The organism is Micromonospora sp. NPDC051227, assembly GCF_044455385.1.
Lineage (GTDB): Bacteria > Actinomycetota > Actinomycetes > Mycobacteriales > Micromonosporaceae > Micromonospora.
Genome location: NZ_JBITET010000005.1, coordinates 341987 through 431928, shown reverse-complemented (window position 1 = coordinate 431928; position 89942 = coordinate 341987). Strand labels below are relative to the sequence as shown.

Annotated in this window: 76 protein-coding genes and 2 pseudogenes (1 of these 78 cut by a window edge); 38 read left to right on the top strand and 40 right to left on the bottom strand. The window is 69.2% G+C overall.

Annotated features, from left to right (window positions below):
* A partial coding sequence (gene glnA / locus ACIA47_RS16860) for a type I glutamate--ammonia ligase (RefSeq protein ID WP_396708777.1) occupies positions 1–939 on the top strand: 939 nt, incomplete at its 5' end.
* 106 nt (positions 940–1045) lie between these two features.
* Here glnA and ACIA47_RS16855 read toward each other — a convergent pair.
* Positions 1046–1585 (bottom strand): ATP-binding protein, encoded by a 540-nt coding sequence (locus ACIA47_RS16855; protein WP_396708775.1) that lies wholly within the window; start codon positions 1583–1585, stop codon positions 1046–1048.
* Positions 1586–1777: 192 nt separating this feature from the next.
* On the opposite strand from ACIA47_RS16855, the gene ACIA47_RS16850 reads away from it, so the two are divergent.
* From ACIA47_RS16850 to ACIA47_RS16830, 5 genes are all read left to right on the top strand, one after another.
* The gene (locus tag ACIA47_RS16850; RefSeq protein ID WP_396708773.1) at positions 1778–3067 is read left to right on the top strand and encodes a PP2C family protein-serine/threonine phosphatase; all 1290 of its coding nucleotides are present in this window, start codon (positions 1778–1780) and stop codon (positions 3065–3067) included.
* A 423-nt stretch (positions 3068–3490) separates the two neighbouring features.
* Entirely contained in the window at positions 3491–4639 is a 1149-nt protein-coding gene (locus ACIA47_RS16845; RefSeq protein ID WP_396708771.1) for a zinc-dependent alcohol dehydrogenase, read from the top strand.
* An 18-nt stretch (positions 4640–4657) separates the two neighbouring features.
* Positions 4658–5233, top strand: a complete 576-nt coding sequence (locus ACIA47_RS16840) for a hypothetical protein (RefSeq protein WP_203126630.1) — start codon at positions 4658–4660, stop codon at positions 5231–5233.
* A gap of 137 nt (positions 5234–5370) precedes the next feature.
* Positions 5371–5592 (top strand): hypothetical protein, encoded by a 222-nt coding sequence (locus tag ACIA47_RS16835; RefSeq protein ID WP_396708769.1) that lies wholly within the window; start codon positions 5371–5373, stop codon positions 5590–5592.
* A 38-nt stretch (positions 5593–5630) separates the two neighbouring features.
* Positions 5631–6236 carry a VWA domain-containing protein gene (locus ACIA47_RS16830; protein ID WP_396708767.1) on the top strand — a complete coding sequence of 202 codons (606 nt, stop codon included), beginning with the start codon at positions 5631–5633 and terminating at the stop codon, positions 6234–6236.
* A 94-nt stretch (positions 6237–6330) separates the two neighbouring features.
* Here ACIA47_RS16830 and ACIA47_RS16825 read toward each other — a convergent pair whose 3' ends face one another.
* The 3 genes from ACIA47_RS16825 to ACIA47_RS16815 are packed head-to-tail and all read right to left on the bottom strand — an operon-like array spanning position 6331 to position 8611.
* Positions 6331–7347 (bottom strand): hypothetical protein, encoded by a 1017-nt coding sequence (locus ACIA47_RS16825; RefSeq protein ID WP_396708765.1) that lies wholly within the window; start codon positions 7345–7347, stop codon positions 6331–6333.
* A complete protein-coding gene (locus ACIA47_RS16820; protein ID WP_396708763.1) occupies positions 7344–8225 on the bottom strand; it encodes an ABC transporter ATP-binding protein in 882 nt (293 codons plus the stop codon). Before ACIA47_RS16820 ends, ACIA47_RS16825 begins: the two co-directional genes overlap by 4 nt.
* A complete protein-coding gene (locus ACIA47_RS16815) occupies positions 8222–8611 on the bottom strand; it encodes a GntR family transcriptional regulator (RefSeq protein WP_112583335.1) in 390 nt (129 codons plus the stop codon). The genes ACIA47_RS16820 and ACIA47_RS16815 overlap by 4 nt, the downstream gene beginning before the upstream one ends.
* A gap of 316 nt (positions 8612–8927) precedes the next feature.
* On the opposite strand from ACIA47_RS16815, the gene ACIA47_RS16810 reads away from it, so the two are divergent.
* The 3 genes from ACIA47_RS16810 to ACIA47_RS16800 all read left to right on the top strand — a co-directional run bounded on the left by ACIA47_RS16810 (position 8928) and on the right by ACIA47_RS16800 (position 11601).
* Positions 8928–10088 (top strand): hypothetical protein, encoded by a 1161-nt coding sequence (locus ACIA47_RS16810; protein WP_396708761.1) that lies wholly within the window; start codon positions 8928–8930, stop codon positions 10086–10088.
* Between the two features lie 200 nt (positions 10089–10288).
* Entirely contained in the window at positions 10289–10897 is a 609-nt protein-coding gene (locus ACIA47_RS16805) for a response regulator transcription factor (RefSeq protein WP_203126620.1), read from the top strand.
* A 119-nt stretch (positions 10898–11016) separates the two neighbouring features.
* Complete coding sequence (locus ACIA47_RS16800) at positions 11017–11601, top strand: response regulator transcription factor (RefSeq protein WP_203126619.1); 585 nt, start codon at positions 11017–11019, stop codon at positions 11599–11601.
* Positions 11602–11629: 28 nt separating this feature from the next.
* Here the strand turns inward: ACIA47_RS16800 and ACIA47_RS16795 are convergent, their stop codons facing one another.
* From ACIA47_RS16795 to lanKC, 4 genes are all read right to left on the bottom strand, one after another.
* Positions 11630–13408 (bottom strand): ATP-binding cassette domain-containing protein, encoded by a 1779-nt coding sequence (locus tag ACIA47_RS16795; protein ID WP_396708759.1) that lies wholly within the window; start codon positions 13406–13408, stop codon positions 11630–11632.
* On the bottom strand, positions 13405–15132 hold the full coding sequence (locus ACIA47_RS16790) for an ABC transporter ATP-binding protein (protein WP_396708757.1): 1728 nt from the start codon (positions 15130–15132) through the stop codon (positions 13405–13407). The genes ACIA47_RS16795 and ACIA47_RS16790 overlap by 4 nt, the downstream gene beginning before the upstream one ends.
* Positions 15133–15204: 72 nt before the next feature.
* Positions 15205–15324 carry a SapB/AmfS family lanthipeptide gene (locus tag ACIA47_RS16785; RefSeq protein WP_013734295.1) on the bottom strand — a complete coding sequence of 40 codons (120 nt, stop codon included), beginning with the start codon at positions 15322–15324 and terminating at the stop codon, positions 15205–15207.
* Between the two features lie 5 nt (positions 15325–15329).
* Positions 15330–17927 carry a class III lanthionine synthetase LanKC gene (gene lanKC / locus ACIA47_RS16780; RefSeq protein ID WP_396708754.1) on the bottom strand — a complete coding sequence of 866 codons (2598 nt, stop codon included), beginning with the start codon at positions 17925–17927 and terminating at the stop codon, positions 15330–15332.
* A gap of 472 nt (positions 17928–18399) precedes the next feature.
* On the opposite strand from lanKC, the gene ACIA47_RS16775 reads away from it, so the two are divergent.
* On the top strand, positions 18400–18978 hold the full coding sequence (locus ACIA47_RS16775) for a hypothetical protein (RefSeq protein WP_203125330.1): 579 nt from the start codon (positions 18400–18402) through the stop codon (positions 18976–18978).
* Between the two features lie 268 nt (positions 18979–19246).
* A complete protein-coding gene (locus ACIA47_RS16770; RefSeq protein ID WP_112583273.1) occupies positions 19247–19852 on the top strand; it encodes a lytic polysaccharide monooxygenase in 606 nt (201 codons plus the stop codon).
* A gap of 171 nt (positions 19853–20023) precedes the next feature.
* On the opposite strand, the gene ACIA47_RS16765 is transcribed toward ACIA47_RS16770, so the two are convergent.
* From ACIA47_RS16765 to ACIA47_RS16740, 6 genes are all read right to left on the bottom strand, one after another.
* A complete protein-coding gene (locus ACIA47_RS16765; protein WP_396708751.1) occupies positions 20024–20383 on the bottom strand; it encodes a VOC family protein in 360 nt (119 codons plus the stop codon).
* 89 nt (positions 20384–20472) lie between these two features.
* Positions 20473–21012: a GNAT family N-acetyltransferase gene (locus ACIA47_RS16760; RefSeq protein WP_396708750.1), complete on the bottom strand. Its 540-nt coding sequence runs from the start codon at positions 21010–21012 to the stop codon at positions 20473–20475.
* Between the two features lie 80 nt (positions 21013–21092).
* Entirely contained in the window at positions 21093–22016 is a 924-nt protein-coding gene (locus ACIA47_RS16755) for a serine hydrolase (protein ID WP_396708748.1), read from the bottom strand.
* On the bottom strand, positions 22009–22623 hold the full coding sequence (locus tag ACIA47_RS16750) for a hypothetical protein (protein WP_203125339.1): 615 nt from the start codon (positions 22621–22623) through the stop codon (positions 22009–22011). Before ACIA47_RS16750 ends, ACIA47_RS16755 begins: the two co-directional genes overlap by 8 nt.
* Positions 22624–22853: 230 nt before the next feature.
* A complete protein-coding gene (locus tag ACIA47_RS16745) occupies positions 22854–23354 on the bottom strand; it encodes a SigE family RNA polymerase sigma factor (protein ID WP_112639157.1) in 501 nt (166 codons plus the stop codon).
* Positions 23347–24225 (bottom strand): hypothetical protein, encoded by an 879-nt coding sequence (locus tag ACIA47_RS16740; protein ID WP_396708745.1) that lies wholly within the window; start codon positions 24223–24225, stop codon positions 23347–23349. Before ACIA47_RS16740 ends, ACIA47_RS16745 begins: the two co-directional genes overlap by 8 nt.
* A gap of 415 nt (positions 24226–24640) precedes the next feature.
* On the opposite strand from ACIA47_RS16740, the gene ACIA47_RS16735 reads away from it, so the two are divergent.
* From ACIA47_RS16735 to ACIA47_RS16710, 6 genes and pseudogenes are all read left to right on the top strand, one after another.
* The gene (locus ACIA47_RS16735; RefSeq protein ID WP_396708743.1) at positions 24641–25069 is read left to right on the top strand and encodes a GNAT family N-acetyltransferase; all 429 of its coding nucleotides are present in this window, start codon (positions 24641–24643) and stop codon (positions 25067–25069) included.
* Positions 25070–25629: 560 nt separating this feature from the next.
* Positions 25630–28065: a non-reducing end alpha-L-arabinofuranosidase family hydrolase gene (locus ACIA47_RS16730; protein ID WP_396708741.1), complete on the top strand. Its 2436-nt coding sequence runs from the start codon at positions 25630–25632 to the stop codon at positions 28063–28065.
* Between the two features lie 298 nt (positions 28066–28363).
* Complete coding sequence (locus tag ACIA47_RS16725) at positions 28364–29554, top strand: ricin-type beta-trefoil lectin domain protein (RefSeq protein ID WP_396708739.1); 1191 nt, start codon at positions 28364–28366, stop codon at positions 29552–29554.
* 161 nt (positions 29555–29715) lie between these two features.
* Positions 29716–30577 (top strand): annotated as a pseudogene (locus ACIA47_RS16720) (IS5 family transposase).
* 198 nt (positions 30578–30775) lie between these two features.
* On the top strand, positions 30776–31711 hold the full coding sequence (locus ACIA47_RS16715; protein ID WP_396708737.1) for a hypothetical protein: 936 nt from the start codon (positions 30776–30778) through the stop codon (positions 31709–31711).
* 82 nt (positions 31712–31793) lie between these two features.
* A complete protein-coding gene (locus ACIA47_RS16710) occupies positions 31794–32489 on the top strand; it encodes a hypothetical protein (RefSeq protein WP_396708735.1) in 696 nt (231 codons plus the stop codon).
* Between the two features lie 109 nt (positions 32490–32598).
* On the opposite strand, the gene ACIA47_RS16705 is transcribed toward ACIA47_RS16710, so the two are convergent.
* The 4 genes from ACIA47_RS16705 to ACIA47_RS16690 form a co-directional block, all read right to left on the bottom strand.
* The gene (locus ACIA47_RS16705; protein ID WP_396708733.1) at positions 32599–32940 is read right to left on the bottom strand and encodes a hypothetical protein; all 342 of its coding nucleotides are present in this window, start codon (positions 32938–32940) and stop codon (positions 32599–32601) included.
* A 650-nt stretch (positions 32941–33590) separates the two neighbouring features.
* Complete coding sequence (locus ACIA47_RS16700) at positions 33591–34337, bottom strand: CPBP family intramembrane glutamic endopeptidase (RefSeq protein WP_396708731.1); 747 nt, start codon at positions 34335–34337, stop codon at positions 33591–33593.
* Positions 34338–34734: 397 nt separating this feature from the next.
* A complete protein-coding gene (locus ACIA47_RS16695) occupies positions 34735–35337 on the bottom strand; it encodes a DNA-binding response regulator (protein WP_112583248.1) in 603 nt (200 codons plus the stop codon).
* On the bottom strand, positions 35334–36488 hold the full coding sequence (locus ACIA47_RS16690; protein WP_396708728.1) for a sensor histidine kinase: 1155 nt from the start codon (positions 36486–36488) through the stop codon (positions 35334–35336). The genes ACIA47_RS16695 and ACIA47_RS16690 overlap by 4 nt, the downstream gene beginning before the upstream one ends.
* A gap of 107 nt (positions 36489–36595) precedes the next feature.
* On the opposite strand from ACIA47_RS16690, the gene ACIA47_RS16685 reads away from it, so the two are divergent.
* The 3 genes from ACIA47_RS16685 to ACIA47_RS16675 are packed head-to-tail and all read left to right on the top strand — an operon-like array spanning position 36596 to position 38900.
* Positions 36596–37477 carry an ABC transporter ATP-binding protein gene (locus ACIA47_RS16685; protein WP_203122521.1) on the top strand — a complete coding sequence of 294 codons (882 nt, stop codon included), beginning with the start codon at positions 36596–36598 and terminating at the stop codon, positions 37475–37477.
* Between the two features lie 26 nt (positions 37478–37503).
* Complete coding sequence (locus ACIA47_RS16680) at positions 37504–38223, top strand: ABC transporter permease (RefSeq protein ID WP_203122520.1); 720 nt, start codon at positions 37504–37506, stop codon at positions 38221–38223.
* Positions 38220–38900 carry a GPP34 family phosphoprotein gene (locus ACIA47_RS16675; protein ID WP_396708725.1) on the top strand — a complete coding sequence of 227 codons (681 nt, stop codon included), beginning with the start codon at positions 38220–38222 and terminating at the stop codon, positions 38898–38900. Before ACIA47_RS16680 ends, ACIA47_RS16675 begins: the two co-directional genes overlap by 4 nt.
* A gap of 14 nt (positions 38901–38914) precedes the next feature.
* Here ACIA47_RS16675 and ACIA47_RS16670 read toward each other — a convergent pair whose 3' ends face one another.
* On the bottom strand, positions 38915–40117 hold the full coding sequence (locus ACIA47_RS16670; protein WP_396708723.1) for a low temperature requirement protein A: 1203 nt from the start codon (positions 40115–40117) through the stop codon (positions 38915–38917).
* Positions 40118–40904: 787 nt separating this feature from the next.
* Between ACIA47_RS16670 and ACIA47_RS16665 the strand changes: the two genes are divergently transcribed.
* The gene (locus ACIA47_RS16665) at positions 40905–41990 is read left to right on the top strand and encodes a hypothetical protein (protein ID WP_396708721.1); all 1086 of its coding nucleotides are present in this window, start codon (positions 40905–40907) and stop codon (positions 41988–41990) included.
* 108 nt (positions 41991–42098) lie between these two features.
* Here ACIA47_RS16665 and ACIA47_RS16660 read toward each other — a convergent pair whose 3' ends face one another.
* The 6 genes from ACIA47_RS16660 to ACIA47_RS16635 form a co-directional block, all read right to left on the bottom strand.
* A complete protein-coding gene (locus tag ACIA47_RS16660) occupies positions 42099–43496 on the bottom strand; it encodes a caspase family protein (protein WP_396708719.1) in 1398 nt (465 codons plus the stop codon).
* Positions 43493–43870 (bottom strand): hypothetical protein, encoded by a 378-nt coding sequence (locus tag ACIA47_RS16655; protein ID WP_396708717.1) that lies wholly within the window; start codon positions 43868–43870, stop codon positions 43493–43495. The genes ACIA47_RS16660 and ACIA47_RS16655 overlap by 4 nt, the downstream gene beginning before the upstream one ends.
* Positions 43871–44103: 233 nt before the next feature.
* On the bottom strand, positions 44104–45999 hold the full coding sequence (locus ACIA47_RS16650; protein WP_396708715.1) for a CocE/NonD family hydrolase: 1896 nt from the start codon (positions 45997–45999) through the stop codon (positions 44104–44106).
* A 129-nt stretch (positions 46000–46128) separates the two neighbouring features.
* Complete coding sequence (locus ACIA47_RS16645; RefSeq protein WP_396708713.1) at positions 46129–46707, bottom strand: TlpA family protein disulfide reductase; 579 nt, start codon at positions 46705–46707, stop codon at positions 46129–46131.
* Positions 46704–47138, bottom strand: coding sequence for a hypothetical protein (locus ACIA47_RS16640; protein WP_396708711.1), 435 nt, complete (start codon positions 47136–47138; stop codon positions 46704–46706). Before ACIA47_RS16640 ends, ACIA47_RS16645 begins: the two co-directional genes overlap by 4 nt.
* A gap of 85 nt (positions 47139–47223) precedes the next feature.
* Positions 47224–49269, bottom strand: a complete 2046-nt coding sequence (locus tag ACIA47_RS16635; RefSeq protein WP_396708709.1) for a M6 family metalloprotease domain-containing protein — start codon at positions 49267–49269, stop codon at positions 47224–47226.
* Between the two features lie 586 nt (positions 49270–49855).
* On the opposite strand from ACIA47_RS16635, the gene ACIA47_RS16630 reads away from it, so the two are divergent.
* Positions 49856–51085 carry a PucR family transcriptional regulator gene (locus ACIA47_RS16630; protein ID WP_396708707.1) on the top strand — a complete coding sequence of 410 codons (1230 nt, stop codon included), beginning with the start codon at positions 49856–49858 and terminating at the stop codon, positions 51083–51085.
* A 54-nt stretch (positions 51086–51139) separates the two neighbouring features.
* Here the strand turns inward: ACIA47_RS16630 and ACIA47_RS16625 are convergent, their stop codons facing one another.
* A complete protein-coding gene (locus ACIA47_RS16625; protein WP_396708705.1) occupies positions 51140–52225 on the bottom strand; it encodes a branched-chain amino acid aminotransferase in 1086 nt (361 codons plus the stop codon).
* A 279-nt stretch (positions 52226–52504) separates the two neighbouring features.
* Positions 52505–53782, bottom strand: a complete 1278-nt coding sequence (locus ACIA47_RS16620) for a CehA/McbA family metallohydrolase (RefSeq protein ID WP_396708703.1) — start codon at positions 53780–53782, stop codon at positions 52505–52507.
* A gap of 252 nt (positions 53783–54034) precedes the next feature.
* Here ACIA47_RS16620 and ACIA47_RS16615 point away from each other — a divergent pair, with 252 nt between their 5' ends.
* Entirely contained in the window at positions 54035–55390 is a 1356-nt protein-coding gene (locus tag ACIA47_RS16615; protein WP_396708701.1) for a carbohydrate-binding protein, read from the top strand.
* A gap of 123 nt (positions 55391–55513) precedes the next feature.
* Here the strand turns inward: ACIA47_RS16615 and ACIA47_RS16610 are convergent, their stop codons facing one another.
* Entirely contained in the window at positions 55514–55783 is a 270-nt protein-coding gene (locus ACIA47_RS16610) for a hypothetical protein (RefSeq protein WP_396708699.1), read from the bottom strand.
* 127 nt (positions 55784–55910) lie between these two features.
* On the bottom strand, positions 55911–56387 hold the full coding sequence (locus ACIA47_RS16605; RefSeq protein ID WP_396708697.1) for a tetratricopeptide repeat protein: 477 nt from the start codon (positions 56385–56387) through the stop codon (positions 55911–55913).
* Between the two features lie 98 nt (positions 56388–56485).
* Here ACIA47_RS16605 and ACIA47_RS16600 point away from each other — a divergent pair, with 98 nt between their 5' ends.
* The 6 genes from ACIA47_RS16600 to ACIA47_RS16575 all read left to right on the top strand — a co-directional run bounded on the left by ACIA47_RS16600 (position 56486) and on the right by ACIA47_RS16575 (position 67989).
* Positions 56486–59440 (top strand): ATP-binding protein, encoded by a 2955-nt coding sequence (locus ACIA47_RS16600; RefSeq protein WP_396708695.1) that lies wholly within the window; start codon positions 56486–56488, stop codon positions 59438–59440.
* Positions 59441–59520: 80 nt separating this feature from the next.
* Positions 59521–59673, top strand: a complete 153-nt coding sequence (locus ACIA47_RS16595; protein ID WP_203119554.1) for a hypothetical protein — start codon at positions 59521–59523, stop codon at positions 59671–59673.
* Between the two features lie 14 nt (positions 59674–59687).
* Positions 59688–65876: a S8 family serine peptidase gene (locus ACIA47_RS16590; RefSeq protein ID WP_396708692.1), complete on the top strand. Its 6189-nt coding sequence runs from the start codon at positions 59688–59690 to the stop codon at positions 65874–65876.
* A 333-nt stretch (positions 65877–66209) separates the two neighbouring features.
* Entirely contained in the window at positions 66210–66806 is a 597-nt protein-coding gene (locus ACIA47_RS16585; RefSeq protein ID WP_396708690.1) for a sulfite oxidase-like oxidoreductase, read from the top strand.
* Positions 66776–67516: an FAD-binding oxidoreductase gene (locus tag ACIA47_RS16580; RefSeq protein WP_396708688.1), complete on the top strand. Its 741-nt coding sequence runs from the start codon at positions 66776–66778 to the stop codon at positions 67514–67516. The genes ACIA47_RS16585 and ACIA47_RS16580 overlap by 31 nt, the downstream gene beginning before the upstream one ends.
* Before the next feature lie 59 nt (positions 67517–67575).
* Positions 67576–67989: a GNAT family N-acetyltransferase gene (locus ACIA47_RS16575; RefSeq protein ID WP_396708686.1), complete on the top strand. Its 414-nt coding sequence runs from the start codon at positions 67576–67578 to the stop codon at positions 67987–67989.
* Positions 67990–68253: 264 nt separating this feature from the next.
* Here the strand turns inward: ACIA47_RS16575 and ACIA47_RS16570 are convergent, their stop codons facing one another.
* Positions 68254–69126 carry an NADP-dependent oxidoreductase gene (locus ACIA47_RS16570; protein WP_396708814.1) on the bottom strand — a complete coding sequence of 291 codons (873 nt, stop codon included), beginning with the start codon at positions 69124–69126 and terminating at the stop codon, positions 68254–68256.
* A gap of 530 nt (positions 69127–69656) precedes the next feature.
* Between ACIA47_RS16570 and msrB the strand changes: the two genes are divergently transcribed.
* From msrB to ACIA47_RS16545, 5 genes and pseudogenes are all read left to right on the top strand, one after another.
* The gene (gene msrB, locus ACIA47_RS16565) at positions 69657–70148 is read left to right on the top strand and encodes a peptide-methionine (R)-S-oxide reductase MsrB (RefSeq protein ID WP_396708684.1); all 492 of its coding nucleotides are present in this window, start codon (positions 69657–69659) and stop codon (positions 70146–70148) included.
* Positions 70145–70651 (top strand): peptide-methionine (S)-S-oxide reductase MsrA, encoded by a 507-nt coding sequence (gene msrA, locus ACIA47_RS16560; RefSeq protein WP_396708682.1) that lies wholly within the window; start codon positions 70145–70147, stop codon positions 70649–70651. The genes msrB and msrA overlap by 4 nt, the downstream gene beginning before the upstream one ends.
* Positions 70652–70974: 323 nt before the next feature.
* Entirely contained in the window at positions 70975–71631 is a 657-nt protein-coding gene (locus tag ACIA47_RS16555; RefSeq protein ID WP_203119538.1) for a TetR/AcrR family transcriptional regulator, read from the top strand.
* A gap of 493 nt (positions 71632–72124) precedes the next feature.
* A pseudogene (locus tag ACIA47_RS16550) lies at positions 72125–72280 on the top strand (hypothetical protein); the annotation flags it as partial.
* Between the two features lie 331 nt (positions 72281–72611).
* A complete protein-coding gene (locus ACIA47_RS16545) occupies positions 72612–73040 on the top strand; it encodes a carboxymuconolactone decarboxylase family protein (protein ID WP_203119536.1) in 429 nt (142 codons plus the stop codon).
* Between the two features lie 83 nt (positions 73041–73123).
* On the opposite strand, the gene ACIA47_RS16540 is transcribed toward ACIA47_RS16545, so the two are convergent.
* From ACIA47_RS16540 to ACIA47_RS16530, 3 genes are all read right to left on the bottom strand, one after another.
* Entirely contained in the window at positions 73124–76309 is a 3186-nt protein-coding gene (locus ACIA47_RS16540; RefSeq protein ID WP_396708679.1) for a penicillin acylase family protein, read from the bottom strand.
* 195 nt (positions 76310–76504) lie between these two features.
* Positions 76505–76993 (bottom strand): MarR family transcriptional regulator, encoded by a 489-nt coding sequence (locus ACIA47_RS16535; RefSeq protein WP_238410626.1) that lies wholly within the window; start codon positions 76991–76993, stop codon positions 76505–76507.
* A gap of 8 nt (positions 76994–77001) precedes the next feature.
* Positions 77002–78249 carry an FAD-dependent oxidoreductase gene (locus tag ACIA47_RS16530; protein ID WP_396708677.1) on the bottom strand — a complete coding sequence of 416 codons (1248 nt, stop codon included), beginning with the start codon at positions 78247–78249 and terminating at the stop codon, positions 77002–77004.
* A 278-nt stretch (positions 78250–78527) separates the two neighbouring features.
* Between ACIA47_RS16530 and ACIA47_RS16525 the strand changes: the two genes are divergently transcribed.
* Entirely contained in the window at positions 78528–78749 is a 222-nt protein-coding gene (locus ACIA47_RS16525) for a hypothetical protein (protein ID WP_396708675.1), read from the top strand.
* 314 nt (positions 78750–79063) lie between these two features.
* A complete protein-coding gene (locus ACIA47_RS16520) occupies positions 79064–80218 on the top strand; it encodes a serpin family protein (RefSeq protein WP_396708673.1) in 1155 nt (384 codons plus the stop codon).
* 544 nt (positions 80219–80762) lie between these two features.
* On the opposite strand, the gene ACIA47_RS16515 is transcribed toward ACIA47_RS16520, so the two are convergent.
* The 5 genes from ACIA47_RS16515 to ACIA47_RS16495 all read right to left on the bottom strand — a co-directional run bounded on the left by ACIA47_RS16515 (position 80763) and on the right by ACIA47_RS16495 (position 84885).
* Entirely contained in the window at positions 80763–81344 is a 582-nt protein-coding gene (locus ACIA47_RS16515) for a dihydrofolate reductase family protein (RefSeq protein WP_396708671.1), read from the bottom strand.
* Between the two features lie 67 nt (positions 81345–81411).
* The gene (locus ACIA47_RS16510) at positions 81412–82251 is read right to left on the bottom strand and encodes a helix-turn-helix domain-containing protein (protein ID WP_396708669.1); all 840 of its coding nucleotides are present in this window, start codon (positions 82249–82251) and stop codon (positions 81412–81414) included.
* Positions 82252–82386: 135 nt separating this feature from the next.
* The gene (locus ACIA47_RS16505) at positions 82387–82614 is read right to left on the bottom strand and encodes a ferredoxin (RefSeq protein WP_091404755.1); all 228 of its coding nucleotides are present in this window, start codon (positions 82612–82614) and stop codon (positions 82387–82389) included.
* Positions 82611–83840, bottom strand: a complete 1230-nt coding sequence (locus ACIA47_RS16500; RefSeq protein WP_396708667.1) for a cytochrome P450 — start codon at positions 83838–83840, stop codon at positions 82611–82613. The genes ACIA47_RS16505 and ACIA47_RS16500 overlap by 4 nt, the downstream gene beginning before the upstream one ends.
* A 271-nt stretch (positions 83841–84111) precedes the next feature.
* The gene (locus ACIA47_RS16495; protein ID WP_396708665.1) at positions 84112–84885 is read right to left on the bottom strand and encodes a hypothetical protein; all 774 of its coding nucleotides are present in this window, start codon (positions 84883–84885) and stop codon (positions 84112–84114) included.
* 304 nt (positions 84886–85189) lie between these two features.
* Between ACIA47_RS16495 and ACIA47_RS16490 the strand changes: the two genes are divergently transcribed.
* The gene (locus tag ACIA47_RS16490; protein ID WP_396708663.1) at positions 85190–87457 is read left to right on the top strand and encodes a glycoside hydrolase family 44 protein; all 2268 of its coding nucleotides are present in this window, start codon (positions 85190–85192) and stop codon (positions 87455–87457) included.
* Between the two features lie 253 nt (positions 87458–87710).
* Here the strand turns inward: ACIA47_RS16490 and ACIA47_RS16485 are convergent, their stop codons facing one another.
* Positions 87711–88328: a hypothetical protein gene (locus tag ACIA47_RS16485; RefSeq protein WP_396708661.1), complete on the bottom strand. Its 618-nt coding sequence runs from the start codon at positions 88326–88328 to the stop codon at positions 87711–87713.
* A gap of 65 nt (positions 88329–88393) precedes the next feature.
* Entirely contained in the window at positions 88394–89344 is a 951-nt protein-coding gene (locus ACIA47_RS16480) for a BadF/BadG/BcrA/BcrD ATPase family protein (RefSeq protein ID WP_203119496.1), read from the bottom strand.
* Positions 89345–89440: 96 nt separating this feature from the next.
* Between ACIA47_RS16480 and ACIA47_RS16475 the strand changes: the two genes are divergently transcribed.
* Positions 89441–89942, top strand: partial view of a MurR/RpiR family transcriptional regulator gene (locus ACIA47_RS16475; protein ID WP_112674899.1) — the 5' portion only. It continues 416 nt past the right edge of the window; 502 of the gene's 918 nt are visible here — the first part of the coding sequence; it begins with the start codon at positions 89441–89443; the stop codon falls past the right edge of the window.

Here is an 89942-nt window from a genome sequence, read left to right as displayed (position 1 = left end):
ACCGGCCGCGAAGAGCCCGGCGGCAACCGCGGCTACAAAACCGCCTACAAGGGCGGCTACTTCCCCGTCCCGCCGGTCGACCACTACGCCGACCTGCGTGACTCGATCGTGCGCCGCCTGGTCGACACCGGCTTCAACGTCGAACGCTCACACCACGAGGTCGGCACCGCCGGCCAGTCCGAGATCAACTACCGGTTCTCCACCCTGCTGCACGCCGGCGACCAACTCCAGCTGTTCAAGTACATCGTGAAGAACGAGGCCTGGGCCAACGGCAAGACCGCCACGTTCATGCCCAAGCCCCTGTTCGGCGACAACGGCTCCGGCATGCACACCCACCAGAGCCTCTGGCTCAACGGCGAACCGCTGTTCTACGACGAGACCGGCTACGCCGGCCTGTCCGACATGGCCCGCTGGTACATCGGCGGCCTACTGCACCACGCCCCATCACTGCTGGCCTTCACCAACCCCACGATCAACTCCTACCGCCGCCTCGTGCCCGGCTTCGAAGCACCGGTCAACCTGGTCTACTCCCAGCGCAACCGCTCCGCCTGCACCCGCATCCCGGTCACCGGCGCGAACCCCAAGGCCAAGCGCGTCGAGTTCCGCGTCCCCGACCCGTCAGCCAACGTCTACCTGGCCTTCTCCGCCATGATGATGGCCGGCCTCGACGGCATCAAGAGCAAGATCGAACCACCGACGCCGATCGACAAGGACCTCTACGACCTCCCGCCGGAGGAATGGGGCGACGTCAAGCAGGTCCCCGGCTCCTTGGCGCAGGCGTTGGACTCCCTGGCTCACGACCACGACTACCTGCTCGCGGGTGGCGTCTTCTCCAGGGATCTGATCTCCACCTGGGTCGACTGGAAGCGCGCCAACGAGGTCGAGCCCATGGCGCTACGCCCGACCCCGCACGAGTTCGCCCTCTATTTCGACTGCTGAACTCGACGTACGGCAGGTCGCCGTGCCGCGCCAGCGCCGACGAGACCGTTACGAGCAGTTCCCCGACGAGGTCTCCGCCGGTCGCGCGCCGCGGCCCGCAGGTCGATCAGCTGTCCGTACGGTCGTCCCCGCTGGGGCACACATCCCTACGCGGATCTTCACGGTCGGCTGGCCGATCTTCTCGGTCGACAGCGGTCGCGCGGGTGACGGCTATCCGAGTGCCGCGGGCGCGCGCCGCGATGCGGATGGTGGTGCCTGCGGGTCCGCTGTCGACGAGGAGGTAGTCGGCCATCTGCCCGACCACCCACAGGCCCATTCCTCCCGTGTCGGACAGGGGCGGTCGCTTGGTGGGCGGGACGTAGCGAGCGATGTTGAAGCCACACCCCTGGTCGCTGACTTCACAGGTGAGCCGGCGGTCCAGGAGCAGGCGTAGGTCACCTCTGCCGCCCCCGTGCCGAACCACGTTGATCATCAGTTCGTTGACCGCGATGACCCAGTTCTCGATCTCGTCGTGGTCGAGGCCGCACCGGCGACTGACGGCCTCAACCTCGTGCCGGACGCGGTTGAGGTCGGCGAGGGTGAATGCCGTCGAGAGCAGGGCTTTCCTGGCGGTGAGGGCATGGTGGTCGTGCGGCGGGTTCACCATTTGTTCCCCTCCCTGTCGGACGTGACGCCGGTGACTTGCCGGTGGCTGGGGGTGGGCAGCTTCCCGGAACGGGTTCACCAGTCGACCGTTGCATCAATGTGACATGGGAAGGTACCCCACGTCGGGGGCACGACACTGTTGATCTCGCTCCTGACGTGCCGTCGGCGGTGTGCCGGCGTCTAGGCTGCCTGAGTGGCTGATGCCGAGGTGGTGACGAACGAGGAGCGACTGCGACGTGTGGAGGCGATCACCGATGCTGCCCTGTCGGGGCTGAACGTCGCCGAGTTGCTCGACGAGCTGCTTGAACGGGTCCGGGACCTGCTCAAGGTCGACACCGCCACCATCCTCCTGCTGGACGACCACACCGGCGAGCTCGTCGCGACAGCGGCCAAGGGCCTGGAGGAGGAAGTGCGCCGCGGGTTCCGCATCCGGGTCGGACGCGGCTTCGCCGGACGAGTGGCGGCGACACGCGCGCCGGTCACGATCCATGGCGTCACGCCCGACGACGTGGTCAATCCCATCCTGCTCGCCACGGGCATACGTGCCCTGCTCGGTGTGCCCATGCTCGCCAACGGCAACCTCGTCGGCGTACTACACGTGGGCTCCCTGGCCCTGCGGCGGTTCGGCCCTGAAGACGTGAAGCTGTTGCAGCTCGTTGCCGACCGTGCCAGCCTCGCAGGTCAGGCTCGCGCGCAGGTCCTCGACCGACAGGCGGCGCTGGCCCTGCAACACAGCCTGCTACCCGGCCGGTTACCCGACCTCCCCGGCCTGGACCTGGCCGCCCGGTATGTGCCCGGCCACGACCTGGGCATCGGCGGCGACTGGTACGACGTCTTCACGTTGCCCTCGGGCTGGCTGGGCGCCGTCATCGGTGATGTCTCCGGCCACGGTCTGCCCTCCGCCGTCGTCATGGGACGAATCCGCAGCGCGCTACGCGCCTACGCGCTCGATTCCGACGATCCCGCCTCGGCGCTGACCTCCCTCGACCGCAAGATCCACCACTTCGAAGCGGGCACTCTCACCACCGCCGTCTACGCCCTGATCGCGCCCGACCGCACGACGGTGCACCTCTCCTCCGCAGGCCACCTGCCACCGCTGCTGGCTGTACCCGGCCACCCCACCCAGCCTGTCAACCTGCCGGTGGACCGACCCCTCGGTGTGGGCCGACCTGTAACCAGTCGGCGCACCACCGTCCTGGACCTACCGCCGGGCGCGGCGCTCGTCTTCTACACCGACGGACTGGTCGAACGTCGCAACGAGCTGATCGACACCGGCATCGAGCGCCTCGCCGACGCGGTGCAGTCAGGGCCAGCCGAGGCGTTGTGCGACCACGTCATGGTCACCACCGCGGAGGAGCACCCTAACGACGACATCGCCCTGCTGGTCATCCGCCGCCAACCACCATCGGATGAAGCCGGCTGGGGCAGCACCTCGACCGACACGGTCGTACGGGCGGGTCCCAATCTCCGCGGGCAGGAGTGACGTTCAACAGCGCGGCCGGAGCCAACGTGCTCGTGAAAGCGCGCATCGGGTCGGCTGGCCGTGCTGGGCGCGAACGACACGGTCCGGCGACTCCTGCGGACCACTGGGCTCAGCCGGCTGCTCGGATGATGCTCGATGGCGAAGCCACCGTATTCACCGCCGGGATCCCGACGGGAAGTACGCGGCGCCCTCGCGGATGCTCGGGCCGGTCTCGCCGAAACCCCACCGGAGCGGGTCGCCAGCCGCCCGCGCACCTGCATCAATGGCATGCAAGCTGCGGTGGGTGTCGCCCATCCCGGCAGGCTGAGTCGCCGCTCAACCCAGCTCCGGTTTGTCGGCAAGAGACAGGGGTACCAATTCCGCAGCGCTTCGGACGGGCCCGGGGCGACACATCCGCCAGCCCTCTGCTCCGGGAGGCAGTCAATGCGAGCAATGGTCTACCGCGGTCCGTACCGCCTGCGGGTGGAGGAGAAGGACCGTCCCGCCATCGAGCATCCCAACGACGCGATCATCAAGGTGACGCGTGCGGCGATCTGCGGGTCTGACCTGCACCTCTATCACGGAATGATGCCCGACACCCGAGTCGGGATGACCTTCGGTCACGAGTTCGTCGGCGTGGTCGACGAGGTGGGCCCGTCGGTGCGCAACGTCCAGCCGGGTGACCGGGTCATGGTTCCCTTCAACGTCTACTGCGGGTCGTGCTTCTTCTGCGCCCGGGGGCTGTTCAGCAACTGTCACAACGTCAACCCCAACGCCACAGCCGTCGGCGGCATCTACGGCTACTCACACACCTGCGGCGGCTACGACGGCGGTCAGGCCGAGTACGTCCGGGTGCCCTTCGCCGACATCGGCCCGAGTCAGATCCCCGAGTGGATGGACGACGACGACGCCGTCCTGCTCACCGACGCGCTCGCCACCGGTTACTTCGGCGCGCAGCTCGGTGACATCGTCGAGGGTGACGTGGTCGTGGTCTTCGGTGCCGGACCCGTCGGTCTGTACGCCGCGAAGTCGGCCTGGCTGATGGGCGCCGGCCGGGTCATCGTCATCGACCACCTCGACTACCGGCTGGAGAAGGCGGCGTCCTTCGCCCACGCCGAGACCTACAACTTCGGCGAGTACGACGACATCGTCGTACACCTGAAGAAGATCACCGACCACCTGGGCGCCGACGTGGCCATCGACGCCGTCGGAGCCGAGGCGGACGGCAACCTCCTCCAGCACGTCACTGCCACGAAGCTGAAGCTGCAGGGCGGCTCCCCGGTCGCCCTCAACTGGGCGATCGACTCGGTACGCAAGGGCGGCAACGTCTCGGTGATGGGCGCGTACGGGCCGATGTTCAGCGCGGTCAAGTTCGGCGACGCGCTGAACAAGGGCCTGACCCTGCGGATGAACCAGTGCCCGGTCAAGCGGCAGTGGCCACGCCTGTTCGAGCACATCCGCAACGGCTACCTCAAGCCCAGCGACATCGTGACCCACCGGATTCCGCTGGAACACATCGCCGAGGCGTACCACATCTTCTCCGCAAAGCTCGACGGCTGCATCAAGCCGCTGATCGTTCCGAACCCCGCCTGACCCGATCGGGAGCCCGACATGGCCTACACAGCAGACAAGCCGAAACTGGCTGAGTCCAGCGACGAGCTGCGCGCCCGGATCCCCGGCTGGGGTGTCGACCTCGACCCGAAGGACCGACCCTCGGTGCCGCAGGAGCGGTTCGACCCGACCCTCAACGGTGCGCACTGGGAGTTCCCCGAGCGGCAGCCTGAGAAGTGGCCGAGGGAGAGGTCGATCGAGCACAAGTTCCTCACCCCGGTCTTCGGCACCTCGTGCCCGCCCAGGGGGCTGTCCGGGATGATCCGCCGGTACTCCTACCGCAGGTACAGCGAGGGACGTGCCGCCCACTGGCTGCTCCTGCTCGCCGCCGACCGGGTGGACGTGATCGAGGGCACCTTCGCTTCGTTCCTGACCCGCCATCCCGACAACCCGATCACCGAGACCGGCGTCCTGAGCGAATTCACCCACCGCGGGCTTTCGTCACGGCTGGACGGCAAGCGGGTCGACCGCGTACACCACCCGCTCGATCCGGTCCTCGTCGCCGCACCCTGGGTGCTGGCCGCGGGGGTCGCCTATCTGGCCCTCCGCCGGGTCGCCGGCCGCACAAGGAAGTAGGTCGGCAACGTCCCCGGCGGGCGGGCGTTCTTCGACCTCGATCCATGGTCGAACGTCCTCGGTCGTCGGCGGCCGACATGGCACGATGGCCGTGCCCTGCGCCGCCGGTGGCCGGGCACGACACTGATGGAGTCGGGATGTCAGAGCTGGCCGGCCCGCCGGTGCCAGGGTTGGCGAAACTGTGGACGCACGACCCGGTCACCGCCGGCCCATATCGCCTGGTCGGGCGGTTGGGCGCGGGTGGGCAGGGGGTCGTCTATCTCGGCGAGGACGACGCCGCCTCGGCTTCCGGGACCATGAGCGCCGCGCCTCGGCGGAGCTGCTCGCCAGCGTCGGCGCCGAGCCCACCGGCGGGCTGAACTACTTCGAGCCGCCGGACCCGGAGGTGGTCGGAGCGATGCTGGACGGCTGGCGCACGCTCCGCAAGAAGGCCAACATCCTGATCGCCCTGGACACCTCGGGGTCCATGCTCGCGAAGGTCGGCACCCGTACCCGTTTCCAGGTCGCCTCGGCGGCGGCGGGCAAGGGCCTCGCCCTGCTGAACACCGAAGACCGGGTGGGGCTCTGGTCGTTCTCCTCGGAGACCGAGCAGCGGCCAAAGAGCCCCTACCGGGAGGAGGTCCCTCTCGGCGGGTTCGACCAGAAGCGGATCAACAGCAAGATCGCCGGCCTGCAGGTCGCGGGCGGCACCGCGCTCTACGCGACGGTCCGGGCCGCACACCGAGAACTGCTCGACCGGTACGACCCGCAGCGGATCAACGCGATCGTCGTGTTGTCCGACGGCAAGAACGAGTACAGCCGGGACAACGACCTGGCCCGGTTGCTCTCCGAGGTCGCCCTGGACCCGCGGCGTCCGGTGAAGGTGTTCTGCATCGCCTTCGACCGGGAGTCGGACTTCGCCACCCTGGACCGGATCGCGAAGGCATCGTCGGGCAAGGCCTTCGACGCCACCGATCCCGCCAAGATCGACGAGGCGTTCGTGAAGCTGGTCAGCAGCTTCTGACACTCTCGTCCCGCACTGAGGCGTCGCGGCCGATAGCCATCGGCCGACAGACCGGGTGGGGCAGGCGCTCCGCCTGCCCCCATCGGCTGTGCCGTCAGACCAGTCGGCGGCGGACCCACCAGAGGGAGAACAGGGACAGCACGACGGTCACCGCGATCAGCACGCCGAACTCCCGCCATTGCAGGTCCCAGAACTTCGAGCTGGGCACGTAGCTCACCTTCAGGCTGAGGTTCTGCTTCCTTAGCCAACTCTGGCACGCCTCGCGCCCACCGAGCGCCCTCGGCCCGCACTGGGTCATGTCGGCCGGACCAGTGAACTCCGCTCCGGTCGAGGTGATCGTGGTGCTCGACACGATCCAGTCACCCCTGCGGTCGGGCTGGGCATGGACCGTCATCCGCCCGGTGTCGGAGCTCATCGAGATCCCGTAATCACCGTCGAACTGCAGAGGGCTGACCGTGGTGACGGGCTGAGCCAGCCAGGGGCGCACCACGAACGGCGCGGCGATCTGGAGGCTGACCACCACCAGCAGGGTCACCGCCATCGCGGCGAGGGTCCGCCGCAGCAGCAGCCCGGTGGCGACACCCACCACGAAGGCCAGCGTCGCGTAGCCAACCGGCACAATTCCCCGGGCCGCGAACACCAGCGGGTTCATCCGGTCCGCCGAGGCCCCGTCGATGGGCTGCGCCCACTCGGTCAGCACCAGGCTGAGCAGGCCGGCACCGAGCGCGGCGGCAGCGCCACCGACCGCCAGCTTGACCAGCAGCCAGCGGCCGCGGCTGACAGATTGGCTGAAGACCATGCGGTACGTGCCGGACTCCAACTCCCGGGCCACCAGGGGCGCGCCCCAGAAGATGCCCACGAGGGCGGGCAGCAGGTACAGGGCCCCGATGGCGGCGATATGGAACTCACTGGCCCAACCCGGTTGCAGGGCCTGGAGGAACGCCTCGCCGGCGGCACGACAGGTGTCGCCCTGGCAGCCGGTGTATCCGGTCTGCGCGGCCAACTCCGTCACCTCTGCCCAGGTCAGCGCGAGACCGCCCAGGAGCACCAGCAACAGGGTGCCGGTAGCCAGGGCCGGGGTCCGGAACTGCCGCCAGGTCATCCAGATCATCGCTGTCCCTCCAGAACCCGATCCGGCCCGTCGCCGGCGGCACCGCTCATGTACGCCAGCACGATGTCCTCCAGGTCCAGCCGGTCGACCTGCCACGTCGGGTCGACGATCGGCGCGGTGCTGCGCACCACCAGGGTCGACTGCACCTCGGTGTGACTCTGCTCGACCAGGGCTCGCCCGGCGCCCAGGTCGGCGGTGTCGCGCCGCCGCCCGACCAGGCGGTGGTGGGTGGCGAGCAGGTCGTCCACGTCACCGGCCACCCGCACCCGAGAGGCGACCAGCACAATCAGGTAGTCGCAGACCCGTTCCAGGTCGGCGACCAGGTGCGAGGACATCACGATGCTCATGCCCTGCTCGGCGGTCAGCTCCATCAGACCCTGCAGGAAGTTGCGCCGGGCGAGCGGGTCCAGTGCCGCCACCGGCTCGTCGAGCAGCAGCAGACTGGGGCGCTTCGCCGCGGCGACGGTCAGGGCCAGTTGGGCGCGCTGGCCTCCGGAGAGCTTGCCCGCCTTCTGTGCCGGGTCCAGGCCGACCTGGGCGATCCGCCGCTTGGCGAGCGCAGCGTCCCAGGACGGGTTGAGGTGCGCGCCCATCCGCAGGTGGTCGGCGACGCTCAGGTTGGCATAGACCGGGGTGTCCTGTGCGACGAACCCGACCCGCGGCGACCCGCTGACCGGCCGCGCGCCGAGCACCTCGATCCGCCCCGCGGTCGGATCGAGCAGCCCACAGGCCAGTTGCAGCAGCGTGGACTTACCGGCGCCGTTCGGCCCGACCAGGCCGACGACGTGGCCGGCTGGAATGTCCAGAGTGCAGTCCTTCAGTGCGGGGCGCCGTCCGTAGCGCTTGGTCAGACCGTCCGCGATCAGGGCGCTAGTCATCCTCGGGCCTCCGAAAATGCCCGAAAGCTGCTGAGGAAGAGCGCCTCGATGCTCTCGTCGTCCAGGCCCGCCTCCCGTGCCTCGGTCAGCCAGCGGGCCAGGCCCTGCCGCAGCGGCTCGTGCTTGCTCAGCGAGTCGCCGACCAGCGTGCGGGTGACGAACGTGCCCAGCCCGGGCCGGGCCGTGACCAGGCCCTCGTACTCCAACTCGCGGTACGCCTTGGACACCGTGTTCGGGTTGATGGCTACCCGGGCCACCACCTCCTTGACGGTTGGCAGCTTGTCGCCTTCGTTCAGGACTCCGAGCCGGAGCGCGTGCCGTACCTGTCGGATGAGCTGCATGTACGGCGCGACCCCGGATCGTGCGTCCAGGTGGAACTCGATCACCTCGCCACCCCATTCTACTAGTTAACTAGCACAATAGGGCCGCAGAGGTTCTGTCCGCTAGCGAATGACGTCACCTGTCTGCACGGAACATCCGGTCGAGCAATTGCCTGATCGAGCTCGTCTGGTCCTCAAGTGGGTTGAGGCAGGGACGCGAGACCGACTGCAGAACCTCGACGTTGCGTCGGTCGGCGTCGGCGTCGACACCCGCGTGACAGCAGTCAAGCACCAGGAACGAGGCGGCAGGCATCAACGGATGCGACTGCGTGAGCGCACCGCTACGATGGGTCAGCAATCCAGAGGGAAGGGGTCGTGCCGCGTGCCAAGTCCCGTCACCGAGACCGCGCCGGCGTCTGCGCCGGACCGGTCCGCGCCGCCTGCGGCCGGCCGGCTGCGCAGGCTCGCCCGGCGGCTGGTGCTGCTCGCGGCCGCCGTCGGGGCCGGTTTCGTCATGGCCGCCCTGTTGCAGGGGCCAGCCGCCGCCGACGGGATGCGCAGCGGGTCCGGTGACGAGCCTCAGCGGAAGATCGGTGGTCTGGTCGAATCGGTCGCGCGGCTCACGATCGCCGAGCGCCCCAACCAGGACCGTCAACGAGCTGCGGCGTCCGACAACCGCCGCGACGACAAGCCCCGCGCCCCGCTGGGAGTGCCCACCGGTGGGCTGGCCGCCCCCCGCGAGGCTCCACCCGCGACAAAGCCTCGGCCGTCGGCGGGTGCGTCGAGGCTCGGCGCATCCGTCCCACCCGACGCGGCGGAGCGCGAAAGGCTCCGACCGGCTCCCGTGGCCCGCGCGGCTCATCGTTCGGCTCACCGGACGGACCTGTCGTGGCCGGCCGCCGACCCACCGCGACAGCCGGCCACCGCCACCGCCGACCCCGACCTGTCGGCGGTGGGTACGCCGGCCGAGTCAACCGTGGTCGGCCTGATCACCGCCCCGCTGCCGTACGTCGTCGACATCGTGGGCACGGTGCCGATCAGGCCCGTCGTCATGGGGCTCCTCCGGGTTGCCGATGCCGTTCTACCACCCCCTCCCTGCCCCGTGGTCGTTCCGGCGGCGGCACCTCCACTGCCGGCTCCCCCAGCGCTCGGGCTGGCCGCCGTGCCGGTGACCGAACCGGCTCCCGTACCGACAGTTCCGACGCCACCGGCAGGTCCGGCGCTGACCCTCGTACGCGTCGCAGCGCCGCCGGCCCCGGCCGCGCCACCGCCGATGTCCTTCGTCGGCCCCGCGCGGGCCACGGCCCCGACGGGGCGCCTCGCCGCACGCCCGGCACCGTTGGCCGCGCCGGGTTTGCTTTCTGGCGAGCCCGTCGCACCCGCCGACCAGGAAGCCGCCGTCGTCGAGAAGGGATCGACGTCGGCACCGGGCCTGGTCCGGCCGCTCGACCGGCAGTCGCACCTCGGTGCCGGGCAACGTTGCGATCTCGTGCCGCTTCTGGTCGAGAGTCAAACTCCATCTGCGATCGCCCGCCCGGGCTGAGGCGGGTCGACCGACCCGGTGGCTGGCCCGAGCGGCCGGCATGTCCCACCCGCTGGTCGGTCGATCAGTGCCCGCGCCCGTCCGCCGCGACGATGCCGCGGGCCGATGCCCACCCGTCTGTAGCGCACGACGCCCTGACCAACCCGTGGACGTTCCGGGATCGGTGGCCGTCGTGGCGCGTACCGGAGATCGGAGAAAACGTGGTGATCCACGTTGTTGTCGCCGAGGACATGGGTTTGCTCCGCGGGGCGCTCTGCGCCGCGCTGTCACGCGAGGAGGACATGGAGGTGGTCGCCGACGTCGAGGGTGTCGGTGAACTGATGACGGTGGTCCGGCGGTGCCGACCACAGGTGGTGGTGCTGGCACTGACACCGGAGCTGCCCGACCCGGTGGAGGTGGTCGCCCGGATCGACGTCGAGGCGCCGCACGCCGCTGTGCTGGCGATGAGCCCGCGGTGGAGTCCGTCGTTGGTGGAGGCGGCGCTGGCAGCCGGCGCGCGCGGCCTGGTCGGGAAGGACAGTTCGCTGGCCGAGTTGGTGCGCGCGATCCGCGCGCTCGCGGCCGGGGAGAGAGCGATCGACCCGGCCGCGGCGATCGCGGTGCTGAGTCCCCCGGAGATGCCGTTGACGCCTCGGGAGATGGACGTGCTGCGGATGGCAGCCGAGGGTCTGCCCCTGAAGGAGATCGCCGTCCGCCTTTACCTGGCACACGGGACGGTGCGCAATCACCTGTCGGTGATTCTGCGCAAGACCGGGGCCCGCAACCGGTTGGAGGCGGTGTCGCGCGCGCGGCGTAACGGCTGGCTGTGACCGTCGGGGCGGGTCCGGTGACGTTTCCCGGACCCGCTCCCGTCACCGTGCAGCCCCACCGGAGGCGTGTTTGAATGTTGACGTTGTGTGATCACCATCGCAGTGCGGGAAGGTTCATCGTGATCCGTACCCTGCTCGCCTTGGACGGTGCCCTGGTTCTGGGCGCGCTGTCGTTCGTCCTCACCGCCGAGGAGGACATCCGTGTCGTGGCGGAGGTGGATCGCAGCGACGCGGTCTCCGCGGCCGTCCACGCTCAACGCCCCGACGTGGTGGTGGCCGACCTCGATCTCGTCGAGCAAGTCGATCCCGACCGCCTCGGCCGGTGCCCCGTCCTGGTGCTGGCCCACCCGCATCGGGCCCGGCGGCTGCGAGGCATGCTCTGCCCGACCAGGGCGGTCGGCATCCTGCGCAGTGACGCCGCCCCCCAGCGGGTCATCGACGGGATCCGCCGGCTCGCCCGACGGGAGCCCGTGCTCGACGCGGATCTCGTCGTCGCGGCGCTGCACTCGGACGGCCCACTGACGAGCCGCGAGACGGAGGTGTTGAGGCTGACGGCAGCGGGTGCACCGGTCGCGGAGGTGGCGGTGTCGCTCGGGCTCACCCGTGGCACCGTCCGCAACCATCTCGGGCGGATCGCCCGCAAGGTGGGCGCGCGTACCCGGGTGGAGGCCGTGCGGATGGCCGGCGAGGCGGGCTGGATCTGAAGGGCGCCGTCGGCGCGGCTGCGCGGGTTCAGGCCTGGGGTGCCGACGCCGCCGGGGACGACACCACCGAGTCGTCCCAGCAACCGACGAGCACCCGGTAGGTGGCCGAGCGGGCCAACAACTGTTCGTGCGTCCCCATCACGGGCTCGTCGCCGTCGAGGACCAGCACCCGTCCGGCGCGCAGCGCGGAACTGATCCGGTGCGCGACCACCACGAGGGTGCCGGGCCGCCGGGCGAAGGCGGCCTCGACCGTCGCTTCAAGCACCGGGTCCAGGTGGCAGGTCGCCTCGTCGAGAACCACCAGCGGGGCGGGTGCCAGCCAGGCCCGGACCGCCGCGATGAGCTGCCGCTCGCCGGCGGAGAGCAGGGCCGGCGCGACCGGCGCGCCCAGGCCGCCCAGGCGGGTCGCCAGAGGACGCGCGCCGAGCGCGTCGAGGGCGACCTCCAGCGTGTCATCGTCGGCATCCGGTCGGAGGTAGCGGAGGTTGTCGGCGAGACTGCCGGTGAAGACGTACGCCTCCTGGGGTACCAGCACTCGCATCCGGGCGAGAACGGCCGGCTCCACCTCGGCGACCCTCGTGCCGGCCAGGTGGACCGTGCCTGCCTGCGGCGGCACCAGACCGGCCATCAGGGCGGCCAGTGTGGACTTGCCCGCACCGCTCGGGCCCACCACGGCGAGATGGTCCCGGTCGGCCAGTGTCAGCGAGAAGTTCTGCAGGACGGGCCGGGCGCGCGGGCCGTAGCCGAAGGTCAGTCCCCGGACCTCGATGGCTGGTGGGCGATCGGCAGGACCGGCGGGTGGTCGGCGGCGGGGCATCCGGACGGCGAGGGCTGACGGGCGCCGGTCGTCGGAGACCGGATAGGTGCGAAGGATGTTCTCCAGGGTGACCGCGTAGCGGAGTCCGCCGCCGCCGAGGCCCTGAACCAGGGTGTGCAGGGCGGGTTGCAGCCCGGTGGAGACGTAGATCAGCGCGCCCAGCACCGCGCCGGCGGTGAGACCACGCTCGACCAGCCACGGGGCGGTCACCATCAGCACCAGCAGTGGCAGCCAGCCGCCGATGCCGAGGCTGAGGCTGCGGATCGCCGCCATCCGGGCGAGCATGCGTTCGGCGGTGGCCTGCGCCGACACCCAGCGTGCCACCTCCGCCGTCACGCGCGTCTGTGCGCCGCAGGCCAGCACGTCGCGGTGACCGGCCAGCGCGGTCGCCGCCGACTGGCCGAGCTGTTCACCGGCCCGGACGTAGGCGCGCTGGTGCGTGACCATCGCCGGCAGCGCGGCGACAAACACGACCAGACCGGCGACCAGCGGCGCGACCGCCAGCACCGCCACCACCGGCGCCAGGGCGAGCAGGCCGAGCACTGCCGCGCCAGCGGAGAAGAGGAAACCGCGGGTCACCATCAGCAGACCGGCGAAGGTGTCGCGGACGATCTCCATCTGGTGGGTCAGCCGGGTCACGGCTGCGCTGTCCGGGCGGCCACCCGCAGTGGTGGCGTCGCGTAGCGCGCCCCGAATCACCTGAGCGGCCACCTCGTCGCGGAACGGCTCGACCACGGCGCCGAGGCTTCGGTACGTCCGACCGGTGGCCGCCGCGCCGACCAGTACGGCCACGGCGAGGACCCCCAACCAGGCCAGGCCGTTGAGCAGACGTCCGGCCAGAAATCCCTCGTCGACGGCGCGAGCGACCAGGTAGCCGGCGAGCAGCGCGGGCAGCGACTCGACGAGCGACCAGCCGCCGAGCCCGGCGAGTTCCCGCCGACGGGCCCGCAGCGCCCGCCAGGTCACCCGGCGTACGCCGGGACGGCTCACGACCCACCGCCGGCCGGCTGGAAGACGGCACGGTAGTCCGGGTCGGCCCACAGTTGCCGGTGCGGTGCCAGGCCGCGCAGCCGGCCGCCGTCCAGCCAGGCGACGAGGTCGGCCGCCGAGGCCGCCGCGGTCCGATGGGTGACCACCAGTCGGGTACGCCCCCCGGCGCGCCCGAGAACCGCCTCGGTGATCCGGTGTTCGGTCGCGGTGTCGAGGCTGGACGTCGCGTCGTCCAGGATGAGCAGCCGTTCGGCGGCGAACGCGCGGGCCAGGCCGAGGCGTTGGGTCTCGCCCCCGGAGAGCGGTGTGTCCACCAGCGGGGTGCGGTAACCGCCGGGCAGCCGGTCGATCACGTCGGCGACCGCCGCCATCCGGGCCGCCCGCAGAACCGCCGGGGTGGCCGGGCTCCGATCGGCCGGCGGTGCCGCCGTGTCGATCGGCAGCGCCAAGCCGATCGCGTCGTGGACGGTCGCGCCGATCAGCACCGGCCGGTCGAAGGCGTAGCCGACGGCCCGGCGCAGTGCCACCGCGTCGAGGTCCCGCAGCGGCACCCCGTCCAGTCGCACCTCACCGCGGTCGGGGTCGTACAGCCGTCCCGCCACGGCCGCCAGTGTCGACTTGCCGGCACCGGACGCTCCGACGACGGCCACGGTCGCGCCGGCCGGCACGTCCAGGTCGACACCGTCCAGGATGGGCCGGCCGTCGTCGGCGTGCACGCACACCCCGCGCAGTCGCAGGGCGCCGCCGCCGGGTGGAAGGGGCCGATCGCCTGCCGGCGTGGCGGGCTGCGTCAGCAGCTCGGCGACCCGGTGTGCTCCCGCGCGGCTGCGGACCAGGTGGTTCAGGGTGGCGAGGACCGCACCGAGCCCGGCGCCCATTGCCGCGTACCGGACCGCGGCGACCAGTTCACCCGGTGTGAGCCAGCCTGCGGTCAGGGCGTACCCGCCGACCGCGATGACGCTCAGGTTCAGCAGCGGCGCCACGGCCGAGGTGCGCGCACTCGCCCGGGCCAGCAGTCCCCAGGTACGCCGGCCGTGCCGGTCCAGCTCCGGTAGGTCCGCCAGCACCCGGTCCTCCTCGCGGCGGGTGGTGCCGGCGGCGGCGATGGTCCGGGCACCGGTCAGCGACTCCAACAGTCGGCCGGCGATGGTGCCGAGCACCCGTTGGTATCCGGCGGTCGCGGTCGAGGCGTCGGCCACGAAGGCGCGCATGAGGACGGCGAGCAGGCCGAGACCGGCGAGCAGGGTGAGACCGAGGACCGGTTCCATGATGGCGAGCGCGACGACGCTGCCCAGCGGCGGAAGCACCGCCACGATGGCCAGGACCACGGCGTTGCCGGCCTGTCCCGCGTCGGCGGCCTGGCCGACCAACCGGCCGACGAGATCACCCACCGGGTGCCCGCGGGTGGCGCGGACGTCCACGGCGAACAGGTGACGCAGGAGCCGTCGGCGCAGCGCGGCGGTGGCGCGCGCCGCACCGAAGCCGCTGGCCAGGTCCGTCAGGGTGTCGACGCAGATGAGGACGACGACCAGTGCGCAGGCGGACACCGCCCACCAGGCGGAGCCGCCGTCGAGGGCGGCGTCGACGGCGCGGCCGAGGGCCGCGGGTAGCAACAGTTCGGCGGCCGCGCCGAGCAGCGCGACCGCCGCGAGTCCGGCGGTCCAGCCGCCGCCCGCCAGGACCGTCTGCCGCAGCAGCCTGTCCCCCACGGCGAACGTCGGCATCGGTCCTCCCGTTGGTACGCGGTTGCCCTGGGTGGGCACGTCTACCCACCCAGGGCCCCACGTGTGCGTGGATCAGTTGCAGGTCGTGACGGAGAGCGAGCTGTCGCCGCAGAGCAGCAGGCTCGCCCGGCTACCGCCACCGGTGCGGTCGGCCGGAGCCATCTCCAGGCCCTGGAGGTCCAGAAGTGCCATGTCGTTCACCTCCCTTCCTTCCGTTCGCCGATCAGGTCGCCCCCGCTGTCGCGGGGGAGTCTGTTCGCGCCCGGCAGGGGCGCGAGAAAGGGCAGCGCCGGCGGCTGGTCGTGCTGCGCGCTGGCCAGCGCGTACAGCACGCCGGCGGTGCCGGTGCCGAAGTCCATGGAGAGCCGCAGCAACTGCTCACCGGGGAATGCGGTCCCCTCCCGGTACGGCAGCGCGTGCCAGGCCAGCCGATCCACCTGCGCGCGAAGTTCGCGGCGGTCGGCGTCGTCGGTCGAGGCGGCGAGGTAGGCGATGATGCCGGCCCGGCCGGCGAAGAGCCCGGACTGTGCGTAGAACGGTGAGCGCGCCGCGCGGCGGACCCCCGCGCTCGCCTCGGCGAACCGGTCGTCGGACCGGTGGCGCAGGTACTGGTCGAGGACCAGCCCGATTCCGACACTGCCGTGCGCCAGGTAGGGCATGGTGCGCCAGCCCTCATTGACCTCCAGGGCACCGTCCGGGCGCAGCACACACCGACGCAGATCCTGACGCAGCGCCGTGGCGGCGTGCCTCAACAGCTCGTCGTCGCCGCTGAGCTCGTAGAGCCGCAACAGCATCAGCGCCGGTCCGGTCCGGCCCCGCAACAGCCCGGCGTACGGGTTTCGTCCGCCGCTGACGTCCGGGCCCGGGTCGTCGGCCAGCTGCCCGATGACACGCTCGGCGGCCCGCCACGCGGCGTCGCGCAACGACACCTCTTCGGTGCGCGCGGCCAACTCGGCCAGGTTGAGCGCGATCCCGGACAGCCCGCTGGCCAGGCTGTGGTCGAGCCCGTCCAGGGGTTCCCGCAGGCAGATGTCGAGAACGTCCAGCGCGTCCTGCCGGCGTCCGAGGTGAACGAGTGCGTACGCGACGCCATGCAGCCCGTCGTAGAAGCCGCAGCGGGTGCCGGACGGGGGCGCTGTCGCGCGCCGCACCAGCCAGTCTTCGTGCTCGGGCCACCGCCCGGCACCGCTCTTGTCGAGCGCGTACAGCACCCCGGCCGCCCCGTGGGCGAGGTTGAGGCCGCCGCTGCGGAACTGCTCGATGTCACCGGGAAAGAGCCGGTCGTCGCGCTCGGGGGTGGCGCTGGCCACGATCGCCGTGGTCAGCCGGGCCCGCATGGTGCGCCAGTCATCCGCGTCGAGATTGCCTCGCGGTTCCGCGGTGACGCGTGGCTCACCGGTGATCTCCTCGACCGCCGGATCGAGGAAGGACCTCGGCACCGGGAAGTTCGCGGCGATGATGTCGGCCAGGTGGGTGACCTTCTCCGGGGCGAGCCGGACCAGCTGGGTCAGTGGCAGGAACAGCGCCAACCGCAGGCACGCCAGGGCGTACCGGTCGACCGCCGGCCCGCTGCGGTCCCTCGGTGCCGCGAAGCCCTGGTTGCGCAGCCCGGGTCGGCGGTGCCCGGCGATCGGCGCGGCCACTTCGAAGTCGACCAGGGCGACCCGGTCGTCCGGCCGGATCATGATGTTGAACAGGTGCAGGTCCCCGTAGACCAGGCCGCGCTCGTGGATCGCCTCCACGACGGACTCGACCTGCTCGTAGGTCTGGCGGGCCCACCGGGCGTACGCCTCCCGGTCACCGTCGGTCGCGTCGGCGTCGATCAGCGGGTACCGGTCGACCAGCACCTTGTTCAGCGGTCGGCCCTCGATGAACTCGAGCGCCAGGAACCGGTGCTCGCCGAGGATGAACTCGTCGTGCACCCGGGGCACCTGCGGCAGGTCGGCGAGTTTCCGCAGGGCCTGCGCCTCGCGGGCCAGCCGGGCGACGGCGTCGGTGCCGTCGGCGTCCAGGCCGGCGTGCGGTCGGGCCTCCTTCAGCACCACCTCGGTGTCGGTACGCAGGTCCCTCCCCACGTACAGGCCGCCGCCGTTCGAGAAGTGGATCACTCGCTCGATCCGGTACGGCACCTGGTCCGTGCTGGTGCCGCTCCGGGCGGCCAGGTGCGGGCCGAGAAAATCGGGCAGGGTGACCCAGGACGGTACGTGAAAGACGGGCTCCCGGCGGTCCGGAACCAGCGTGCCGGAGTCGTCCTCGATCGCCGGCACCACCTGGCCGTCGGGCGAGTGGCAGTAGCGGGCGGCGAAGCCGCCGTAGCGCACGTAGACCGGGCCGGTCCCGTAGCGGAGGTCACTGAGGATGTACGGCCCGGTCTCGCCGGTCAGCAGTTCGTCGAGCTCCTTGCAGGCCAGCTCCAGCTCCGCGTCGTCGCGCGGGTAGACAGTGATGAACTTGCCACTGGCGGCCCGGGCGGCGTACTTGGAATTGCGCAGCAGCAGCGTGCGCGGCCCGCGCAGGAACTTGAAGGACAGCCCGCGGGGGACGCAGTAGTTCCAGACCGCGTCCAGCACCCGCTCCGCGTTCGCCAGACCCGCCGAAACGTGGATCTTCCAGCCCTGCTGCGGCAGCGAGCCGCCGTCCGGCGCGTAGATCAGCCAGTCGTCGAGCGGCTCACGGCGCCAGCCGGTTAGCGTCGGCCGGTCGGCGGCCGGGAAGACAGGCTGCGCGACGGCGCTGCCGAGCGAGTCGTAGAACAGCCGGTCCGCGGCGCAGTAGCTGTCGTAGCGTTCGTCCACCGTCTCGCCGCCTCTCGAACTCGGCCGGCTGTTGATCCGGCGTTGAATCGAGTCTCATCGACGGAACGTGGTGGGCTCCAGTGCGCTTAGTCACGACGTTCGATGCGGGGTGCACAGGTACTCATGACATTAGTCAGGGGCGAACTCACGCTGATGCTCGTCGATGTTGCCAAAGCCGATCCAGACGTGTTGGAATGGCTCATATCGCCGCAGCGCGGGGGCAACCGCGCTGAGAACGGCCAGCACGGGAGCATCGCAGCGCCGGCAGCGCGCCGCCTTGGCGGGCGCTCGCCTGGCGGATCGCCGGGCCACCTCTTCGACGACGGGCGTTTCTGCCGGGCAATCCTCCTCGCCCGCCGCAGGTAACCCCCGGCACGTGCCCCCATCAGCTGACGCGCTCGACGCCTGAGCCGCCTGGGGCGTCCAATTCGGCCTGCCAGCACCAGAACCGGCGACGAGGTGAGAAGCAATCATGATTTCCCGAGAGAACTTCGCGGGTTGGTACCGGAACCGCTTCGTGTGGGTGGCGGTGATTGTGCTGGTGGCGTCGGCCGGCGCTGTCGTACTGGTCAACCGGGCCGGCCCGGAGGCGAAGCCGGCGGATCTGCAATCGCAGATCATCGCCCGGATGCGTACCACGCTCGAACAGGCGGACCCGGGGCAGCACAACCATGCCGGACACGGTGCCCAGCAGGCGGCCACCACGGCGAAGCCGGCAGTGATCTGCGGGGTCCGTGTCTACGGCTACGAGCCGACCGAGGCCACCGTGCTCGCCGACGTGCAGACGGTCTACGGCTTCCACCTCTGCGGGGTCGCCGAACAGAAGCGCCCGTGGGACGTGGCGGTCAAACTGGCCGGTCCCGTGATCATGGACATGTCCACCGATCCTCCGGGCATCCAGGTGGTCGAGGCGACCGCCGAGGTCATGTTCACCGACCGGGTGCGGCAGATGCTCCCGCCCAAGTACGCGGAGCTGGCGCTCAAGGAGGCGCTGACCGAGTCGGAGATGGCCGACCAGCGCCGCCGGTACGACGCCGCAGCCGGCCTGTGACCGTGCCGGGCGGCCGGTGACGTGCTCGTTACCCGCACCCGGATCCGAACCGGGCGGCTGCGGACACCCCGGTCAGCTCAATCCACATCCGACCATAGATCGATAAACATTGATATCTGAGCCGATAGATGCAACAGTTGGTTTGGGAGCGTTCCCATTCTGATCTGTAGTCCCGAAGAGCGGAGGATGAACAGTGCGTTCACTCAAGTCCGATCGATCCGGCGGACGATCCCGGTCACCCGTCCGTCGGTCCCTGCGAGCATTCGTCATGGTGTTCGCCATCGTGGCCGGCATGTTGCCCTTCACCGGGGCAGCCCAGGCTCACGGCACCATCATCAACCCGATGAGTCGCGCCTACCAGTGCTGGAAGACCTGGGGCAGTCAGCACATGAACCCCGCCATGCAACAGCAAGACCCCATGTGTTGGCGGGCGTTCCAGGCCAATCCCGACACCATGTGGAACTGGATGAGCCAGCTGCGGGACGGCCTCGGCGGCCAGTACCAGGCTCGCACCCCGGACGGTCAGCTGTGCAGCAACGCCCTGTCCAGGAACGACAGCGTGAACCAGCCCGGGGCGTGGAAGACGACCACCGTCAGCCGCAACCTCACGGTCCAGCTGTACGACCAGGCCAGCCACGGCGCTGACTACTTCCAGGTCTACGTCACCAAGCAGGGGTTCAACCCATCCACCCAGAAGCTCGGGTGGGGCAACCTCGACCTGATCACGACGACCGGGCGCTACGCGCCGGCGCAGAACATCTCGTTCAACGTCTCGCTCCCGGCGCGCAGCGGAAACCACATCCTGTTCGTGCTCTGGAGGGCGTCGCACCTGGACCAGACCTACATGTGGTGCAGCGACATCAACGTCACCTGATCAGCAGTACCAACAACTGCGACGCTGATCCGGCTCAGGGCGTTGACGCCCTGAGCCGGATTGGTCCTTCCGTCGGCCCACCACCTGCGGCACGGGCCTTTCGTGCACCCCTCCGGCGCCGCCACAGGTCATCGCTGCGTGGCAGCGACAGGTCCAGAATTCAGGTGGAGGTCACGCGTCGGCTTCGAGAGCGAAGGTGTTGCCGTCCGGGTCCTGGAACCATGCGATACGCCCACCTCCGGCCCGCAGGGTGATCCCCTTGTCGTCGTACTCGAACTGCTCGTAGCGAACGAACTCGACGCCGGACGAGGTGAGCTCGTCGACGACCTGGTCGATGTCCTCGACGTACCACGTCGCCACCGTCGCCGAGGTTTTCCCGGCGGTGACCGACTGGTACACGTTCAGCGCCGGACCGCCACCGGAGCCATAGACACGACTGCCGTCGGCGATGGTGGCGCTGGGACCGGACCGCAGCGCCCGCAGACCCAGCACCCCTTCGTAGAAGGCCACGGCCTTCTGAATGTCGGACACGGCGACCGAGGCTCTGAGGTGGTACGTACTCAAGGGCATGCACCACTCTGGCAGGTGCTCGACGAATCGGGGCGCCGAATCGGAGACCGTCAAGTCCGTGCGTTGCGGGAAATGCGGTACAGCACGTTCGGACGCAGTGCGCCTTCGGGTTCGGTGGGATCGTCGAAGTCGTCGGCCGGGTTCCGGGTCATACCGATCCGGCGCATCACCGCCTGGGAACGAAGGTTGGTGGCCGTTGTGACAGCGAGGATCTCGGGAAGCTCGAGAGCGTCGAAGCCGTGGGCCAGGACCGTCAGCGCACCCTCGGTGGCGTAGCCCTGGCCCCAGGCCGAGCGGGCGAGCCGCCAGCCGATCTCCACTCCTGTGAACGGCATGTCGTCGTCCACGTCATCCAAGCCCGCGAAGCCGATGAACTGGCCCGTGGCCTGCACCTCGACCGCCCACCATCCGTAGCCTCGCTGGTCGAAATCGGCCTGGAACCGCGACACGGAGGCATCGCTCTGTTCGCGGGTGAGCAGGTCGCCCAAGTGCTCCCGGACCTCGGGGTCGGCATTCATGGCCGCCCACGGTTCACGGTCGGAGTCACGCCATCGGCGCAAGACGAGGCGATCCGTACGTAGTTCAGCCATGCTGCCCAGCCAACGTGAGCTCTGGCCGCGTGGCAATCTCTTTTCGACGGCACCAAGGTCGGCCTGCCCGGCGCCGAGGCCTACGCCGGCGGAGGACCGTCGCCCGCAGTGGCGGCGCGTAGCTCCTTGAGCACGTAGGAGGCGGCCTTCTCGACGACGCGAATGCCCTCTTTCTGGCTCACGTGATGGTCGGAGAGCACGGCGATCAGCCAGTCATGACGGGCCTCGACGATCCGCCCGATGCTGTTGACCAACCAGCGGCCGCCGTCGGCATCAGCGGTGTCCCAGCCGTTCTTGACGTACTCGGAACGACTGCCCGGCTCCCGCGCGGCGGTGACTCCCCATCGCTGCTCGGGGATCACCTTCTTCATGAGGCCCATGATGAAGGTACGGTCCTGCGGGTTCAGCGGTCCCGTCGGTGACGTCAGCGCGGTCAGCAGACGGAGCTGGTCGGCGACAGTGGTAGTGGTGAGTCCCCAGTGCGAGTTGGGCTTCGTCTCACGCAGACCGAGCGCGCGGTTCGCGGCGTTGAGGCCGCGCGAGCCCTCGATCCGCTGCCACAGGGCCACCGCCGCATCGTTGTCACTGGACACGATCATGGCCTCGGCCAACCGCCGGGTGTCAGAACCCAGGGCCTTGCCCGGCGGGTTCTGGCGCAGCAGAAGAGCCGCGAGGATGTTGACCTTGACGATGCTGGCGGTCTCGAAGCGTTTGGCACCGGCCGTCACCGCAGCCGTTCCTTGTCGATCCAGTGCCGCTACCGCCAAATGGCCGTCGTACCGTTGCACGTAGGCCTTGATGCGCGTTCTCGCCTGGTCGATCCGGTCGATGGCCGGCGTCGTGGGAATCGGACTGGCAGGGGAAGAACCGTGCGAGGGCCCGGCTCCCTCGCCGTCGCGACCGCGCGTGGCACCCAAGGCGGCCGTCGCGACGCCGGCCAGCGACATGGTGGCCGCGGAGATAACCCAGCGTCGCGGCAGCTGCTGACCTTTCCGCTCAGCCAAGGCGGGCCACCGCCCTCGCCGCGATCCCGTCCACCACAGCCTGGCTGCCCGGATCGGGGAGGCGGACCGTCGAGACCGTCTCGCCTCGTTTCACCATCACGAAGTACGTGACGGTGTTCGGGCTGTCCGCATGCGCTATGCGGCCTCGAACGAGCATGCCGGTGCCCTCCAGATATTGCGGATCGACGACGTCGAACGAAACCTGCGACCCGAGGACCGGGTAGCTCGCGCACCGCAGGAGGACCCGACGGACGTCATCGACGTTCCGCTCGGCCCATCCAGGTTCGTACGTCTCCACGACGTGGTGGGCCGGCGACGAGCCGTCAGACAGCCGGTAGTAGCGCTGCACGGCAGCCCGCCGATGCGACTTGGCCGGGTAGTCGCTGCTCCTGTAGTTGGGGCAGCTGTCCTGCTCCCACGGCCAGGACGCCAGACCGGTTCGCGCATCGTCCTCATGCCAGTCCGCTCCCAGGTCACCAGCCCCCAGCAGCGGGCTCGGATCGCCCCGTTCCGCGTTCGCGGTGTGTCGCTCGTCGGGGCCGACACCGGACTCCCCCCGATGGCACCCTGCGGCCATCACCAACAACGCCGACAGGACCGCCGGCACGACGGCGACCGAACCTCGGCCTCCGCCGCGAATCCGGCCTCGGCTCGTCCTGCTGCTCGACACGGACACCGAAAACCTCCCCCAACGCACATACTTGCCACCGCGGGTGGCGCTTCAGCCGACGACGCGTGGCCGCACATTCGTCGCCGCCGCAGCACCGACGCGACGGTTGTCGGCCGGCGGCCCCACGCCACCGGAATCCGTCGCACCCCGGCGGCAGACGAGACCGGTCAATGGCGTTCCTCGGCGAACAGCTCGGAACGGGTCTCGCCGAGCAACTCGCGCAGGCGGTTGAGGGAGCGCATGCTCTGGCTCTTGACGACGGCGGTGGAGACGCCCACAACCTCGGCGGTTGTCTCCACGCTCAGGTCGTCCCAGTAGCGCAGGACGATGATCGCCCGGTCCCGCAACGGCAAGGTGGCGACCGCGTCCAGCAACGTCATGCGCAGCTCAGCCGGATGTTCCTCGCCCCGCTCCGGCGGCGCCGACATCGCCAACTCGCGGCTGGAGCGACGTCGCTGCTGGTCGATCATGCAACGCAGCAGTATCTTGCGGGCGTACGCGTGTGGGTCGTCGGCCCGGCGGACCCGCCTCCAGTTGGCGTACACCTTGGCCAGCGTCGTCTGGGTGAGGTCCTGGGCGAGATGCCAGTCGCGGCACATCAGGAACGCCGCGTCGCGCAGCCGGCCAACGGTCGCCTGCGCGAACTCCACGAAGTCTTCGTCAGCCATTCGACCGGGCCAGCTTCGGGAACCTCTTGGCACCGTTGACGACGAACTCGGCCGGCAGTTTCGTTCCCCAGATCGGGTTGGCGGCGATCTCGGTCGCCTCCTTCACGGAGAGGACTGGCGGTGCCGGCAAGGTTCCCTTGGCGTCCCAAACCAGACAGGTAGCGATCATCAGATCGACCTGCAGGCCGCCGCGGTGGTGCACGGTGACCATCTGGCTCTGCACGCAGTTGCCGGGTACCTCGGTCAGCTCCACCGTCCCTGGGACAGGGTCGCCGCCGAGGCGGTCCCGGTAGATGGAGAGCCGCAACATGCCCGGTCCATCGCCTCGGTCCAGGTAGAGCTGGACGTACGGCATGCCGGGACCCGCCCCGCTGCTCTGCAGACTCGCATAACCGCTGGTCTTTCCCTCGGGCAGCAGCCGGGTCAGCAGTTCCAGGGCGCCCTGCGGTGTGGTGGTCAGCAGTTCACCGTCCGGCCCCGCCCCCATATTCAGGGTGTCGATCACCGTGGTCGAGCGAGCCGGCGGCGCTGGCCGACGGGGATCCCGGCCGGTGCCCGACTCCAACCCGCCCGGGGCGCCATCGGAGGACCCAGCCGGGGACGGCGTGGCGGTGTCGACCGACCCACCCGGCGAACCGACGTTCAGCCCGCCAGGCTGACCGGCGTCATCCGCACCGACGTCGAGCGGCCCGGCGGCCAGGCCGATCACGAGCAGCATCGCCAACGCCGATCCACCGGCGCCGACCTGCGCCAGGCGGCGCCGACGACGCAGCCGGCGGCCCTGCACCACCGACTGCTGGACCAGGTCACCCAGCGGCGGGGCGGGATGTTGGGCCAGGTCGTCCCTGAAACGCCCACGCACGTCGCCCATGTCCTTGTTCCTCCTCGGCCGACCGCCCGCAGTGGCGATCCGTCACTGACCTGACGGGTTGACCCGCCGATTTGGTTACCGAATTTCGGCGCGAATTTTCAGTCACCCGCGTCGTCGAAACCCGGTGTTGTCAGCACGTGTGCGGCCACCTCCGTAGCGTCACGCTCCCTTGCGGGTGCGTTGCTGCGGGCGGTTCGAGCAGCTGAAGCCGCTGGCGGTCCCCGGAACATGCACAGGGGCGACACAGTGGGTTGAGGCACAACCCGTAGAGCGTCCTAGGAGGTTAGGTCGTCGAGGTGGAGGCTGACCGGAAGCCGCGGTATCCGGGCAGCTCAGAGATCTGGATGGTCGACACCCTCCGGCGATCCGGCGTGCGATTGACCTTCATGGAGCCATCTCCATACGACGACAATCGATGAGGATCGCGGGTTGGAGTCGCGCCCGGCAGCGGCTCGACCAGACCAGCTGGCCCCAGCACGCGACCGGACATCCGCGGTTCCTGCCCGACCTCTCCTGCCTGGTGCTCGCCGAGGCTGACCGAAGCGACAACCCGGTGGCCGCCTTCCTCTTCGCGCTCGCCGACGGCAGCACCGACACGCCGACGGCGGTTCTGCACTGTCTGGGCACCCGAGCACCCTGGCGCCGCAGTGGCTTGGCCACAGCGATGATCTCGCGGGTCCTGCGCCGTGCGCGCTCAGCCGGCGTCAGACAACTACGACTCAAGGTCACCGACAGCAATCACCCCGCCCTGGCGCTCTACCGGAAACTGGGCTTTGTGGAGTCCGGGCAAGGCTTCGCGGTGCTGATGCGGCAGCTCACCCCCGAGGCCGACGAGCAGCCGTAAGCGCCAACGGTTCGTCGACTCGCGCTCTGCACCGCGTACGCGGAAATGTTCCGCGATTCGCCACAGCACGTGGGGCCCGCCGATGCGCACGTCCAGCTTGTCGCTGCCGAGCTGGTCCACCGCCCGGCCGAAGCGGTCGGTCAGGTGGCCCTCCCGCGCAGGCTGTTCCGGCTAACCCCGTAACAGGCCCGAAACTACCGGTTGAAAACTCTGGAATTTTCTGCCAGCCTGGGAGCCATCGACAAGTGTGAACGTTAACAAGATCCCTTAGCACTGGAGGCGCTCCACGCGACCGTCGGGCTACCCACCCGCCAGGTGACCACGTCCACCACCGAAAGAGCCCACCACCCGCAACCATCCCCCTCGACGGGCGACCGGACCGACACGTCACCGCCCTTCACCCGCTGGCCAGGTAGCCCGAACGACTCGCATCCGGGCTGGTGCCCGACGTGAGTCCCGGCCCACTCGGGCGGACTCAACATCGTGCCCGCCGCCATCCGAGCGGGGCCTCCCAATGGAACAGCGACAGGAATCTCATACCCCACCACAGGAGGATCAGCATGGTTCCCCGGACCCGTCCCATCGGGCGCACCCGACTGCGAACGCTCACTCTTTCCGGAACAGCCGCGATAATTCTGACCCTGGTCGTGTCGCTGCTGCCCAATCTGGCCCAAGCCGCCGAGACGACCCTCGGTGCTGCCGCAGCCCAGTCCGGCCGGTACTTCGGTGCCGCCGTCGCCGCCAACAAACTCAACGACAGCGCCTACACGACGATCCTGAACCGCGAGTTCAACAGCATCACTCCCGAGAACGAAATGAAGATCGACGCGACCGAGCCGCAGCAGAACAACTTCACCTTCGGCAACGCGGACCGGATCGTGAACCACGCCATCTCCCGCGGGTGGAAGGTCCGCGGCCACACCTTGGCCTGGTACTCGCAGCAGCCGGGCTGGATGCAGAGCATGGAGGGCACCGCGCTGCGCAACGCGATGCTCAACCACATCAACCGGGTGGCCGGCTACTACCGGGGCAAGATCTACTCGTGGGACGTGGTGAACGAGGCGTTCGAGGACGGCAACAGCGGCGCCCGTCGTAACTCGAACCTTCAGCGCACCGGCAACGACTGGATCGAGGCGGCGTTCCGCGCCGCCGACACGGCCGACCCTAACGCGAAGCTCTGCTACAACGACTACAACACCGACAACTGGACCTGGGCCAAGACCCAGGCCGTGTACAACATGGTGCGCGACTTCAAGTCTCGCGGAGTGCCGATCGACTGCGTCGGGTTCCAGTCGCACTTCAACGCCAACTCGCCGTACAACAGCAACTACCGCACCACGCTGTCCAGCTTCGCCGCCCTCGGGGTGGACGTGCAGATCACCGAGTTGGACATCGAGGGCTCCGGCACGACGCAGGCCAACACCTACCGCAGCGTGGTCAACGACTGCCTTGCCGTGGCTCGCTGCAACGGGCTCACCGTGTGGGGTGTGCGGGACTGTGACTCGTGGCGCTCCGGCGGCACTCCGCTGCTCTTCGAGTGCAACGGCAACAAGAAGGCCGCCTACACGGCCACCCTCGAGGCACTGAACAGCGCGGGCCCCGGGCCGACCCCCACCCCCACCACGCCGGGTCCGACTCCCACCGTCCCGCCGGGCTCGGCCAGTGAGATCGTCGGCACACAGTCCGGCCGGTGCATCGACGTCCCCAACGCCTCGACCACCAACGGCACCCGGGTCCAGCTCTACGACTGCAACAAGCAGACCAACCAGGCATGGACCTACACCTCGACCAAACAACTCCAGGTGTACGGCACCATGTGCCTGGACGCGGCCGGCACCGGCAACGGCGCAGCGGTCCAGATCTACAGCTGCCACAGCCAGACCAACCAACAGTGGAACGTCAACTCCAACGGCACCATCAGCAGTGTCCAGTCCGGACGATGCCTGGACGCCTGGAGCACCGCCAACGGAGCCCAGATCCAGCTCTACGACTGCCACGGACAAACCAACCAGCAGTTCCGCCTCGCCACCTCCGGCGGGCCCACCCAAACGCCGACGCCGACACCGACGACGCCGCCGACCGGCGGTGCATGTGACCTTCCGTCGTCGTACCGCTGGTCGTCGACGGGCGCGCTGGCGCAGCCGAGGTCGGGATGGGTGTCGCTGAAGGACTTCACCCACGCCCCGTACAACGGCCAGCAGCTTGTCTACGGGACAACGCACGACACCGGAACGACGTGGGGCTCGATGAACTTCGGTCTCTTCAGGAACTGGAACCAGATGGGGTCGGCGTCGCAGAACCAGATGCCGTTCGCGGCGGTGGCGCCCTCGTTGTTCTACTTCGCGCCGCGCAACGTCTGGGTGCTGGCCTACCAGTGGGGTGGTCCGGCCTTCTCCTACCGGACGTCGACCGACCCGACCAATGTGAACAGTTGGTCGGCGGCGCAGACGCTGTTCACCGGAAGCATCTCCAACTCCAGCACCGGCCCGATCGACCAGGCAGTCATCGGTGACGACCAGAACATGTACCTGTTCTTCGCCGGGGACAACGGCAGGATCTACCGGGCCAGCATGCCCATCGGGAACTTTCCGGGCAGCTTCGGGTCGAACTACACGACGATCATGACCGACTCGACGAACAACCTGTTCGAAGGCGTTCAGGTCTACAAACTCCAGGGTCAGAACCGGTACCTCATGCTCGTCGAGGCGATCGGCGCGAACGGGCGCTACTTCCGGTCGTTCACGGCCACCAGCCTCGGTGGTACGTGGACGCCGCAAGCGACGTCCGAGAGCAACCCCTTCGCCGGCAAGGCGAACAGCGGCGCCACCTGGACCAACGACATCAGTCACGGCGAACTGATCCGCAGCAACGCCGATCAGACCATGACCGTTGACGCCTGCAACCTGCAACTGCTCTACCAGGGGCGCTCCCCCAGCTCCGGCGGCGACTACGGCCTCCTGCCGTACCGGCCGGGTCTGCTGACGCTGCAACGCTGACGACCGGACAACGCCGGGGCGGGCAGGCTCGGCACCACACCGGGCCCGTCCGCCCCGCACCCATCCACCACAAGGAGGTAGCGATAGTGCGAGGACACGGACACCACCCCCCACCCTCGGGGAACACCCGCACCGACCGAATGTCCCCCCGTTCTCGGGGACGGCTGTTCAAGCTCGCCGCGGCCGGGATCGCAGCCGCAGTCGGGTTATTCACCATCACCGTGGCGACCGGGTCGGCGTCGGCCGCCGACAACCCGTACCAGCGGGGCCCGGACCCACCCGGACCAGCGTCACCGCCGTGAACGGCCCCTTCGCCAACACGTCGGTCAGCGTCCCCACCGGGTACGGCTTCAACGGCGGTAGGATCTACTACCCGACCGACACCAGCCAGGGCACCTTCGGTGCCATCGCGATCTCGCCGGGTTACACCGCGTTGTTCTCCGCCGAGCTGGCCTGGATGGGACCGTGGCTGGCGTCCCACGGCTTCGTCGTGATCGGCATCGAGACCAACAGCCGCAACGACTTCGACACGGCCCGAGGCACCCAACTCCTCGCCGCACTGGACTACCTCACACAGCAGAGCCCCGTACGCGACCGGGTCGACCCCAACCGGCTGGCGGTCGCCGGTCACTCGATGGGCGGCGGGGGCGCGCTGAGTGCGGCCACCCGACGCTCGTCGTTGAAGGCGGTGGTCGGCATCGCGCCGTACTCGCCGTCGTCGAACCTGGCCAACGACAGGGTGCCCACCATGATCTTCTCTGGGCAGGCGGACACGGTGGTCACCCCGTCCTACGCCACCGGCCTGTACAACAGCCTCCCGGCCACGACGGAGAGTGTCTACCTGGAGGTCGCCGGCGCGGATCATGGCTTCATGGTCGGGCGGTCGAACCCGGTGATGGTCCGGACCATGCTGCCGTTCGTCAAGATGTTCATCGACAACGACACCCGGTACAGCCAGTTCCTCTGCCCGCTGCTGGACTCCAGCGGCGTGGTCACCTACCGCAGCACCTGCCCGTTGCTGCCCTCGACGCCGGCCCCCACCGATCCGCCGACCCCCACCGATCCACCGACCCCCACCGATCCACCGACCGTCCCACCCGGCTCCGCCAACGAGATCGTCGGTACACAGTCCGGCCGGTGCATCGACGTACCCAACGCCTCACGCAACAACGGCACCCGGGTACAGCTCTACAACTGCAACAAACAGACCAACCAGGCATGGACCTACACCTCGACCAAACAACTCCAGGTGTACGGCACCATGTGCCTCGACGCGGCCGGCACCGCCAACGGTGCGGCAGTACAGATCTACAGCTGCCACAGCCAGACCAACCAACAGTGGAACGTCAACTCCAACGGCACCATCAGCAACGTCCAGTCCGGACGATGCCTGGACGCCTGGAGCACCGCCAACGGAGCCCAGATCCAGCTCTACGACTGCCACGGACAAACCAACCAGCAGTTCCGCCTCGCCGCCCTCGCACGTTGATCACGGCCGACTCCGCACACCACCTGTTCGAGGGTGTGCAGATCGACCAGCGGCAGGGCGAGATCCAGCACGCCTGAAACGGGCGGACCCGGCATTGCGCCGGGTCCGCCCGCATCACATGTCGATTTTGGCAGTGGTTGATCGTTGACGATGTGCCGGTGGTGCGTCGTGGTGAACTGACCGATGAGGCGTGGGCGGTGATAGCGCCGCTGCTTCCCGAACCAGGCAGCAGTCGGGGCGGTGGCGGGATCACCGTCAGGTTATCAACGGGATCTTGTGGAAGTTGCGCATCGGTGCGCCGTGGCGCGACCTGCCAGAACGCTTCGGACCGTGGAAGACCTGCCACGAACGGCTGGGCCGTTGGACGGCCGACGGCACGTGGGACCGGATCCTCGCCGCGGCGCAGGTGCATGAGATGGCACACCGGTGCAGTGGACGAGCAGCATCGACTCATCGATCGTGCGGGCGCACCAGCATGCCGCTGACGCCCGTAAAAAGAGGCTCCCCAACAACTCCGGCGACGCCTGGTGCGCAAGATGGCTAGGCCATCGGCCGATCCCGCGGAGGATTGAGCAGGAAATTCCACCTCGCCGTCGACGGACGCGGCCGCCCGTTGTCGATCCTCCTCACCCCGGGCGAGGCCGGCGACAACCCGCAATTGTTGGCGCTGCTGGACGCGATCTGCCTCAACAAGCCCGGGCCCGGACGGCCCCGCAAGCGCCGCGAGGTGCTGATCGCGGAAAGGGCTACGCCCACGACTCGACTCGCCGAGCGTTGCGACAACGCGGCATCCGCCACGTCATCCCTGAACGATCCAGCCAGGTCGCCCGCCGGGTCGCCAAGGGCAGCGCCGGCGAACGACCACCAGCCTTCGACAAAGTGATCTACAAGAAGCGCAACGTCGTGGATCGCTGCTTCAACCGGCTCAAACAGTGGCGCGACCTGGCCACCCGATACGCCAAACGCGCATCGCTCTACCAAGCCAGCCTGGTCCTTATCGCTATCGTCATCTGGCTTCCATGATCGACAGAACAGACCCTGGGCGAACCGCGCGACCCCGATGAGTGTGAGTGAGCAGCCCGCATCGCTAACCGCGCTGCGGCAGACGGGCCGAATGCTCACCGAGGCCGAGTGCCATCTGCACACAGTCTACTAGATGACGCTTTCGTTCCGAAGTCGACATGTCGCTGCGACGATACACCGGGTGACGAAGGAGGCGACGTGGCGCGGCGGAAGCGAGAGCAGGTCCGTAACCGACAACCCGGCGGAGTTCTTAGAAGCCAGCCGGTGGCCTTGGAGACTCCAACGCCGGTGCGATGGTGGAAGAAACCGATCACCTGGGTGATCACCGTCTGCCTGGCCATGGTCGGCGCTGTGATCACAACCTACGGCACCGACATGGCCAAGGCGTTCCTCGGAGAGAGGGCTGCGCCCGAGGCGGTCGCAGAACGCGCCGCCCAGCCATCGCCCCTCATCGTGGTGGATCAGAGCCGCGTCGTTGACGTCGCCCGCAGCTTCGTCTTGCCCCAGTCACCGTCTGACAGCGCGTTGCAGGATTGGGACCGGTCACGCAGTGATATGCCCACCCAGCGGTGGCTCAACGACCAAGGCGCCGTGGACGTAGAGACTTCGTACTGGCAGATCACGTTCCAGGGCACAAGGACCGAGGTCGTGGAAATCGTCAACATCCGGCCGGTCCTGGAGGACGGCCGTTGCGCGCCAGCAATCGCGGGAGTCCTCGTGGAGAACGCTACCTCCGGGGCCACCGACAAGATTCCCCTCACTGTCGCCATTGACCGGCCCAACCCCCGACTGCTGATCAACGACGGTAGCGGCGACGCCGGCAAGCCATTCTTCGATCTGAAGAAGATCAGTCTTCCCCGCAAGGAGAAGAACGTCGTGGTCGTCAGCGCTACCACCAGCGGCCCCTATTGTCGCTGGCGGCTGGCCATCGAGTACTTGGCCGACGGCCACCGTGGCGAAATGATGGTCAGCGCCCCAGGAAACCGCCCGTACACCGTGACCGGAACAGTGTCATCCGACAAGTATTCGGATGTGTTCATCGCGAACCTGTGGCAGTGCGGAGAGCCTCGGAAACGCCTGAGCGGCCCGGATTACCTCAAGCTTCAGAAGGGTGACCGAAGTGTCTGCGGCTGAGCTGAAAGCCGCCGCTCGAACGGTCGTGGCAATCGGACTTGCTCTCCTCGCAGCGTCCTGCACGGGAGCCCCTTCGGACGCGATGGCCGAGAAGAGCCCCGCTGCTTCGGACACTCCCGCCAAGGTTGCCGTGCCTCTGCACCGCAGCTTCTCCTCCCTACCGGACCTGCCCGACACGACAGCCGACGCGGATTACCTTCAGGTCACCGGCATCGACGGACTGGACGCCACCAATAGGGCACTCGCCACGCTCTTCACACACGATCCCGCCACCGTGGCCGCCAGAATGTCCCTCCCCGCCGGGTCCGCGATCACCTATCACCAACGCTCGTCGCGAAACGCCGTCGTTCACACCAACGGTGCCTTGGTCAGTATCCTCGCGCCCGTCTCCGCCGAATCCGTAGAAGGATTCGTCACTGACTACTGGCTCGCCACCACGCTCACCGTCCCACAAGCCGCTGAGGTCAAGATCACCGATTTGTTCTCCAGTCCGACGGCGGCAACGGATGCGCTGAGCGATCTCGTACGACGACGCCTTCCGCATTCGGACGATGAGTGCATCAAAGGTTCCTGGGATCCCGACTACGCCTCCGCCCAGCAGTGGCACGCTTCCGACACGTACGCGAAGTTCGCGATGACTCCCGACGGACTCGTCATCGGATTCGCCAAGGGGCGCCTGATACCACCGCCGTGCGGAATCTTCCGGATGACGTTCAGCTGGGAGGAACTTAGGCCGTTGATGGCCGATCGAGGTCGGCGCCTCGTCGCGCAACTGTGAGCGATCAGTGGGGAGTGTCAAGTAGATCCACACTCCCCTACAAGATCGGCAGGACACGCCCTAGACGAGGGCATCTCCGATCCCTCGGGGGTTATGACGGCGATTGCTGCTACCGGGGTGCCGCTCTCGGCATGATTCTCCGTTCGCCGGTGGCGGCCATCGAATACATCGCGCCGCTGGCGAGCGGGATCAGCCGGGCCAGGCCCGGCTGTCCGTTGCGTCGGGCCAGGTCGGTCCCGAGGCGAGCCATCAGCAGGGTGAGCGCCGGCAAGGGCCGGACGTAGAGGCTGATGTCGCTGATCAGGCCGTCGGCGCCCAGGCGCAGTCGCTGGGCTTCGTAGAGACGCACCGCACCGACCTGCGCCTCACAGAAGAGCGCCACGGTACCGCCCTCGGCGACCTGGTCGGTGTAGGTGATGTCATCGATCGCGGCCAGGGCCACTTCGAGCAAGGTGCGTACTTGCTGGCGGCCCTGGAAGGTGAACTGCTCCGTGATCGGCGTGACCAGGGTGAGGATACTCCCCTATGTCTGCTGTGGACGTCAGAAGCTCTGGTGCTGCATACCGCTGTCACGTCAGGAACGCTTCGGGAGACGGTTTTCCCACCGTCGACACGTTCGTCCCGCAGCGGTCGCTGGGCAGTCACGGTTTGGGTTGCGTTCGTCCTACGTAGACCGGGCGATGGCGTACGCGACGTCCCCCGGTCGACAACCGGGATCGCCGCCGCCCTGCTGGATGTCCTGCCCGCCTCGTTCACCCATCGGCTGGAGTATGGAGGCTTGCTGACGTAGGCGTCAGTGGGCCGACCTCAACCTTCGACGTCGCACACTGGTTAGGGCCGACGTGCCGATTGGCGGATACTCGGCCAGTGATCCGTGCGGCAGCGGGCGACTGCGCACCGGAGGGCGACGACCCCGAGCCCGTCAACCTTGACTGGGATCGGGCCAGCAACCTCAACCTTCCACGGACTGCTGCGCGACCGCACCCCGATCAGCGCCAGGAGCCCGTACGAGGTGTGGGGCACGGCGACGCAGACAGTCGGCGACCTCCAGGCTTTCCTCCCGTCCGAACAGCTGCCCGCATGGGTGAACGCCTTCACCGCCTACTGACGCTTTGAGCAGTCCGGCCGGTCAACCCGCTCGTCTGGCCTGAGCTCGCGGCTCGTGCAGCCAGACCAGCACCACATGACGACGTTGACGGCGCCGAGGATCAGCAGGGACGCGTCACCGGAGTCGGTGGACCGGTCGATCGCGAAGGCCTCGCCGTCGGCCATCACCGTGTTGACGGTCGTGAACAGGACGTTGTTGGCGACGTGGAAGGCAACCGGTGCCTCGATACCGCGGCTGATGGTGGCCATCAGGCCAGTGCTGATGGCGATCACGGTGTAGTAACCGAAGAGCCAGGGGTCAGCCGACCCGTGGATCACGGCGAAGCCCAGGCCGGAGACGACGAGCCCGACGACCAGGGCCGGGCGAACCGCACGCACCCAGGACGCGGCGGCGGGCAGCACGGCACTTCGGAACATCAGCTCCTCGCCGAATGCCTGCACCGGGGTGTTCAGCACGACGATCACCAGCATGCCGACCGTCGTGCCGGTGACACCGAAGGCGGTCCAGCCCGGTTCGCCGGGCGCGACGAGCGCCACAACTCCGATCCCAGCACCCACCAGCAGCGCCGCTGCGATCAGGTAGTACGTCAGGCGGCGGGCGTCGAAGGCTCGGGGTGCACTGATCAGGCTGCGCCACGGTACCTTGGCGGTCCACACCAGGAGCAAAATCGCCAGGACGCCCGCCGTGCCGATGCTGAGGTTGACGGCCAGGAACTTCAATGGCGTGAGAGTGGCTGACATCGGGTCGCTGCCCTCGATGACGCCCACGAGCTGGTAGAGCAAACCTGTAGCACCACCATCGCCAGCGGCGGCACGAGATGACCACGAGCAGCTTCCACCAGCTCATCCAGAGGTGGGCGCCGAACGGCCGGGAGTCGTCGACGACCGGCCGGACATGCTCCGGCGTCAGAAGGCGCGAGCTTCCTGCGTCAGAAGGGCTCGGGCGTTCCGTCCTCTCCGAGGGTCCCGCGGCTCTTGGGGCGTTCATCGGGGTGCTTCCCTTCGAAGGTGGTGTGCATCCCCATTGCAGCGCTCGCCGCGCCTCGTGGCCGGTGCCACCACGTCACCACGTCACCGTGACATTTCGACGTACGCTTTTCGACCACCGTCACAAGATGGCGATCGCGACCTCGGCCGTCTACAGCCAGTCGTGTTCGCGGGCGTACCGGGCCGCTTCGTGGCGGGTCCGGGTCTGGGTCTTGCGCATCGCGTTGGAAAGGTAGTTGCGGACGGTGCCCGGAGCGAGGTGGAGCCGAGCGGCGATGTCGGCGACCGAGTAGCCCTCGCCGGTGACCCGCAGGACGTCGGCCTCACGGTCGGTGAGGGGGCAGTCCTCGGTGACGGCGAGCACTGACACGTCCGGGTCGATCCAGCGTTTTCCCGAGTGCAGGGTGGCGATGACCGAGGTGATGTGGGCTGGCTCGGCGGACTTGCTGACGAAGCCCTGGACACCGAGCTTCAGCGCCTTGCGCAGCACGCCGGGCCGGGCATGCCGGGTCAGCATGAGGATCACCTGCTCCGGTCGCTCGCGGCGGATCTCGGCGACCGCGCCCAGGCCGTCCACGCCCGGCATCTCCAGGTCGATGACCAGCACGTCGGGCCGGTGCCGCAGGGTGGCGGCGATCGCCGTCCGGCCGTCCTGCGCCTCGGCGAGAACGGTGATGTCGCCCTCCATCGGCAGCAGCGCGGCCAGGGCCGTGCGCAGCAGCGCCTCGTCGTCGGCGAGCACGATGGTGGTCATTGGCCGTCCTTCCCGCCAACCGTCGGGGCCGCGTCGGCCCGAGCGGGTGGGAAGACCGCAGCGGTCAGGAACCGCCCGTCCTGCTGTTCCACGGTCAGCTCACCCCCGTCGCCCGCCACCCGTTGCCTCAGTGCCGCCAGTCCCCTGAGCTCGGGGGCCGTGGTGACGGTCACGCCGTCGTTGACGATGGTGATGCCCCGCGCGGCGAGCGTGATCTGCACCTGGGTGGCCTGCGCGTGCCGCAGGATGTTCGTGGTCGTCTCCCGCAGCACCTGCCCGAGCAGTTCGCTGGCGCGGGTATCGACCTCGGCCTCCCGGGTCACCCGAACCCGGATACCGGCCGCCTCGAACAGGTTCTTCGCGTTCTCCATCTCGGCGGTGAGGTTGAGCCGCCGTTGCGCGTAGGCGAGTTCCTTGGTCTGCGCGATGGTGTCGCTGACCAGCGTGTACGTCTCCCGCAGTTCTTTTTCCGCCCGAGCGGTGTCGCGGAGCAGCAGTCGCTGGGCCAGGGCGATCTTCAGCTTGACCACGTGCAGGGTGTGGCCCTGGATGTCGTGCAGGTCGCTGGCGAACCGTACGCGTTCCCGGACCACGGCCAGCTCCGCCTCGCGTTCCCGGGTCTGTTCGAGCTCCCGGATGAGGTCGTAGAACCGTTCGCCCACCACGGTGAAGACCGTCACGACGACGGTGAGGGCGGTCGGGACAAGAACGTAGGTGACCAGGACGTGACCGATGTCGTCCCGTTGCACCAGCAGCCGCGCCGCGCCGACGGCGGCGACGTAGGTGAACAGCCCAGCCATCACCAGCTTCCGGCGTCGTCGCACCTCGCGCAGGGCAAGCGAGCCTACGGCGCAGAAACCCCAGTAGGCGTTGGGGCTGCCGGTCACCAGGACCCCGAGCGGCCAGACCGCTGCCGCTACGACCAGGCAGGGCAGCGCGACCCGGGCGAGGTCGTTGGCCGTCCACCGTTCGAAGGCCACCACGCCTGCCACGGCCCCCGGCGCCAGGACGACGACGTGCCACCAGGTACGCGCATCGGTGTAGAGCAGGACCACCGCGGCGAACACCACCGGCGGCAGTGACGTGGCCAGGTTGAGTCGGCGCAGCCTTCTCTGCGTCGACTCGGTGAAGCGCGGCGATCTCGCGGTCACCATGTCAGTATCCGGCAGCAAGGGGCCACGACCAGTGACACCACGTCACATGCGGTGATGACGTGGTGCCACTGACGGGTCGGCCCCGCCCGCGCTGTCATTGGTGCATGTCCACCACACCCGTCATCGAAGTCGAACGGCTGAACCTCACCTACGGCGACTTCCACGCCGTCAAGGACCTTTCCTTCGAGGTACGACCCGGAGAGCTCTACGCACTGCTGGGCACCAACGGAGCCGGAAAAACCTCGACCCTGGAGGTTGTCGAGGGACACCGGAGGCCAACCTCGGGCACCGTACGCGTCTTCGGGCACAGCCCCGACGACCGCAGAGCGGTACGTCCCCGAATGGGGGTCATGCTCCAGGAGAGCGGATTCTCTCCGGACCTCACCGTCCGTGAGTCCGTCGGTCTGGTCGGTCGGCTCACCCGCCGCACCGACGACGTCGACCGGGTGCTCGACCTTGTCGACCTCACCGCCCGAGCCGGACGTAAGGTGTCGCAGTTGTCCGGCGGGGAGAAGCGGCGGCTGGACTTCGCCACCGCGGTCTACGGCGCCCCGGAGCTGATCTTCCTGGACGAGCCGACCACCGGCCTCGACATTCAGTCCCGCGACGCCGTCTGGACGACGGTGGACCGGCTCCGGGAGAACGGCGCGACCATCGTGCTCACCACGCACTACCTGGAGGAGGCACAACAGCGCGCGGACCGGATCGGGCTGATGCACGAGGGCGCCTTCCACCGGGAAGGCACCGTCTCCGAGCTGACCCGCACCCTGCCCGCGGTCATCCGCTTCTCGCTCCCGGCACCGGCGCCGACGCTGCCGGTGCGGGCCGCCGTCGACGCGGACGGAAAGGCCACGGTCGAGACCTTTGAGCTGCAGAAGGACCTGCACCTCCTGCTCGGCTGGGCCCAGGACCACGCCGTGGAACTGCGGGACCTGGCGGCAGGGCCGACCCGGCTCGACGACGTCTTCCGCGCCATCAACAGTTGATTCGATCATCCGCGAGGAGCCTCACCGTGTTGTCCATCGCGTCCAGCGAACTGATCCAGATCTTCCGCAACCGGCTGGTGCTGATCACCAGCCTCATCATCCCGGTCGCGGTCTGTGCGTTCTTCGTCCGTCAGCACGAGACCTACGCCGCCATCGGAAGTCTCGGCTACATCGCCGCGATCGTCGTGTTCACCGTGGCCGCGTTCGGGCTCTACGCCACCGCCGTCACCACCCTGGCGTCCCGGCGGCAGAACCTCTTCCTCAAGCGGCTGCGCTCCACCGCCGAAGGCGACGCCGGCATCCTCGCCGGCCTGCTGCTGCCCGTACTCCTTCTCGCCGTGGTGCAGGTGACCGCGATCCTGACCGCCCTGGCCGTGGTTGCCGGCGGACCGGCGAACGTCGCCCTCCTGGTGGTGGCGGTCCTCGCGACCGTGGCCATGATGATCGGCCTGGCGCTGGCCACGGCCGGGCTGACGAACTCTCCCGAACACGCCCAGGTCACCACCCTGCCCGTCACCCTCGGCGTGATCGCCATGGCCAGCTGGGTGGGAATCTCCGGCACCGAGAACCTCGCCTGGCTCAAGCGGCTGCTGCCCGGTGGCGCGGCCACCGAACTGACCATGAACGCCTGGAACGGCGGAGTCGCCGTGACCGACTCCCTGCTCCTGCTCGCGCCCACGCTCGGCTGGGTCGTCGTCGCCGTCGCTCTGGCCAACCGACTCTTCCGCTGGGAGCCTCGCCGATGACCACCGAAGCCCTGTCGGACGCGCCGACCCTGGTGGAAGATCTCCTGCTGCTCCTGTTCCAACCCAGGTCCGGGACCATCGCGGGAGAGAACACCCTCTTCTACGTCCTCGGCGGCGCCGTCCTCGCAGACCTCGCCCTCGGCGACCACCTGACCACGGCGGACCGGGAGCGGCTCCGGAGCGTGTCGGGTCACCCACCATCGGATGGTCTCCTGCGCCCGGCGTGGGACTACCTCGCTGAGAAACCGAGAGGGGTGCAGACGGCCCTGGCCGCGATCGGTCCCGCCCTGCGCAAGCCGGCGTTGGAGCGGCTCATCGCGCGAGGCGACATCGACCAGGAGCCCCGTAAGGTGCTCGGCCTGTTCCGAACGACCGCCCTGCGGGAGGGCAGAACCGAACGACGGGCCCGCCTGCTCGCCGACGTTCGGCGGGTCCTCGTGGACGGTGCGGAGCCGCAGGCCCGTGTCGCCGCGCTCGCGGCGCTGCTCTCGGCGAGCGGAACGCTCCCGCAGTTCCACCGCGAGATCCCGTGGACGTCATCGGTGATCAGCCGAGCCAAGGAACTCGAGCGGGGCAACTGGGGTGCCGACGCCGCGGCGGCGGCCGTGACCCGCACCGTGACGGCCACCGTCGTCAACAGCGCCATCGTGGCCATCACCGTGCTTCCTCGAAGCTAGGGCGCGTCCGCCACTCACTGCCTGGAGTTTGCCGGGTGCGGCCGTTCGGGCGGTTTCCCCCTGGCGTGGGCGGCATCGGAAGCGGCGATGCCGGCGAGGACGATGACGGCGGTGACGGCCACGGCCAGCGGCGGCAGAAGGATCATGAACGGAGAGGCGCCGGCAAGCGCCAGAGCGCCGATGATCCGGGAGTGGGACACCCGGGCGAATACGGCATGTTCCACCAAGGCTCGCCCGATCAGAAAGAGCATCGGTCCGCCGAGGACGACGAGGATCCACGCCGCGTTGGTGTGCCCGAACGGATGTTCGATCACGATTTCGTATCCGACGGCAACGGCGACGATCCCGGCGACCATGAGCACGTGCGCGAGGAAAGCCTGCCGGATGAGGTGCGCGGGTTCAGCAGCGGCTCTGATGGCTTCGGGCAACAACTGGCCCGCCCTGAAGACGTAGACGCGAAACAGCAGCACAGTGGTGATGAATGAAACCGCGAAGGCCGCTGCCGCCCCGCCCTGCCGGAACGATGTTTCACTGTAGGCCGAGCCGGTCGTCAAAATCAGTTCGCCCAGCGCGATGATGAAGAATTGCCGGTAGCGCTCAGACAGGTATTCGGCCAGGACCGGCCACTGCCGTTGGGTGGGGCGGGACCACGGCGCGGGGTAGAACAGCAGCAGTGCCGCGCCGTCGATGGCGATCGCGAGCGTCCACAACAGGCTGCGGGCCAGATCCGTCACGATCGCGCCGGCGATCCACGGCACGGCCGACAACGTGAACCAGAAGAACACCCCAGCCGCTCGGCGCTGAGCTTCGTGTCCGCGCAGTATCGGCACGATGACCAGCCCACGAACGATGTGGACGGCGACGTACGCGCCAGCGAAGGCCAGACTTCTGTCCCCGAGCGCATGCGGCACCGCGACTGCCATCACCAGCGCCCCGAGCATGGCCGTGTAGACCAGCACCTGAAGCTGCGGCCGCTGCGGATCATAGAGGTCGGTGACCCACGCCGTGACGAACCACAGCACCATGAAGGCCAGCAGCAACAACAGCGTCTCGCCAGCCTCGATGAGGACGACTCGCTGCTCGGTGAACTCCTCGACCAGCCGCTGCGAAACCCGGTTGAGGGCAAAGATGAAGACCAGGTCGAAGAAGAGTTCCAGAAGGCTCGGTCGTTGCGGTTGCCCGGGATTTCGAAGCAGCGCCGCTGCCCTTGTCGCCATGGGCCGCCCATTCCTGCCGGCTTCGTCTGTCTGGGTATTGGTACCACCCCGGGAAGGTCGTCGAGTCGATACCCGAAGAATGTGAGTGGACGACACACCTTTCGGTAGGCGTCGTGGTCCCCATTACTCCGTTGGGTCGGTCCAGCACCGGTAATCGGCACGAAGCGGCGCGCTACGAGCACGGGGTCGCATCTTGCTTCGCGGGGTACGCCCTTGCGCCACGCGGGCGCCGTCGGATCAGCCGAGCGGGTCGGTTTCGTGGAACTGCGGGTGCACGGGGTGTCCGCCTTTGGCCCGGACGACCTGCTGGACCGACAGCACGTGCAGCAGGTGGCGGGGCGCTGGCGCCGGCTGCGGCCATCAGCCTGGTGTCGAGGCCCGGCACTCCCGTCTGACGTCTTCCGCGCGGCCACCCGCGGCGTGGCGGGACACCGACCCCGTCGGCTGATCATCCGTGGGCCTACGGCTCACACCTTCCGGGGTGCAGGAGAACGAGCCGGGGAACCCTCCGGGCCGATGGCGAACGGCGAGCAGCACCGGTTCGGGGTGGACAGCCCGAAGCTGCCCCTCCGCTGCGCTGTCAGCGAAGGCATTCCAGATGTGGCACGCCAACTACCTTCGAGTTTCCAGCGGCCACCTCTCCCACGCACTGATGTCGAGACACTGCTCAGAAGTTCGGTCACGGGTAGCGGACAGCCGACACCAGAACACGATGTAGCCGACTGTGACCATCGGATCACTACGAGCACACTCCTCTCCGACATGTTCCCGTCGACTGGAGGAACAGATGCGTCTCCGATCGTTAGTCACCACGGCACTGGCCGCCGTCCTGGCCGTCGGCGCACTCGCGCCGCCGACGCCGGCCGCGGCGGCCACCGCCGACCGCTGGGGCTTCGCGTACGTCAAGGACCCCACCGTGCCGGCCTGGACCGTGCTGGACACCAGCCGGCAATGGGGTAGCTGGAAGACCGCGTTCCCGGCCGCCTGGGCCGACGGCATCAAGCTCGCACCCGGCCGGTTCCAGGTCCGCTTCCCGCAGATAGGCGCCAGCTCACGGGGTGTGCCGCACGTGACCCCGGTGAACCGGACCGGTCACTACTGCGAGGTGGTTCGCTGGTTCCAGTCCGGCGCCGACGAGATCGTGGACGTGCAGTGCCACAAGCCGGGCGGCACGCGCGATGACACTCCGTTCACAGTGCTCTGGACGACCAGCTCGGGCGTGCTGCCGGCCGGCACCGCACACGCGTACGTGCAGTGGAGCAGCGGCCTGGTGGTGCAGTCGTACAACTCGACAGGCGTGGTGAACACGGTCGGGCCGCTGGGCGTCGGGCAGTACCTGGTGCGGCTGCCCGGGGTGGGATTGGCCGGGCTGCTCGCCGGCAACGTGCAGGTCACCGCCGTGCAGCCGAACGCCGGCCCCCGCCGCTGCAAGGTCAACTCCTGGAGCGCGGTCGGCACCGGTGTCCAGGTGTACGTCTTCTGCTACGACCAGGCAGGCGCGTTCATCAACACCGACTTCGTCCTCTCGTACCACCGTCGGCGGCCGGTGATCGGCTCCCTCGGCCCGCCCTCGTACTTCGGTTACCTGGGTACCGCCGTCGGCGGGCCGACCAACGACAACTCGGTGCTCGGTGTCGGTGCGAACACTGTGGCACCGCTGGCGCCCGCCGGCCGCTACCTGGCGACCTTCCCGCAGGTCGGCCTCAAGGAGACGCACGCCCAGGTGGTGGCGCAGGGCACCGGTAGCAACTACTGCCACCTCACCCAACCCTGGACATACACCACCAACGCCGACGTCGACGTCATCTGCTTCGACAACGCCGGCGTCGTCATCCCGCACCGCTTCCTGGCCACCTTCACCTCCCGGCTCTGACGTCGGGCCGCGCCGGCGGTGGCGGTCTCCGTTGCTGCCGGCGCGGTCAAGGGCAGCTGGTACGTCTGCGCGGTGTGGTCGCTCGCGGTCAGATCCCGCCACGCGGACCTAGCTACAGGTGATGTTGTTCCTGGGGGGCGCACCCACGCCGCGGGACACCGAGAGAAGCCCACGAAGGACGACTTCGTTCTTAATGACCTTGGACCGCACGTCGTCCACGACGATCCTGACCCAGCCGCCGGCCGACTCCGGAAGCACGAGGGACTGGCCGACCGTCGCGACGCTGACCCTGCAACTGCGCTCGTCGGTCACCACCGAAAAGCTGAGTTGCTGGTCGGTGGTTTGCCAGCCGAAGACGCCGATGCGGATCGACCCGTCGGGGGTGCTGCCCGTTGCGGGCTTGTCGCGGTCGTCAGGGTCCTCCGACAAGGCGATCACGACGGGCGGGCCGCCCCGCGCCGGTGCGGGTGACACGGTGGCCGCCGGCGCGCCGGTAACGGACGGAGTGAGGCCGGACGGGGTGGGGTCGGTCGGGGTGGTGGACGCGCCGGGGCTCTGGGTCGTGCTCCGACCCTCGGGGGACCTCGGGTCGCCGCCCAGCAGGTCGGCCCGCCACCCGATGATCGCGAGGAGCAACAGGAGTGAACCCACGGCACCCGCCCACACCGACCGCCGGGGCGTCCACCGGCGCCCTGGGGAGGAGCCACGCTCGGGCGGTGCCGGTTTCCCGGCTCGCCCCTCGTCCGGGGTGCCGCCCGGCGGGGTCGCAGCGGCGCGGTTGCGGGCGATGGCGATGCGGTGCCCGTCGTTGCGGCTGCGGCGCTGCGGCCGTGGATGGTTCCGCGCGTGCAGGTGTTGGTCGACCTCGGTGAACAGGGTGTCCATGTCCAGCAGCCTGGGCCCGCCCGGTACGCCGTCTCGTAGCGTTTGCACCAGCGCGCCGGTGAAGGCGGTGTACTCGGCGCCGACCGCAGCGATCGCCGGCATGTTCTCGGCGGTCGCGGTCATCAAGTAGGCGCCGTCGACGACAGCCTGGTCGGCCAGTTGACCCGGTCCCGACATGAATCCGGACATCGCCCGCCCGCTGTAACAGCAGTCGAGCAGCACCACCTTCGCGCGGCAGCCCCGGGCGGCGGTGATCATCTCGCGGCGGACGTCGGCGAAGCGGACCGCACCCCATAGCCGCTCCCGACTGGCCTCGGGCAGCGCCAGGTACAACTCGGCGATGTCGTCGAGCAGGCCATGACCGGCGAAGTACACCACCAGCGCCTCGGTCGCGGCCAGGGACGCCTCGTGCACGGCCCTGAGCACCTCCTCGCCGGAGGTGGGGTCGATGACCATGCGGCAGTGCTCGGGCGGCAGGCCCCAGAGGTCCGGGTCGGTCAGCAGGGCGGCCAAGCCGCGCACATTGCGCTCGACCGCCGGGATGCCGGGCAGCGACCGGTACCGTGACACTCCGATCAGGACGGCCCGGGACCCCGCCGGATCGGGCAGGCCAGCTGTCATGGCGACGGCGGGTAGTCGCCCTCGTCAGGGCCGTCACCGCTGGCCGTGTCGCGCGCCGCGAGGAACGCGCTGATCATCTCGGCGGTGAACTGTGACGAGTCGTCGACGGTCAGGCGGACCCCGTCGGCCCGGACGACGGTGATGGAGGGGGGCCGGGGCCGGCTCTGCCGCCAGGCCAGCACCGCCAACCCGAGGCTGGACATCGCGGTCACATGGGTCAGGACCACGTCCACCACGTCGAGGGCGCCCATACTGCCCGGAGGCGGCGGGGCGGGCCGCACGTCGGCCACCCGCGCCAGTGTCGCGTCGGACCGCAGCCAGCCATACAGGGCGTTGAGCTCACCAGGACCATCGGTGAGGATCCGTACCCGCAACATCACTCCCCTCAGCGCCCAGCGGCGGACATCGACCACGATACTCGGGGAGCACCCAGGCGCGGGGCAACGACTACGCCGGTGCGCACCGCCTCGCGGCGGCGAGTGGTCCACGGCGAGTTTGGCCAGGTGTCGGCAGCGGGACGGCCCGGCGAACGTCGACCCTCCGCGGAGGGTTGATCGCCGGGCCGTCCCGGTGACGAGCCGTGCGTGGCGGCCCGCCGGTCAGCCGGTCAGAGGCCGGCGGCGTGCGCGGCGGCGGTACCGCCGACCACGGGTAGGACGATGTTGCTGCTCTTCAGCGCTACCTGCAGATTCGCTGCGGTGGTGTCCGCCTGGCTGGAGTACTGCGGGTAGCTGGCCACGATGATCACGCCGATGCGGTGGCCGGGCTTGAAGACATAGTCCTCCGGCAGCAGCGGGAAGCTGAAGTTGTACGACTCCCCCTGCACCAGCGGCACGGCGACGCGGATCGACTGCCGGTTCTGGGCGTCCATGATGCCCTTGGTGACCAGCTCGTAGTCGGCCGTGGCCACCCGCTTCGTGGTCTGCTTGTAGCAACCGTCGTCGGTCGGGCTGTTCTGGCCCCAGCAGTCCTCAGTGGTCAGGGTGATGATCCCCTCGCCGGAAGCCCGGTGCGCGACCCGCTCGTCGGTGCCGTAGTCGACCAGTACCGCCCCGAGGTTGGTGTCGGTCTGGTCGGCGGAGGCCCGCAGTTGCACTGTGGGTGTGCCGGAGATGTGCAGCGGCGCGGAGAGTGGCGCGGAGAGGAAGGCCAGCCGGTTGGGCTGCACCACGTCCGGGTTGAGGATCATGGTGTTCTGGCTCTGCGTGCGGCTGTCCTGGAACGCGCCGGTCGCCGGCTTCGCGGTCGGCACCAGCCCGAGACCGCCCGCACCGGTGGTGCCGGGCTGCAGGAACACCTCCGTGTCCGCCTTGCCGGGGATCGGCCAGTCGGCGTGGGTTTCCCACACGTCGGCGGAGCGCTCCAGGTCCACCCGCGGCTCGTCCATGATGCCGTTGGTGACGCCTTGCAGCCAGAAGTCGAACCACCGGTGCAGCGTCGACACCCACACCGCGCGGCGCGAGTCGAACGGGTCGACGTGGCCCTCCTGGGACAGCCACAGCTTGCGCGGCACGTTGTTCTCCGCCAGGGCGTACCAGAACTTGCTGAAGTGGTCCGGTCGGACGTTGTCGTCGTTGAGGCCGTGGTAGAGCAGCACGCTGGCGGTGACGTTGGGGACCTTCTTGACGTAGCTGCGCTCGTTCCAGAAGGCCGTGTAGTCGCCGTGCTCGTCGCCGTCGGCGGCGCCTATCGCGTCGCGCACCGGCTTGCAGTATTCCCGGCGCTCGGGGTTGGTGACCGTGTTGGCCAGCGACGCCACGTAGCTGTTGCCACGGGTGACCACCCCGTTGCTGCGTACGTAGTCGTAGTACTCGGTCGGTCCACTGATGGGCACGACGGTGGTCAGGCCCTTCACGCCGGTTACCGCCGTGGCCATTGCCAGCGAGCCGTCGTACGACTTGCCGATCATCCCCGTCTTGCCGTTGTGCCAGTCCGCCTTGACGACCTCACCGGCGGCGTTGCGGGCGGTGGCCCGGCCGTTGAGCCAGTTGATGGCCTGCTTGGCGCTCAGGTTGTCCTGGTTGGCGTTGGTGGTCGGGCAGCCGGTGGAGTTGTTGGTGCCGACCATGTCCAGCAGGATGACCGCGTAGCCGCGCGGCACGAAGTAGTTGTCGTAGAACAGCGGCCACTTGTCGAGCAGCCCGTCGCCGTCGAGGTCCGCCTTACATTCGGACTCGTTGCCTCGGCAGACCGTCGAGTAGTAGGGGCTGGCGTCCATCACCACGGGGGCCTTGAGCCCCAGCGCGGTGGCCGCCGGCCGCATCAGGTCGAACGCGATGATGTCGCGCAGACCGTCGTTGTCGCTGTCGAAGGTGGAGTCGATGAACAGGCGTTCCCTGATGGCGTCGGCGTAGCCGAACACCGGCTGGGTGACGCCGTCCTGGACGACGATCGACGGCGGGCCGTCCGCCGCCAGCGCCTGCGGCGCCGCGCCGAGGGCGGCGAGCACAGTCGCGGACAGTACGGCCACGCCTGCGCGCCAGCGCGTTCCCACTGTAGGCATGCATTCTCCTTGATGTGTCCGAGGCTGCGTACGCTACGAGTCGGTGGCCTGCGCCACCACCTGCACGTGTAGGAACTTCACCGGGTGTGGTTCGACGGGGTGCGGCACCGAGGTGCCTGGGCGACGGGACTACGGCTGGTCGGCAAGCACCAGCTCCCGCAGCCGCCGGTCGAGTGTCGGGGCATCCAGCCCACCCGGCCAGCCGCGGAGCAGGGCGCCACCCTTGGCCACCAGCACGACGGCCGGCGGCTCCCGCACCGCGTACGAACGCCAGATCGTCTGCTGGTCGTCTAGGACGACCGGGTACTCCACCCGGTGAGCGCGGAGGTAGTCCTGGACCTCGTCGGCCTGGTCCGCGCCGGCCACGCCGACGAAGACCACCCGGTCCCGATAGCTGCGCGCCAGCTCGCTGAGAGCGGCCTGGCTGCTGGCGCAGGTGGTGCACCAGGAGTTGAAGAAGGTGAGCACGACGGGACGCTGCGCCCACAGCTCGGCGGCGGCGAACGGTGTGCCGTCGGTCAGCGCGCCGGTGAATGCCGGGGCGGCCGGGGCGGTGCCGGGCGCCGGGCGCAACGCCAGGTCGGCGGGGACCGGTCCGGGCAGCGCCGCCGCCCCTCCGGCGGGCGCCGGCGTGGGCGCGGGCTCGGGTGTGCTGCATCCGCCCAGCAGCGCCGCCGCCAGCAACAGCGGCAGGAGTGCCCGCCTCATGACGGGACCACCGCCACCAGCGCCGGGCCCTCGCTGCTGTCCGGCGTCAGGTCGAGCGCCGGGTGGCCGTCCACCTCCAGCCGATAGGAGGTCCGCTTCGGCACGCGCACTCCGACGGCAAACTCGCAGTAGGTGGGCAGGCGCTCGACCCCCAGATCCTCGGCGAAGGCGGCCACCGCGGTCCCCGCCGGCAGCTGCCCGCTGGTCAGCGCGGCTCCGTCCGGGTCGAGCACGCGGAACGGCGCCCGGTTGTGGAAGTGCTGGTACGGACCGGTGCCGGCGCAGTCCACGCCCGCGGCGCGGATGTTGATGTCGCGAACCAGGACCCGGACGGTCGTCGGATCGACCGCCTCCTGGGCGGCGCCGACGGTGCCGCAGCCGGTCGCGCCGGCCAGCAGCAGGGGCAGCAGCGTCGTGATGCTTCGCCGCACCTCATCCTCCTTCCGTCCGCCTGCCGGGTCCGTGGCGGCCTACCGCCGCGGACCCGGCAGGAACGGGGTCAACCTCGGGCGTCGGTCAGGACTTCTCGACCCGGCACTGCTTGGTCACCGTCTTCGTCGGGTCGCTCTCCGAGGTCGCGGTGAGCTTCACGAAACCGGTGTTCGCGGCGGCGGCGGTGGCACCCACCGACACCTTGACCGTGGTGGCCTTGCCGAACTGCGCGGTGGCGAGCTGGCTGGGCAGCCAGGTCCGCCAGCCCTTGCCGGCCACCTCCGCCGACAGGCGGTAGACGTCCGACTTCAGGTACGCGCTGACGTCCTCCGGGTGCTGCTGCCCGCCGGCCGAGTAGGAACCGGTGTTGGTCAGCTCGAACGAGCAGGTCACCCCGCGGTTGGTCGGCTTGCCACCGCCGTTCACCTCGCCCTTGCCCAGTAGCACGCCGTGAGTGCTCGGCCCGCCGGTGCCGTCGAGCGAACGCACCGCCACGGTGTAGGAGAGCGAGCCGGCTGAGTCCCGCTTGAGGTCGATGATGTAGAAGTGCAGTCGGTTGGCCTCGTCGACGTACTCGTACTGGCTGCCGGTGTCCGCGCCGGCGTGGAACAGCGCGTCGGAGAGCTGCCGGTAGTCACCCATGGTGATCTTCTGCGGGGTGCCGTCGGGGCGGTAGAAGTCGATCATGTCGATGTCCTGCGGGTTGGCGTCCACCACCCACTGAAACGGCGCGCTGTCGGCGTTCTTCGTCTTGCTGAGCAGCACGCCGCTGTCGGGGGTGAAGGAGTCCGCGCCCATCCGGTCGACGACCTCGACTGTGTAGTTGTTGAAGTTGCCACCGTCGCACAACGGGTCGGTGGTGACACCACACGCCGGCGACAGGTCCTTGTTCAGCGCGATGTTCACACCGCTCAGGCCCTTCTGGCCGGCGTCGACCGCCCGGGCCGTGACCTGCGCGACCACCAGGCCCGAGGACGCCAGCGACTCCCGCGACAGCCGCAGCACGTGCTCCTCACCGAGCAGGCCGATCTTGAGCTTGTCCCGCACGGTGTGCAGGGAGCCCATCGAGCCGCCGTTGGTGGGCGGGATCTGCCAGCGGGTGTGCGGACCACCCGGGCCGTTGAACGACCCGCGCGACATCATGCTCCAGATCCCGGTGTACGCCCTGCGCAGCGGCTCGCCGTACGGGTTGTTGTAGTTGTCGCCGATGCCCAGCAGATGCGTCAGCTCGTGGGCGTAGACGCCCATGCCGGAGCTCTCCCCCTGCGTCGAGGAACCGCCGCCGGCGTTCGGCCACAGTGTCGCCGCCGCCTTCCACGAGGTCCAGTCCACGTAGCGGGTCTTCGCCCAGTTCGGCAGGTTGGGGTCCGGCGGGCCCCAGGCATCCGGCACGTCCTCCTTGTTCTGGAAGATCATCTGCCCGAACTCCTGCCAGGTCGACGACTCGTCCTGACCGGCGCTGAGGATGAACACCAACTCGTACTGGTTGGCGACCTCCTCGCCGACGGCCGCCCGCCAGGCACCCAGGCCGTCGGTACGGATGTTCTTGCCGCACACGTCCCCGCTCGGGCAGGCGCCCGGGTTGAAGCCGTTGTCCAGCCCGTACTGGTAGGACTTGGCCGGCATCTGGTACGGCCCGAACCCGGTGAGGTCGACGCCGTAGCGGCCGTTGGAGTCCTGCATCCAGTACTCGTGCAGGGTGTGGCCCTTGTTGAGGGTGTTCGGGCTGTTCAGGAAGTCCTGGTAGAACTTCGGCACGTCCGCCCGGGGAATGTTGGTCGCGACGGACTGGGGGTTGCCGAAGACCGTCGAGCGGGCCCGCTGGGAGACCGCGAACGTCTCGTCAGGATAGTCGAGCGCCACCAGGGCGATCTTGAAGTTGCGGACCGAGCCGGACACGCTCGGGTCGGCCCAGTTCTTGCCGGGCACGGCCTTGTAGTCGTTCCAGGTCATCGTGTCCGGGTTCTGCCAGGCCTGCGGGTCGAGGACCTGGAACGGCGCGGTGCCGCCGGCCGGGTTGGCCGGGGCCGCAGCGGCCTGCGCCGCGCCGGTCGCCACGAGCGTGGTCACCACGGCTGCGGCCAGCACGGCCCGCCTCAGCCGGGTGCGGTGGGGGGTAGCACGGTGCACGGAACCACCTCTCGTCGGAGGGAACGCGGCGCTGGCGTCCCGGTGGGGGTGTCGCGGAACATCTGTCAGCAGACCGCGCAGCGAATCTAGGAGCACGGGCCGGTGCCGGTCACTGTGCAGATGTCGGCAGGTAGGCCGGCGACTTCCGACACCTGAATGACCGGCGCCCACCGGCGGATCAGCCTGCCGGTCGAGGTCCGTCTCCTGGTCGGCCGACGACACGCAGGCATACACCACAACCTGGCCCTTGCCCGACGCCATACCGATCAACGGCTCACCCACCATGATCAGACGCCCAAGTCGGTAGGTGGGAACAGGCAGCTTCCCAGATTCTGGCAATCCTCTCCCCACCGACACCGCTCGTCATCACACCCGCACCGTGCGCGGCGGCGCTGGTGCGGTCCGTACCGGAAACCTAGGAACGTCTGTCTCCCCGGTCTTCGGACAGATGCCGGAACCGTCGCGACGCCGTCCGTCTTTTTGTCGTGACTTCGACAGTGGACCTTGCGCGATGGCCCACCGGCACCGGAGGGTAAGGACTGGCGGTCGCGCGATCCCTGTCACGCAGCGCAACCTGGGGAGTCATATGCACGGTGAGCTCCAGCGAATCGTCGACGCCGTCGCCGCCCGGGTGGGGCGACCCGCCCTCATCGAGGACCGGCGACAGCGGGTGGTCGCCTACAGCGAGCACGACGGCCCGATGGACGACGTCCGCCGGACGTCGATTCTGCGCCGGCAGACGACGCCGGAGGTGATCGCCTGGTTCCGAGACAAGGGCGTGCTCACGGCGCACGCGCCGGTCCGCACCCCCGCGTGCGCCGAGCTGGACCTGCTGGCGAGGGTCTGCGTGCCGATCCGGCACGACGACCTGTTGCTCGGGTTCGTCTGGTTCATCGACGCGGACGGTTCGATGACCGACGCCGACATCGCCACCGCGACCGGCCCCTTCAGCGACCTGTCGTTGGCTCTGTACCGGGAGAACCTGCTCGGTGAGCTCGCCTCACAGCGGGAGACCGAGGCCACCCGCACCCTGCTGGTGGAGAGCCGGCAGGCGCGCGAGCACGCGGCGCGGGCGCTGCTGGAGGAGGGCGTGGTGGTCGCCGACGGGTCGACAGTCGCGCTCGTCGCCCAGCTCGTGCCGGCCGCCGGGCGGCAGCCCGACGAGGTGGCCCGGATCGCCCTGGAACAGGCCCTGGTCAGCACCCGCCGGTGGATCGGCGTGCGGGAGACGCTGCACCTGGTCTGGCACGACCACGGCGTGCTGCTGGTCTGCGGCGACCGGGTCGCCGGCCGCCCCTCACCGGAAGCCTCCGCCGGGCACCTCAACGAGGCGCTGGGCACCGCGACCCGGGGCCTGGCCTCGGTGGGTCGGACGGTTACCGGGATCGGCCAGCCTCGGGGAGAGCTGTCCTGCGCCGTGAAGTCCTACCAGGAGGCCGCGCAGGCCGCCCGGGTCGGCATGCAACTGCCCGCGCTGGGCGGGGTGGTCTCCTGGGCCGGCCTGGGCATCTACCGGGTGCTGTCCCAACTGGACAGCCAGCAGCTCGACGTCGCGGGTGTCCATCCCGGGCTGGAGCGGCTGCTGCGCGACGATGCCCACCAGGTGCTGCTGGAGACCCTGGAGGCCTACCTTGACCTGGCGGGCAACGCGCACGCGACCGCCGAGAAGCTCCGACTGCACCGGACGACCCTCTACTACCGGCTGCAACGGGTGGAACAGCTCGCCGGGACCGACCTCAAGGACGGCAACGAACGGCTGTGCCTGCACCTGGCCATGAAGCTCGGTCGGCTCACCGGCCATTACCGCACGCCGTGACGCCGCCGTCCGCCGGTGGTGCCACCGCGGACAGCCGGCCCCGGGCGTTCCTCGTCAGACGAGGCGGGTCATCCAGCCGTACGGGTCGGCGGCCCGGCCGTACTGGATGTCGAGCAGGTGGCGGCGCAGCCGCATGGTCACCGAGTCCTCGGCGCCGGCCTTCGGGGCCGTCACCTCGCCGCCCTCCCAGACCAGGCGCCCGACCGGCGTGACCACCGCGCCGGTGCCACACGCGAAGACCTCGGCGATCGCGCCGGAGGCGACGCCCTCCTGCCATTCCCGGATCTCCACCGGACGCTCCTCCACCTCCAGGCCCAGATCCTTGGCAAGGATGAGGATCGACCCCCGGGTGACGCCCTCGAGGATCGTGCCGAGTTCCGGGGTGATGATCCGGCCGTCGGCCGTGATGAAGTAGAGGTTCATGCCGCCGAGTTCCTCCACGTAGCGGCCCTCGGCGGCGTCCAGGAAACAGACCTGCTCACAGCCGTGCTCGGTGGCCTCGACCATCGGCGCCAGGCTGGAGGCGTAGTTGCCACCGCACTTCGCCTCGCCCGTGCCGCCCCGCGCCGCCCGGGTGTACTCGGTGGAGAGCCAGATGGAGACCGGCTTGACGCCACCGGAGAAGTACGCGCCGACCGGGCAGGCGATCACCATGTAGGTGATCTCCTTCGCCGGGCGGACCCCCAGGAACGGCTCGGACGCGAACATGAACGGCCGCAGATAGACGCTGTATTCGTCCTCGTCCGGCACCCACACCTGATCGGCACGGACCAGTCCCTCGACCGAGGCCATGAAGTCCGGCACCGGCAGTTCGGGCAGTGCCAGCCGCCGGGCCGATCGGGCGAAGCGCTCGCCGTTGGCCTGCGGCCGGAACGACCAGATCGAGCCGTCACTGTGCCGGTACGCCTTCATCCCCTCAAAGATCTCCTGGGCGTAGTGCAGTACGGCCGCCGCCGGGTGCATGAGGATCGGACCGAAGGGGATGATTTCGGAGCCCTGCCAGCCGCCGTCCGGTCTCCACACCGCCCGTGCCATGTGGTCGGTGAAGTACGTGCCGAACCCCGGATTCGCCAGGATCTCGGCTCGCCGCTGCGCGCTCGCCGGGCTCGGATTCTGGTGCAACGGGAACGACAGGCTCATCGCCGGGTCCTCTCAGTGGCCGCATCCCTGGGCGCTCAGGTCACCGAGAACGAACAGAGGAAAGCTGTCGGATGACAGGTGCAGAATACCGACCGTATTGTCGCCGATCGTAGACAGACTGCGGCGACTCGGAGGGACGGTGCGGCCGTGAGTCGGGGTGACGAATGGATCGCCGCGGCCGCCGACAGCGTCCTCGTCAGGTGGTGGGCCGGGTGCTTCATCCCGTCTATCCGGGTTGGAAGCTACCTCATCGTCTCGGCCGAAACCCCGGCGCTCCGGTCAGGGCCGGAGCCACCAGGGGCTGGTGTAGGCCACCGCGAAGTCGTTACACGGGTGGCCGGCTGGGCCGGGGATGCCGTTGGGCAGGGACGGGTCGGAGATTCGGAGCACCACCCAGTCGCCGTCGGTGACGTTGAGCGGCACGGTGAAGTCGGTGACCTGACCGTTGACGGTGTCGATGACGTCGACGACGGTCGGCGCCGAGGTGCCGGGACGGAGGACCTGGATTCGCAGGGGCTTGCCGTCCCAGGCCGTGCCGCGGTCCAGATCCAGCAGGAACCGGATGTCGCCGGAGGTCACGTTCAGCACCCCACCCATGCGTACGCCGTTGGCGGTGGCGTCCACCCGTAGGCCCGAGACGCGCGTGGCGAAGGAACGGCGGGCGGCCATCGCCTCGAACACCGCCGCGCGGGTGTTCTCGGCGACCCACAGGCCGCTGCGGCCCTTACCCTCGTGGAAGCCCCAGCTGGTGCCGTGCTCGTCGGTGACACCGGTCAGAGCCGGCCGCCAACCGGCGTTCAGGCAGGCCACCAGCGGTGACGTCGCACCCGACGACCAGCCCTCGAAGAGGAAGTCGTCGGTCCGGTTGAACATCTCCAGCCCCACGAGCTGATCGCGGACCGAGGCGTTGAAGGAGAAGTTGTTGAACCGGCCCGCCTCACGACCGGGGTGGTTGAAGCTCGCCAGAGCCCCGGGCCGGCCGGCGAGCCAGTTGTACAGGCTGCCGGGGCTGCCGGCCCGCAACAGATCGGCGAAGTCGGAGGTGTTCCAGACGTTGATGTGCCCCTGCAACGGATGCGACCACTCGAACCCGCGGATCGCGGTGAACTGACCCGGGTCGTTGGCCGCGTTGGCCAGTTCACCGGTGGTCCGCCACTCGGACGAGCTGAGCCCGTCAATGGCGAAGAGGGTGGCGTGATCGGTCAGCGCGGCGACGTCCAGACCGGCCTCGCGCATCGAGGCGAACGCGGCCTCGGCGCTGCCGTCACCGTCCGACATGACCGTGTGGTTGTGCATGTCTGTGTGGACCAGCATCGTGCCCTGGGTGATCAGGGATGACCGAGCGGCGCCGACCGCCGCGGTCGGGGCGCCGGCCATCGTCGTGTTGGCCGCCCGGGCCGCGGTCGGTAGCGCGGCCAGCATCAGCGTTCCGCCGGCACCGGCCAGGAGCGCCCGTCGGCCGAGGCCTGCGGGGATCTCAACCTGGCCGTACGGCACGTCGTCGTCGGATCCGTGGTCGTGATGGCAGTGGTGTGGGTGATGTCCAGTCATAGTCATATACATGTTGATGAATCTGGCTGCGACGTCACAACCGTTCGTCTGTCAGGCGAACAGTGCGGTACGCGGAGTGAGCGGGTATCGAGTGCTGCCGCTGGATCCCCGGTCGCACGCCATCGACCTGACCACTCTCCCCCACCAGCCGGTCGGCCACTCCCCAACTTCCCGCGATCTGTAAACAACCCTTGATATTAAACGTCACGAACGTCAATATGTGGAGGTCGCGGGTCGTCGAAGCCTGGGGAGTGAGCCATGAGAAGCCGTCGGATTTTCGCAGTGCTAGCCGGGGCGGCGATGACCGTCACGGCCGCCGTCGCCTTCGTCCCCAGCAGCATGGCGGCCGTACCGTCGGCCAACGCCGTCCCGATGGTCGCCTGCACCGCCCCCACCTGGACCGAGGGCCCCACCTACCAGGCGGGCGCCCAGGTCACCTACAGCGGCCGGCTCTACCAGGCACTAGTCACCCACACCGCGCACCCCGGCGCCGGCTGGAACCCCGCCTCGACCCCATCGCTCTGGCGTGACCTCGGCGCGTGCTCGGGAACCACGCCGCCGCCCACCACGCCGCCGCCCACCACGCCACCACCCACGACCCCGCCGCCCACCACGCCACCACCGACCACACCTCCCCCCACCACGCCGCCGCCAACCGGTGGGACCTGCGCGGTGAAGTCACGGCCCACCGGCAAGGTGTTGCAGGGCTACTGGGAGAACTGGGACGGGGCCTCCAACGGCGTACACCCCGGCCTCGGCTGGATCCCGATCACCGACAGCCGGCTCAACCAGCACGGCTACAACGTGATCAACGCGGCGTTCCCGGTGATCCGCTCGGACGGCACGGTCCTCTGGGAGAACGGCATGGACGCCGGCGTGAAGGTGGCCACCCCGGCCGAGATGTGCCAGGCCAAAGCGGCCGGCGCCACCATCCTGATGTCGATCGGCGGAGCCGCAGCGGGCATCGACCTGAGTTCCGCCGCTGTCGCCGACCGGTTCATCGCGACGATCGTGCCGATCCTGACGGCCTACCATTTCGACGGCATCGACATCGACATCGAGACCGGCCTGACCGGCAGCGGCAACATCAACACCCTGTCCACGTCGCAGGCCAACCTGATCCGGATCATCGACGGCGTGCTGGCCCGGATGCCGTCGAACTTCGGCCTGACCATGGCACCGGAGACGGCCTACGTCACCGGCGGCAGTGTGGTCTACGGCTCGATCTGGGGCTCGTACCTGCCGATCATCAAGAAGTACGTGGACAACGGCCGGCTCTGGTGGCTGAACATGCAGTACTACAACGGCAGCATGTACGGCTGCGCCGGCGACTCGTACCCGGCGGGCACTGTGCAGGGCTTCACGGTGCAGACGCAGTGCCTGAACAACGGACTCACCATCCAGGGCACCACCATCCGGGTGCCGTACGACAAGCAGGTCCCGGGCCTGCCGGCGCAGACCGGGGCGGGCGGCGGCTACATGTCGACGTCGTTGGTCACGCAGGCCTGGAACTCCGTGCCCGGCCTGAAGGGCCTGATGACCTGGTCGGCGAACTGGGACGGGTCGAAGGGCTGGACCTTCGGCGACAACGTGAAGCGCCTGCAGGGCCGCTGACGGGTGACGGCGTCGGGCCTACCGCCAGCCGGTCCTCCGGCCGGCGGTAGGCCCGACGCTTCGCTCCCGCTGCGACTTGTCCAGGCTGCGGCGGGAACGCTCAGGGTTCGAGGTCGCCGGAGGTCATCCCTCAGCGGTGGGTCGACTGTGCACCACCAGTTCGTCGATCTCCAACCGGCCGACGCGCAGCTCCCGCACCACCGCCCGGCGGATCGCCAGCCGCCCGATGACCAGCGCCCCGACTGCCCCGGCCCCGACGGCCAGCGCCCCCACTGCGAGGGCGCCGAGCGAGGCCGCCCCCGCAGCCCGCGCCCCGGTAGCCGCCGCGCCCGTCGCCACCGCGCCATTGGCCCGCGCCCCGGTCAACCGCATCAGGCTTACATCTCGCTTCATTCCCCCATTGTCCGCATACCGCCGGCCGCCCGCTCCCCATAGATCCCGGATGTCACCCCGCCGTCCTCGCCGGTGCCGCCCGATTCCACCGCCCATCAGGTGTCCGCGCCACCAGTGATTTCCGCGTCTAACTGGAGGCCAGCTGCTGAGTCAGCCGATCCAGGGCATCCTCGATCAACTGTCCGTACTGGTCATCGCCGAGGGCGCCGATCCCCGCCTGTGCACGTTGGAGGTATTCGCGGGCACGGTCGAGGTCGCCGAGCTTGCGGTAGCACTCGGCCAGACTGAGGTGCAACGACGGATACAGGGCTGCCACCGACATCGGCACCCCGGCCCGCGCCAATCGGGCATCGGTGAGCAGGTCGGCCGCCGCCAGCGCGCGTTGATCCCAGATCAACTCCTGCTCGACGTCGTCCTGCACGTCGGCCATCGAGTGCGCGAGAACGCAGACGTGCAAGGGATCGCCTCGTTCCCCGCCGCTCTCGTCCCACATCTGCGTGAACAAGTCACGTGCGGCCTCACGCTGGCCCTGACCATGATGCAGCTGCACACCTTCGTTGATACGGGCGAGCGTCACGTCGGCGGTCAACGGCTGCTCCTGCACAGCTTCATCTCGCGATGAGGGCATGGATCTCATTCTGCGCCAACATCAGCTACGCGAGGGTACTTGTGTGCGAGCAGGGAAAAGCGAGATCATCACGCATGCTCGACCCCTCGCCCGAGGACGACGGGACCTCGCCGACCGTTTCCACACCGCATTTCGTGGGTCGTGATCGGGAGCTGGCGGCGCTTCGGGGCGCCTTGGCCCGGCCACCGGCGATCGTGCTGGTCGAGGGCGAGGCGGGGATCGGGAAGAGCCGACTGCTGCGAGAGTGGCTGGCCGCACCGGACCAGCGCACCGCTTTGGTGTCGGTGTGCCCACCGCTTCGCGAGTCGCTGACGTTGGGGCCGATCGTCGACGCGTTCGGTGGGATCGACCGTCCGGTGTCGCGATTGCGGCTCACCGAGCTTGCGGGTGCGTTACGGCCTCTGTTCCCTGAGTGGTCCACGGACCTGCCGCCCGCATTGCAGCCCCTGGACGATGCGAAGGCGGCGCGGCATCGCCTGTTCCGCGCCCTGGAGGAGCTTCTGCGGGCTCTGCGTGTCGACGTTCTCGTGCTCGAGGACGCTCACTGGGCCGACGAGGTGACCTTGGAGTTCCTGCTGTTCGTCACCTCCCGACAGCAGTCGCACGGGCCCAGCCTCGTGATCTCCTATCGGTCGGAGGAGGTGGACGACGGTTCGCTGTTGCTGCGGCTGACGTCCCGGTTGCCTGCTGGCGTGACCCAGCTGAGGATCGCCCTGGCACCCATGCGACCCGACGACACGGCAGCGCTGGTGTCCTCGATGCTGGACGGTAACCCGATATCCCAGGAGTTCACGACGTTCATGCACGAGCGGACCGGCGGCGTTCCGCTGGCAGTGGAGGAGTCGGTTCGCCTCATGTGCGACCGCGCCGACCTCGTCTTCCGCGACGGACAGTGGGTCCGGCTGAAGTTGCGCGAGCTGCAGGTGCCGCCAACGGTGCGCGACTCCACCCGGGAACGGGTGGGCCGTCTGTCGCCGACGGCGCAGCAGGTGTTGCGGGCCGCGGCGACGCTGGCTGAGCGGTCATCGGTGGAGACGATCGCGATGACCGCCGGTCTGTCACCAGCCGCGTGCCGAGGCGCTGTCGCGGAGGCGGCCGGCGCCGGTGTCCTGGACGGAGACGACCGCGGCCGGTGGCGATTCCGGCATGTGCTGGCCGCCACGGCTGTCTATGAAGCGATCCCGTTGACCGACCGCAGGCACTTCCACCTGCGGGCCGGCCGGGCCGTGGAGCACATCCATCCGCCGCCGGTGGCACAGCTTGCCCACCACTTCCGCGAGGCGGGCGAGACGCAGTCCTGGGCGCGGTACGCCGAGCAGAGTGCCGAGCTGGCCATGGCCTCGGGCGACCACACCAAGGCGGTCGACCTGCTCGTCGACCTGTTGACGTGGGCCGTGCTGGCGCCGGTGGACCGGGCACGGGTCGCGCGCATCTCCGGAGTCGCCGCACTGGGGCGCCGTGAACCGGTCGACGAGGTCTACCACCGAGTGATTCGTACCTTGCGCTCGGTGCTGGAGACCCCCGGTCTCTCCGCCCGCCAGCAGGCCGAGATCCGCAACCCCCTGGGTCGGCTCCTGATCACCGGAGGTGAGGCGCAGGCCGCACTCAGCGAGCTGGAGCAGGCGGTGGCCAACCTCGACCATGACCCGGTCGAGGCGGCTCGGGCAATGACCTACCTTGGCTGGGCCTATGCGGGACCGTGGCCGGCGTCGACCCATCGGCGTTGGCTGGATCGCGCCGCTGAACTCACCGCCGACTTCGATTCTCCCGCGGAGCGGCTGAACCTGGCCGGCAACCGGGCGGCGGCGTTGCTCATGCTCGGCGAAGAGGAGGCCTGGGACGTCGTCGCCGACCTGCCCGTCGACGGCGCGACGCCGGCGGAGCGTCTCGACGTGGCCCGCATCCACGCGAACGTCGGCACCGGCGCACTGATCTGGGGTCGGTACGCCGACGCGGAGGAACACCTCGCCGTGGCCATGCGCCTTGCCGAGGCCGAGCAGGCGTCCCGGTTGCACCACAACGTCGGACTCGAACAGGCCAACCTGGCCTGGTTCACCGGCCGGTGGGAGGGTCTCGCGGAGCGAAGCACGGCGCTCGCCGATGCCGACCGCGACCGGCCGGCGCACTACCTCGGCAGCATTCGCCTCGCTGCCCGGCTGGCAGCCGCAGCCGGTCGGCGGCGCGCGGCGGAGGAGCAGTTCCGGCTGGTACTCGAGGAGTCTGCCCGTCTCGGCGCAGCCGACGACACGATGGAGGCCGCCGCCGCGTTGGCCAGACTGTGGTTGACGGACGGAAACAGCGGCCGTGCGCTGCAGATCACGAATGAGCCAATGGACACCGTCCGGAGGAAAGGCATCTGGGTCTGGGCGACGGACCTCGTGCCCGCCCGGATCGAGGCGCACCTCGCCGCAGGGGATCTGAAGGCCGCGACCCGCCTTGGTGACCAGTTCGCCAGAGGACTGCGTGGCCGTACGGCGCCTGCGCCTCGCGCCGCGCTCACCGTCTGCCGTGCCCTGCTGCTCGCCGCAGCCGGAGACCAAGCCCGCGCGGCGGCGGCATACGGCCGGGCGGCCCGCGCCTGGAGCGCGTTGCCGCGCCCCTACGACGCCATGCTCGCCCGCGAACGTCAAGCCGAGGCGCTCATCGCGCAGGGCCAGATCGAGCAGGGCCGAGAGCTGCTGGCGGCTCAGTACGAGCAGCTGTTCAGGCTCGGGGCCCGCGGCGATGCGGACCGGGTCGCACAGCGGCTTCGCGAACAGGGCGCCGAGGTCCCGCGACTGTGGCGCGGCGGCCGACGCGGGTACGGCGACCAGCTCTCCCCTCGCGAGCTCGACGTGGTCCAACTGGTCGTCGCCGGCAAGACGAACCGGGAGATCAGCCGGATCCTGGCCAAGTCGCCGGCCACAGTGGATCAGCAGCTTCGTGCCGCGATGCGCAAGTTGAAGGTGAGCTCTCGGACCGCGCTGGCGGTCAAGGCAGTGGAGGCCGGAGTGTTCGCAGAAGAGGACTCCCTCCACGACGCGTCGTGAAAATTGACGTATCCGCTGGATAGCGACGGTCACTCGTCCCGCCGAGCATGACTCCATGATTCATAGCCGTTGTGCAATGCATGTCTGAGCGACCTGTCGCGGGCGACGACGCCGCCATCGAGCACCCGCCACCACCCGAGCTGCCCCGCGAGCCGGACGTCAGCGCCCCCGACGCCCGTGACGATGACGGTGCCGACGACCACAAGAACCACGACCCCTACCAACCCCTGTAGGTCGAAGGACTCTCATGAGACTCAAAGCCCTCGCGGCTTCGCTCGCCGCAGCGGTCGGCCTGAGCATGATCCAGGCTCCACCGGCGTCTGCTGCTGAGCCGGATCCCGGCGCCGCCGCCAACAAGATCGCCTCAAGCCTCAAGGACCGCTTCCGCACGTCTCCGGCTTCCGACTTCTGGATCACGTTCGAGACCAGGGCCGACCTCGGGCCAGCGAAGAAGATCACCGATTGGACCGCTCGTGGTCAGTTCGTCTACGACGCGCTGACCGCAGCGACGAAGGACTCCCTGGCATCCGTCTCCACCGACCTCGACCGGGCGGGCGTCAAGTACACCTCCTACCCGATCGCCAACGCCGTGCTCGTCAAGGGAGGCACCGAGAAGCTCGCCCTCAACGTGGCCTCCAAGGTGCAGGTCGCCGAGATCCACGCGACGCCGCAGGTCGCGCTGGTCGAGCCCGTGGACGAGAAGATCCCCGCCGACCAGGCTGCCCGCCCCACCGCCCCGAAGGCCGCCGCTGAGGCGGGCACCGTCTCGTGGGGTCTGGACGCCATCCACGCTCCGCAGGCGTGGGCGATGGGCGCCACCGGTGCGGGTATCACCGTGTCCAACCTCGACTCGGGCGTCCAGTTCGACCACCCCGCCCTGGCGCACCAGTATCGGGGAACGAAGCCCGACGGCACCGTCGACCACAACTACAACTGGATGGCCGCCCGGGGCACGTGCACGGGCACACCGTGCGACGACAACGGACACGGCACGCACACCATGGGCACCATGGTCGGCGACGACGGCACCAACCACGTCGGCGTCGCCCCGGACGCGCAGTGGATCGCGACGAACGGCTGCTGCGACAGCACCGGCGTCGAGTCGCTGCTGCGGTCCGGCTGGTGGCTGCTCGCCCCGACCGACGTCCAGGGCAACAACCCCGACCCGTCCAAGCGCCCCCACGTCATCAACAACTCGTGGGGCCAGACCGTCGAGCACAGCTTCGACGACTTCTTCCAGGCCATCGACGAGGCCTGGAGCGCCGCGGGCATCTTCAGTGTCTGGTCATCGGGCAACACCACGCCGTACGCGGCCTGCGACACCGTCTCCTCGCCCGGCTCCGCCGAGAGCGCCTACTCCGTCGGCGCGTACTCATCCGACGGCACGCTCGCGTTGTTCTCCCGCAAGGGCGAGGGTGAAGGTGGCCGGATCAAGCCCGAGATCTCCGCTCCGGGCGACGCCGTCCGTTCGTCCTACCCGAACAACAGCTACACCGAGATGTCCGGCACCTCGATGGCGGCACCCCACGTCGCCGGCGCCGTCGCGGCGCTGTGGAGCTACGACCCCACCCTGATCGGTCAGGTCGACCAGACCCGCCGCCTGCTCGCCGAGTCGGCCACCGACGTCGACGACACCGAGTGCGGCGGCACCGCCGAGGTCAACAACAAGTACGGCGAGGGCCGGCTCGACCTCGTCCGTCTGCTCGAGCTCGCGCCCCGACAGGGCGGCACCCTCACCGGTGTCGTCACCGCCAACGGCGCCCCGGTCCCCGCTGCCGAGGTGACGATCAGCGGACCGTTCAGCCGGTCGATCGGAACCGACAAGGACGGCCGGTTCACGACGAACCTTCCGGTCGGCGACTACCAGCTCAGCACCAAGGTCTTCGGCTACCTGACCGCGACCGCCAACGTCACGATCACCCTCGGCCAGGACACCTCCGTCAAGCTGCCGCTCACGGCCGCCGTGCGGCACGACATCAGCGGCAGGGTCGTCGACGACAAGAGGCGGCCCATCCCGAACGCCGACGTCTCCGTCAAGGACACGCCGCTGAAACCGGTACGCACGGATGCCAACGGCGCGTTCACGATCACCGCTGTCCCCGAGGGCGGGTACACGCTGGGCGTCAAGCCCAACGCCTGCTTCTCCCCCACGTCCGTACCGTTGACCGTCGGCGCGCAGAACGAGTCGCGCGAGATCCCCGTCGGGCTCGTCGTCGACAAGGGCGGCTACAGCTGCGCCGTTTCCGACGGCGCGTACCTGCGCGGCACCGACCCGGTGGCGTTCACCAGTGGCGTGTGGGCGACGGTGAAGCTGCCGTTCCCGATCGCGCTCTACAACGGCAGCCACGACACCCTCGGCATCGGCCTGCGCGGAGTGATCTCCCCGGACACCAGCACCGGCCCCGGCAGCGGCGGCGCGGGCATCTTCCCGTTCTCCGTCCAGACCCCCGTCGAGTTCGCCCCCGGCGGAGGAGTCTTCACGGCGGCCACCAAGGTCAACGGCGAGGACGCGTTCGTCGTCGAGTTCCGCGACGCCAAGCTCTGGGCCTACCCGGACCGGTCGGAGTACACAAAGCCGGTCAGCTACTCGGCCACGCTCACCCGCTCGGGCACCGTCATCTTCGGGTACGGCGCAGGCATCGGGACCGACGACCCGGTGACCGCCGGCGCGCACGCCATCACCGGCATACAGGGCTGGGCCGGCGTCGACGGCATCCGGTTCTCCGACAACGCCCCGGTTCTGCGCGACGGGATGATCGTCACCTACGACATGCCTGACTTCGGGTATCTGGACGCGACCGTCGTTGACCAGAACGACGGGTTGCCGGTGGCCGGGGCCAAGGTTTCGTTCACGGACAAGTTGGGGCTCGTCGAGACCGTCACGACCAACGGGACCGGCGTCGTGCACCGCCAGCTTCCGGTCGGCGACTACACCATGACTGTCGACGCGCCGAACTACACGACGGCGGCGTACCCCTTCTCCCTCGACAAGCTCTACGCGAATGCCAAGATCGACGCGCGCCTGACCACCGGTGCCGCCGGTCTGAAGGCCGACGGTCTGGACGCGCTGCTGGGTACCGACCAGAACGGCGTGGGCTCGCTGACGCTGACCAACAACGGTTCCGCCCCACTCACGTACAACCTGGGCGAGGCCGCCCGCCACCCCGACCTCGATGCCGCTGGCACCACCGGGCGCACCGGCACGGGTGCGGCCAGCACCATCGACCTCGCTGCCTGGAAGACCGGTGCGAGCGGCATGAAGCCGTCGAACGTCGACGGCAAGGCCGCGACGGCACCCGCCGCGGAAGCACAGGCTGCTGGCAAGGTCGGCGCGACCTCCGGCGGCGACGTCATCACCCGGATCCCCATCCCCGGCACGATCGCGGAGAAGGAGCCCTCCGGCATCGGATACGACGGCGACGTCTGGGTCCACGACTACAACGCGCGAACCAACACCGCCTGGACGGTGACGGGCAAGCCGACCGGGAAGGTCTTCGACGCGTCGTGGAACCCCGCGTACCGGGCGTTCGACATGGCGCTCGACACCAAGACCGGTGACATGTGCCAGATGGAGGACAGCCCGGCCAGCTACATCCACTGCTTCAACCGGGACACCGGCAAGGAGACGAGGCAGATCAAGGGTGACTGGTCCACGCTCCAGCTGACCGGCCTCGCCTACAACCCGACCGAGGACGTGTTCTACGTCGGCGGCCGGGCGAACGGCATGATCGGCACCGTCGCCGGTACGTCCCACGACAACCCGGGCGCCCTGCTGTCCTTCTGCGCGCCGCCGCTGCCCGAGGTGATGGGTCTGGCCTACAACCAGGCGTCCGACACCATCTGGTACACCGACCTCACCTCGAACCGGCCCACCCGCCTGCTGCAGGTCGACCCCGACGACTGCTCACTGGTGAACGCGTGGTGGTTCCCGGGCCAGAAGGCGGGCCAGGGCGGCGGGCTCGAAACCGACTCGACCGGTGCGCTGTGGGCGGCGGACCAGGTCGCCGACGACGTCGTGCTGGTCGACGTCGAGGACGACCTGCTCACCGACCTGCCGTGGCTGTCGCTCTCCTCGACCAACGGAACCCTCGCCCCGGGTCAGTCCACGACCGTCAAGGTCTCGATCTCCTCGAAGGGCGTCAAGCCAGGGGTCCTCGGCGCGAACATCGTGGTGAGGTCCGACTCCGGACGCCAGTCCAAGACCTACGTCCCGGTGACGCTCACGACCACGAAGTACCAGGTAGGCGTCAACGCCGGCGGCTCGAAGCTCACCGACGGCTCCGGCTACACCTGGTCCGCCGACCAGGCCGCCGGCAAGGCGGCGTGGGGTTACGAGGGAAAGACCAGGGTCGCCTCCACGAAGGCCGGGATCGCCGGCACGACGGACGACACCCTGTTCCAGTCGCAGCGCACCACGCCGGACAAGCAGTTGTTCTACCGCTTCCCTGACGCGCCCAAGGGCACCTACGCGATCGACTTCGGGTTCGCCGAGATCGAGAAGGTGGCCAAGGGCAAGCGGGTGTTCGACGTCCTCGTGGACGGAACGCTGACGGAGTACGCGTACGACCCGGCCGCGGCCGTGGGGCCGAACGCCGCCGACTGGCGCAGCGCCGTCGTCAAGCACGAGGGCGGTCCGCTGACCGTGGAGCTGCGGGGCTCGAAGGGTCTGAAGACCCCGACCATCGCCGCGCTGCGGGTCACTCTCGACCCGCGCGCAGACACGGCGGAGCCGGAGCCCCAGCCCGAGCAGCCGGAGCCGGGCCCCGTGCCGGTGGCCCCCGCCGGCCGCTCGTACTCGATGAAGGTGACCGACGGGCTCTACCGCCAGGGCACGCAGGAGTCCGGATGGCACGGCGATGACCTGTGCGGCGTGCTGTGGTTCGACTCCAGCTTCCTGCAACCGTTCTACGACACGGCCTGGGACGGCGTGTGTGTGACGACGAACGGCGCGCTGACCTTCGACCGCGCCAGCACGCAGGGGAGCAACACGGCACTGCCGTCGCCGTACCCGATCGACGCGATCTACCCGCTCTGGGACGACCTCATCGTCGACGACGAGGCAGGCATCTACTTCGGCACGACCGAGGTGGACGGGCTTGCGGCGCAGGTCATCGAGTGGCGCGATGTCGCCTTCTACAGTGACCGGACGGCTCGCGTGAGCTTCTCGGTCACCCTGATCGCGGACGGTCGGATCCAGATCGGGTACGGCGACGGCGTCGGCGGCGACAACCCCCTCACCCGCGGGTCGTCGGCGACGGTCGGCGTGGAGAGTCTGACTCGCAACCCGGCGAGCCAGTACTCCTTCAACCAGCCGGTCCTGAAGGCCGGTCTGGGGTTGGAGTACACCCTCCCGGCCGCGGGCACGATCGAGGGTACGGTCACCGACAAGAACGACGGCAAGCCGATCGAGGGCGCGATCGTCACGCTCAAGGGGCCGGCCGGTGAGCGGGTCATCACCACCGACGCAAAGGGCCGGTGGAAGGCTCAGGCGCTGGTCGGCGAGAACACCGTGCAGGTCGAGGCGCCGAACTACGTGACCGCCAGCCACCCGGTGACCATCGCCAAGAAGGATCAGGCCGAGGTGGTCGTCACGGCGTTGACCACCGGCGTCGCCACCGTCACCGGAGGTGACTTCGACTGGCTCCTCGACAAGGCCCAGAAGGCGACGGCCGACGTGACCGTGACCAACAGCGGCTCCGCCCCGCTGGAGGTGCGGATCAGCGAGCAGAAGCGCACCAGCGACGGTGGGCACGAGGCCGCCGACCTTGCCTGGCTGGCCCTCACGGGCCCGGCCGCGACCGGCACGGTCACGCTCGCAGCCGGCGAATCCACCACGGTCACGGCGACGGCCGACAACGGCGGGGTCCAGCCCGGCGTGCTCGTCGGAGACGTACTGGTGGCGTCGAACGCCGGCAAGGGCGAAGCCCAGCTCAAGCCGGTCCGCCTGGCGACCTCGGCCTACTGGAAGGGCGTCGACGTGGGCGGATCCGGGCACGTCGGCGCCGACGGCTTCGTCTGGTCGCCCGACCAGCAACTCGGCTCGCGTCCGTGGGGCTACGTCGGCGGCAAGACGCGCGCCACCAAGGCCGACATCGCCGGCACCGAGGCCGACGCGCTGTTCCGCACCCAGCGGACCGGCGAGACGTTCAGCTACGTGTTCAAGAACGCCCCCGCCGGCAGGTACCGGATCGGCCTCGACTTCGCCGAGATCGAGAAGGTCAAGGTCGGCAAGCGTGCCTTCGATGTGCTGGTCGACGGCAAGGTCGTGCTCTACGACCACGACGTGCAGGCGAAGGTGGGTGCGCTGACCGCGGACCTGAACGCGGTCACTGTCGAGCACACCGGTGGCGATCTGAAGGTCGAGCTTCGCCGCGAGAAGGGTGAGGCCGACCCGATCCTCAACGCCCTCAAGGTCCAGCAGGATCCCCGCGTCTAGTTCGCCGAGAGTGGTCAGAGCCCCCACGGCGATTCTCTCCGTGGAGGCTCTGACCACGACTACCCACGGTTGCTGGACGTGGTGGGGTGCGTCGTCGTCGCCGTAGGCTCCGGTGCCGTCGCCCGGCCATCGGTCACCGCGCCCGTGAGGGCCGCTCCTGGCGCCGATGGCTTTCCGTCGCGGCCGAGACTCCACGGACGATCCAGTCCAACCCATAGGCGTCCTAGTTTGTTGACAGGCACCACATCAGCTTAGTCTGGACGGTATGGTCCAGTTGATAGCACGGACGGCAGCGGGGTCGCGGCCATGCGGCCGCCACTCGGGGAGGGGCGCATGGCGGTGATCACACGTGGCTTCGGTGGCCGCAGACGCGACGACGACGATCTCCCGCCCGGCCAGTACCGCACGGACGACTTCCCGGTACTGTCGGCGGGCCCCACACCGCGCATCGGGCTCGACAAGTGGGAACTCGCCATCGTCACCGAGACCGGCGAGCGGAGCACGTGGTCATGGGCCGAGTTCACCGCGCTTCCCGCCGACGAACCGACAGTTGACATCCATTGCGTCACACACTGGTCGAAGTTCGGCACGCGCTGGCGAGGCGTCTCCATGGACACCTTGCTGGCCGATGTCGAGACTTCGGCCGAGTACGTCGTCGCCCACTCCTACGGCGGCTACACCACCAACATCCCGCTCGAGGACCTTATCGACGGCCAGGCCTGGGTGGCGTACGAGTTCGACGGTGAGCCGCTGGTTCCGGTGCACGGCGGGCCAGCGCGTCTCCTCGTTCCTCACCTGTACTTCTGGAAGAGCGCGAAATGGCTGCGCGCTCTGGAACTGCGTCTCGACGACGAGCCCGGGTTCTGGGAGACGGCCGGCTACCACAACTACGGGGACCCATGGCGCGAGCAGCGATACCTGGCAGACTGACCTGGCGGCCGGCGATTGTCGCCGCTACCCGCGCGGAGACTGCGACGGCGCGGACCCTGGTCCTCGACGTCGACGGCTGGACACGTCACGTGCCGGGCCAGCATGTCGACGTCCGGTTGACGGCTCCCGACGGCTACACGGCGTACCGCAGCTACTCGATCTCATCAGCCCCGGGACCCGATCGGCTTGCGGTGACGGTCCAGGCGGTGACCGACGGTGAGGTCTCGCCGTACCTCGTCGACGTTGCGGAGCCGGGTGACCAGTTCGAGATCCGCGGGCCGCTCGGCGGCTGGTTCGTACGCCCACCCGCCGACCCGCGCCCGGCATTGCTGATCGGCGGCGGATCCGGCGTGGCGCCCCTGATGTCGATGGTGCGTGCGGCGACGGCTCCCACCAGGCTGATCTACTCGACCCGGTCCCCGTCGGATGCCCTGTTCACGGCGGATCTTGCGACCGCAGCAGCCGCAGACGATGCTCCTGTCGCCGTCACCCACGTCTATACCAGGGTCGCGCCCCCTGGCTGGCCGGCCCCACCTCGACGACTCGACGCGGACACCCTCGCCCGCGTCACCTGGCCCAGTGATGCCGACGTTGTCGCGTTCGTCTGCGGGCCCACCGGATTCGTCGAGACCGTGGCCGACCTTCTCGTGGCCATCGGCCACAACCCCAGAAACATCCGCACCGAACGCTTCGGACCCACGGGAGGATGACCCCGTCGAGCACCACCGAGAATCCGAGCAAGCGGGCGAAGCGAGAGTCCGGAGAAGACATGACGAACAACGCTGAGGACATGGTCACGTTGACCAGCGCCGAGCAGGATCCGGGTGGCTCGAGCCTGCCGGTAACCACCCCGCCCGACGCGGAAGACTTCGTCATCACCAACGACAGCGCGCGCGGCATCTACGAGGCCGCTATAGGGGGCCGGACAGCCGCAGGGCTCGTCTACAGCAAGGTGGGAAGCCGCGTCATACTGTCGGCGACATCCGTGTTCCCCGAGTTCCGGGGGAAGGGAGTAGCGAGCAGGCTCATCGGCGGCGTCCTCCACGAGCTGCGCAGGCAAGGAAAGACCGCTGCCGTGACCTGCCCGTTCGCGACAGCATTCGTCAATGCTCATCCGGAATATGCCGACGTTCTGGACCCGGCATTCCCTCGGTCGCACTCCGCCGAGCAGCGGGGGCATTGAACACGCGTGGTCGCGGCTGAGGTCGGCCCTGCTGAACTGGCCGCCAGGTTGTGTTCGTTGAGCGCTACCGGGTGCGGGTCGGCCAATCGCGTCTCGCCGAAGTTGTGGCTGATTTCCCCGGTGGCTGCGGGCTGCGGACGCGTTGGCACGTCCGCAGCTCCGCTGGCGTGAACCGGGTGCGACGTTCCGGGGGCCGGTGGCCGGTGGCCATGCCGTCGTGGATGACCCGCAAGGAGCGCGGGACCGGTCGTTGTCCCCGAATCCTTACGAGCGAGCGCGGATGATCGTCTTCCCGGTGATCCGCTCGGTCGGGTTGAGAGCGGAGACGGCGTCGTCGAGGTCCGCGACGTTGCCGATGTGCGTCCGCAGTCGCCCGTCCCGTACCCGCCGGACGATTTCCCCCAGTTGGGCGCGATCAGGCGTCACGACGAAATCGATCGCCAGGCCGTCCGCAGGCCGCACCTCGGGCGCCCCGACGACGGAGACCAGGACTCCTCCGGATCGAATCAGGCCTGCCGAGCGCTTCCCGATGTCGCCGCCGATGACGTCGAAGACCAGATCAACTCCACCGACGGCTTCGAGCGCGTCGCTCTCGAGGTCGACGAACTCCTGCGCGCCGAAGTCGAGCGCCTTTTGACGGTCGGCAGCGCGTCCGGTGCCGATGACGTAGGCGCCGAACTCACGGGCGAGCTGCGTCACCATCGAACCGACTGCGCCGGCCGCACCGTGCACGAGGACGCTCTGCCCCGCCTGAAGGCGGCCGTGCTCGAACAGTCCCTGCCAGGCGGTCAGGCCAGAGATCGGCAGGCTCGCGCCCACGGTGAAGTCGACGTCGCCGGGCAACGGCGCGAGGTTGCGTGCCTCGACGGCCACATACTCCGCCAGCGTGCCATCGCGGGTCCAGTCCGTGAGGCCGAACACCCGCTGTCCCACCGACAGTCCCGTCGTGCCGTACCCGAGAGCGGTGACCACTCCGGCCAACTCGTGCCCGGGTATCGACGGCGTCCGGTCACGGCCGAGGCGATCGGTCCAGGTCGAGGGCCACGCCAGCTCGGTCGGGACGAACCCCGAGGCGTGAACCTGGACGACGACGTCGTTGAGGGCCGGTTCCGGGTCAGGCCGCTCCGCCAGCCTCATCCCGGCCGTTCCCGCAGCCTCGTCCGTCACCACAATCGCCCTCATCAGATACCTCCTTGTATCCAGCCCTCGTCCGCACTGGCACGAGGAACACATCTCCGTTTCCCCGCATCGGCGGCGCCAAGCCTCGACGGCGGAGCACACCACGCTGATCGGTGGCGGTTGGGCCGGGAGGATGCTGCCGGGACTGGCGGGGACGTTTGTCGGACTCGACGCCGACGGGCAGGTCGGGCAGCCCGTTGCTACCGGCTGCGCCCCGTTGGACGTCCCGAAGCTAGTCGCGCCAAACTGGTCTGTCAAGTCCACTATAGGTCCACCAAAATGCTGTTGTAGTCGCGGGAAGTACCAGCTCAACCTCGTGGGCGAGCCAACGGTCCGCCATCGGCCGGCATCCGTTTCCGGACTTCATAGTCCAAGAATGGTGGGGGCTGTGGGAATACCATCGCCCCGGAGAGTGTCTGTACCTGCGTGCCCAGGTGCGCTGCACCTGGCTCCGCAGCTAGGCGCCGCAAGGCCGTGAAGGGAGAGCTGTGCCCCAGCAGACCCAGTACCACAAGAACCCGGAGGCCGTTTCGGGGCTCAACCCGGAGCAGTACCACGTGACCCAGCAGGACGGCACCGAGCGACCGTTCGCCAACGCCTACTGGGACAACCATGAGCCCGGCATCTACGTCGATGTCGTGTCCGGCGAGCCGCTGTTCGCATCGGTCGACAAGTACGACAGCAACTCCGGCTGGCCGAGCTTCACCAAGCCACTCGCCAAGACGAACGTCGTCGAGCGCGGAGACTCAAGTCACGGAATGATCCGGACTGAGGCCCGCTCGCTGCACGGGGACAGCCACCTCGGCCACATCTTCAACGACGGTCCCCCCGAGAAGGGTGGACTGCGCTACTGCATCAATTCCGCGTCGCTGCGGTTCATCCACCTCGACGACCTGGATAACGCAGGGTACGGCGAATACCGCACCCTGTTCACGAGTGACGCCAACACTGGCGCGACCACAGGCATGGAGACGACATGACCACCGAAAAGGCAATCCTCGCCGGCGGCTGCTTCTGGGGCATGGAGGAGTTGTTCCGCCGCCAGCCCGGCGTTGTTTCCACGCGCGTCGGCTACAGCGGCGGCGACGTCCCGAACGCCACCTACCGCAACCACGGCACACACGCGGAGTCCATCGAGGTCGTCTACGACACCGACAAGACCAGCTTCCGCGCGCTGCTCGAGTTCTTCTTCCAGATCCACGACCCGTCGACGAAGAACCGCCAGGGTAACGACATCGGCGTCAGCTACCGCTCGGCGATCTTCTACACCAGCGACGAGCAGAAGCGGGTTGCCGAGGACACCATCGCCGACGTCGACGCCTCGGGCCTGTGGCCCGGCGAGGTCGTCACCGAGGTCACCGCGGCAGGCGACTTCTGGGAGGCCGAGCCTGAGCACCAGAACTACCTGCAGACCTACCCCGACGGATACACCTGCCACTTCCCCCGCCCCAGGTGGAAGCTTCCGAAGCGGGCGACGGCCTGACCCCTCCGGCGCGCGGACCCACGTCCGCGCGCCGGTCCCGGCCGAAGTGGTCGGCCCGGACAAGCAGGCCGCCTGATGGTTGCGGGCTCTGCCGGGGGGGCCGCTCACGACGTGTGGCCAGCAACGGTGGAAGGGCCTTCAAAATAGGACCAAATGGTCCAGGTTATTTCTCACTAACAATGATCTAGCGGTACGGCAAGCCGTTCACCGGCCCTCGGCGCTTACGTTCGCCCTTGACCATCAGGTGAATGCGACACGACACCGAATGGACTCCAGGGTCCTAATCCCCCTAGATCATCTGGTGCGCTGGATACACTTGACAGATGAGCGACGAGCAGGTGGCTGCGCCGACGAATAGGCGGAGGATCAGTCAACGGGGCATCGCGACCCGAGAGCGGATCCTCGAGGCAGCGAACCGGCTGATGCTCGTGCGCGGAGTGAACGCGACGACCCTTGACGACATCCGCGAGGCGAGCCAGACGAGCAAGTCTCAGCTCTACCACCACTTCGCCGACAAGCAGGAACTCGTGCGCGCCTTGGTCAACTATCGAGGGGCGCTCGTGCTTGAGCGTGAGCGCGCAGGGCTCGAACGACTGAGATCGTTCTCAGGGCTGGTCCGGTGGCGTAACGCGCTGGTCCAGGCCAACTCGCTGAACAACGGCAAATACGGGTGCGGCCTCGGGTCAATGGCTCTCGAGCTGTCCGATCAAGATGAGCAGGCTCGTTCGTCTCTGTCGGAGACGTTCGCGGCATGGGAAAAACTGATCAGCGATGGTCTGCACCGGATGCGGGACAGCGGTCTTCTCCGCCAGGACGCCGACCCGGAGAAGTTGGCCACGGGGTTGATGGCCGCTTTGCAGGGCGGCTACCTGCTGGCGAACGCCGCGCACGACGTCGCACCCATGGAAGTCGCTCTGGACATGGCGCTGGAACACATCAAATCGTTCCTCGTGCAGCCGGCCGGTGAGCCTGCCCGCTAATTGGCCCACGCCCCGTTACCACCGCCAGCAGCATCGATCCGGTGGCGGCGCCTGGCCCCGGCCGGCGAGCCCTCTTCACCCGACACCACCCGCAAGACCTAGAAGATCTTGGTCAACCTGCGCCGTCGTCGCCCGTCTACCCCTACTGGGCGCGCGTACCAATGCTGGCACGGTGGCCCAACTGGTCGAGCAATGCTGGTTGACAGCATGCATCGATCTCCCCAGCCGGCGCACATCAAAGGACTGGTTGGTCCATTATCGGATCTGGGTTGATCGGCTCCAGTTCGGGCAGGCATGGCCTGAGCCGCCCCCTAACAGCAGCTTGATCCACCACTCACCCAGGTTCGCCTGGGCCGACGACTTCTCTCAGCGATCGGCTAGTTGGACTACCCAGTCCGCTAAGGCTAACCTTCGAAGGCACCCCGCCATGGGGTGACACGCCTGGCCGCAGCCTCGCTCAAACTGCGGCTCGGCTGCTGCTGGGTCCGTATCCCTGGACCTCACCACTGGATCTACAGGAAGGCGCGGCCGTGCTGAGGACAGGTCGCTCGGCCTGGATCAGGGACAGTTCTGCGACGATCTGGCAAGCCAGGCGCACGCCGGCCGCATCGACAGCGACATCGACTCCGCCGACGACAGCGGAGTGTCCGGCACCCCGACGTTCTTCATCAACGGCCGCCGCCACTACGGCGGCCTACGACATCACGGCCTTGACCGCGGCCATTCGTATGGCTCGGGCCCGCGCCCGCCTCGGCCGCGACGCACAGGCGACCCGCAGGTGAGGCGTGATCGGCACCTGCCCCGCGAGGCGCGCGCATCACGGAAGCAGAGGTGCGACCCAGAGCGTGCGACGGCTCCGTGGGTCTGCCGCACCGATGTGGACGTCTTCACCACTGGTGCTGTCGTTGTCACCTGTAGGAGGTCACCTCTTGGATACCAGGATTCAGAACGTCCGACTGAACGTCACAAACGAAGACCTCATGGCTCTGGCAAATGCCGGGGCCGCAGCCTTCGGCCATACCGCCACACTCCAGGTGGACCGCGCCCTGGCCCAGCTTCTCCGATTACGCGTCGCGCAAATCAACAATTGCAGCTACTGCCTTCTGGTGCACCACGCCGCCGCCCGCGCCGCCGACATCCCGCCGGCCAAGGTCGAGACCCTCACCGCGTGGTGGGAGACGCACCTGTTCACCGAAGAGGAGCAAGCCGCGCTGGCCTATGCCGAGGCGTTGACCCGGGCCGCCGACGCCACCACCAACACCCGGTTCCAGGAGGCACACGACAGAATGGCTGCGCACTTCACGGAGGATGAGATCCTGGAAATCGTGGCCGTTGTCATCAACATGAACATCTGGACGCGACTCAAGCTCGCCGAGGGTGCCATGCCCACGACGGCGCCTCCCGTATGAGGTGATACCCGGCGCTGTCATGGGAGTGGCTGGCACGTCCGGAGGGGGCGGTGGGCGATTCCCGCCGCCCCCTCCGGGCGAGATCACTTCCCGTACAGCTCGAATTCGTAGAGCGAGAACCCGTACGAGGTGGCCCGCTTGACCCCGTACACCCGCACGTAGCGGGCGGTGACGGGGGCGAAGGTGGCGTTGTCGACGCCACCGTTGCCGGTGGTGGTGGCGAACACCGGCGTCCAGGAGGTGCCGTCGCCGGAGACCTCGATCCGGTACGAGGTGCCGTGCGCGGCTTCCCAGCGCAGCACGACCCGGCTGACGCTGCGGGCCGCCCCGAGGTCGACCCTGAGCCACTGGTTGTCGTTGTAACTGCTGGCCCACCGGCTGCCGAGGCTGCCGTCGACCGCCTTGTCCGGCGTGTGGCCGGTCAGGAACTGGGTGCTCGACGCAGTCGTCGGACGGCCCTGCGCCAGGTTGGTGACGTCGTCGCCCCGGCGCGCCGGGAACGAGACGACCTGCTGGTAGGTGGGGCGGTTCTGCCAGGCGATCACCGGGTGGGTGATGCCACCGAGCCCGGACTGGGCGATCGAGTCGGCACACCACTGGTCGCCGGCCCCGCAGGACTTGTCTCCGGGGTAGACAGTGGTGGCCGGCACCGCGGCGGCCTGGCCGAGTGCGTCGAGCAGTGCCTGCCGGCAGGCGTCGAGGTTGCCGTTGCCGCAGTACGCGCGGCCCAGCCCACCCACCACCGGGTCGCCGAGTACGGTGCGCAGGTCCTTGTCGACGTAGCCCCACCAGCCGTACTGGAACGACGAGCCCTTGTGCGCCTGCCCCTGCAACGCCCAACTCGCGGCGCCGTCGCGTCCGCCGTTCTGGCCGCCCGACGGCGCCTCGTTCACCTCGATGGCGTCGACCAGCGCGGCGTAGAGGTCCGACCCGAGGCCGGGGCGGAACTGCGCCGAGGCCAGCAGCGGCCACCAGGCGTCGAAGATCCGGATGGCGTCGGCGTGCTGGTAGACCTTGGAGCCGGGGGACGTCTCCACCCGGCGGGCCCCGGCCTGCTGCCAGGCCCGCAGCTTGTTCACCGCGTCGGCCAGCGCCGGATCCGTGACCGGCGTGCTGTCCAGCACCCGCAGCAGGTCACCGAGAACCTGCTGGCCGCGCAGGTCGGTCACCGCCGCATCCGCCATGATCTTGACGACGTCGGCGCGGCCGAGCTTGCGCTGGGCGATCGCGGCGCGCACCGGGCCGTCGAGCAGCTGAGCCCGGTGTACGGAGCCGAAGCTGAAGTTGCCGTCCGCCGCCCCGAAGTCCCGCGCCTGCTTGTTGTTCCAGCTGACGTAGTAGTCCTGGTTGACCGACTGCGGATGCGCCGACGCCGGGGTGTAGGTGGCGTCGTTGGTGTCCGGGTTCCAGCCGGCCCACTCGTACGCCGGTTCGGCCTTCGTGGGCAGGTTCGGGTCGGCGGTGGCCGGGCGGACCGGGTTCGAGCCGGAGTTGAAGTACGCCGCCTCGGTCGAGTTGACGTAGAACCAGTTGAACGCGTACCCGACGGTGGCCGCAGAGGCCTGGAAGGCCGCGGCGCTGCCCATCGCGGACGGGTCGTTGTAGGCCTGGAAGCCGATCGCCGAGTCAGCCTCGTGCCGGTAGGTCGAGCGCAGTTTGGTGAACGCGGTCGGCTGCCCGTTCACCAGGCCCCGGTGGGCCACCAGCCCGTACTTGGTGCGCAACGCGCGCAGGGTGTACGAGCCGGCCGGGGTGGAGTCGGCCAGCGTCGGGGACCAGGAGTTGCGCTGCTCCAGCGCCTCCATGGCGAGGCACTGCCCGTGGTAGAGGTAGCGGTTGGTGCGCAGCGTCGGGGCGCTGCCGTCGGTGGTGCACAGCGGCACCGCGTACGTGTCGGTGAGGTCCTGCGAGGCGGAGGTCGCGCTCCACGCGTAGTCCTGGCCCCGGCCGAGCAGCACGTAGAGGTTGAGCCCGGCGAACGCGGCGCCGCGAGCGCTGATGCCGGGCCCCTGCAACTCCTGGAGCATCAGCAACTGCGGCGCGAAGTAGCCGGTCTGCGGCCCGAACACGGCCACCGGATTGCCGGTGGTGGTGTGCCGTCCGGAGACCACTACCGCGTTGGACATGCCGTGCGCGCGCAGGTTGGCCAGGCCGCTGAGCAGCCCCGGTGTGGCGGTGCTGGCGCCGGTGCGGGCGGCGGCCCCGCCGGTGGCGTCGTACGCGAGGGGCTCGGCGACCACCGAGCCGGCGTCGGGGAGCACCGCGCTGGTCGCGCCGGGCGGCGTGGCCCCGTACGGGAAGCTCTGCCCGTCGTGCAGGGTGAGCACGGTCTCCGGGTCGTTCTGCGAGCGGAACGCCGCCCACACCCGGTCGCCCTCGGTGGTGCCGTACTTGGCCCGGGCGGCCACCCGGACCAGCGCGGACTGGATCTCGCTGCCGCCGCCCCCGCCGAAGAGCCCGCCGACGACACCTGCGGTGGCGATGAGGTCGGTCATGGTGAAGTGCGTCGGCTTGCCTGCGCCGGCAAGCACGTACTCGCCCGGGTAGTTGTCGTCGGCGATGGACTTGTCGATGTAGGCGTTGATGCCGGCGATGTAGTCGACCACGTCGGTGTGGAGCTGCTGGCCCCGGGCGCCCTTGAGGCGCAGCGCGTCCACCTGGGCCTGGAGGTCCGCCTCCGAGTAGGGCGAGTTGGCCCAGATGCTCTGCTCCAGCTCGCGGTTGCCGGGCGCGCCGCCGGCGAACGAGGTGAGCGTGCCGCGGCCGGCATGGCGCAGCAGGTCCATCACCCAGAGCCGGTCCTGGGCCCCGGCGTAGCCGGCGCCGAACATGGTGCCAGCACGGGTGGTGCCGGTGACGTGCGGGACGCCGGTGGCCTTGTCCCGCACGATGGTGACGTCCGCGCGCGGCGAGACGGTGCTCTCCACCTGTGCGGCCGGGACGCCGAACGAGGCGTCGTTGTAGAACTGGGCGATCTGCTCGTCGGTCAGCCCGGCGTAGTTGTAGACCAGGTTCGCGTACTCGTCGAGCTGGTCGCTGGAGTGCGCCGGGCGGGTGCCGAGGGCCTGGTGGGCCAGGATGGCGACCAGCGTGGCGTTGCCGTTCTGCCCGGGGGGCAGGATGTCGGCGCACTGGCCGAGGCAGTAGTCGTTGGCGGCGAACGTGTTGGCGGCCAGCGCCGGTGACGGCGGGGTCACCGTCAGGACGCTCGCGGTCAGGACGGCGGCGGTGAACGCCGCGAGCCGGTTACGGAGAGCGGGACGGGGCATGGCGATCCTCCGGGGACGCGGAGTCGGGCCGTTCGGTCACGCCCGGCTGCCGGTGCCGACGTCTCGCCCTCCGCGCCCGGGCGTTCCGCCAGTAGGTGAGAGTGACTCGCATCTATCTTCGGGCAATGATCGACGTAGGACCCTCCCCCGGGATACCCGTCGTTCACCACGCGCCAATGCCGACGTTTCGCCGCCTCAGGCTGACCACTGCGCGGTGTCGCCACTACGGAGGCGGTCCAACTCGGCGAGGTACATCGCCTGCATGCGGTCATAGTGCCGGACCAGCAGCATGACCTCCTCGACGCTGTAGCCCTCGATGAGCTGCTCGGCCCGCTCGGCGAACCGCTCGTACGGTCGCTCCAACTCGGCGATCCGCTCCGGCCGCAGGGCGACGATCACCCGCCGCCGGTCCGCCGGATCGCGCTCGGCCGTCACGTAGCCCGCCTGCTGGAGCCGGCGGAGCATGCTGGTCACCGCCCCGGTGGTGAGGTTGGTCCGCTCGGCGACCTGCCCCGCGGTGGCGGATCCGACGTCCGCCAGGTAGTCCAGGCACTCCAGATCGCTCACGGTGAGGCCCAGCCGCTCCGCGATGGCGTACCGGAACACCATGGACAGCCGCGACGTCTCCCGCCCGGCGCGCATGAGGTCGGTGATCGCGGACGCACGGGCCGGCTCGTGGGACATGCCCGCCATCATCCCTCCGGCACTGTGACCCGGTGCAGCCGAGGTAACACGCGGGTCAGCACCCAGTGCGGTGCGGCCGCTCCCCCGGTGAGGCGGCGCATCAGCCTGGCGGCGGTGTCGACGGCGCGAAAGGCGTAGGGCACCATCTCGTCCTGGTAGCTGGCGATCGCCTCCTCCACCGGCGTGCCGCCGGCCCGGGCCTCGACCAGCTTGTGCCCGAGCAGGGCAGCGTCGCGCAGCGCGGTGTTGCCGCCGTGAGCACCGAACGGCGGCATGACGTGCACGGCGTCGCCCATCATCGTCGCCCGGGGCACCGCCCACCGGCGCGGGCGCTGGCCGGTGGCGAAGAGGTTGAGCACCGTGGCGTCCAGTTCGGCCGTGCCGACCAGCCGCCGGATGACCGGGTGGAAGTCCATGCTCATCCCGGAGACCAGTCTCCACAGCGCCAGCAGGTCGCCCCGGATGCCCATGGGCACCTCCTCCTGCCGGAGCAGCAGTCCCCACATGACGTAGTCGTCGCCGGTGGGCGCATAGCTGCCCGGGGCCAGGCGCGCGAACGCCTCCGCCGGGCTCTCGCCGAACCGCATGGAGGTGAAGAAGAAGGCGCGGCTCGGCCGGTCGGCGATGGCCAGGACCCCGCTGGTACGCAGCGCGTCCGGGATGATGCTCTCGCCGTTGCGCCAAAGGGGCGACCGGCCGTAGATGCCTGCCATCGGGGTGTTCGCCGGATTCGCGTCCGGCATGATCTGCGCGCGCAGCGCCGAGCCGACGCCGTCCGCGCCCACGACGACGCTTGCCGCGGCGGCCCCGCCGTCGGAGAACAGCAGCCGCGGCCGCGCCGGGTCGCCGCCGTCCACCGCGACGGCGTCCTTGCCGTAGTGGATGCGCCCGTCCAGCCCGGACTGCAGGATCGATCGCAGGGTCAGCCGGTCGACCTGGCGGGTCGCATGCGGCTCGTCCTTGAAGGTGATGGTGAATGCGTCCCGCAGCCGGCTGTCGGTGAAGCGTAGGTGCCCGCCGGGCTCGTCGCCGGTGGTCAGCGCCAGGTTGTACAGCGAGCGGGGCAGGCTCTCGCGCAGCGCCTCCAGGCCGTACCGGTCGAGAATGATCCGATAGCCCTGCCGCCGGACGAAGGGGCCCGGGTCCCGCTCGTAGACGTGCACGTCGATGCCGGCGCGCATCAGGTGCTGGGCGAGACAGAGGCCGGAGAGGCCGGCGCCGGCGATCGCCACGGAGAAGTCCGTCGATATGGTCACGGGGTTATCTTAATGACTAAGATGATTTGGGCAAGGCCGCCGCCATGCCAGACGCGGTCTCTCACGCCGCCGAAGGCGCACGAGCGCTGGAAGGATACCGACGTTCTATTTGAGCGTCGCGAAGGCTGATGGCGCCGCCGCCCGGAGGAGACCTTGGTGGGCTGGCTGTCGGGTGTCGTTTACGGCGAACCTCCCCGGACCGGTCTCGCTTGTGGGAAGGATGAGATGTATTCGCCCAGGGACACGGTGAGCGGGGGTTGCTCGTGAACGACGGATTGGTGACCAGGCGCAGCGCCCGGGATGTCGGAGAGACGATCTCCGCGCTGAGGCAGGCCCGGCCCGAGATCGCGATCGACCTGCCGATGCGGGTCATGGTGCGAGACGACGGCCAGCCCGGCTCACTGATCACCTGGCAGGACCCCGCATACCTCGCCCAGCGCTACGGGCTGGCGACCTCGGCGCCGCCGGGTCGCGGGCCGGCGGTGAAGTCGGCACCGTGAACCCAGGGCCAGACTCGCTGAAGTACCGGTACGAGTTGAGAGCCGCACAGCGATCGTTGTGGTGCCTTCGGCTGGTCTCGCGCTTCTTCAACGAGCGAGTGACTAACATCGTTCATCTTCGATGAATTCGGGTTTGTGTCTGGTGAATTTTCGTGGGACTGCTCTAACCTCGATACATGGTTTCGCGTCGATCCGTCCTGCGGGCGGTCCCGCTTGCGGCCGCTGCCCTTACCGCCGCCCCAGGTGATCCCAGTTGGCTCGGTCCGCCGTCCACCTCGACGGATGCGGCCCGCGTACCATCCGACCCGGCCACGATGCAGACCGCCGCTACCGCGGTTCGCGGCTTCACGGCCGACCTCTACCGCACGGTGGCATCGGCCCAGGCAGGCGGCAATGTGGTGTGCGCGCCGTACTCGGTCGGGCTCGCGCTCGCGATGACCAGGGCGGGTGCCGGCTCGACCACGGCGGACGAGATGGACACGGTGCTCCACGCGCCGCATCCGCGCCCCCGCGCGCTCGACAACGGGCTCAACACCGTTGAGCAGACGCTCGCCGGCCGCTACCAGGACGGCGACGGAGTCAAGCAGCCTCGGCTGACCACGGCCAATGCGCTGTGGACACGACTCGATCTGTGTCTGCGACCCGGGTTCCGGGACACCCTGGCCGGCTATTACGGTGCCGCGCCGCGACCGGTCGACTTTCGCGGCGCGCCGGAGGTGGCCCGCCAGGAAATCAACACCTGGGTGTCCGATCGGACCAACGCGAAGATCCCGGAGCTGTTGCAGTCCGACGCCGTGAGCCCCGCCACCAGCCTGCTGCTGACCAACACGATCTACCTCAAGGCCGCCTGGAAGTACCCGTTCACCCTGACGGCCACGGCGGTGGGGCCGTTCACAAGGGATGACGGGACTGTTGTCGACGTCCCGATCATGCGCGGGCCGTTCGACAGAATGGGCTACCTCGAGGGGGATGGGTGGCGCGCAGTCGACGTGCCGTACGCGGGCGACGGGCTTGCCATGGCCATCGTCATGCCGACCCGGGACGATCTCGCTGCGGTCGAGGCGAGCCTCGATACGGCCTGGCTGGGCGCGTTGCTGAGCGGGTTCCGGATCACCGACGTCGAACTACGCCTGCCCCGGTGGACGTTCCGCCTGCCAGCCGAGCTGGGTGCCGCGCTGGGCAGCCTCGGCATGCCCACGGCATTCACGTCACAGGCCGATTTCACCGGCATGAGCACCGACCCGGCCCTGTGCATCGACAACGTGGTGCACGAGACGTTCATCGCGGTGGACGAGAAGGGTACCGAGGCGGCAGCCGCGTCGGCCGTCATCGTCCGGCCGCCGTCGATCCCGCAAGGGCCGCAGTTCTTCGTCAACCGGCCATTCCTGTACGTCATCCACGACCGCCTCACCGGCGTACCGCTGTTCCTCGGCCGGGTCCACGACCCGCTGGTCGACGGCCCAGCCTGACCGGACGGGGCCAGGCGACATCGTCGGCCAATTCGTACCACGAGCCGGGAAGCGCCTCGCCCCTGCGACGAGCGAATCGTGGCATCAGCGGGCTATCCACCTGATCGGCGAACGGGTGGGGTTCCGGGTGGGGAGGCTGGACCGTGGGTATCGCGTGGCGTGAGTCGCCGGAAGAGTCGGCTGCGCACCAACGCGCGGGAGTCGTCGGCGGAATCTACGTCGTCTCCTACGTCGCCTTCGGGCTACCCATCGTCATCGAGGGGCAGCTCGTCGGCCCTCTCGGCGAGGTGCCGGCAGTCGTCTGCTACACCGCGTTGACGGGTCCTCCTCACGCTCATCAGCCTCGCCGCCCAGATCCGCATCACACGGCGCACCCGCGGCTGACGGACGCTTGGCACAGCGCCCGTCAGACTCGATCAGCCGGCCCGCGACCTCCAGGCCGAGGCCGTCCAGGCGGGTCGGGTGGTCACGTCGGGGCGGGAGAAGGTAGGAGCATCACTTCGACTCTCCCCCACCGCGCGACCCGCCAGCCCGCTCAGATCGGTCAACGGCGCACCCGACAGCGCAGGTGAAGCACCCGGTTGCCCTGAATCACCACGTCAGGATCCTCCAACAGGTGCTGCGCGTGGACCGACCCGAAGTAGCGCTTGCCGGAGCCGAACACCACGGGTACGACGTCCATGCGCACCTCGTCGACCAGGCCTGCGGCAAGTACCTGGCCGCCGACGTCGCCGGCGGCGACCTCGACGATGCGGTCACCCGCGAGCTCCTGCGCCTTGGCCACGGCTGCCTTGACGCCGTCGACGAAGTGAAACGGCGCCTCATGGTGCCAGCCCTCGGGCTTCGGCCGATGCGTCACGACGACCACGTGGTCGATCCCGCTCGGAGGCTTCCCGTCCCAGCCGTCCGTCATGTCGAAGACGTGGCGGCCGGCGATTGTCACCCCGATCTGGTCCCAGTACGGCCGGATGTAGTCGTAGGACGCTCGTGACACCTTCAACGCGCCGCTGTCGTCCAACGGGACGTCACCGCTGGTCAACCAGTCGAACAGCGGCCCGGGCTGGTCGTTCTCGTCCGCGATGAAGCCGTCCACCGACACCGAGCTGTACATGACTACTTCGCCCACGGGCGCGCTCCTCTGCTTGGGGATGCCCTCAGGTTAGAGTTTCGTGGGCTGTCGCTCTTGTAAGGAATCAATCGGTCGGTAGCGGCCAACCGTCCAGCACGTGGCCGGGATGTTCGCGCAGGAACCGCCGCCTGAATTCGACGTACCGGGTCGGTGTGAGCCCGGTGAAGGCCCGGAACTCGTGGCCGAAGTGGGCCTGGTCGAAGTAGCCTGCGCCACCGGCGAGGCCGGCCCAGTCGATCGGTTCGGCGGGGTTGATCGAGAACACGGTGGCGGCGAAGCGGTAGGTGCGGGCCAACCGCTTCGGCGTGACGCCGACGAGCTCCTTGAACCGCTGTGCCAGGTGAGTGCTGCTGACACCGGCGGAAACCCTCAGGTCGTCGATCGCCACCGCCCCGCTGGTCGCAGCGATGATGCGGCTCGTATGGCGGACGAGCCCCAGGCCGGCCGCGTCGCCCAGCCGTCGCATCAGCTCCTCCTCGAGCAGCGTCAGCATCTCGTGAGGTCCCTCGGCCGTAGCCAGCCGGTCCCGCAGCTCAGCAACGGCGGGTCGGCCCCAGATCTGCTCAATCGTCACCGGCCGGTCACACAGCTCCGCCGCGGGCATCGGCAGGAACGGTGCCGGCCCCCACGGCTTGGAGTGCACGCCGACGGACCGGGTCCGGAATGGGTAGCCGAACTCGAACGCCCGGGTGGGCGTGGTGACCACGCAGCCGTCGGCGTACTCGGCCGTCTCGACGTCGGTGCCGGCACGAATGCGAAACGGTGCCCCGAGGTTGACGATGAGGAACGCCGCCGGACTTGCCGGCAGCATCAGCCGGGCGTACGGCGGCGCACCCTCCAGGTAGTAAAGGTCGTCGATCAGCCCGTCCAGCGGCGGTCGCGGCACTCTGGACACGTACTCCACGCCGACAGTATCGCCGACGTGGCCCCGGGCTGTTCGCCGCCGAAGCGGAACGGTGTGGCAGACCTGCCGAAAACCTTCGTACGTCTCGTGGCGGACCGGCCCCTCGGCCGGCAGCAGGTTCATTCGAATTTCGGGTCACTCCTGCGGTGCGATCAGCCGGTCGTCGGTGGTGTCGTGGACCGTGATCGCCTCCACCGGGCACGAGTCGGCGGCGTCGAGGATGACGTCGGCCGGGGCGACGACGTCGGCCAGCGGCGCGGACAGGCCGTCGACCAGGCGGAAGTGCTCGGGCGCGGTACCGGCGCAGATGCTCGTGCCGATGCACCGGCTCGAGTCCACCCCGATCCGCCAGGCGGTACTCACCAGGCCACCGGCATGCCGAGCAGGCCCCGCACCAACATGCCCCGCTTCCACTCCAGCTCGGCTTCCGGTACGGCGAGCCGCAATCCGGGCAGGCGTGTCACGAGGGTGGAGACGGCGACCTGCAACTCCATGCGGGCCAGCTGCGCGCCGACGCAGTGGTGTACGCCGTGCCCAAAGCCCAGGTGCGGGTTCTGCTCGCGCTCGAGATCCAGCCGGTCCGGGTCGGCGAAGACGGTACCGTCCCGGTTCGCCGACGACAGTGAGCCGAGAACCGGCTCACCCGCTAGGACCAGCACCCCTCCGACCTCGACGTCCTCCTTGGCGTACCGGGCGAAGGATGAGCCGACGCCGAGCGGCACGTACCGCAGCAGTTCCTCGACCGCGGCCGGCACCAGCGACGGGTCGGCCCGTAGCCGAGCGAGCTGGTCCGGATTGTGCAGCAGGACGTAGACGAAGTTGGGGATCTGGGTCACCGTGGTCTCGTGGCCAGCCGCAAGCAGCCCTCCGGCCAGCTCCACCAGCTCGGTCTCGCTGAGCCGATCCTGATTCTCGTCGCGGGCCCGCACCAACGCGCCGAGCAGGTCGTCGATCCCCGGCTCGCGACGGCGCTCGGCGACCAGACCACCGATGTAGCCCCAGAGACTGTTCAGGTACTCCTGGATCGTTTCCATGGGCAGGGAGGTGGTCGAGACGATCGCCTCGGACCAGATGTGGAAGCGGTCACGGTCGGCGTACGGTACCCCGAGCAGCTCGCAGATCACCTGGATCGGCAGCGGCGTGGCGACGTGCTCCACCAGGTCGGCCGGAGGACCGAGCCGGACCATGTTGTCGACGAGTGTGTCGGCGATCTCCTGGGCTCGGGGTCGCAGCGCCTCTACCCGACGTGCCGTGAACGCCTTCGCCACCAGCCGACGCAGCCGAGTGTGATCGGGCGGATCCATGGTGAGCATGCCGCTGTACTGCTGGCGCGGGGTGAGCCGGGGCTCGTCGCGCTGGACGGCCGGGGCGCGGCCGAACCGCACGTCGCCGAGGACCGTACGGACGTCCTCGTACCGGGTGGCGAGCCACGCCTCCTCGCCGTAGGGAAGCTTTACCCGGGTCATCGGCTCGTTCTCGCGCAGCTCGCCATAGGTCGGGTCGACAACGAGGCGGTCGGGCACACTGAACGGGTACGGCCGCGCCGGCGGAACGCTTCGGCTCTCGGTGGTCTGCGCGCTCTCCGTCATCCGGATTCCCTTCGTCGAGACGGCGTGATCCTCAGGCCGGCACCACGTTCGTGGCGGCGCCGGATTGCCAGCGTCCAGGGCTTGCGGACAGCACACATCAACGCTCAGTAATCCGTCGATGTCGGATCGTAGCGAGAGATGTCGATGATCGCCATGGAAGCCGGTCCGCCGCCGGGGTGCGGCAGCAACGCCGCACCCCGGCAGGGACACCAATCGGGACTGACATCACGACCACATGTGTCGAGAGCTTCCGAGCCACCCGGGCTCCAGGTCAGCAGCCGAGCCGCTTGCCCGAAAGGGCGATGTCGTCAATCCAGAGGTCAAACTCGCCCGGTGTCGTGCCGCCCTGGTAAAGCTGCCAGCCGATCTTCACTGTGTCGACCGTCGGCAGGACGAAGGGAACGTCGTTGCCACCGTGGTCGCTCGTGGAGGCTGTCAACTCCGGGTTCGCCACGCCATCGATCCACACCGCGACGCGGTTGTCCGTTGCGTCGATCTTCCACTCGAAGCACTGCCAGGTGTCCTCAGCGACCGGGGCGGACTCCCGCCAGTTGGTCCAGTCGCCGGTCGGACCGCCGTCGGCGCCGACCCCCCAGAAGGTTCCGGGGACCGTGGGCGCGTACTGCCCACCGACCGGACGGACGACCTCCGCGCTGCCGGTGCCGGTCGCTTCCACCAGCGTGAAGTGCGCCCAGTCCGGGGCCGTGGGGAAGGCGTCGACGCGCAGACGCATCCGGCCGTAGAAGCGGTTGCCCGGCGCGGCGAAGTCGTCGACGCGCAGGAAGGCACGCCCGTTGTCAACGGTGTGGATGTGCAGCACCTGGTTGCCACGACGGGCACGTTCGACGGTGAGCGTGCCGTGGCGGGTGTCGACGCCCCAGTTCACCGTGCTGGGCCCCCCGGGAGGCAGTCGCTCGAAGTCCTCACAGAAGAGCAGGCCGCGGGGGCACGAGGGCGGGGAGGCTCCCGACGCGCCGGCCGGAACGCTGCCGACTGCGGCGCCGAGAATCAGGGCGGCGCTGAACACCGCGAGAAATCTGCGCATTGTCATCCTCCGAGACGGCTGGCTCCCCAGCAAGGGGCCGGGCCAGCAGGAACTTTCCGGCCATGCGACGCTGGGGTGCTCCCGCCTGCACCGTTGCGGCGCGGTTGCCTCCGCGCTGCGGCGATCCGAGCTATCCCGGCACGCCGCATCAGCTACGACCACATTGATGAGCGTCATTATATGTGAAGAGGTTGGCTTCGGTCGGCCGGCAGTGGACTTGCCTTCCGGCGTTGACTCGGAGCCAGGAAAGCATAACGCTGTGGAAGCGCTCCCATCGTCGAGCTCCTATGCGAAAGGAATGCTCGTGCGTCCCACCACAGCTCTACTTCCGGTCGTGCTCGCCACGGCCCTCGGCGGCCTGGCCCTGCCGGAGCCCGCCCTGGCCGCAGCCGGCCCGGCGCTGGCCGTGGACACCACTGCCGCCCGGCACCAGATCAGCCCGTACGTCTACGGCATGAACTTCGCCGACCAGGCCCTCGCCCGCGACCTGCGGCTGCCGGTGCACCGCTACGGCGGCAACGCCACCACCCGCTACAACTTCCGTGCCGACACCACCAACCGTGCGTCGGACTGGTACTTCGAGAACATCCCCAACGACAACCCGAGTCCGGCCGACCTCCCGCAGGGCTCGGAGACCGACCGGTTCGTGCAGGAGAACAAGGCCACCGGCGCCGCCACGGTCATGACAATGCCGATGCTCGGCTGGATCGCCAAGGACCGGTCGCGGGCGTGTGGCTTCAGCGTCGCCAAGTACGGCCCCCAGCAGTCCACCGACACCTGGGCACCGGACTGTGGCAACGGCATGAAGCCGGACGGGTCACCGGTCACCGGCAACGATCCGGCGGACACCAGCGTCGCCGTGGGTCCGGAGTACGCCGCCGACTTCGTCAACCACCTCAAGGGGCAGTTTGGCGCCGCCGCCGACGGCGGGGTCCAGTTCTACAACCTGGACAACGAGCCGGACCTGTGGCACTCCACCCACCGCGACGTCCGCCCGGCCGGGCTGGGCTACGACGAGCTACGCGACCGCACCTACGAGTACGCCGCCGCGATCAAAGCTGCCGACCCCGGCGCGAAGACGCTCGGTCCCGTCGGCTGGGGCCTGAACTCGATCCTCTATTCGGGCCTCGACCAGGACACCTGCTCGCGCACCGGCTGCTGGTCGAACCCGCCGGACAAGGCCATGCACGGCGGCCAGGACCTCGGCCCGTGGTACCTGGACCGGATGCGCGAGTACGAGCAGCAGCACGGCACACGCATCCTCGACTACTTCGACGTCCACCTCTACCCGCAGCAGTCCGGCGTCTTGGGCGAAGCGGCCGGCGACGCCGACACCCAGGCGCTGCGACTGCGCTCGACCCGCCAACTCTGGGACCCGACCTACGTGGACGAGAGCTGGATCAACAGCCCGGTCCGGTTCATCCCGCGCCTGCGCGAGTTGGTCGACCAGCACTACCCGGGCACGAAGATCGCGATGACCGAGTACAACTGGGGCGGCCACGGGTCGCTCAACGGCGCGCTCGCCCAAGCCGACGTACTCGGCATCTTCGGCCGCGAAGGGCTCGACCTGGCCACCCTCTGGACCGCACCCGAGGCCGACCAGCCGGTGGCCAACGCCTTCCGCGTCTACCGCAACTACGACGGCAAGGGCGGCGCGTTCGGCGAAACCTCCGTCCAGGCGACCAGCGCCGACCAGGGCAGGCTGGCCGTGTACGCCGCCGAGCGGAGTGCCGACAAGGCCCTCACCCTGGTCGTCATCAACAAGACCGGCGACGACCTGACCAGCCCGATCGCCCTCACCGGCGCCTCCGCCAGCACCGCTCAGGTCTACCGTTACAGCGGGGCCGACCTTGCCGGCGTCCTCCGGGAGGCCGACCAGCCGGTGACCGCCGGCGGCCTCACGGCCACCTTCCCGGCCAACTCGATCACCCACCTGGTGCTGCCGCGGGATACCACGCCCGGCGACACCCAGGCGCCGACCGCCCCGGGCAAGCCGACCGCCGGCACGCTCACCGGTGACAGCGTCGCGCTGGCCTGGACGCCCTCCACCGACGACACCGCTGTCACCGGCTACGACGTGCACCGGGTCGACACCACCGGCACCGTGAAGGTGGGCAACGCCGTCGGCACCACGTACACCGTGACCGGGCTGACGCCGGACACCCCGTACACCTTCGTGGTAACCGCCCGCGACGCGGCGGGCAACGTCTCGGCGGCCTCCCCCGGCCTGACCGTACGGACCGCGCCCACCGCCCCGACCCTCGGCTGCACGGTGGGCTACACGGCGAACAGTTGGCCGGGCGGCTTCACCGCGACCGTGACGATCAAGAACACCGGCACCACTGCGATCGACAGCTGGAAACTCGCCTTCGACTTCCCCACCGGCCAGAAGGTCGGCCAGGGCTGGTCGGCCACCTGGAAACAGAACGGAACAAGCGTCACCGCAGACAGCATGAGTTGGAACGGCAAACTCGCCCCCGGCGCGTCCACCAGCACCGGCTTCAACGGCACGTGGAGCGGCACCAATCCGGCGCCAACCGCCTTCAACCTCAACGGTCAACGCTGCGGGTGAGCTGAGAGATTCCTACTCCGTACCGACGGAGTAGGCCGGAGGGGTCCGGGGCGCAGCGCCACCCCGGCCCCTCGCTCTCGACCGGCCGTTCGGGCCAGAACCGTGGGCACGGCCGTGCTCGCCGAAGTCTTCCGCGCCCTCGACGGCCCCATCCGGCGCTACGTGGAGACCATCGATGACATCAATCCTTGTGCGGTCGCACACCAGCAGGCCCGGCCGAAATCGTGCAGCTCGCCATCTCACCGCGAAATCATCAACGAGTGCCCCTGGGTCGGACTGTCCGACAAGCGATCAGCACGGCGGCAACAGCGGCCGCGGCCCAGACGCTCAACCGCACCGGCCAGGCCATCGCGCTCTCCGGCGGCGGGGGCAGCAGCACCATCTGCAGCGCCGCACCGGCTGGAACAAGTAGGACGGCGAGCGTTCCGACCGGACCAGAACGTCGGATCAACGCCCCGACAGCCCCGAGCAGAGGGCCGACACACACGCTCACGAACAGCCAGTACTGCGTCGTCCCGCCCCACCAGATGTCGCCGTCGAAAATCACGTCCACGCCGTAGTACGCGATGGTGGCGAAGATCAGCGTGCAGCCGCCCGCCACGGCGCCGCGCAGCATCCCCGCCGCCAGTCGTACGCTCCGACTCACCATCCAGCCCACCAGCACGGCCATCGCTGCCCAGGCCCATCCGGCGTCGAGGATGAGACTGGCGAACTCCGCAGCCTGTGACCAGCCGCCCCGCTCAGCACGCGCGGTGCCGACCTCGCCCAGCAGCACCGGCACATGGTTGACGATCGAGTCGACGGCGCCGAGCGCCACCCCGGCGGCCGGACCGACCACCACCCACCACGGCCCATCACGCCACGAGATCATCGCGATCATTGTGTCGCAACCAACCCGTCTCGTCGACCTGACTCCAGGCCAAGATCACCGGTAGGTCAGTGTCCGGTCAGGGACGCTTCACGATCGGGTCGAAGCATGCGATGGTGCAGGCGCGCCGACTCCTCCTGATCCGTGATCTGGCGTAGTGCGAGCCAGGCGGCTCCGATCGCCGGATCCCGGGCGGTCGCGGCCGGGCCGGCGAGGGTGGCCAGGACTGCCGTTCGCACAGGCGTGGTGTTGGTCAGGAGGCTGCCGGCGAGCACGACGGGGCCGTCCGGTGGGCCCAACTCACCGAGCGTGGCGACCAGTCGAGTGGCGGCCTCGACGGTCAGCCGTTTGGCGAGGGCATCGCCGGCCGTGGCGTGCGCGCACACCAGGGGTGCCAGCGCGGCGAAGACCGTAGGCTGCTGCCGGCCGGCCCATCGCACGAGTTCGTCGCAGCTGGTCACGCCGGCATGCGCCGCGATCGTGGCCGCCAGCCCGGCGTCCACTGTTGGGCCCGACCAGGCCCGGGCGATCGAACGTAGCGCCTGCAGGCCCAGCCACATGCCCGAGCCTTCGTCTCCCAGCAGCCAACCGAGGCCGTCGACGGTGCGGCTGACGCGCCAGTCGTCGATCCGGGCGGCGACCGCGCCGGTGCCGGCGATGAGCACCGCTCCCGAGGGCGCCGGCGTGCCTGCCGCGAAGGCCGTCACCGCGTCGCCGACCAGGGTGACCGGGCAGGTCAGCCCGCATTGGGCCCACTCGACGGTGAAGGCTGCCGTGATCTGTGGATCCGCCATGATGCCCGCGCCGGCGATGCCTGCGACGCCGCTGCACACCGATGCTGGGTCGTGCTCCCCCAGGGCCTCGCGCACCGCCGCGCCGATCGAGCGAGCAGCTGCCGTCCCCGCAGCCGTCGGGTTGCCCGGACCCGCCGCGCCGCGCCCCACCACGGTGCCGTCCCGGGTAACCACGACCGCCCGGGACGCCGTGCCTCCGGCGTCAACACCCAGTACCAGAACCATGGGCGAAATCGAAGCATAGAAATTTTCTATTGACTAGGCATCGATGTGGTCGTAATTTTCATGCTCATAGTTAATCGATGAAAAGGATGATCAGCAGTGACGGGTGAGAGCGGTGGGCTGCTGGTGCGGCTCCGGATGGAGGGGCCGACCATGCCGGAGGCCCTGGCGAAGATCGCCGAGGCCATCCTCGACGATCCGGAGACGGCCGCGCACGCCAGCATCGTCGACCTGGCCGAACGATCCGGGACCTCCACCGCGACGGTCACCCGCTTCAGCCGGGCACTCGGCTTCAAGGGGTACGCCAACCTGCGCGTGGCCGTCGCGACCGAGACCGGGCGCGCCGAGCAGGCACGCTGGGAGACGGACATCTCCGGGGACATCGCGCCGGAGGACCCGATCGGCGGCGTCCTCGACGTGATCACCGCCGCGGACACCCGGGCCATCCAGGCGACCGCGTCCGGTCTGGACACCGCCGCTGTCGAACGGGTGGCGGCCGCGATCGCCACCGCCGGCCGAGTGGAGATCTTCGGGCTCGGCAGCAGCGGCACCGCCGGCAGCGAGATGGCGTTCCGCCTCGAACGCATCCGCGTCCCGGTGC

What these genes read in the sequence shown, in the direction of transcription:
- ACIA47_RS16855 (WP_396708775.1), bottom strand. Translation starts at nt 1,585, where the DNA reads ATGGTGAACCCGCCGCACGACCACCATGCCCTCACCGCCAGGAAAGCC.
- ACIA47_RS16845 (WP_396708771.1), top strand. Translation starts at nt 3,491, where the DNA reads ATGCGAGCAATGGTCTACCGCGGTCCGTACCGCCTGCGGGTGGAGGAG.
- ACIA47_RS16840 (WP_203126630.1), top strand. Translation starts at nt 4,658, where the DNA reads ATGGCCTACACAGCAGACAAGCCGAAACTGGCTGAGTCCAGCGACGAG.
- ACIA47_RS16835 (WP_396708769.1), top strand. Translation starts at nt 5,371, where the DNA reads ATGTCAGAGCTGGCCGGCCCGCCGGTGCCAGGGTTGGCGAAACTGTGG.
- ACIA47_RS16830 (WP_396708767.1), top strand. Translation starts at nt 5,631, where the DNA reads ATGCTGGACGGCTGGCGCACGCTCCGCAAGAAGGCCAACATCCTGATC.
- ACIA47_RS16825 (WP_396708765.1), bottom strand. Translation starts at nt 7,347, where the DNA reads ATGATCTGGATGACCTGGCGGCAGTTCCGGACCCCGGCCCTGGCTACC.
- ACIA47_RS16820 (WP_396708763.1), bottom strand. Translation starts at nt 8,225, where the DNA reads ATGACTAGCGCCCTGATCGCGGACGGTCTGACCAAGCGCTACGGACGG.
- ACIA47_RS16790 (WP_396708757.1), bottom strand. Translation starts at nt 15,132, where the DNA reads ATGCCGACGTTCGCCGTGGGGGACAGGCTGCTGCGGCAGACGGTCCTG.
- ACIA47_RS16785 (WP_013734295.1), bottom strand. Translation starts at nt 15,324, where the DNA reads ATGGCACTTCTGGACCTCCAGGGCCTGGAGATGGCTCCGGCCGACCGC.
- ACIA47_RS16775 (WP_203125330.1), top strand. Translation starts at nt 18,400, where the DNA reads ATGATTTCCCGAGAGAACTTCGCGGGTTGGTACCGGAACCGCTTCGTG.
- ACIA47_RS16770 (WP_112583273.1), top strand. Translation starts at nt 19,247, where the DNA reads ATGGTGTTCGCCATCGTGGCCGGCATGTTGCCCTTCACCGGGGCAGCC.
- ACIA47_RS16760 (WP_396708750.1), bottom strand. Translation starts at nt 21,012, where the DNA reads ATGGCTGAACTACGTACGGATCGCCTCGTCTTGCGCCGATGGCGTGAC.
- ACIA47_RS16745 (WP_112639157.1), bottom strand. Translation starts at nt 23,354, where the DNA reads ATGGCTGACGAAGACTTCGTGGAGTTCGCGCAGGCGACCGTTGGCCGG.
- ACIA47_RS16740 (WP_396708745.1), bottom strand. Translation starts at nt 24,225, where the DNA reads ATGGGCGACGTGCGTGGGCGTTTCAGGGACGACCTGGCCCAACATCCC.
- ACIA47_RS16735 (WP_396708743.1), top strand. Translation starts at nt 24,641, where the DNA reads ATGAGGATCGCGGGTTGGAGTCGCGCCCGGCAGCGGCTCGACCAGACC.
- ACIA47_RS16730 (WP_396708741.1), top strand. Translation starts at nt 25,630, where the DNA reads ATGGTTCCCCGGACCCGTCCCATCGGGCGCACCCGACTGCGAACGCTC.
- ACIA47_RS16710 (WP_396708735.1), top strand. Translation starts at nt 31,794, where the DNA reads ATGGCCGAGAAGAGCCCCGCTGCTTCGGACACTCCCGCCAAGGTTGCC.
- ACIA47_RS16700 (WP_396708731.1), bottom strand. Translation starts at nt 34,337, where the DNA reads ATGTCAGCCACTCTCACGCCATTGAAGTTCCTGGCCGTCAACCTCAGC.
- ACIA47_RS16695 (WP_112583248.1), bottom strand. Translation starts at nt 35,337, where the DNA reads ATGACCACCATCGTGCTCGCCGACGACGAGGCGCTGCTGCGCACGGCC.
- ACIA47_RS16685 (WP_203122521.1), top strand. Translation starts at nt 36,596, where the DNA reads ATGTCCACCACACCCGTCATCGAAGTCGAACGGCTGAACCTCACCTAC.
- ACIA47_RS16675 (WP_396708725.1), top strand. Translation starts at nt 38,220, where the DNA reads ATGACCACCGAAGCCCTGTCGGACGCGCCGACCCTGGTGGAAGATCTC.
- ACIA47_RS16670 (WP_396708723.1), bottom strand. Translation starts at nt 40,117, where the DNA reads ATGGCGACAAGGGCAGCGGCGCTGCTTCGAAATCCCGGGCAACCGCAA.
- ACIA47_RS16665 (WP_396708721.1), top strand. Translation starts at nt 40,905, where the DNA reads ATGCGTCTCCGATCGTTAGTCACCACGGCACTGGCCGCCGTCCTGGCC.
- ACIA47_RS16660 (WP_396708719.1), bottom strand. Translation starts at nt 43,496, where the DNA reads ATGACAGCTGGCCTGCCCGATCCGGCGGGGTCCCGGGCCGTCCTGATC.
- ACIA47_RS16650 (WP_396708715.1), bottom strand. Translation starts at nt 45,999, where the DNA reads ATGCCTACAGTGGGAACGCGCTGGCGCGCAGGCGTGGCCGTACTGTCC.
- ACIA47_RS16645 (WP_396708713.1), bottom strand. Translation starts at nt 46,707, where the DNA reads ATGAGGCGGGCACTCCTGCCGCTGTTGCTGGCGGCGGCGCTGCTGGGC.
- ACIA47_RS16630 (WP_396708707.1), top strand. Translation starts at nt 49,856, where the DNA reads ATGCACGGTGAGCTCCAGCGAATCGTCGACGCCGTCGCCGCCCGGGTG.
- ACIA47_RS16625 (WP_396708705.1), bottom strand. Translation starts at nt 52,225, where the DNA reads ATGAGCCTGTCGTTCCCGTTGCACCAGAATCCGAGCCCGGCGAGCGCG.
- ACIA47_RS16620 (WP_396708703.1), bottom strand. Translation starts at nt 53,782, where the DNA reads ATGACTATGACTGGACATCACCCACACCACTGCCATCACGACCACGGA.
- ACIA47_RS16615 (WP_396708701.1), top strand. Translation starts at nt 54,035, where the DNA reads ATGAGAAGCCGTCGGATTTTCGCAGTGCTAGCCGGGGCGGCGATGACC.
- ACIA47_RS16610 (WP_396708699.1), bottom strand. Translation starts at nt 55,783, where the DNA reads ATGAAGCGAGATGTAAGCCTGATGCGGTTGACCGGGGCGCGGGCCAAT.
- ACIA47_RS16600 (WP_396708695.1), top strand. Translation starts at nt 56,486, where the DNA reads ATGCTCGACCCCTCGCCCGAGGACGACGGGACCTCGCCGACCGTTTCC.
- ACIA47_RS16595 (WP_203119554.1), top strand. Translation starts at nt 59,521, where the DNA reads ATGTCTGAGCGACCTGTCGCGGGCGACGACGCCGCCATCGAGCACCCG.
- ACIA47_RS16590 (WP_396708692.1), top strand. Translation starts at nt 59,688, where the DNA reads ATGAGACTCAAAGCCCTCGCGGCTTCGCTCGCCGCAGCGGTCGGCCTG.
- ACIA47_RS16585 (WP_396708690.1), top strand. Translation starts at nt 66,210, where the DNA reads ATGGCGGTGATCACACGTGGCTTCGGTGGCCGCAGACGCGACGACGAC.
- ACIA47_RS16580 (WP_396708688.1), top strand. Translation starts at nt 66,776, where the DNA reads ATGGCGCGAGCAGCGATACCTGGCAGACTGACCTGGCGGCCGGCGATT.
- ACIA47_RS16575 (WP_396708686.1), top strand. Translation starts at nt 67,576, where the DNA reads ATGACGAACAACGCTGAGGACATGGTCACGTTGACCAGCGCCGAGCAG.
- ACIA47_RS16570 (WP_396708814.1), bottom strand. Translation starts at nt 69,126, where the DNA reads ATGAGGCTGGCGGAGCGGCCTGACCCGGAACCGGCCCTCAACGACGTC.
- msrA (WP_396708682.1), top strand. Translation starts at nt 70,145, where the DNA reads ATGACCACCGAAAAGGCAATCCTCGCCGGCGGCTGCTTCTGGGGCATG.
- ACIA47_RS16555 (WP_203119538.1), top strand. Translation starts at nt 70,975, where the DNA reads ATGAGCGACGAGCAGGTGGCTGCGCCGACGAATAGGCGGAGGATCAGT.
- ACIA47_RS16545 (WP_203119536.1), top strand. Translation starts at nt 72,612, where the DNA reads ATGGCTCTGGCAAATGCCGGGGCCGCAGCCTTCGGCCATACCGCCACA.
- ACIA47_RS16540 (WP_396708679.1), bottom strand. Translation starts at nt 76,309, where the DNA reads ATGCCCCGTCCCGCTCTCCGTAACCGGCTCGCGGCGTTCACCGCCGCC.
- ACIA47_RS16535 (WP_238410626.1), bottom strand. Translation starts at nt 76,993, where the DNA reads ATGTCCCACGAGCCGGCCCGTGCGTCCGCGATCACCGACCTCATGCGC.
- ACIA47_RS16520 (WP_396708673.1), top strand. Translation starts at nt 79,064, where the DNA reads ATGCAGACCGCCGCTACCGCGGTTCGCGGCTTCACGGCCGACCTCTAC.
- ACIA47_RS16500 (WP_396708667.1), bottom strand. Translation starts at nt 83,840, where the DNA reads ATGACGGAGAGCGCGCAGACCACCGAGAGCCGAAGCGTTCCGCCGGCG.
- ACIA47_RS16495 (WP_396708665.1), bottom strand. Translation starts at nt 84,885, where the DNA reads ATGCGCAGATTTCTCGCGGTGTTCAGCGCCGCCCTGATTCTCGGCGCC.
- ACIA47_RS16485 (WP_396708661.1), bottom strand. Translation starts at nt 88,328, where the DNA reads ATGATCTCGTGGCGTGATGGGCCGTGGTGGGTGGTGGTCGGTCCGGCC.
- ACIA47_RS16480 (WP_203119496.1), bottom strand. Translation starts at nt 89,344, where the DNA reads ATGGTTCTGGTACTGGGTGTTGACGCCGGAGGCACGGCGTCCCGGGCG.